Raw genomic sequence first — 101517 nt, forward strand, 5'->3', positions numbered from 1 at the left:
CCGAACGAAATAATTGCAAACATATCACCGTTTATGAAGGAGATGCCTCGTTGTTGATTGATCAAAAATATGATGTAATTATTGCCAATATCAACCGAAATATTCTTTTGAATGATATGAATCGCTATGTTAATTGCTTAAATCAAAATGGTTTATTATTTTTGAGTGGATTTTATAGCGAAGATATTCCTGCCATTGATGAATGTTGTCAAAAGTTAGGTTTAAAATTGGAGAAAACAATTGAACGGAATAATTGGGTTAGTTTGAGGTATCAGTTGGGGTAGTTAGGATTGTTGGATTATTAGATTGTTGGATTATTCGAAAAATCTAATAATCGAACAATCTAAAAATCTTTTAAAATAAATAAAATGAGTACGATAGAAAAAATTCAAGAAGAAGTTTTAGTCGAAGAAGCCGTTGGAATTAACAACGAAATTGTGCTTTTTAATGATGATGTCAACACATTTGATCATGTAATTGACACGTTGATTCGCGTTTGCAGTCACACCAGCGAACAAGCTGAACAATGTGCGATTTTGGTTCACTACAAAGGAAAATGCACTGTAAAAACCGGAGATTTTGATGAGCTAAAACCACAATGCACACAGTTGTTGGAAGCCGGTTTGAGTGCCGAAATTATATAAAAACAGTTGGAAGAATACGGAAAAATACTCATCATCGCCATGCCGGCATTTCTGTTACTGATTGTAATTGAAAAAGTGTATGGCTATTTTAGAGGAAACGACACTGCTCCGTTAATGGATACCGTTTCAAGTTTAAGCTCCGGAATTACAAATGCTACAAAAGATGTTTTAGGCATCAGCATTTCGATTTTAACTTATGAATGGATGGTTTCAAAAGTGGCAATTTTTTCGATTGAAAACACAATACTTAGTTATATAATTGCCTTTTTTGTCATCGATTTTTATGGTTATTGGACACATCGCTGGTCGCATCAAATCAATATTTTTTGGAATAAACACGCGATTCATCACAGCAGCGAAGAATTTAATTTGGGTTGTGCTTTGCGGCAATCGATTTCATCATTTGTGAATTTATTTACCTTTTTATTAATTCCGGCTGCTTTTCTGGGCGTTCCTGCTACGATTATTGCGATTGTTCTTCCGTTACATTTATTTTTGCAATTTTGGTATCATACCAGACACATTGGAAAAATGGGTTTTTTAGAAAAAATCATTGTTACACCTTCACATCATCGAGTTCACCACGCAATAAACAAAGAATATTTAGACAAAAATCACGGTCAAATTTTTATTTTTTGGGATAAATGGTTTGGCACTTTTCAGGAAGAATTAAAAGAAACTCCGCCCGTTTTTGGCATAACAAGACCTGCTCAAACGTGGAATCCGATTAAAATTAATTTTCAGCATTTGTGGTTATTGATACAAGATGCTTGGCGAGCAGAAAACTGGAAAGATAAATTCACAATCTGGTTTAAACCAACAGGCTGGAGACCAGAAGGTTTTGAAGAAAGATATCCTGTTTACAAAATTGAAGATGTGTATGCATTTGAAAAATACAATCCCAAACATTCACCTTTTTTGACTTATTATTCAATTATTCAACTCTTTATTACGTTGGGATTTGTAAGTTATTTATTTGCGAATGTTGGAACAATTGGTTTGCCAAACATTTTTGTTTATGGATTATTCATATTTATCACTATCTACAGTCAAACCGAATTGATGGATACCAACTCAAATGCTTATTTTTTTGAGTTATATCGATTACTTTTCGGATTTGGAATCGTATTTTTTTATGGTGATTGGTTTGGATTAAATTCAGTGATTCTGTTTAGTAATTATGTGCTTGGATTTTACTTTTTAGCTTCCTTCGGATTTTCGTATTATTTTTCTACTTATGAATTTGTTGTATATAAAAATGCTTCTAAAGCTATTAATTCTTGATTAAAACCGATTTAACTTATTCTACCTACCGCACAACTTACAAATGATTTTGCTTTTTCGCCCAATGAATTAGTTTCGCCAAACTCTGGATAACCTAAACTTTGTAACGTTGATTTAACTAATACTAAATCAGCTTCATTTTCATAACGAAAAGAAACTGTTTGCTCATCATTATTTACTTCTACATCAGAAATATTTTCTAATAGAGTAAGTTTTTTAGTGATTGTGTTGGCACAACCATAACATTTTAGGTTTTGAATTTTTATCGTTGATTTCATTTTTAACTAATTTATCTTACAAAATTAGTTAATCCAATAAAAAAGAAAAGTGACAAAAGTTACATAAGAATATATTTTATTTATTTTTATTGTTAGAAAGTTGTATTTTTAAACTTTCAAATTGACTAATATCCCTATGCATAACCAACTTTTTGATTTTAAAAAGAACCACCATCTTCAATTACATTTGACTTTAAAGTGCTTATTTTTTATCATAGCATTCTCAGGTTTTTCTCAAGAGTTACCTCCTATAATTAAATATGCACCAAGTGTTTACAAAGCTGGGAATCAAAACTGGATGATTGCACAAAATAAACAAAACATCATGTATTTTGCCAATAATGATGGTTTGTTAGAATTTAATGGTTCAGAGTGGTTGCTCTACCCTTCCCCTAACGAGTCTATCATTCGGTCTGTTAAGGTTATTGAGGAAAAAATTTACACCGGTTGTTACATGGAATTTGGTTATTGGGAACGTAAACCAAATGGATTACTCGAGTATAACTCGTTAAGTGAAAAAGTAAAATCAAAAATTCTGGATGATGAACAATTTTGGAACATTTTTCAGTTTGATCATTGGGTAATTTTTCAATCATTGAATCAAATTTTTATTTTCGATACTAAATCCAACACGTTTAAATCTATAAAACCGGAATCAGGAATTTTCAAAGCTTATTCTGTAGCGAAATCAATTTATTTTCAAACAGTTAATGATGGGTTTTATGAAATTGAAAATGGTGTTAGTAAGCTCATTTCAAAAGAAAATTTCTTTATTAATAATAAAATTGTATCGATTTATAAGCAAAATAATGCTTTGCTCATATTAACTCAGCATGATGGTTTTTATGAATTCAAAGAAAATAAATTATCAAAGTGGATTACGGATGCTGATGCTGAGCTTAATAACAGTAGTGTTTACTGTGCACAAAAGAACTCTGACGATAATTTTCTAATTGGAACCGTGTCCAACGGGATTTTCATAATTAATTCTGAAGGAAAAACACTTTATCATATCACACAAAATAAAGGAATTAGTAATAACACAGCTCTTTCACTTTTTGAAGATACTGATAAAAATATTTGGATTGGATTAGATAATGGTATCAATTGCATAAATTTAACTTCACCCATTCGAGGTTTTTATGATGAGACAGGAATTCTGGGAACTGTTTATGCCTCTGTAATCTATAAAAACATGCTGTATGTTGGAACCAATCAAGGTTTATTTTATAAAAATAAAGAAGGATTTGATACATTTAAATTTGTTACCGGCACAAAAGGACAAGTTTGGTCACTTTTTTCACATGATGACAAGTTGTTTTGCGGACATGATTCCGGAACTTTTTTAATAGAAAACAACACAGCTACCTCTATATATAATAATTCTGGAACTTGGAAATTTGAACCTAGTCCATTTAATAAAAACTTACTCTTACAAGGAAATTATTATGGAATTTCGGTTTTGGAAAAAATAAATAATACTTGGCAGTTTAAAAATAAAATCAAAGGTTTTGATTATTCCTCAAAATATTTTGAGTTTTCAGATACCAATGAAATTATAATTAGCCATGAATACAAAGGTATATTTAGAATCAAAGTTGATCCTACTTATTCTAAAGTAACGCTTTTTGAAGCTCACGAAAACCCGAAAAAAGGAAAAAATGCTAGTATAGCAAATTTTAATAAAACAGTTTATTATGCTTCAAAGGATGGAATTTTTGCTTTCAACAATAAAAGTAAAAAATTTGAAAAAAGTAAAAAATTAAGTACCGTTTTTGAAAAAGATGAATATTTATCAGGAAAACTAATGACCGATAAATCAAATCGTCTTTGGTTTTTTTCTAAAAACTATATCAATTATTTTTCTTATGGTAAATTGAGTACAACGTTAAAACACAATGTTATTCCCATTCCATCTTCATTAACTAATTCAATGTTGGGATATGAAAATATTTCTCAACTTTCTGAATCTTTATACTTAGTGGGAACCACCGATGGATATTACACTATCAACATTGATGATTTATTGTTTAATAATAACCATTTATATATAACAAATATAGCTACCAATAAACACAATGAATCGTTGACTTTTGAATCAATCAAAGAAAGTGGAAGTTTTGATTCAAACAATAATAACATCACATTTTCTTTCACAGTTCCAAAATATAATAAATACATAATTGCAGAATTTCAACATAAATTAGAGGGATTTCAAAATGAATGGAGTGAGTGGAGCTCAAAACCATCGGTAAACTTTAAAAACCTTCAACCCGGTAAATACACTTTTATTGTACGATCAAAAATTGGTAACTCTATTAGTGAAAATTCAGAGAAATATAGTTTTACCATTTTAAAACCTTGGTATTCTACAAACGTTGCCTTAATTATTTATATTTTATTATTAATTGTCTTAGCCTATTTTATTAATAAAGCCTATCAAAATCACTACTTGAAGCAACAAGAAAAGCTAATTGAAGAAAATAATCGTCTGTTGGAGATTAAAGAATTAGAAAACGAACAAGAATTGATGCGAATCAAAAACCAACAATTAGAACAAGACTTTGAAAGTAAAAATAGAGAATTGGCAGCATCTACAATGAATTTGATTAAGAAAAATGAATTGTTGTCGATGATTAAGGAAGATTTAAAAAACACTACTGAAACATTACCAAACAAAAGTATAAAATCATTAATTACCAACATTAACAAAAATATTAACGAAGAAGACAGTTGGAATGTTTTTGTGGATGCTTTTAATAATGCCGACAAAGACTTTTTAAAGAAAATCAAAATTGCTCACCAAAGCTTAACACCAAACGATTTAAGGCTTTGTGCTTTTTTAAGGCTAAATCTTTCCTCAAAAGAAATCGCTCCTTTGCTGAATATTTCGGTGCGAAGTGTTGAAATAAAACGATACCGTTTACGTAAAAAAATGGACTTACCGCATGAAAAAGGACTTGTGGAGTACATTCTTTCAATCTAAAAAATAAAGTTATCTGCAAAAAAAGCGTTTAATCACAATTGATTAGATGCTTTTTTTAATGTGGTAATTTATCTTTTATTAATCCATATAAAAATGTACCGAAAATAGCTCCAAAAAGAACAAAAGCTACATTATAAAAACCAGCTCCTAAAAGAATAAAAATTGGTCCCGGACATGCTCCAACCAAGGCCCAGCCTAATCCGAACAAGATTCCGCCAATCCAATAACGTGGATTTCCTTTTTCTTTATCCAAAATTTCAATGGGCATGCCATCGATATCTTTTAATTTTTTTCGATTAATAATTTGTATACCGATTATTCCGGTTACAATGGCTGTTCCGATTATGCCATACATGTGAAACGATTGAAAATGAAACATCTCATAAATTCTATACCACGAAACGGCTTCAGTTTTGGTTAGTACGATTCCGAATAGAATGCCAACTACTAAATATTTTACTAAATTCATGATTTAAAAAATTAAAGGTAAAAGTAAATGAGCCATGATTAATCCGCCAATAAAAAATCCAATCACGGCTTTCAATGAAGGAATTTGAAGATTACTCAATCCAGAAATTGCATGTCCGGAAGTACATCCGCCTGCATAACGACTTCCAAAACCGATTAAAATTCCACCCACAATCAAAATAAAAATCATTTTTGGAGATGAATTTTCAAACAATAATTCTGGTAATAATTTTCCTTTTGGTTCATCAATTCCCATCAAACTCAATTGCTCTATCGTTTTTGGATTGATGTTTACGTTGGAAGGATCGTGCAAAAATTGAACGGCTATAAATCCACCAATCATCGCTCCAACAACAACAACCAAGTTCCAACGCTGGCTTTTCCAATCCCAATCAAAAAAAGGTACTTTCTTTCCAATTCCTGTCATTGAACAAAGCGAACGAAGGTTGGATGACATTCCAAAAGTTTTACCAAAATAAATCAATAACAACATCACAACTCCGATTAAAAAACCTGAAATTGACCAATGCCATGTTTGAGATAATAATTCCATAGAAAATAATTTTTAGCAAAAATAAGCATTCAATTTTTGAGTTATACAACAAAAATTACATTTTGATATATATTGTAAAAAAACTTTTACCTTTGACTTCTAATTTGATTGAATTTAAATTATGAAAATTTCAAAAATTGTTCCTTTTATTTTGGTTTTGATGCTACTTTCTTGTGGCGGAATTAAAAATACAATCAAAAACATTGATGATTCGGCTCCAACACCGATGTTGAAAAAAGACAATTCTTTTGTTTTAACAGAGGTTAGTGATGATTCCAAATATGGCTATGATCCGGATTATCCGATAAATATTTTTTATCGAACAACATCTAACGACTCCATTAATCAGGAACGTTTTCTTAAAGCATTAGCCGGACCTAATGGCGAAAAATTGTTTTACAAAAAATTAGAAAGTTGCTGTCCATTTCCTACCAAAAGAAGTGAAATTGGTGCCGGATTTTTAGATGTTTATCAACTTCATTGGGTAGGTTGCAAAAAACCGTTGACACTTTATTTCAACATTTATGAAAAAGGGAAATTGATGGTTCCAAAAGGTTTAACCGCCAAAAAAGATGAGTAACTTTAGTTACAGAATCAAATCAAATTATTTGTATTTTCGCTCTTTAAAAATCGACTATGGATATTACTAAAATACCTCAAATTAATCATACTAACAGCGGAAACTTCTTTGTTTTGGCTGGTCCTTGTGCCATTGAAGGCGAAGAAATGGCTCTTAGAATTGCCGAGCGTTTGGTAGAAATTACTGATAAATTAGAAATCCCATACGTATTCAAAGGCTCTTTTAAAAAGGCAAACCGTTCCAGAATCGACAGTTTTTCGGGAATTGGAGATGAAAATGCTTTAAAAATCTTACAAAAAGTTTCACAAACTTTCGGAATTCCAACTGTAACAGATATTCACACCAATGAAGATGCGGCAATGGCTGCTGAATATGTTGATGTTTTACAAATTCCGGCATTTTTAGTTCGTCAGACTGATTTAGTGGTAGCTGCAGCAAATACAGGTAAAACAGTAAATCTGAAAAAAGGACAATTTATGAGTCCTGAAAGTATGAAACACGCTGTTCAAAAAGTATTAGATTGCCAAAATGAAAATGTAATGGTCACCGATCGCGGAACCATGTTTGGCTATCAAGATATGATCGTTGATTTCAGAGGTATTCCAACCATGAAACAATTTGCGACAACCGTTTTGGATGTAACACATTCTTTACAACAACCCAACCAAATGTCTGGTGTCACAGGTGGTCGTCCGGATATGATTGAAACCATCGCAAAGGCAGGAATTGTGACCGGTGTAGATGGAATTTTTATTGAAACACATTTTGATCCGGCCAATGCCAAAAGTGATGGAGCCAACATGCTTCACCTTGATTATTTTGAAAATTTAATGACCAAATTAGTTGCCATAAGAAAAACCATTAATCAATTTTAATCCATATCATCCAGCAATCCAGTGAAAAATAAATCGCTAATGATTGTGCTCTTTTTTTGTGCCTTTTTTCAACACATATCAGCCCAAGACGTTTTGGCAACTCCTGAAAAATACACAGCCCACAACAAAGGAAAATTCTATCTTTATTGGGGTGGAAATCGAGAAACTTTTTCAAAATCAGATATCCGTTTTAAAGGGGCTGATTATGATTTTACTTTATATGATGTTTCTGCTCACGACAAACCTAAAGGTTGGCATGTTGATTATATCAATCCGTGTAGAATGACTATTCCACAAACTAATTTGAGAATTGGTTATTTTATAACAGACAAATACAACATATCAGTAGGTTTTGACCACATGAAATATGTGATGTATCAAGACAGAGCAGTTGATTTTTCAGGTTCATATCCTAATCAAGGAAATTTTGGAGAAGCATTGCCAAACGGACAAGTTTTGTTGACTGAAGATTTCTTAACATTTGAACATACCGATGGTTTAAATTATGTGAATTCCGAAATCGCAAGAGTTGATGATATTTCAAATTGGTTTAGCATTAACAATACCGATTTGCTTCAAATTAATTTAACAGAAGGTCTTGGCGGAGGATTTTTATACCCAAAAACAAATACAAAACTTTTTGATAAAGATCGTCATGACGAATTTCATGTTTCCGGTTATGGCCTTTCTGCAAAAGCAGGATTGAATATTACTTTTTTAAAGTATTTCTTTATTCAAGGCGAATTAAAAGGTGGTTACATCAACATGAACGACATTAGAACTACTAATGATATAGCTGATAGAGCCGAACAAGATTTTTGGTTTTTTCAGAAGATTTTGGTCGTTGGTGGAATTTTTAGAATTTAATGAAGTGAATATGCTTCTGAAATAATTTCTTTTAGGATAGTAACATCAATTTCATCAAGTGAAAAGTAACGTAATGATTTAAAGGTATTTCGTTTTTCACCTACTAAATAATCTGTATGATTTTGAAGTTGATAGCCTTTATTAAAAGCTAAATCAACAAATTTGCCTTTGTGACTTGCATTTATGAAGCAAAATGGTTTATCGTTCAGATAATAATATGGGATTTTCCATTTAAATAACAAAACTGCATTTGGTAGCTCCTTTTCAATAATCACTTGCAAATTCAGAATTATTTCTTTGTATAATTCGGGTTGATTTAAAATATATTCTTCAGCTGGTTTCATTTTTCAAAAATAATTTAAAAATTGTTTGGTTGTAAATAAAATTATAATTTACTTTGCATCTCAAAGTACTTTAAAAATGGAAAACGAGAAATACCTCAACGACCTTTCTGAAATCAAAAATTTGATGAACCGTTCCTCACGTTTTTTATCGCTGAGCGGACTATCTGGAATTTTAGCCGGAACCTATGCATTAATTGGTGCATATTTGGCTTATAAAACGATTTACTTTGATACTTCTACAATGGGAGCATACAAGAATTTAGTGATTTCAGAAGAAGCTGTTATACGACTATTAGTGATTGCTTTATCTGTAGCTTTACTCTCTTTATTAACCGGAATCCTATTAAGCATTCAAAAAGCAAAAAAGAACAACGAAACCATTTGGAACAGCACCGCAAGACGATTAGTGATCAATTTTTTAATTCCATTAGCTACAGGAGGTTTTTTTATTATATTTCTTATTGAAAAAGAAATGTTAGGTTTAGTTGCACCGCTTACCTTAATCTTTTATGGATTAGCTTGTGTAAATGCAAGTAAATATACAATAGGAGGTGTTCGCTATTTAGGATTAACTTTTATTATTTTAGGTTTACTTTCTACTTGGTTTTTAGGCTATGGTTTATTATTTTGGGCATTAGGTTTTGGCGTTTGTCACATTTTGTATGGTAGTATTATGTATTTTAAATATGAAAGAGGATAGATTATTGGATTGTTCGATTTTTAGATTGTTTGATTATCCGATTTTTAGATAATTAGATTCTTTTCAATATAATAATTTTCAAATTTTATTCATCTGTGTTCCAATAAAAAATAGTAATTCCTTTCCTTTGCAAAATGAAAAACATCATACAAAATATAAACAAAGCCTTTGACCATCGGATCCGACTGGGCATCATGTCGATTTTGATGGTGAATGAAAGTGCCGATTTTAACACATTGAAAGAATTATTGGGTGCAACAGACGGTAATCTTGCCTCGCACGCAAAAGCTTTAGAATCTGAAGAATACATCGCCATTGAAAAACAATTCATTGGTAAGAAACCCAACACCAGCTACAAAGCCACAAAACTTGGAAAAAAAGCCTTTCAAGAACACATTGAAGCCCTTGAGAAATTAATCAAAAAAAACTAATCTATTTTTTTACATTTTAACTTTGAAAAACAAAGTACTTTACAAATGAAAAAACTAATTTACTACCAAAGCATCAGAAAAAATGAAGTGATTGTATTTGCTACGCTAACTCTTTTCTGCTTTCTATTATTATTAATTAGAGCAAAAGTGACACAAAGCGTTTTCTTCTTCTTTTTAATTTGGAACTTATTTCTCGCCTTCATCCCCTACTTAATTTCATTCTTTCTTTTTATGTCAGTTACTTTTCAGGAAAGGAGATTTTTAAGAATCGGAACGCTTTTAGTTTGGTTACTTTTTTTACCGAATTCTTTTTATTTATTAACCGATTTTGTACACCTCAACAAATTTCCGGACGTTCCGTTTTGGTTTGATTTGGTGTTGGTTTCCTCCTTCTCCATAACCGGATTTGCTTTAGGATTATTTTCTATCCGAACCATCGAAAAAATTATTCAACTTCATTATTCCAAAATTCAAAGTCGGATCATGTTGTTTAGCATTATTTACCTAACCGCTTTTGGCATTTACCTCGGACGCTTTTTGCGATTCAACAGTTGGGATTTATTATCCAATCCAATTGACTTGTTTGCTTCTTGTGTGGATTGTCTTTTCATGCGAGATGTTCAAAATTTCACATTAGGATTTGGCACATTTTTATTGGTTTTGTACTTCGCTACTTCATCCTTTATCTCTAAAAATCCAACAATCTAAAAATCAAACAATCAAATAATCTAAAAATCAAAAATCATGGAAAAACAAACCAATTTCTTTCAGTCCAACACCGCAAAAATCATTATGGTTGGCTTTTTAACGCTCATTTTATTGATTCCTCTTCAATTTGTGAAAAGTCTTATTGAAGAACGTTCCATTCGCCAAAAAGAAGTCGTCTCCGAAACTTCTGAAAAATGGGGCGAAGAAATTTACTTTTATGGTCCGATTTTGAAAATTCCATACAAACACACCAGCGAAGTAATTGAATATGATGGCAAAACCAACGTACAAGTAAAAAAATATGTCACCGAAACCAAACTGGCCTATTTCTTCCCGGAAGAACTAAAAAATACTACCGATGTCACGATGGTCAAACCGTTGCAACGCAGTTTGTATAAGTCGAATGTGTTTAATGCTCAAATGGATTTTTCGGGAAGTTATGTTTTTCCGAACTTCAAAATCAATTCGATTGCGGATGAGAATATTATGTGGGACAAAGCCACAATAATGATTCGCACAACGAATTTGAAAAGCATCAAAAGTCAAGTGAATTTAAAATTGGGCGATTCGGTTTATCGTTTTGAACCAACGCAAAACAAGCAAAATGATTCGATGTCCACATTAGAAACCGGTTTGGTGAATCTACAATCGCTTCAGCAAAACAAAAAGCAAATCTTCACTTTTAACATCAATTACAACGGAAGTAAGATGATTCATTTTGCTCCGATTGGTAAAACTACTTCGGCAAAAATGAAATCCAACTGGCCATCGCCGAGTTTTTCCGGGAATTTTTTACCAAATGATAAAAATAAAGTAATTACAGCCAAAGGGTTTGAAGCCGAATGGGAAGTTTTGCACCTCAACAGACCATTTCCACAACAATCCTTCGAAACATTACCAAATGTGAAACTGCATGCTTTTGGTGTCGATTTTATTACAACTGTAGATGAATACCAACAAAACGAACGAGCTTCGAAGTATGGATTTTTGGTCATTGGATTGACGTTTTTAATTTTTTTCCTCATTCAAAGCATTAGTAAAATCAACATTCATATTTTTCAATATTCGATGATTGGATTGGCGTTGATAATGTTTTATACATTGCTGATTTCGATTACAGAACACAGTAGTTTCACGTTGGCTTATGTGTTTGCCGGAGCTTCGGTAATTGTGTTGATTTCACTCTACTCCATCTCGATTTTAAAGAACAAAAAGTTTCCGGCGTTCATCGGAATTTCGCTAACGTTTTTATACACGTTTATTTTTGTGATAATTCAAATGGAAGATTATGCGTTGTTGGTGGGTAGCATTGGATTGTTCTTGATTTTAGCTGCCGTGATGTATTTTTCCAGAAAGATTGATTGGGGAGCGGGGAATTGAGTTTTCTCGTAAAGTTTTTTAATTTTCTCGCAAAGACGCAGAGACGCAAAGGGTTAACTTTTACTTTCCGACTTTGCGGCTTTGCGAGATGAAATAAACCATTAAGAAAGTATGGTTCATTGAGCTTGCTTGGTGAGGTTGATTTCTTAGTGGTTTTTTGTTTTGTTGATAAGTTGGGAGGAATGGGATTGTTAATTTTTTTATATTTGAGAGAATAAAAATACAGAAGCATACTCTTTCTTATATTTCAATTATTTATTTTTAATTAATACTTACTTAATCTTACAGAATGAATTATTGTCAACACACTGACTTAATTAAACTTTCTTTTCCAGAACTTGACTTAGTCAAAGAGTCTGAATTTTATATTTTTAATAATGAAGACTTTGCTGTAAAATTAATCAATCAATGTATCGACTTTTGTGAAAATATTCAAAGTAAAATTAACATTAATATCCATTTTTCTGTTCAATATAGCCATATATTTAATGCTAAAGCTATTGTGAAAAAAAACAATGGTGTAATAATTTTTAATTCAGGTCTAATTGATAAATTAGAGACAATAGTTTTAGATTGTATTGAAATTTTTAGTTATGAAAACATTGCAATTTTAACAATGAATAAAGAAGAAAAAAAAGATTTAATAATTCTTTTTTCTGAATTTTGTATATCATACCTTTTTTATCATGAATTTGCACATATAATGCAAATGTTAGATTCAACAGACCAAAAAAATCAACATCTACAAGAAGAATATTCAGATGTAAATTCCTTTAATATTAAGAATCATGTTTATGAGTTAGATGCGGATCATTTTGGAGTTTCTATGAGTACAACTGATTTGCTAACATACATATGGAATAAACAATATCCAATTAATCCAGTTTTATTATTTAATTTAATTACAATTTCATTATTTACAATTTCTAGTCTCATAATCGAATTTTCGGGGAAAGATTTTAAAACAATTTATTATAAAAGAAAAAGTCATCCACATCCATTAATTAGAATTATTGAATGTACTGAACAGATTCTTTTTTTTATTTCTCAAAATTTTAAAATTGATGAAGTCTTTTTTCAAGCCACTCTTCAAAGAAATATTAAAATTATAGATCAAATTAATTACAGTAGTTGCCGGGCGGTTGGTTATTCAAATTTGCTTGAATATAAAATTCATGAAATAGAAAAATACATCAATGAAATAGAAGAAAATAATAATTCATTTAAAGAATTGATTAGATTCCGATCTCAAGAACTTTCAAATATTTTATTGAGTTAAACCTTTCAGTCTAGCTTAGAATCCTTTTATACACTTCACAATTTAATAATATTAATTTCAAAAAAATTAAAAATGAACATATGAAAAAACTATTCTTTTTCATTTTACTTATATTTGTTGGAATAGTTACTTTCTTTATATACTATAACTCCGCTCAATACATCAAAAACCAAGAATGGAAATATTCAAATGGAATGTATATTGGTGATTGGTTAAATCAAAGTAATATTGAAATTAATAACAGAATCATAAAAGGAAAAAATGCAGAAGCAAAAATTGTTTTCTGCTTTGGCCATAAACTTATTCTAAAAAATATTGAAAACGGCGAAACAGGACATTATGTAAATAAAAATTGAAACAAAAAAAAACGGAAACAACTACTCAAAGTGTTTCCGTTTTTGCATTCAGTCCATAACGTGTAGGACTTTCATTTACTTTTAAGAATTAATCTTTTTCATACACGGTAATAATACCGGCAGCATCTTTAACTTTTAATTCTGAAAGCGTAAGATTCATAATATCTTGTGTTTTTGATACACCATCAATAATTGTTGTTAAATTATTGTGTGATCTTGAATAGGTTCCGGTTTCTGTAATCAAGTCGCATGGAGTAGTTGTAGAATCATATTCTCCTTGATTCACATCGTTGTCAATTTTAAGATCTAGATAATCTTTATCACAACCTTCTTCATTATGTGGATAATCAAATAAAACTTCTTGTCCGGAAATTATTGAACCTACTTTTGATACATTCCATTTACCTACTACAGGTAATAGTGTTTCTCCTTCGTTATCGTCATCACTACATGAAGTGGCAAATAATCCGATAGTTACTGCAAAGGCGAATAATAGACTTCGATTTTTCATAATTTGTTTATTTTATTGTTAGGTGTAAAGGTAGTTGAGTAAGAGAAGGTGCTTGTTACAGAATTATGAGTAAGGTTTATACAATTACGGTCCAAAAGCCAAAAATGCAAAAACCCGGCAATCACTTGCCGGGTCTGGTTTCTAAAATTCAAAATTTGTTAGTGGCTTCCTTCTGCTTCAATTTCATCCACATTTATTCCTTGTTTTTTCAAAATACCTTTTACTAATATGGCAAACAAAGTAAGGTATCCAAAACATAAAACCGGAATAATATACGAATTATGAATACCAATTATATCCGATAATTTACCTTGTAATGGCGGAATAATTCCACCTCCTAAAATCATCATTACTAAGAAAGCTGAACCTTGAGCCGTATATTTTCCTAAACCAATTACCGATAAACTGAAAATAGCCGGCCACATAATGCTACATGCCAAACCACCAGCTAAAAATGCATAAATAGCAACCATTCCATCAGTAGTTAAACCGATTACCATTGCTATTATTCCCATTAAACCAAAAACGGTTAATGTTCTTGCGGGTTTGTCTTTACAGATAAAAAAGGCAATAATTTGAATAAATACACAGAAAACATAATAATATAAAGGCGACATATCTTTGTCTGCAATAATATTTACAATCAAGATAACAGCAAAAGCAATCAAGGGAATAACAATTAAAGCGATGGTTTTCTTTATTCCTTTTAAATCAAAAACAGCGATAGCTCCAGCCCAGCGGCCAATCATTAAACTTCCCCAATACATCGAAATATAAGGTGCAATTTCAGACGACTGTAATCCTCCGAACTCTTTTAAACTAAGTAATTCTCCTAAATTACTTCCCACGGCAACTTCCACACCCACGTAAGTGAAAATGGCTAACATTCCCAATACCAATTGAGGATATTGCATTGCTCCCCAGCCGTCACTTTTCTTTTGAGCACTTTTATTCGCAAAAAGTAAACCACCAACAATCACAAGTAATGCTCCGGAAAGCCAATACATTCTTTCTTTTTCTAATGGATGTTTTAAGGTTTCTATTTCAGCATTTTTATTTGCTATTAGTGTTTCATAATCCGCTGTAGTATCATCAGTTGAAATCTGAGATTTTAAAGTAGACAATTCAATTTGTAATGCATCAATTTTTATAGCTTCTTCGCTTTTATAACTTGAAAAAACAGGAGCAAAACAAATAGCCAGCAATCCGGTCATAACTACTAATGTTGTTAAAGCTTTATTCGCTTTCTCCATCGGTTCGTTAGAAATACCATCAGGAACTTTTTTAGAAAAAAAGAATAATGCTGCTGCTACTAAAAATAATACCCCAACACCAACGTATAATAAAATAACTTTATCTAATCCTAAACTTTTTATTTGATCATCACTCACAGAAGCAGCTGAACCAAATAATGCAAATGCCACGATTAGCGGGCCGATTGTTGTTCCAAAAGAATTGATTCCACCTCCTAAATTCACTCTGCTTGTACCCGTTTTTGGGTCGCCAAGCAAAATGGCAAACGGATTAGCAGCTGTTTGTTGTAAGGAGAAACCTAATGCAACGATGAACAATCCTACTAACATTCCGGCATAAACATTTGCCTGAACTGCTAAAATCATTGCTCCTGCACCTAAGGCCGAAAACAATAAACCATAAACAATACTTCTTTTATAACCCCATTTACTCACTAAATCTTTACCGTTTAAGGCTCCAAAAGCAAATAGAAACAGAGCTCCTAAATAATAAGCTGTGTAAAATGCAAAATCGACCAACTGCGATTGAAATTGATCTAATGAAAAATAACTTTTGCAAAATGGAATAAAAATACTGTTTCCGGCAGCTATAAATCCCCAAAAGAAAAACACTGTAATCAGGGTGTAAAGAGCAGGATAATTCGTTTTTGTAATTTCTTGACTCATTATTTGTTTAGTTAAAAGGTTAGTTATGAGAAATTTTAAATGGTTAAATTTGATTATTAAATAGTAGCTTTTGAAAACATTTTAAATATACATTGAAGCTCTATTAAATTGGTTAATGTTCACAAATAGTTATTAACGAAAAAGTGTTTAAAAAAAGTCGGAATTGAATCGTATTTATTCTGCTTTTTTGATTTCACTTCTGGGTCCGATTCCATTGTTATTAAATGCTTCAATTTGGAAATAATAAACATCCGAACGATCTAAACCATTAAAATAATATTCATTTTTGCCATAAACCATAATGGAACCGTATAATTTGTCCGGCGATTTTCCAAAGTAAATTACGTAACCATCTGCCGCAGGTTCTTGTTGCCACTTGAACCAAACATTTCGTCTTTCACCTTTAATTTTTGGAGCAGAACGTAAGGGTACAAAATTTTGAACATCCTTTGGTTTCTCTCCTGAACCTTTTCCGAAGGCTCTGAATCCACTTAATGCAAATTTTCCGGTTGGCATTCCGTAGTTTTCCAATTTTAAAAACCTTGCTTTTACTGGAGTTTGAAATTCAATGTATTCGTGCGGAACATCTTTGGTGCTTTTACTTTTATCAACAATAATTTTCCAATTTTTACCATCGTTGGAAGCATATAAAATGTATTTATGACCGTTAGTTTTCTCAGGTTTTCCCATTAATTCAGCATCTTGATCGGCATAATTGATTTGTATGGCGTTCACAGTGCTCATTTCGCCTAAATCAGAAATGATAAATTCGCCTTTATTGGCTGTTTTAGCACTCCAATACGTTTTAATATCTTCATTCACGGCAAAATTTGCTTGAAATCCGCCTAAAGTTGAAGAAACTTGTACCGGTTTATTGTAATTGAGCAACATCCAACCTGAAAAATGTTCGTTTAAGTGATTTTTATTTTGAGATGGTAAATAAGTTGGATAGTCACCGTATGCCGTATTACTATACATCACACCATCCTCATCAAAACCGGATGGCCAGATTCCGATACGGCGTTCGAAATTATTTTTCACACAGATTCCAATCGTGGAAACGTGCCAATATTGATTGTTATTGTCTTGATACGTTCCGCCATGCCCTGCTCCTCTTGCAAATCCGCCCGGCTTATAGGAAAATGGATTATGTGGTTGGTATTTGAAAGGTCCAAGTGGATTGTTTCCCACATACACACCATCAGCATATCCACTGAATTCAGTTCCCGGAGCTCCGTATTGCAAATAATATTTATTGTTGTGTTTGGTCATAAAAGCACCTTCGGTAAAAGGTTGCAAAAAGGTGTTATCGTTGTTCTCGCCAAATCGTTCCCAACCATGTTCATCATCATTTAATGCTAAAACAGGAACGGGTTCGCCTTCGGGTTGAAAAGTTTTTCTATTTAATTTCAATCCATATAACGGATATAAATTACTGGAACCGTAATACATATACACCTCATCTTTTTCCTGATCCCAAAAAATTTGTGGATCCCAAGCTCCTGCTTGATGTTTGTGAACCAATTCTTTCCAATCATCAATTTCCGGATTTTTACTCATCCACAACGGAAATTCTTTTGAGTGTGTTGAACCAATTACTAACAACGTATCATTGACAAATGACAAAGAAGGAGCACATAATTCGTCATACACTTTATGTTCCGGACGAAGAAATTTTCGAGAAACAAATTCCCAATTCAGCATATCATCGCTGTGCCAATAACCCCATTGATTGGTTGAAAAAAGATAATACTTTCCTTTGAAAAATGTAATTACCGGATCGGCAGTAGCTCTGTGTTTTCCTTGCGTAACAAAATTTGGAATTGGACAATATCCGTAATCAATACTAATTGGATTACAATAGGTTTTTTGTTGGGAAAACGCAGAAGTTATTCCCATCAAAAAAAATAATATGATATATAGGTTTTTCATATTTAAAAATTTAAAAAAAACCCTTTGAAAAGCTCAAAGGGTTTTCAAGTAAACAAAAACTCAATTATTTAACTAACTCAAATTGTACTTTTTCGGTAGTATTTGAATTTGTTCCGATGAAAACGTCGAACATTCCCGGTTCGGCTACAAATTCTAAATCGTAATTATAAAATTTTAAATCTTCTTCGGTAATTTCAAAGGAAATGGTTTGCTTCTCCCCTTTTTTCAAAAGTATTTTTTGGAAACCTTTCAATTCTTTTACCGGTCTTGTTACAGAACCAACAATATCGCGAATGTAAAGTTGAACTACTTCTTTTCCGTCATAATTTCCGGTATTGGTAACTTCAACAGAAGCAATAATTTTACCGGCAGGAGACATTTTAGTATCCGAAATTTTTAAATTAGAATAGAAAAAAGTAGTATAACTCAATCCATATCCAAACGGATATAAAGGTTCATTACGCTCGTCTATGTAAGTTGTTTTAAATTTTTCAAACTTTCCTTCTTTATTTCCTAAAGGTCTTCCGGTGTTTTTATGATTGTAAAAAATTGGAATTTGTCCGACACTTCTTGGAAAAGTTGCTGTTAATTTTCCGGATGGATTTTCATCCCCAAACAATACATCTGTAATCGCATAACCTGCTTCTGTGCCCGGAAACCAAACATTTAAAATGGTTGAAACTTTTTGCTCTTCTTCCACCATAACCAAAGGTCTTCCTGTGAATAAAACCAAAACAACCGGTTTTCCTGTTTTTAAAAGAGCATCTAATAATTCTTTTTGAACATCTGGGATACCTAATTCGGTTCGACTACTTGATTCACCACTCATTTCAGATGATTCGCCAATCGCAGCTATAATCACATCGGCTTGAGCAGCAACTTGCAAAGCTTCATTTAGCAATTCTTCTTTGGTTCGATTGTCGCGGTTTAATGTTTTTCCGAACATAGTTGCTCTTTCTTCATAAGCAGCATCAGCAACCAAATTACTTCCTTTTGCATAAATTACTTTGGCTGATTTACCTAAAATTTCTTGCATTCCTTTGGTCAATGAAACAGCACTTTCGTGTTTAGTAGCAACACTCCAAGTTCCCGGCATATTTACTGAATTATTTCCGAGTGGACCAATTACAGCGATTGTTCCCGATTTTTTTAAAGGCAAAATTTCTTTTTCATTTTTTAGTAAAACGAAGGATTCTGCAGCGGTTTTCCTTGCTTCTGAACGATGAGCTTGTGTGAAAATATCTGTTTTATTACGTTTTAAATCACAGTAACGGTAAGGATCTTCAAATAAACCCAAATCGTATTTTGCTCCTAAAATTAAACGAACAGCATTATCAATTTGTTGAACAGTTACTTTTCCTTCGTCAACCGATTTTTTTAAAGTGGATAAAAATCCTTCACCTACCATGTCTAATTCAATTCCTGCGTTTAATGCTAAAGCTGAAACGGTTTGCAAATCACCCATTCCGTGATCGGTCATTTCCGGAATTCCGGTGTAATCTGTCACAACAAAACCGTTGAATTTCCATTGTTTACGAAGTACATCGGTCATTAACCATTTGTTTCCCGTGGCCGGAATTCCGTCAATTTCGTTAAACGAAGCCATCACCGAACCAACTCCTGCATCCACAGCAGCTTTGTATGGAGGGAAATATTCGTTATACATTCGAATTCTACTCATGTCTACGGTATTATAATCTCGACCAGCTTCAGGAGCACCGTACAAAGCAAAATGTTTTACGCATGCTAAAATGGTATTGTTTAGTGACAAATCATTTCCTTGATAGCCTTTCACCATCGCTTTAGCAATTTGGCTTCCCAAATAGGCATCTTCTCCGGAACCTTCTGAAACTCTTCCCCAACGAGGGTCGCGGGAAATATCAACCATGGGCGAAAACGTCCAATTAATTCCGTCTGCACTGGCTTCTTTGGCGGCAATTTGAGCACTGCGTTCAATTAAAGGCATGTTCCAAGTACTTGATAATCCTAGTGGAATTGGAAAGGTGGTTTCGTATCCGTGAATAACATCCATTCCAAAAAGTAATGGAATTTTTAATCTGCTTTTTTCAACAGCTATTTTTTGAACTTCTCTGATTTTGGAAGCTGTTTTTATATTAAATAATCCTCCAACTTTTCCTTCTTCGATATTTTTAGCTACATTGGAACTGTTGGCTTGACCGGTTGTAATATCGCCAGAGGTGGGTAAGTTTAATTGCCCTATTTTTTCATCTAACGTCATTTTGGAAAGTAAATCTTCGATAAACTCCGATTTAGAAACAGGAGCTTTGGTTTTATTTCCTTTTTGAGCAAATAATGAGGTTGATATAAGGAGTGTTAGGACTATTGATTGTATTAATTTCATGTTTCTATTTTTTAATCTGTTGGAACATCCATTCGTAAATTGCAGCGTTATTGTAAACTCTGGTCCAACTGTCGTGATTGGCGTCATCAAAAATTGTTAATTCTAAATCTTTTGAACAGCCTTTTAATTTTTTGTAAATGGTGATAGAATAATTTACATCCACTACATCATCTACTAACCCATGAAAAATTCGGGTTGGAATGTTTGCAATTTTGCAATTTTCAATCATCGGAACTCGATCTACAAAACCACAAATTGGGACTAAAGCGGCAAAAGTTTCAGGATGAGCAAAGGCTAAATTCCAAGCTCCCCAAGCTCCCATGCTTAATCCGGTGAGGTAAATTCGATTTGTATCAATCTGATTTTCTTTAACTATTTTTTGAATTAATTGATGTAAAGATTCTGACTCCCAATACTCATTTTCAGGACATTGTGGAGCTAAAATAAAAGCATCAATTGAATTATTTTGAATGTACTTTAATGGTCCGTGTGATTTTACTTTTTCTAAATCAGTTCCTTTCTCGCCTGAACCGTGTAAAAAAATAATAAGTGGTTTTTTCGACTTAACTTTTTCGGGTTTATGAAGAATGTATCCATATGAAACTTGCTTTTTAATTTCGGTAGAAAAGTTTCCTTTTAATTCTTGTGAAAAAAATTCAAAAGGAAAAAATACTAGTAAAATTAAAAGAAGTAGCTTTTTCATACGATAAAAATTTAAAATCCGTGTTGACTTGACGAAAATCCTAAGTTTTGAAGTCCAGTACGAACTTCAGGTGCTTGCATAAACAAATTCCATAAAAATCCGGTTCTATGGTTTTCAATCATAGGAACAATCGTTCCTTGATCGATGGCAAGATAACGTTTTGTATACCAATTGTGATGAGGCGAAAATGCATCGTAAGGCCCGGCAACTCCAATCAAACGGTCTTTCCATTCCGGGTTTTCATAAAAGTATCGCAATGCTTTCATTGATTCTTCCGGTGTGTAGGGAAATGAAGATAAAGCAGCTGTTGGTGTAATCACTCCTCTGTCATTTCCGGGTTTATGGTCTGTATATCCAACTGTACCATTCGAATTTCGGGTATAACCAGCAGTTAATCCCCAACATTCATCGCTATAGCCATCAAAGTTCCCTGGATTTGCTACGCAGTAAGCATGCATAATTTTTGTATGGTTTTGAGTAAGTTCCCAATAATTAGCATATTGGTCCGTTAATCCGCGAGGATCTAATCCTAAATAGGAATAGTGTGACCAAAACATAGGACCTACAATCGAAGCTCCGTTGTAATTAAATATTTTTGGAATACCATAATTTGAAGCCGAAGTCACAATGTTTCCATTTCTTGCCCAAGCTTGATGATATGCTTCATTTGGAATTGGATGTGTTGGCGATGAAGCTCCCATAATGTAGGTAATCAAACATTCGTTGTAACCTTCTAATTTAAAATTCAATTGCCATTCGTAATCCGGAGACCAATGCCAATACATTGCATTTTCTCCTTTTGTGTACCAATCCCATTCAACACCTTTCCAAAGATCATCTGCTTTTTGAGCTAATGCTTGTTCTTCCTCTGAGCCATCTTTAAAATATTCGCGAATGCAAATTAAAGCTTGACACATAAAAGAAGTTTCCACAATATCTCCACCATTATCAATCGTTCCAAAAGGTATAGTATTTCCGTTTGCTCCGTTTATCCAATGGCTCCAAGCACCATGAAATCTATCTGCATTTTCAAGAAAAGTCAATGCAGTTTGCAAACGTCCGACGGCTTCACCTCTAGTTACAAATCCTCTTTCAATCCCTACCAAAATAGTCATTAATCCAAAACCTGAACCACCAGTTGCTACTAAATTAGCATCTACATGAGACTCTTCCACGTGATAACGTTCGCGTGCTAATTTTGAATTCACTTCGGCATAATTCCAGAAATATTTAAAAGCATCTCTTTGAGCTAAATCTAAAATTTCTTGATCAGTCATGGGAGGAACGAGTACAACATCATCTTCTTCAACAACCACGTCATCATTATTTTTTGAACATGAGCATGAAATGATAAAAAATTGTAGTATAATTAAGATTCTAAGTAGATTATGCATGGATTTGTGGTATTTAGTTGTAAAATGATTGAAAAAAAAACCTAACAGAATAAATCCTGTTAGGTTTTCCGAATGAAAACAATTTATCTTCCTGCTTTTTCAAGCTCGTATAAAGCTCCAATTTCAGCTTGTGTTAATGTTTTATCATAAAATCTTACTTCGTCAACTTGACCTTTTAATGCTTTATTCCAAGCATCAACATTAGTTCCGGCCACTACAGTTTCTAAAGCTCCAATAACTGGTCTTGTAGGTGTAAAGTGATTCAACAAAAATGCATCTCCTCCATTTCTAACTTCCCAAGCAGAATTGGAAATTTTTACACCATTTACATACAATCTATTTGTTGCAGAAGGACCATCATACACATATACAATATGTGCCCATTGACCTCCAATTTTGTTTGCATTCCAACTATGAGTTGCATCCATCCAATCTTCTTGTTTCAATACATTTACTGCATCTCCACCGAAATCTGTTCCGTCTTCTTTTTTAATTCGGAAAATTCCTTTTAATTGGATTGAATCACTTGATGTTAATCCATGAGTTTCACCGATTAAATTTAAATTTCCAAAAGGTTCATTAGATCTAGTTAATGAAAAGATTGGAGAAATATGACTATCACTTTCTGGTGTTAATCTTGTATTAGTAATTTTAGCCCAACAGCTTATAGATGCACTTCCAGAAGTTGCACTCAAAGCCGCAATTGATGGATATGCTAAGTATCCTTCGTTAAAACTTGCGCCTTGTCCTTTAATTCCTGTAACGTAGGTTGTTGCTACAATAGAAGATGGTGCAGTACTAGAAATACTCTCAATTCCGTTTCCATCAAGAGGCCAATACGCTTTTAAGGCACTTGCTGCTACTTCATCTGCATTATTATAACCACCGATTGGCGGTAATGATGGACCTGAATCGTCATCTCCACAGGAAATAATAGATGCTCCAATAAACAGCATCGCGATTGTTTTCATAGTTAATTTAATTGTTTTCATAATAATAATTGTTTAAATGTTTAATATTAAAGGTTAATTTATTTTTAATAACCGGGATTTTGAGTTAACAAACCTCCACTAGCAATAATTTGATCATTTGGAATTGGGAATAATTCGTGCGTCCCTATGATGAATGTTTTTCCATCTGCGGCCATAGCACTTGATGCTGTTCCTGTTCGAACGATATCAAACCAACGGTCGTGCTCCATTGCCATTTCCCAACGTCTTTCGTTTAAAATGGATTCAAGTGTTACCGAGTCAACAGGATCTAAACCTGTTCTAAGTCTGATTTCATTGATTCTATCTTGAGCTTCGCTTGTCATTCCGATTTGAAAACCTGCTTCTGCTCGTATCAAAAGAATATCGCTGTATTTGAGAATTCTGAGATTTTTGGCTGTTTCACCTTTATCATCATTCCAAGATTCTGCTAAACTACTATGGTAGGCTTTGTAATTATACCTAGGATTATTCCACGTATTAGGGGCAACAAATCCATCCCATAACACCGACGGGACAAAAATTACTGTGGCCTCTTTTCTCACATCTCCCGGCAAATAGGAATTTACTAGATTTACCGATGGAGTATTGAAACCCCAACCTAAATCGGGCGTTCCTCTTGGTCCTTGAACATTTGTATAATCACGAATTCCTTTTGTTAATGTCGCTTGAACTTCAAAGATTGATTCAGACTGGTTTTCACCAATTTCTCGCCAAACATGTGCGTAATCAGCTAGCAAAGCATATTGACCGGAAGTAATGACTTCACCTGACATATCATAGGATTCTTGCCATTTTTGTTGATATAAATAGGCTTTTGCTAATAAAGCTTGAGCAGCTCCTTTTGTAGCACGACCTAAATCATTGGGTGAATATTGTCCTCTTAGGGGAAGTTTTTCAATGGCATCAGCTAAATCCAACTCAATTTGAGCATAAACTTCTTGTTTTGATTTTCGAATAAATACAACTTGATTGATTGTTTCTGAATCATTGATGTCAATTTTTTCAACAATAATTGGTACTCCACCAAAACATCGGACTAAATCGAAGTAAAACAAAGCTCTTAGAAATTTAACTTCTCCAATTAATCTATTTTTTAAGACCGGATCAATCGTCAATAATTCGAGATAATACAATGCGTTATTTGCTCTGTAGATTCCGTCATATCGACCTCTCCAAACATCATTAAATGAAACATCTACAGCAGAAAAAGTTAGATTATCCATTTTATGTTTATCTGTTCCTGTGTCGGTAGGAGTTGAACCTTTATCAGCATCATCCGATGTAATACTGGTTATTCCAATCCAAGGAAATGAATACATATTGTAATCTAATAATTTATTATAAACACCATTTACTAATTGAACAGCATTATCCGGATTATTCAAAAAATCAAATTCCGTTTGAGCATTATTAGGTTCTACATCTAAATCATCTTCACATGATAAAACGAAGATTGAGATGAATAAAAGGCTTATTATATTGAATTTCATAGTGCGATTCATGGTTATATTTTTTTAAAAACTAACATTAAGTCCTAATAAAAATGATTTATTGGTTGGATAAGCGTCTAATTCGATACCTGAATTACCTAAGGGATCGGCGTTATTTCCTCCCGCTAATTCAGGAGAATATCCAGTAAATTTTGTGAAAATAAACGGGTTAATTGCCGTTACATAAAGACGAACTCTATCTATTTTTTCATAAAACTTTGGAAATGTATATCCAACTGTGATATTATTAATTCTAAAGAAAGCTCCATCTTCAATATAATAGGTTGAAGAAATAGGGATGGTATTAAACGGAAGTGGATTTTCGGCATTTGGATTGGAAGGAGACCAGAAGTTTTCCAATACATCAAATTCTACATTTTCTCCTCCAAAACGTTGTGCTTTTTTACCGTTATACAATTTATTTCCACCAACTCCGTATGTATCAACTGAAAAATCAACATTTCTGTAATTACCGCCAAGGCTTAATCCGTAAGTATAAGTTGGTAAATAAGAACCTGCAACTACACGTTCATCGCTGTATGTAAAAGCTCCATCTCCATCAATACCTGTAACTTCATACACATAAAAGCTTCCTAAAGCTTCGCCAACTAACACTTGTTTTGTCCATTGACCGTTGTTAATACTTCCACCAATATAATCGGCAAAAAAAGCATTGCTGACACTAGTTAGTTCATTTTTGTTATAGGATATGTTTCCTGAAACCCAATATCTGAGGTTATCGTTTATACTATCATCCCAACGTAGAGAAAACTCTACACCTTTATTACTAACATCCCCTGTGTTAACGGTTACTCGATCAGGAGAGAGAACAGTTGGTAATGTAACCGGAAGAATTACATTTTCTGATTTTCGATCATAAACATCCAAAGCACCGGATAATTTATTATTTAAAGTTTTAAAATCAAGACCAAAATCAATCTCTTTCATAGTTTCCCATGTTAAATTCGGATCTACTTGATAAGGTTGATTACTTCCCGGATAAATAGTCTGATCGGCTCCAAAAGCATAATTAAATCCTGCTGCAAATACCGGAATATTTAATGCGTTTAAAGTATTTCCATTTCCTACTTCACCATAACCACCTCTTAATTTCAAGTAATTCAAAATTTTTGAATTTTGCATAAAATTTTCATTAGAAATTACCCAACCTGCTGAAACTGCTGGAAAATTCCCCCATCTTTTAGAATCTTGAAAAGCACTAATTCCTTCTCTTCTAAGTGATGCTGTAAAAAGGTATTTACCGTCAAATTCATAATCTACTCTTCCAAAATAGGCCAATGATACTAAAGGAGTTTGTCGAAGATTTGAAACCACAGCACCTGGAGCCGTTTCTTCGTTATAAGATGAAAGATCTAACGACCAATAATTTGATTGTACGGGAACATTCCAACGTGTTCCATTTAAATTTTCGGATATATTGGATGTTGTTCTAGACATACCGGCTGTAACGGTCACTTCATGTTTGTCAAATACTTTTTGGTAGGTTAAAAAATTATCCCAATTCCAACGATAAGAATCTCCTCTACGTTGTTGTAAAATATTGATTGGAGCATTCGGTGAATAATCTTCAATTCCTAAAGTCGCATTTTGAGAAAGCCAAATTTCTCGACTTGGTGTAAAACTATATCCTTTAGACCAGTCAAAAGTGGCTCCAAAATTAGAGGTAAATTTTAATTCATCTAAAATTTTCAATTCGGCACCAACTGAACCAAAAAGAGTTAAATTTTTATTTTTTTCATTGGTGTAGAAAAGTTGTGAAACTGGGTTCCCAACATTGTTAAAGCGGTCACTACCATTTATGTCAATGAGTCCAGTTTCCGGATTTCTTAACGGTACTCCCCATCGACCGTTATCAAATCGAACCGGCACAATGGGTGATTGCTTATATGCATTAGTGAAAGCACTTAATGGTTTTGGTGTATTTCCAACAATAGAAATATTAACTGCTTGCGAAATTTTTAATCGGTCATTTAAAAGTTTAAATTCATTTCTTGAGTTAATGTTTGTTCTTTCAAATTGAGTACCATTCAAAATTCCCTTTTCTTTATAATTCGTAGCTCCAAAATAATAGTTTGCATTTTCGCTACCACCTGAAACTGAAATATGATTACTCATTACTTCACCTGTATTGGTAATCTCATCTAACCAATTCGTATCATACGGTTGATCAAAATTAAAATATGAAGAAGAACCTTGAGCTGTATTGTTGTAATAGGCAAAACGATAAGAATCAGACATTTCAACCTCTCTTTGAATAAATTTTTGTCCGTAATACGAATCAAAATTTACTTTCATCGTTCCTTTTTTACCTTTTTTTGTCGAAATAACAACCACTCCATTTGATCCTTTTTGACCATAGATAGCTAAGGAAGAGGCATCTTTCAAAATATCCATTGTTTCAATTTCGTTAGGACTCAAGCCATTTAAACTGGATGCTTCTATACCATCTATAACATATAATGGATCTCTTCCTCCCAATAAAGTTCCTAGACCTCTAATTCGAATGGAAGGATTTGCACCAGGTTCATCATTAGTAACAATATTAATCCCCGCAGCTCTACCTTGAATAGACTGAACAGCGGATTGAGCCGGCGTTTTAAGAATATCTGCAGATTTGATTTGTGAAACTGAACCAGTAATTGAACCTGCTTTTTTTGTTCCATAACCTACAACCACTACTTCATCCAGATTTTGATTTTTATCGTCTGCTAAGGCAACGACCATTCCTTGACTTGCGGAAACTGTTTTCTTTTCAAAACTTAACATAGAGAATTGAATCTCGTCTCCCGGTGATGCTTTTACAGTAAAGTCACCATCGAAATTGGTTACTGTATTTTCTTGTGTTTCTAAAACTAATACAATTACATCAGGTAATGGCATTCCATTTGTATCTGTAACTTTACCCGAAATTTCCTGTGCTTGTAATAAGGATTGAAAAGTTAATGCAACGAGTATAAAAATATACCTTGTCATAATAGATGAAAGTTTATTTGTGTTAGTGTTGTAAAGATAGCAACTAAAACGTTGTAGTAACTTATAATATTTCACTACACTACTACATCAAAACTTATTAAAAAATATATAAAATATTGATTTACAAATTTTTGTAATATTAAATTAATAACATCAATACATCGTAAAAAAAGCAGTTTGATGTAGTTTTGATGTGTTAATTATCATCAAAAAATTAAATTAAATACTGAATAAAGAATAATTCTATCCTAACTTTTATAAATTAATCATAAAGTTAGATAAATTTTCATCAGAGTTTAAATCCAATTTTTTTCGTAATCGGTAACGATGAAGCTCAACTCCGCGATAAGAAATATTCATCAACGGAGCAATTTCTTTTGAAGACAAATTCATTTTTAAATAAATGCAGAGCTTGATGTCTTTTGAAGTAAGATTAGGGTATTTTTTAGTTAAACGATGAACAAATTCTTCGTGGCTTTGAAAGATGTTTTTCTCAAAATTTTCCCATTCCTTTTTGTTGATGGCATTAACTTTAATTGATTTATTAATTTTATTTTTTAATTGATTTAAATCGGACTCTGTTTCCAAAATACGCTTAATCGATTCAATCATCTCCGATTGTTTGGCTATGGATAATGATTTTCCGGCTACTTCGGAAGCCTTCGTTTGTACTTGAATTTCCAAAATATGCTTTTCATATTCTTGTAATTTCAATTTGTTTTCAGCTTCCAACTCTATTTGAAGGATTTCTTTTTGATGTTTTAATTCTTCTTCTTTCAATTTTAATTTTTCTTGGTACCGAACTGTATTCCATCGATAATAAAGAAAAAATAATATTGAAATAAATAAAATGTACACTAAAATCATCCAAACTGAAAGATACCAAGGCTTGGCTACAAAGAAATTAAATTTTGAAATTAAATTAAATTGTTCGCCATCGTAATGAAAAATTGCTAATTTTTGAATGCCACTTGATAAATTATTTAAAACTAGGTTTCCATTTTGAATGGGCAAATAATCTTTAGAATCATTTAACTGATAAAATAAACCCGCACGATTGTATCCGAAATATTCAGAAATAACATTTATTTCAACTGATTTATTATGTTTTACTGTAGCGTTTTTTTGAATATTTTCTCCTTGGCTGAAGGCTTCAATAGTAACATTTTGATTTTTTATTTTTGAATTCTTAAGTTGGAATGTAAAAAAACCATCATCTAAATTCATAATCAGTTGATTATTATCTCTGAAGACTTTTGTGTCTTGATTGATAATTTTTCCTTCGTAATATTTTTCCGGAATCAATTCCCAAATAAATTTATCTTCAATTTGATGAATTACATAGAGAAATTTATCTTTCAAAACGATAAAATTTTCATCATCAATTGGAACAATTTCTGAAATTGAAGAAAAATTCGAATTAAACAATTCATTTTTAACAAGTTTGTCCGTTAAAGAATTGTATTGATACCAAGTTGTGTCTATAAAAAATAAAATTTCACTTTTAAACTGAAACAATTTTACTTCAAAATCATTTTCAATTTTATTCTTTTGCGTAATGTTTTCAATTTTATCAAGTTTGAAATCCGGTTTGAATTTTATTCGATATAAACTCCTATAATTATCAACCGCCCAAATTTCGAGTGGCTTAATTTGTACAATGTTTTTGATTGGTTTGGTCAAATTTTGAACGATTTGATAATCACTATAATCCGTTGGAATATTATACATAACAATCCCTGAATAATTAGCTTGGTATATCTTTCTGTCCAAATCACTTTTTAGAATTTTCCAACCGCCGCTGACTTGGTTTTTTTTAATCAATTGATTTCCGTCATAAACAAATGTTCCATCATTATGACCTATAACAAACTGATTATCAATTTTTTGAATGTCCCAAACTTGACCTTGAGAATTTGGGATGACTTCTAATTTCTTATCTTTATAATTAAAAACACCGTGATTGGAACCTAATAGATAACCATTATCCGTAAAAGAAACCGAATAAACAGAACCCAAAACACCTGTATTATCTGAGAAAATAGAATATGGCGAATTAATTTCGATGTGTGAAATTCCGTTATCCAATCCCAACCAAATATCATTTTCCTTATCAAAACCAATGCTGAGCACGGAATTGTTTTTGAGCGAATTATTTCGACTAATATTTCTAAAAGTATTTCCCTCAATATCAACCAAATATAATCCCCTAAAAGCTGTTCCGATGGCTAATCGTTTCTCATCAATGAATTTTGCTGTAATGATAATTTCATTTTTAAGAATGTCATTCAGCGAACTATTCCAAGCTACTAATTGATTGTTTTTTTGAATAAAAACACCGCTTTTTTGGGTAAAGAAATACAGTTGATTTTGACTTTTATCGATGGAATGAACAACGTTGTTTTCGAGTAATTTCCATTGCTCAACTTTTGCAAATGACTTATTTCGAAATTCGTAAATTCCGTTTTTTACGGTCGCCAAATACATTTTATCATCAATTACAAAACAATAGGAAATTTGAAATGGAATTCTAATTTTTTCGATATTTTTTCCATCATAAACAAATAATTCATTGAAGGATTGAAAGTAAATTTTCCCCTGAAATTTTACGATTTTCCAGATTTCCTCATTATTAGAATAACCGCTAAAAAGGTTTTTTCCTTTTGATAATGAATGATAAATCATTTCGCCTTTTTCTCTTTCCCAATAACCAAATTCGGTGTAAGAACCGCTGTAAATTCGGTTTCCATCAGAAAAAACAGATCGTATGATGGTTTTGTTTGGTAAAATATATTTGTCCCACTTTACGCCATTATATCGTAAAAAATAATGATTATTTGCAAAATACATTGCATTATCACTTCCTTGCGTAACGCTCCAAACCTGATTGTCACCATTGTAATTTAACTTGGTGAAATTTTCAACAAACGGTAGAAGTTCCTGAGAAAATACATTCAAAGAAAAGAAAAGAAAAAACAAATACTGAAATCTAAATTTCATGCAAGTAGCTATTATTTCTCAAATGTAAAAAACAATTCGGACTTAAACACTACTTGCAAAACCTATCTATTTAACAGAAACTAAATTTTCATCAACATATTCTTGTAAGTACGCAAATCGAGGAGTCAATTTTCCGTTTTCGGTAATTTTTGCCCGTTGAAGAATTCCGTCTTTATCACCATTAAAAAAGGATGGAATGACGTGTTCCATAAACATTTCGCCAAAGCCTTCACTGGCATCTTTTGGCAATTCACAAGGCAAATTATCCACACTCATCACCATAATAGAGCCAGGATGCGTATAGGAAACTTCTTTGTGTTCATAAGGCAAGTATCCAAAGAAAGGATCGGCAATCGTTGATGCTTTTATCGTACAAGCAATCGGTCCGTCAACATCACAAGAAATATCGGCTACGACTTTTATTTTAGAATCTTTCGCTTTTAGCATTTCTTGAGTTAATATATAAGGAGCATCATTTCCATAAAAATGACCGGTTATGAACACATCTGATACTTTTGTGAAACGTTCAAAATCAGAAACATATTCTTTTGGGTTTGAATAAAAATCTTGATTATCTAATTTTTTTCCGTCTTTTCGTTTATTATAATCTAATACATCAAGTTGCACATAAACGGGTTCAGAATAATTTTTGTTTAAGAAATTTTCGACTGAAACTTCTTTGATTTTCATTCCGTCTAAGATTTCCTTTGCTCCCATTCCTACTTTACCTTTTCCAGTTAGTACAATTTTGATGGGTGGTAAAACTTGTCGTTTTAGTTTTGCAATCAATTCGTCTTTTCCTTTTAATGTTTCTGCTTTTGGTAAAGTAAATAATTCATACTTAATTCCAAAACCACGAAAAGCATTGTAAGTTCCTACAATTCCGGCATAACGACCAAAACCAATTAATCGTCTGTTTTGAGCATCAACAATGGTTTCGTGATCATACAATTCGATGTTTTTAGCTAAAATTGCTTGTAGTAACTTTCGGTTATGAACTTGCTTTTTGATGGTATGAGAAAAGAAAAAGTACTTCTTATTGGGAATTAAAGCATCCACTGGAACTTCTTTAACACCAAGTAAAACATCGCAATCTGAAAGATTTTCCGTTACTTCAATTCCTAAAGCAACATAATCTGCATCAGGAAAAACCCTAATATCTGATGCTTCTACCTTTATTTTGGCCTCAGTAAATTGTTGTTGTAACCGAACCAATTCTTCGGGTGTAAAAACAACTCTTCTGTCTGGCGGATTTTTGCGTTCTTTGATGATTCCGAATGTCATTTGTGATATTTTTATAGCAATTTTTAAAAATTGTTTCAAATATAACATTTCTGATTTATTTAGACAAGTTTTATTTATGACAATTTTTCATGTATATTTGTGGTCTGGTTTTTGATTTAAGTTAGGTGTTGCCGATAACTGATAACATACAACGGATAACAGAAAACAGAAAAAAATGGGGTCGACCGGTTTTGACAGCGGGTGGAACTAAACGGTAAGCACGTCGAGCATTGGACATTTGGCTCGTAAATATCAAGGTTCACAACTTATAAACGGCGAAAATAATTACGCTTTAGCTGCTTAATCTGAATTATAGTAAGATTTGCCTCGTTCCTACTAGGTAGGAAAGCTGGATTCTCCTCAAAAGCCTTGGTTTGTGGCGTTTGATTCAGGAGAACTGTAAAAATAAACCTAGGAAGGGTAAAGCTTTAAATCCCTTCTGACAACTATAAAGCTAAGCAAGAAGTGGCAGCCTTTGGCCTTGCTTTTTGTCGAAAACTCAATCAGAGGATAAACGCGTAGAAAGCTCTTTGGTTGCTTGTTTGGACGAGAGTTCGATTCTCTCCGACTCCACATTTTAATTATCAAATTAAGCTAAAACCCTATAAATCGTATGATTTACAGGGTTTTTTGTTTTTACTACTATTCAAATTATTCAATTAATCGTTTTTCATCGGTGCTAAAATCGGTGACCCACAAAAAATTCAATTTTAGGGACACCGAATTTCTTGTCAGCCCAATGATAGCAAGCAGTTCAAAAGATGAACATCTTGTATGAAAAAGAATAAAAAAGTAATTTGATAACATAATTTGGTCACCACAAAATGAAACATAAACTGTCAATACTTTTCTTCGTGAAAAGTTCTAAAGCAACAAAAAGCGGATTAGTTCCTATTTATCAAAGAATAACCATCAACGGTGCAAGAATAGAATTAAGCACTTCAAAATTTGTAGAAAGATCAAAATGGAATGCTTCTGCAGGTAAAATTAAAGGAACCAATGAAGAAGCAAGGCTAATAAATAGTCATCTTGATATTCTCAGAAGCAAAGTGTATGAAACTGAAAATTGGATGATTAATAACAGTCAGGATATTAATGCACAAACTTTCAAAAATAAATTTCTTGGTGTTGAGGAAAAACAACGGCAGCTCATCTTAATCTTTGAAGATCATAACAAGCGTATGAAAGAACTAATTGGATCTACCTTCGCTAATAATACCTTCAAAAAGTATGAAACGACATTGAGCCATATTAAAGAATTTCTAAAAGTTCAATACAATCTAAACGACATTTCAATTAAACGGGTTGACATAGCCTTTATAAATGACTTTGATTTCTTCTTACGCCATACAAAGAAATGTAACAACAATTCTACCATTAAATACATCCGAAATTTTGGAAAAATAATTAAACAATGTTATGTAAACGGTTGGTTAGAAAGAGACCCAATGCTCAATTACAAGGGAAAGGTAAAAGAAATTGAAAGAGTCTATTTAGCTCAGGAAGAGATTGAGTTACTTTTGAATAAAGAATTCAAAATAAAACGACTTGAATTAGTAAGAGACATGTTCCTATTTAGTTGCTTTACCGGATTAGCCTACATTGATGTGTATAATCTAACTAATTCAAATATAATCATCGGAATTGATGGCGAAAAATGGATTTCAACAAAAAGACAAAAAACAGAAAGTCCTTCCCGAATTCCTATCCTACCGGTTAGTCAAATGATTATTGATAAATACGAAAACCATCCACAATGTAAAAATGAAGGTAAACTCCTCCCTATTCTATCCAATCAAAAAATGAATGCTTATCTAAAAGAGCTCGCCGATGTTTGCGAGATCGATAAAGAATTAACTTTCCATATCGCCAGACATACTTTTGCAACTATTGTAACATTAACTAATGGTGTTCCTATAGAATCGGTGAGTAAAATGCTTGGACATAAAAATATTCGTACTACGCAACATTATGCCAAAGTTTTGGATAAAAAAGTGAGTGAGGACATGAAGATTTTGAAAGATAAGTTCCTAATTAATATAATCTCAAAAAAAGCAAATAATTGATCTCATATGCTAAAATTAAGTAAACTTAAGTTCAGTTAAAACTCATTGTTTGATAAAAAATGATTACTGAAAAATGCTAAATTAATTTTCATATAAACTATTCAAGAATATCAAATTCTATAAAAAAGATTTGAAAGAAGTTACCTTTTCTTCTGTTTCAGAGCATATATGGAAATATGTCTCATCTGCTGCTACAACGATTTGGCTAAAATTAATGGTTTTTCAACCAGCTGAATATTAATTTGTTATGCTTTTTTAAATGTCTTTAATTTTTTTAACAAAACACAAAGCAACTTATTCTACATATTCTCATCTGAAATGGAGCTATCAAAAAGAAAAATATATGAGTAACCTAAAAAGTGTTTTTTTAGAAACACATAACATCAGAAATCTATATTCCGGTTTTGGACAATTCAATTTTAACTTAGCTAAAGCATTAAGTGCCGAAAATGAATTTCTTAAAGAACATAATGTAGTACTTAATTGTAATAGTGATAGTGCCAAAAAAGAATTGGGTAAAAAGCTACATTATAACAAATATTTTCCAATCACTAGGTATCCGCTATTTCGTATTAGGGAAAAATATAGTTTATGGCACTCTGTAAATCAAAATACAAAAATTGAACCTTTTTCAAATGATATCCCCTATCTATTAACTGTACATGACGTTAACTTTATCGAGGAAGATCATGGTAAACGTTTGGACTTTAGAATCAACCAATTTAAAAGTAAAATTGAGCGGAGTCGTTCCATAGTTTATATTTCAGAGTTTGCTAAGAAAAGTACCCACGAACATTTTAAAATTCCGAACATTCCTGAATACGTAATTTATAACGGCAATACATTTAATGATAATTCTATGATGAGTGACAATAACTCTTGTACCAATTATATACCCACGAAACCTTTTATATTTTCGATTGGGAAGTTAGTTGAAAAAAAGAATTTTCATACCCTTGTTGAAATGTTAATGTTTTTACCTGATATTGAGTTACTCATCGCAGGAGATATGAATACTGCGTATGCTGAAATGATAAAAGAAATGATAATAAAATATCAGTTTGAGAAAAGAGTCTTTTTAGTTGGTACAATTACAGAATCCGATAAAAGATTTTATTATAAAAATTGCTTGGCATTTGCATTTCCTTCGTTAAGAGAAGGTTTTGGATTGCCTGTTTTAGAAGCGATGACCTATGGAAAACCTGTGTTTTTATCCAAATACACATCATTGCCAGAAGTTGGAGGTACTAAGTCTTTCTACTGGGATAATTTTGATGCTCAATATATGGCAACTGTTTTTCTTGAGGGATTAACTACGTTTGAAAATAATAAAGAGCTGTTTACTTCTGAATACATCGCCCGTTCACAACAGTTTACGTGGGAAAATGCAGCTAAACAATATATAGAAGTATATAAAAGCATTTTATAAATTATCGAAAATAATATCATAGTTCCCTAAAAAATAAAAAAATCTCTTTAATGAAGAACTTTAAAAGATTCCTTAAGTATCTTATACCCTACAAAAAAATCCAAATTCTAAGCATTTTTTTTAACGTACTATATGCCCTTTTTTCTTCCCTTTCAATGCTTTCTTTACTACCTATGGTCAAAGTCCTTTTTGATGATGGAGAAAAGTTGAGAGTGAAACCGGAATTTAATGGGATTAGAGATTTAAACTTAAACTACATTGAAAACTATCTTAATTATTTTATTACTACAACAAAGGATGCAAACGGTCCATTAATTACTTTAATTACCATTGTAGGCTTCGTATTAAGTACATTTTTACTAAAAAACTTTTTTAATTATCTGTCTATTTTATATATGACGTATTTAAATAACGGCATTTTAAAAGACTTAAGACAAGATGTTTACAATAAAGTAATCACATTGAACGTAGGTTTTTTTTCCAATGAACGTAAGGGCGACTTGATGGCTAGAATGACCTCGGATATACATACCATCAAAGTTTCTTTTATGAGTATTTTGATGATGGTAAGAGAGCCTCTGACTATCTTTTTTACACTAATAGGTATGTTTGCTATAAGCTGGAAACTAACCATTTTTGTATTGTTATTTATTCCTTTGTCCGGATTTTTAATTTCAAAAGTGGGAAAAAGTATTAAAAGTCAGTCTGGGGATATCTTTGCTTTAGAAGGTGGTTTGTTATCCATTATAGAGGAAACGTTGGGAGGTATAAAAATCATCAAGAATTTTACTTCAGAACCTTATTTTTCAAAAAAGTTTAATGATTACACCGAAAACATTAATACACTAAATAATTCTGTTGGTAAAAAAATGAGTTTATCAACGCCGGTAAGCGAGTTCTTGGGAATTTTTGTTATTTCTATTTTGCTTGTCTATGGAGGAATGTTGGTGCTTGTGGAGCAATCGCTTAGTGGCGGAGCATTTATGGCTTATATGGGTTTAGCCTATCAAATTTTAACACCAGCTAAGGCGATTACTAAGGCTCATCACGCACTTCAAGGTGGAAATGCTGCTTATGAAAGAATTGCATTTATTTTAGACGCCGAAAATCCTTTAAAGGATAAGCCAAATGCTAAGGTCATTACAGGTTTTCATAAAGAAATAAAGTTTACCAATGTTTCTTTTAAGTATAAAGAAGATTACGTACTAAAGAATTTTAACCTAACAGTTCCCAAAGGAAAAACTGTGGCATTAGTTGGAGAGTCCGGAAGTGGTAAATCCACATTGGCCAATCTGGTGACACGTTTTTACGATGTAAATGAAGGTAGTATTACTTTTGATGGCGTCGATATTAAAGAGGTTACTTCAAAATCCCTACGGCAACAGATGGGAATCGTAGCCCAAGATTCAATTTTGTTTAATGACACAATCGCAAATAATATCTCATTAGGTATTGATAATGAAAATGAAGAGAAAATCATAAATGCAGCAAAAATTGCTAATGCACACAACTTTATTTCAGAGTTTCCAAATAAGTATCAAAACAATGTTGGAGATGGTGGTAGTTTATTGTCTGGCGGTCAAAGACAACGTATTGCTATTGCCAGGGCTGTGATGAAAAACCCACCCATTATGATTCTTGATGAAGCCACTTCAGCATTAGATACAGAATCTGAAAAGTTGGTACAAGAAGCACTTGAAAATATGATGGAAAACAGGACGTCTATTGTGATTGCACATAGGTTATCAACCATTCAAAATGCAGATTTGATAGTTGTTCTAAAGAAAGGTGTAATTGTAGAAGAAGGCACCCACCAAGAATTAATAAAAATGAACGGAACATATAACAAATTAGTATCACTTCAATCATTAGAAGTAAATTAAAATTCCAAAAAAATGAAATCTAATAAAGTAGGACTTAATATTGTCGGATATACAGACGCAACTTCTGGGTTAGCAGAGGCAGTAAGGTCAAATATTTATGCCGCTGTAAAAAGTAAGATACCACTTAACATCATCAATTATGAAAAGGTTAAGCATAATACTAATTACAAATATAGCTACGAATACTCCATAAATTTAGTACAGATTTCGTTAAATGATCTTGATCGATTCTTTAGTGTCATTGAACCTGATTTTTTTAACGATAGATACTGCATTCTTTGCTTAGTATGGGAATCTGAGCACATTCCTTCAAATCTAAAAAAAACAATAAATCTTTTTAATGAGATATGGACACCCTCAACCTATGTCAAAGAATTACTTCAAAATGCATATAACGGCCCAATTATAGTGGTTCCGCATCCGGTAGAAGTCAATCTGAAACCGATTGAAAGTCAAAAAATTCAAAATTTTTTTGACAATAACAAGTTTAGCTTTCTCTTCATATTTAGTTATCATAGTTCGATAGAGAGAAAAAATCCGTTTTTCTTAATAGAAGCTTTTTCAAAAGCTTTTAGTGATAATGACGATGTGGAATTGGTTATCAAAACTTCTGGAGCTGAAAAATATAAACAATCCGAGAGAAGCTTGCACCAATTTGCTGCTACAAAAAATAATATTAAAATTTTTAATGTAGATCTGGATAAAAATAGTGTTAGTCACTTAATTAATGATAGCGATTGCTATGTGTCTATGCATCATTCCGAAGGCTTCGGATTAACTTTAGCTGAAGCGATGTCTTTAGGGAAGCCCACGGTAGCAACTAATTATTCAGGCAATACTGAGTTCATGAATGAAAATAATAGCTTTTTAGTTGATTTTGAACTTGGTGCAATAGTGAATCCTGACATAAATTTTTCTTCCAAAACAATTTGGGCTAATCCGTTACTACATGATGCTATTAACAAACTAAAGGAAGTTTATGAAAATAAGGTGGTAAGAGGTCAAAAAGCAACAAATGCTAAATTATATGTCAAAGAGAAGTTATCATTTGATACAGTAGGCTCAATCATGAAGGATCGACTCAATTACATCTATAATAACCTAGAAGATTTATCGATTAATGATAGACGTCAAGCCTATCTATTGAATCAACTACAACAGGCAAAATCTGAAATTGCACAACTTCAAAGAGAGATTCGCAGAATGAAAAAAAATGTAGTTATAAAATCCGTTCTTGTCATTAAAGATTCAGTACGAACACTAAAAGGAAATAAGTAGTTTTTATCTAAAGAAAAACCCTCCGTTTTTTTGGGCAAACTTCAAGGAATAACAAACAACATCCTTTGAACTGTTGACCGATTCCTGTCCCTCTTTTAACTGCTTATCCACCTTGGGAGATTTAAAATACAGCCTCAAAGCACAAATAGATTTAGAAAATAAAAAATTGGCACTATCCGCATCGGTTTCATTACCATATACCAATCGGAAGACATTCAGTATCGGCTCCCAAGCATGTTCCTTTTGCTTACTCATACTATTTTTGTTTTAATTAGGATGCAAAGTTCAAATAAAAAATAGTTTCGGATGTGTTCAAATCGGGGTTTGTTGTGTTCAGGTTTAGGGTTATGCTTTTTGTTTGCAACTAATGCTAACTTGAATTCGTTTAAAAAGCCCATTCAAATGCTTAACCAAAAAACAATTCCTTTTAATAAAATCATCAAGATATATTTCCAATTTTACAACCGCTTATAATGCTTTAAAAATGGTCTTATTGTTCCCAATACATAAAGCCTATTTTTAAGTACTTTCCACATCTTAAGGCCAAAACATTTGATTAAACGCCATAAAAAAGTCTTACGTCAGCACTAGCCTGTTTAATGCATTTTTGTCTTGATTATACTGTTCTAAATCAAATTTAGTATCAGAACACGTTACAAAGCTCTAGTTTTTAGTAGCAGTGCCTTTCATTTGGTCATATCTTTATTTTAATTAAACGAAGCCCTAAATTCCAAAGGCGTTAAATTTGTTTTTTGTTTAAATAATTTACTGAGCGATTGCGGGTGTTCAAAGCCCAATTCATAAGCAATTTCACTAACGGAAAGATTAGTAGTACTTAATCTTTCTTTAGCAAAATCAATCATTTTGTTTTGAATATGCTGTTGAGTGTTTTGGTTGGTGTGCAGCCTGAGCAATGTTCCCAAATAATTAGGCGAAATATTTAGTTGTGCTGCGATGTTAGTTACCGTAGGAATGCCATTTTCAAATGGTTTTTCACTTTTAAAATAGTTTATCAAAACTTTTTCAAAACGTTCCAATAACTCGTAATTTGATTTTTTTCTTGTAATGAATTGACGTTCATAATATCTTTCAGCATAAATTAGAAGCTGTTCGATTTGTGATAGTATAAGTTCTTGACTAAACTTATCAATATTTGATTGATATTCCTGCTCTATTTTCAAAAGAATTTCAATCATAGTTTTTTCTTCCTTTTCCGATAAGAAAAGTGCTTCATTAATAGCATATTGAAAGAAGTCATATGATTTTATTTTTTTTACCAAATTTGAGTTCCATAAGAAATCTGGATGGATTAGCAGTAACCAGCCCGATGGTTTTACATCAACTTCTTGGTTTATTTCTATTTTTAAAAATTGTTGCGGAGACACAAATGTTAGCACCCCAGAATCAAAGTCATACAACTGCTGGCCATAATTGAATTTAGCATTTACATTTCTTTTCAGACCAATAGAATAAAAATTCTGTATCCATTTTAGTTCACTATCGTTAACAGGATAAGTAACTTTACTATAGTCTATAAGACTTATTAATGGATGTTCTGGCTTAGAAAGATTACAGAAGGTGTGGAATTCTGATAACGAATTAAATTGATAAGCTCTACTCATACTACAAAATTACAGGATTAATTCTTTTTATACAAAATCATTCCGGCATGGTATAAGACACCATCTATAAATTCACCATCTGCAACAAAGCCAGTATAGTCCTTGTAATCAATATGATTACCTTTAATTTTATAACTCCCTTGGTAAGCATTTTCACGATTGCCACGAGCTTCAACATAACGGTTACTTGTTAATAATTCATGCCGTATGTGTTCATCTGCTGTAACCCACATGCCTATATATTCTTTCGTTTCTTCAATAGTAGCTTTCATTTTTTTTCATAAGATTTAATATATTTTGGGGCTATTAGCCCCAAAATAGTTATTGTTCTTTAACTTTTAATAAATGGCTATACCCCATAATTTTAAAAACTCTTTCAGTTAGCGTTTCTCTAACACTATTACCTGGTTCAGCAAGCCAATCTGAATAATCAACAGTTATTCTAAAAGGTCGTTGCCCTTCTGGGATTTCTACTATCTCTGCTATTCGGTCTGCAACTCCCTGAATAGGTGCAGGTCCAAATCTGAAAAGATTTCTCAATCCTTGTTCATAGTTATTGTAGTCATTGTCAAGCTTACTGTAGGCATCAATGACTTTAGTATCTTTAGGGAATTCCGCTGTTTCAAAATGAGAAGTACCCTCCATAAAAACACCGGGCATTAAAATGGTTGTTTCAATACCAAACTGACTAATTTCATAAGCGGTATTTTCAGCTAAAGCATCTAGACCAGCCTTTCCAATGACGTATGGAGTCATAAACGGTCCAGTTACATTTGTAATACCACTTCCTACATAAAGAATCAAACCTCTCTGTTGTTTTCTCATATATGGAAGTACTGCTCAATTTAGGCGGTGAGCTCCAAGAACATTCGTGTTAATCGAACTTGCAATCTGTTCAGGTGTGAACGCTTCGGAATAGCCAATAAACAAATGAGCTGCATTATGAATTACAACATCAATTGTACCTTCTTTTTCAATAATCTTTTTAATAGCGTCAGTACATGACTCTTCCAAGTGGATATCAAGGTCTACAATCTCAATTTTTTTTAATTTGCTTTCTACAAATTGTTTGAGGGCTGTTGACTTGTGACTATTTCTTCCTTTAGGATCTCTTATGCCTGCATAAACGTTATGTCCTTTTACTGCTAGGGTTTGTGCAGTATGCAAACCCATTCCTGAACCAGCCCCTGTAATAAGGATGGTTAATTGTTTTTTGGTTTTCATAGTATTAAAATTATTAATTAGTAATATCTGTTGAGCTTGCAAGTACTTCGTAAGCTGTCATCGTTTTTTGCACAGCATCAATTTTTTGTTTTGCATAGTGATAAGCATCTTTACCCATAAAAAAATGAACAGGTGGTTTTTCTTCTTTGCTTAATGCAATTAGTACGTCTGCTCCTTTTTCAGGGTCATTTGGCTGATTTCCATCAATATCGTTTAAATGAGCCAGCTCCATCTCTCTTGCTGTTTTGTATTCAGAAATAGGATTTTCCGCCGTCTGAACAGATTCTTTTGAAAGAAAGTTAGTCCTAAAATAACCTGGGTAAACTAATGTAGTGTGAACATTAAATGGCTTCATTTCTTCAGCAAGAGCTTCACTAAATCCAGCGACAGCAAATTTTGTTGAACAATAAATTCCGAATCCGGGGAAACTTCCAATATATCCTCCTACCGAGGAGATGTTGAAAATATGACCAGATTTCTGTTTACGCATAAAAGGTGTAGTGTGACGTATCACATTGAGATAACCAAACACATTAACTTCAAAATTCTTTTGTACTTCAACTTGTGATAATTCTTCTAAAGTGCCAATTAAAGCATATCCAGCGTTGTTAACTACTACGTCAATCTGACCAAAATGTTCGACGCAGTTATGGATTCCCTTTTTTACGTCTTCACTATTTGTCAAGTTCATTTCAAGAGGCAGAAATACTTCAGATAATGGACCAATTTCGTAGATCAGTGATTGAACTGTTCGCGAACTTGCCGCAACACAGTAACCTTCTTTTAACAATTTTTTTACCAATATTAGCCCCAAACCTTTTGAAGCACCTGTTACAAACCAAACTTTTTTTGTCTTCATTTTTTTAAATTTTAATTGATTAAATGATGAAACAAAATTAGTTTGATGAAAAGATACTGATGTAACCTAATCAACGAATGGTATAGTTAAATCGTGAATTGGAATTTTTGTTGGTTTCATATTACGATTTTTATACTAAGACGATTAACGAAAGATTGTTAATTAATTCAATAATGTTTTTAAAAAATTATCTAAAAAAATTGTAAAAAGAAAGGTATTATGAATAATAGATAATGATGCATGGTGTTAAAATCCCGAATTTAATAGTAATAAATCAGCTATTTTGCAAACAATTGTTTCAATAGAAGAACATTAAAAATACAGTACTAGTTTTAAAATCAACCAACTAAATTAACATCAAATCAAAGGCTTACATTTTTTTGAGAAGTAAAAATACTTTAGCAGTAAGTTCCCGAATTCAATACCATGAATTCAGGAATTAACTGATAAAAAACAGTCCAGGTATTTATAAAGTTTTAAAATGGTCTCACATCTCAAAAGAAGTTAATTGTTATGCTGCATCCCTAAAATTCTTCCTCAGTCATAATGTTATTTGCCATGGCACCTACAAAACTACCTGTAGCTACTGCATTCGCAACAGAACGCATCGGACTTGCAGTATCGCCACAGGTAAAGACATCCGCTACGGTTGTTTTTTGAAACATATCTACTTTTATAAGACCTTGTTCTGTGAGTTCACAGCCCAGCATTTCGGGAATTTTGCAATGTTACTCAAAGTCGGGACGCGAATAAATGGCTTTTAGATCAAAGGTGGAAAGATCTTGGAAAACAATTTGTTGAACTTTACCTTTTTCATGTTTCAGGTAGGCAATTTCTTTTTCAATAATCGGAATGTTGTGCTTGGAAATTTTGTCGGTTTGCTCTTGCGTCAACGTAGATTTTCCATTGGTAAAAACAGTGAGGTCTTTCGTCCAGTTGCGGATAAGTTGGGCATAATGCAAGGCAAAATTTCCATTGGCCAAAATCCCTGTTTTTTTATCTTTCACTTCATAGCCATGACAATAAGGGCAATGAATGACTGAAATTCCCCAACAATCTGAAAAGCCTTTGATGTCAGGCATAATATCTTTTACACCAGTTGCAAAAACAAGTTTATGGGCTGTAAATGACAAGCCGTTTTGTGTAGTGATTTCAAAACCTTTTTTGGTTTTCTTTCCCTCAACTGCAAGATCATTCAGGAACTTTACGGTGTTATACTTCAAAACTTGTGCTTTTGCTGCTTCGGCTATAGCACTTGGTTTGACACCATCTTGTGTAATGAAATTATGCGAATGTGGCGTTTGTCGGTTGCAGGGCAATCCGCTGTCAATAATTAAGACATTGCGTAAGGCTCTTCCCAAAGCCATTGCGGCAGAAAGGCCAGCATAGCTTCCGCCAATGATGATTACATCAAAATTTTTATTGTCGTTCATAAGATTAAATTTTTCAAAAGAAGTTAGCGGAAAAGGCAATGCCATTGCTGTTAAGGCAAGTCCGCCTTGTTTGATAAGGGTTCTCCTTGTTATCTTTTTGTTCATTTTAAATATTTTTCGGAAAAGGATCATGGAACGTTACACCATTGTCAAACTGATAGTTTTCTTGTTCCTGCAGTAAACATTTTTCAAGTTCCATTATCATCTTTTCTTGATCAATATCCTGACCAATAAATACCAGCTCATTCATTCTGTCTCCCCATTGTTTACTCCAGCGTTCTTCAATCTCCACCTGATTATCCATAAATGAAGCATAGCTCATCCGTTCGTTAAACGGCATACTTGCCCACCAAACACCGGCTCTTTCAATTCGTGTTGAACCACCTGCCTGGCTAAAATTAATAGCATCATTTGGCCGTGAAGCCAGCCAAAATAATCCCTTGGCTCGGATAATGCCGCTTGGATAGGCTTCATTCAAATAATTCCAAAACCGTTCCGGATGAAAGGGCTTTTGATTTCGAAATACAAAAGAGGAAATGCCATATTCTTCTGTTTCTGGGGTGTGAGCACCACCTTCCAGTTCTTTTTGCCACCCTGCCGATGTTTGGGCTTCTGCAAAGTCAAATAGGTTGGTGTTTAAAATTTCCTTCAGTTCAACTTTGCTAAAATCTGAAGTTAGAATTTTTGCACCTGGGTTTAATTTTTGAATAGATGCTTTCAAAAGCCCAACCGTTTTGGTATCTACCAAATCTGTTTTGTTTAAAATAATCACATTGGCAAACTCTATTTGGTCGGTCAGCAGGTTCACAATGGTTCGATAGTCGCCATCCATATCAGTTAACTTTCGGTCAGCCAATAATTCGTTGGTGCTAAAATCATTAAAAAAATTAAAACAGTCAACTACGGTAACCATAGTATCAATATAGCTGAATTTAGACAAATCTATCGCACCGTCTTCGCTCACAAAACTGAATGTCTGTGCAACAGGAACTGGTTCACTAATGCCTGTGCTTTCAATCAGCAGATAGTCAAAACGGCCTTCTTTGGCTAACTTTTCTACTTCCACCATCAAATCTTCTCGAAGCGTACAGCAGATGCAACCATTGCTCATTTCTACAAGCTTTTCTTCAGTTCTCGAAAGCACATTTTGTTCGTTCACAAGTCGTGCGTCAACATTTACCTCGCTCATGTCATTGACAATTACGGCAACTTTCAAGCCTTCTTTGTTATGCAAAACATGATTGAGCAAGGTGGTCTTTCCTGCTCCAAGGAAACCGCTCAAAACGGTTACGGGTAATTTTTTTTCAGATATCATAGTAAATTATTAATGCAACAATGTTGCAAAAATAAACATTATCTTTGTAAACACAACAATGTTGCATTAAAGAAAGTCAAGAAAATGAAACAGTCAAGAAATACAGTAGCCAAATCAACAATTTTAAACCTCATTACACAATCTAGAGTAGCAATGTCAGCAGCAGAAATCCAAGTAGCATTGGACGGCTTGTGCGACAGGGTAACAACTTACAGAGTATTGGAAAGGTTGATCGAAGAAGATGTTATTCATAAGGTGGTCAATGTTGACGGTGGAGTCAAGTTTGCCGGTTGCCATAGTTGTGCAGCGGTGCACAACCACAATCACATCCATTTTAGCTGTCAGAAGTGCAAGACGGTCACTTGTCTGGAAGACGTCAAACCATCATTTGAACTACCTCAAAAATATAAGGTCACCGAAGTTAATTTTACAGTCTTGGGGTTTTGTCCGCAATGTTCATGAGTTTGTCTTTCTCCTCATAAATCTTTCCCCTCAGAGAAATACCCACAATCCAAGTAATAAATAAATATTAAAACACTTCAAGATCACACCTTCGCCAACTGTTTCATTCGACCCTGATAAGACTGCAAATAATTCCGTTTGGTCGTGTCATTCAAAAAAGAGGCGGCTACCATTTTTTCAACCAAATCAGATTTAGAGAGCATCAATTCCATAATGGCTTGAAAATTCTTTTCACCAATTCCGGCTAGCTCCGCTAATTTGGCAAATTGCAAACCTATTTTACCTTGAGCCAAATTTTTAGGCAATAAACCATCGTCTAAGGCAAAATCTTTATCATCTATATGAATACGACTATTGAGCAAGTCATAAGCCGGACTCAAACGATAGTCGCCCATTAACGTTTCAATAACAGAAAAATTTTTAAAATGAGCGTCTCCATTCGAAAAAAGATAATTAAACACCAATAATTTCAATAGCTTGGGAGCTTCTATTTTATAGGTGGGCAAATGCCTTTGCATCAACTCAAACAGTTCTAAATAGTTACCTAAATATTTGTAATCAGTACCATGTGTTTGCGGTGTTCGCTGTGCCAAGGAAGCAAAATCTTCTTGAGCTAATTTTGAACCATCGCTTTGAACATCAAATCGTTTAGTGATATAGGCTGGAGTACCATCTTTAAAAAAAATCATCGCGTTTTCCGCTGTTTCTATACCATACAATTGACGAGCTATTTGCATAGTTAAATGCTCATTGGCAGGCATTTGATCGGGTTTCTTTCCTGCACCGGGAATGGGTTTCAAAATATAGGTACCTTGCTCATTTTCAGCTATGAGTCGTAGTTTGTTTTTTTCAAGGAGAACAGAAAATTTTTCTTGAACACCGGATATCGACAGTTGTCTTCGGTTTTCCTCAAACAAAGCAGCTGTTTCGGCATTAGAAGCAGGAGAAACATAAGGCAAAACATGATGCACTTTTTTACCTTGAAACACTCTGTTCAAAGCAGTTTGGCTATAGGTGTTAAACCCGCTGGCTAATGTTCCCGGACAATGTGTAAAGGTCAATAAATCGGTATCGGTTACGATGTCTTTTGCTTTCATAAATAGCGATTATACGTTATACTTCCTGGGCTATTTCAATAACACGTACAGCCCCGATGCTGTCATTCTTGGCAGTGGTAAGCAACAAACCAAAATAGTCGTTACGGTCAATTCTATTTAATTTGCAAACAACCTGCTTGTTAGAACCTTCGGGGAGTAAATTATAAAAAAAAGGAAAAAGATAGGGTGACTGATACTCCTGCTGTACTTTAGGTAAACCCAAGCTAATGGCAGGTTTATTCTCGTTGGCAAACCAGGCATTATGATAACGAAAGCTAAACGAACCATCATCATGCTGGATTAAAATTCCAGCCTCTTCATTTTTAAATAGTATTTTAGCACTTCTCATTTACCAATCGTTTTAACTTTTAAGCAAACTTCCATACCTAACACGTCGGCTATCTTTTGCAAGGTCAACAACGTTGGATTTCCTTTTCCGCTCTCCAGCTGTTTCAAGGTCCGCAAGCCAACGCCAGATAGTTCCGCCAAGGTCTCTTGTGTAACTTGCAAAACTTCCCTACGTTCTTTGATGGTTTGTATGATTTCCATAAAGTGCATTATATAGCATTATTTAATACAAATATATAACTATTTTTCTATTTCACAACAAAAAGAGCATTAAAAAGCACTATTAGGTATTTAAAAGACAATAATCAAAGTAATGATGTCAAAAAGTGCAGTAAAAAGCACTTTTAAAGAATAAAAACAACAACCTACTTAAGTCCAAATTGGTAAAGTTCCAAAAATTCCAACCTATGCCACAATGTTCACAAACTATATTTGTTCACGTTGCCGTGAATAGTAAATAAAAGTGAACAATCTATTATTTTTGACACATCCCATTTGCGTAACACTACACAATCTGTAGTAAATAGCAAACAAAATACAGTACTTAAAACAGGATTTCATTACTAAACTAAAACACCACGCCCTCCACATCCACAACACCTCCCCCTCCTTCAGAGATGGCTGGGGTAAGGTTAAAATTTTAATAAAAAATTCAAATTTTCCACAAAACTCTCACCGACTCGTCTCTCCCTCCTTCGGAGGGGGTTGGGGGGAGGACAAATTGACCCATCGCCACATCCCCAAATTGACACATCCCCAAATTGACCCATCGACACATTCCCAAATTGACACATTAAAACTTTCCCCTACCTTAGCATAAAATTTACCTCATGCACCTCCCCCATTCCCAAAACCTCCCAGTCCCAAAACTGGCAGCTTCCTTTGCAAACACCTCAGCAACCTATAAGTTCTATTGGCTGTTGAGTATAATTGAATTTGTAGAAGAAGAGCAAACAACCATTCAAAAAAAGCAACTCTTTGCCCGAATGATTAGCAATGCGTGGTACACCGTAAATTATTTCCATGTATCGTTTGGAAAACAAGATGTAATACAACAAGCAGTGCAAACCATACGCGAACAAGAAAAGCTTACCATCGACTGCAAGAAAACGACACTGCAAACCATTTTAGAAAATTCGCACCTAAAATCCACACAACAAACTTTAGCACATTTCAATAAAAACGTACCGCATTGGTTTCTTTCCCCATGGTTCAGCAAAGCAAAAGGAGAAAATGACACAACCTTCCGCAATAGAATATACAGTCAATCACAAAATTTTGAAAACGATTGCCTGTATGCTCTCCATGAAGATCAAATTACCATCAACCCAATATGGGTGGAATACATAAAAGCAAATGCTAAAATTATAAAAGATTTTATCTATTGGAATTTGACACTGTTTCTTCAGGTCCGCAATCCCAGTGTGCCGGACATTGCCAATAAACTAATCAAGCCGCCTTTTAGAGGGGCACTAACCAATCAGCGTAAAAACTATTGGGATATAGTTTTCAAAGAAGTGGGAACAATAGAGTGCATTTTCACACAAATGCCCTTAGCAATAGATAAGTACGCTTTAGACCATTTCATACCACACGCTTTTGTTTCGCACAACTTAATTTGGAATCTAGTGCCAATTAATAAAAACTTTAACGCCACCAAAAGCGATAAACTCCCAATAATGGAAACGCATTTCGATAGCTTTTTCAAAATTCAAAAAACCGCTTTCGAAATCATAAGCCACTACAGCCCAAAAAACAAACTACTGGAAGAATACATTTCGCTTTTCCCTGATGATAGCAGTACATCAGGCTTTAATTATAACCGCTTTAAAGAAAACATTCAACCATTAATTACGATAGCTCACAATAATGGGTTTGGGTATTTATAATTGATAAAAATTTAGCTTTTTTTCCATCAATATGAGAAAGACTATTGTTAAAACACAATTAATATTTACTTTTATCTTACTGTAAAATAATTAATTACAGAAAAACTGTTTTTAATTTAATTATGAGTAATAATATGGATAGCAAGGATTTCGAAAATTCAATTCAAATTCCAATTGATTTTGAAGTGGTCAAATGGCCACCTCAAGAAGAATTCCCATTAAACATCAAATTAATTAAAAGAACAACAGAAGCTATACTGCATAAAGATATTCAAAATAGTACGGATTATTTAATCATTACTGGCTTCACATCGCTATCAAATTTAGTTGACTTATTTGGCAGTAAAGATTTTGAAAAACTGAATAAAGTTCGAATTTTAATTGGTTTTGAACCTAATTTAAGAGGACGGAAAAGTTATCAAAAATTTGGATTGGATAAAGAGATAAAGGATTACTGGCTTAAAAATAGATTTTCTATCATGCAAGGTGGAGCAGTGATCAACCTCATTAACAAAATTGAAAATAGTTTAATTGAATTTAAATTCAAAGATAAACTACATGCTAAAATATATGTTGGTGACGAATTTGCCATTTTGGGTTCCTCTAATTTTAGTAGAAATGGTTTAACTTCACAGGAAGAAGCAAATATAAGAGTTAAAAACTCAAAAGATCGCGTCTCTGAAAAAAAGCAGTACGATAGTATAAAACTTATTGCTGAAAGTTATTATGAGGAAGCAACACCTTATAATAACAAGATTATTGAATTACTCAAAGAACTAATAAAGGAAGTAACTTGGGAAGAAGCTCTAGCTAGAGCGATAGCCGAAATACTAGAAGGAGATTGGCTAAACGAATACAAAGAAATTCTTGGAAAGTTAGAACAAATTAAACTTTGGCCTACACAGTGGAAAGGACTTGCACAAGCAGTATCTATCTTGCAAAGACAATCAAATGTTTTAATAGCAGACCCAACGGGTGCAGGAAAAACCAAACTTTGCACATCTGTCATTCTATCACTTAAACATTGGCTGTATGAAATTGGTAAAAATTACAGTACTAATTCATTAATAATTTGTCCACCACTAGTGGTACAAAAATGGGAAGATGAATTCCGGGCTATGAAAAGGATGAACAATACACAAAGGTCAATGGGTCTATTGAGTAATGCTTCCGGAACAAATAAAAAGAAAATAACAGAGGAGTTAAAAATAGCCAACATTTTAACAATTGACGAAGCCCACAACTATCTTTCTCCACATTCAAACAGAACAGCTCTAATTAAAGATAATCACGCAGATTTCAAAATTCTAATTACAGCAACACCTATCAGTAAAAAAGTAGAGGATTTATTGCGTTTAATTGAATTGCTTGATATTGACAACTTAGATGATAAAAATTTTGAGCTTTATAAAGAATTAGTAAATAAACCGTATAAAAGAAGTCGAAATGAAAATGTTCAAAACCTAAGAAATTTTATAAGCCAGTTTACAGTGCGTAGAACAAAAAAAACACTGAATAATGAAATTGATAAACAGCCGGAAAAGTACTTAAATGCACTAAACAAACCCTGTAAATTCCCTAAACAAATTGAAAAAACATATACAACAAAAGAAACAAAAGAAGACAAAGAAATTGTAGCTCAAATAAATACATTGATTCAAAAAATTAAAGGAATTACTTACCTATATACTTTTCACAAACCAAACTTTGAAATTAGTAATGAAGATAGCTTAGAAGGATATATACAAAAGAGAATTAATTCAGGCAAAGCACTTTCAACCTATATGATTAGAGCCGCACTTCGTTCTTCTCATGTAGCGTTGGTTGAGCACATTGAAGGTTCAGATAAAGCAATGAAACATTTTGGTTTTTCTGGAAAAACAAAAGGCACAGGAGATAAGTTGAATAAATTAGATTCCTATATAAAAAGAGCTAAATTACCGATTCGAAATCCTATGTTCAAAAAAGAGTTATTCCCTGAATGGCTTGTAGAAAAAGAGGCTTTTTTAAAAGCTTGCCAAGAGGAATATGAAGTGTATAGTCAAATTAGTAATCTAGCAAAAAAACTATCCGGAAATAGAGAAATGGGCAAAGTAAAACAGCTGATAGCTGCCAATACAAAGCACGACAATATCATTGCTTTTGATAGTACTGTGATAACGCTTTATTATTTCAAAATGCTTTTCGACACTCATTTTCCAGAACAAAAAATACTAGTAGCAACTGGTAATGAAAAAGATAATGATAGTAAAAAAGTGATGGAAGTTTTTAATCTTCTATCCACTTCAACTGACAAATACATTGCACTTTGCTCAGATAAGATGTCCGAAAGTATAGATCTCCAAAAAGCATCTTGCATTGTACTTCTTGATTTACCCAGTGTACTTCGTATTGTCGAACAACGTATTGGACGAGTGGACAGAATGGATAGTCTAAACGAAAGCATAGAAATTTTTTGGCCGGATGATTCCGAAGAATATTCATTAAACGCAGATAGCCGACTCATTCAAACAAATGATATGGTAGAGCAGATTTACGGTTCAAATTTTAATATTCCGGAAAATTTAAAAGAACGATTTTTTGAAAAAACAGAATCTGTTAAATCCATAATAAAAGAATACAAAGACTTTGTAGATAAGGATGAATCCTGGACAGGTATACATGATAGTTTTCAACCAATAAGTGATCTAAAAGAAGGTCCAACGGCAATAATCAAAGAAAAAGATTATAATGAATTTAAAAATGTAACGGCAGAAGTAAAAACCAGAGTGAGTTTCCTGGAAAGTAATCAAAACTGGTGCTTTATTGCTTTACGAGGAGACAAAAACAAAAGCCCAAAATGGTACTTTATAGATGATAAAGATATAATACATACAGATTTTCCGGACGTATGTCAGCAATTACGAAACGCAATAACAAAAAATGTAAATGAATTAACTTGGCAAGAACAGCCACTTGAAAAATACATCAAATTGTTCAAACATAAAGAACGTGAACTGCTCCCACCTAAAAAAAAGAGAGCTTTAGAAGTCGCAGAAGCAATTATTGAGGCAAAGCTTAAATCAAAAGATATTAGTTTGATTTTAAGAAGTAATCTTAATTATTCACAAAATCTATTAAACTCCAAAACAGAGGAAGTAGTTGATTTTGAAAGACTCGCCGAAGAATGGATTGACATATTACAACCATACCTCGATGAAAAAAGGAGAGCTAATAAACGTAAAAAGATCATCCTCAATCTATCAAACCTAAAGAATGATTATAAAAAAATAGATTTCGAAATGATAAATTTTGAAAAACTTTTTGATAAATGCATTATTGCTGATGATGTTGATAAGCGAATTGCAGCTTGTATAATAGGAGTTGCAGCTAAAATTGATCAACCGTAAAATAGTTAATGCTACTGTCATTATCAAACACTTAGATTGTCTTTGTAGTGATTAATGTTATAAACTTTAAAAAAAATTTCTGAATATTATCGAATCGTCTATAAAATTGTTCAAAACAATTTAAAATTATGGATATAAATCAATAATCTATTTTTAAATTTGACACATTATGTCAACAGAAACGATAGGCGAAAAGTTAAGACAAATTCGAGAAGGAATGGAACTTTCATTGCGGAAAGTTGCTAATTTACTCGATATTGACGTTGCGATTTTGAGCAAAATGGAACGTGGAGAGCGAAGAATAACAAAAGAAGTAGTTCTGAAACTTGCTGACATATATGATTACAACACAGATGACCTTTTGGTTTTATTTCTAAGCGACAAGATTTTATTTGAAATTCATGGTGAAGATTTAGGAATTGAAGCTTTGAAGGTTGCAGAGGAAAAAGCAAAATATTTAAAAGCGAACAAGAAGAAATGACGATAACAGAACTAAAGAAAATGTGGGAAGAGTTTGGAGATATTCCAACTAATTCAGACGATGAAATCGAAGTTAATTTTTATTGTTGGGAAAAAGGAACATATCGCTTTGATATTTGGCATTGGTTTGACGAAAAATTGCCAAATGGACTGGCAGTGGATTTTAATTTGGTATAATAAATATGGCATTACCCATCAACATAGATGAATTACTACATGGCAATACAATCGAATGGGATCGTATTGAGTTAAAAAAAGGATGGAATCCCGAAGACATCGTTCATTCTTTATGTGCATATGCCAATGATATTAACAATTGGGATGGAGGCTACATCATTATTGGCGTTGAAGAAGAAAACGGGAAAGCCAAATTACCACCTATAGGTTTACAAATCCAAGATATAGATGCTATCCAAAAAAAATTAATTGAATTAGGTCATAAGTTAAGTCCTGCTTATATTCCTGTTTTTCAACCCTATTTCATAAATGAAAAACCTATTCTGGTTGTTTTTGCTCCTGCCGGCGATAACAGGCCCTATAAAGCCCCCGTTAGTTTAAGTGAAAAAAGACCGGAAAGAGCAATGTACATTAAACGTGGTTCAAAAACAGTAAAAGTCAAAGACAGTTCAGAGGATGAAAGAAGACTCATTGAACTTACAGCTCGCATTCCTTTTGATGATCGAATCAATCAAACAGCTTCATTAAATGATTTGAGCTTGCGATTGATTCAAAATCATTTAAGTGAAGTGCGAAGTTCGCTGTACGAAGAGAGTACTAAAATTCCATTCTCGGAATTATGCAGACATTTAATGATAGTCAAAGGTTCCGATGAATTAGTTCGACCTACAAATGCCGGATTGCTCTTGTTTAATGAAAACCCGGACAAATTCTTTTCAGGGGCAAAAATTGAGTTGATCATCCACAATAATAAAATTGGAAAAGACTATACCGAAAAAACATTCACTGGTTCTATCATACAGCAAATTAGGGATGTGTTGCAGTATTTCAAAACCAATATCATAGAAGAGTTGGTTGTAAAATCGCCCAATCAAGCAGAGTCGATTCGCTTTTTCAATTATCCTTTTCAAGCTATTGAAGAAGCTGTAGTCAATGCAGTGTACCACAAAAGCTATGAACGAGAAAATCCGGTAGAGATTCAAATACATAAAGATAAAATCGAAATACTGAGTTTCCCGGGTCCTATGCCCCCTATCAATCAAGCAATGCTGCAAAAACATAGAGTTGTAGCACGAGATTATAGAAATCGTAAAATTGGTGGTTTTTTAAAAGAGTTGAAACTTACAGAAGGAAGAGGAACAGGATTGCCCATTATTCATAGTAGTTTAGAAGAAAACGGTTCGCCACCACCTATTCTTGAAACTGATGCAGAAAATGCCTATTTCTTGTGCATTCTTCCAGTTCATCCACTAACCGAATCCGTCTTAGGCTCTCAAGATGACCTAAGAAAGAACAATGATAAAGTATTTATATTCAGTTCATTAAATCAAATTGACAAACATCTTAGGTCGCAAAAAAGTCTGAAAAGAGACCAAGTTGAAACTAAGTTGTTAAATCAAATAGAATCCATTTATCTAATCGTGTTGAGGCATTGCAAACAACCCCAAAGTCGCTTAGCCATTTTGGAAAACTTGGAATTGTACAATAATAGCCGGAATTTTGAGAACTATGTAAAACCGCTTATTGAAATTGGCTGGTTAAACCTCACCATACCGGATAAACCAACTAGCAAAAATCAACAATATTATACTACCGAGTTAGGTAAAAAACTGCTGCTTGAAATTTCAGAAGAAATAGAAACAAAAATTAAACGAATTTCAGTAGCCTCTTCCAACATTGCCTCTGTGGGTTATGACAAAGAAGCCCAAATTTTAGAAGTAGAATTTCACCACGGAGCGGTTTATCAGTATTTCGACGTACCGGAAAAAATATATAAAGAGTTTATAAATTCCCCTGCTAAAGGCAGCTATTTTATGAATGAAATAAAGGATATATTTGAATATCAAAAAATATAAAATGAACGTATTCAGAAATAAAAATATAAAATAATTTATACTCTTCGCATAATAGATAAAGATACCAAGAATAACCTCCCACCATTCCATATTTTGAATCTTAAAATTTCGCTCAAAATAGAAATCTATAAATCATTCCACTATGCAATTCCAAAATTTAACTATGCAAAAACGAAAAGAACTAAAAATCAGTTTTAATCATAAAAAAAGATGCCTCTCAGCATCTTTTTATTTATCATTTCTTCTTCGGCACAGGCGGCTTTAATGAAGGTGTATTGCCTGGTGTGTCTTTATTATCTCGTTGTCGTCTGTCTGGTTTTCCTGTGGAGTCAGCTATTCTTTTTGGTCCTGGTTTAAGTGCCATGATTTTAAGATTTAATTGGTTATATATCAAATATATAAATAAAAATAAGGATGATAATTGAATCTGACGAATACTTAATTAAAAGTTAGAAAAAAAAACCTTCATGTAGTAAACTTTCATCAAAAATAGAACAGTATCAAAAACTGAAGTAGTGCTAAAAGTCTTTAATCCCGAATTGACAAGAAATTATCCAAAATTGACAAGTATGCTTATTCACACAAATTAATAAAATAGTGGTTCAGACTAATTTTAGTCTGGTTTATTTTATTACCATCTGAAATACATTTAACTAGTCTCAAATCTGTAAAGCCACAGATATTATTTAGTAAATCATTTGAAATCCAGTTTAATGGTGAATTGATTTTACCATCAATAAGCTCTTGAATCCAGTTATTGATAGTATTGTACCAGTACTTTCCGTCTTCGTTTTGCACATAACCAATTAAAGCACTATGGTCTAAATTTACTCCATGAACATTTTGCTTAAACCTCTCGATACCTCCTGAAAACTTAGTTGGATCATTACCTAAAACATATTCTTTTTCTCTGCTTTTGATCATTGCAGTTGTTAATCGTTTAGACTCAATAGTAAAAAATGGAGTTGGGTCTGAAAAATGCTTAAAAACACCTATGTCTACTCGCCTATCAATTCCTTTCGCTTGTTTTTGTTTAGTCTCAGCTTGAAAGATAAAAGCCTGACTTTTGGCAAAATGACTTAATGTTTTACCAAGTTGCTCGTTTAGATTTTCTTCAGATTCGTTTATTTTACCTTTAAAATGCTCTTGAAATTTATATAAAGTTTCTTCTAGAAAAATAATTAATTTTTCCTTGATTGTTCCTTTTTTAATCGAAGGATTGGGAACGTTAGATACATGATTATAGTTGTCTTTTAGCATTAGTATCCAGCTTTATAAAGATCAACAATAGTTTCATCAGCATCTCTTAAAGCAATTGATTGCAACCAGTATCTCAACTTTTTGGGTTTAATTAAATAGATTAAATCCCCATCATAGATTTTTACAACACGATTTATTCTGTAACTTGTCCCTATCTTATTATAAACTAGTTCAGCAATATGGGTTTCAATCTCTAATTCAGTTTTCAAAGTGTTGGTAATAATATTACTTTCTACTCCGTACTCAAAAACATAACAAATAAAAGATTCTGTTTGATAGATGCTTTTTTGAAAGTATTTTTTCGGTTCAGTTTCAAACAAGGAATTTAAAACCTCAATAAATGTTTTACCAAATCCATTCAATTCGTTTTCAGTAGCGTTCTTTAAAACTTTTATATTGTTGTCTTTTCCTAAAAACTCTAAACCGTAATCTAAAGTGTCCTTAATTAAAATTTCTTCAAATTTAGTTAACTCAATCTCGTTTTCATCTACCGGAAAAGGAAGATTCATAATATCTTGTTTATATACAGGAAAAGTAGATTTTGTTACTCCAGCTCTTGCACTTGTAGTTATTAAATAAAACCTATATAGCTGATTATTATGGATTCTTTCCTTTAAATTAAGAAGTAATTGTTTATCTTCTTTAGAACTATGTATACCAATAACTTCATTCCTATAGGTAAGATAAGTATCCGAAAAATAAATTGGAATTGTCTTATTTCCAATACTTCTTTTTATCAATAGTAGAGGTGGTTTAAATATTGTTTCTTTTCTTATAGCTTCAATATACTCCTCTTCAAAAGAATCAACAATATCGTCGCTGTTTATCCCATTCTCGGTAAACTTTTCAGTTGGAATGGTGGGTTTCTGAAAAATTATTTTATCAATATCTTTATTTTTCTTGTTACCAATAAAAAATCCGACACCAACTAACCATCCTGATTTTTTTTCTTTTTCATCTAAATATTCGCCTAAAGAAGGAAAGTTTTTCAATTTATTTATTAAATGTACCAAGCGTCCTCCTCCAAGTAGATTTGATTTCCAAACAAAAGGATTGTCTAAAGCATCTACTTTACTAACTTTATGAAAGTCATAGTGGTCAATTTCAAAGTACTGTCGCTCTTTAGCAGTTTTCAACTTTTTAACTGTAATATGATAAATTGGATTTGTATCAGGAACTTTGTTTTCTAGGAAAAAGGCTGAAACAGCAACATTTTTCTCATTCCCTTTATTCTTAAATAGAATATTACTTAAATAAGTAAAATCTATTATTTGTGGGATATTATATTCACTAAATAACCACTTTCTAAAATTTATTGGTTTTTGGGAATTATTATATAGAAGTGGTCCAGAGGGCAAAACAAAAGAAAGAATACCACTTTCCTTTTCAACTAAACTCATGCTAACCACTGTAAAAAGAAGCGAACTTTGAAATTTTGGTATTGGTACCTTTAAATTTAAATCTGAAATAAAATTAATAATTTTGTAATTTTTAGTTCCATATTCTATAAAAGGTGGATTTCCTATAACTAAATCAAATTTACTAGACTTATTTACCAAATACCAATCAAAAAAATCAGAATTAACTACATTATCACTTAAATTATCAAACCGAAGGTTCTCCCAAATAACTTTTGGTGATAAAATATCACATAAGGTTAAACTCAAACTAAAAATAGCTAAATCAACAGCTTCATTGGCAATATCAACACCATAGATACTTTCTTTTAATAATTTCTTAAGCTCTTCTAAATTTTCTTTACCAGGTACAATCCATTTTCCTGTTTTTTTATAATTAGTAACTCTCCACCAATCGATAATTCGTTTGTAGGCAGAAACTAAAAAAATTCCAGAACCACAAGCAGGGTCAAGTATCCTAAAATCTTCTTTTGGTTGATTAATTGGCATGCATTCATCAATCATAAAGCTAACTAAATAGGAAGGAGTATAAGCAACTCCAGTACTATTATCAGCTTCAAGAAACATTTCATATATGCTACTGATTAACTCAATTGGTAAATAATTAAAAGAATATAACCTCCAAAAAACAAATTGATTTTTATCTAATTCACCAGATAAAAAATTAGCTAATGGAGTTAAATCTTTGTCCTTTAGTTGTTCTTTAAAATCATCTGATAAATAAAATATTTTACCATTGAAATGATTACTAAGGTAATCAAATAGGTTAATAGTGAATTCGTTGCCTTTTCGAATTGTTGCAGTAAAATCAGTTGAAAACCCAAACTTTTCTTGATTAAAAAAATCAGTGGTGAATACTCTGGTTTCATTTCCATTTTCATCAATATCAACTCTTTCTTCAAGATATTTTACTAAAATACCTAAAACTAAAAGTTTACTAGCAATTTCCTTGTCTAATTTTATTACATCAAGAAATTGATTTCTTGTTATCTTAAGTTGAGAAATAAGTTTTTCATAAGCAGTCTCTCCATAACCAAAATCATATTTAGTTTCTTCCCAAAACGAACCATTGTCAAATTTCTTTGCGGAATATTCTTTATACTTTTTTATTGCATCACCAGCAATACTTAAAGTTTCAAAAGGGGAAATATGTAAATCACCGCTCTTTTTTTGTTCTACAGGTTTTGAAGAATTAAAAAATTTTATTTCAGTTTTAGTGATTACAAGGTATAATCTAACTTCGGTACTGCTCCAAACATTTTTATGAATTTCTACGATATCTTCCTCGTGTGAAGTAAAATCAAAAATATAAAGTTGTGGTTTTGATGGTCTGTTTAAATCAGGAAAATTTCTAAAATAAACCGCGTCAGCTCCAACTTTTTTTGCTTTTTCAAGAGACAACCTTTGGTAGTAATTTACCGAAGGATCTTCAAGGTCTGAAACATGGATTAAGCCAAAAGAATTACCATCAGTATTTACCATCTCTAATTGAGAAAGTCCGCTAATAAATTCTTTTGATTGTATATTCATTATTTTTTTGCTATTAAAATACAAAAATGCAACATTTTCATCAAAATATAGAAAGTTTACGGCTGTATTTTCAAATGTTTTTACCCTAATTTATTCACAAAATCCATTTTAAAAACCAATCTTTTTTTCGATGATGAGTCAAGATAGTTAATGTAAATTGATTTTAATATTATAAATTAAATTAAAAAGATGCCTTAGCCTTTATAACTATGGTATAGAGCTTTTTCGCTCAATTCGGCTTCATTATCCTTTAGCTATTTTTAAACAGAAATTCTAATGTAAAATTTGATTTGGATTTTCAATATTTATATAGTTTATCAAAGTACTTTTTTTAACTGATCCTAGCATAATGTCTTGGGCAATAAAATAATCTTCTATTGTTATATTTCCATCATTATTTGTGTCAATATTATTTTCTGCCATGAAGTCTAAAATTGAATTTAAAATAAATGTTAGATAATATTTCATATGAGAAATATTGACATAAATTCCATTTTTAATAGCAGCATTGTGGACTATTTCATTACGTATTCTGTAAATACGAGTTAAGTTCCATTTTAAATTATCGATATGACTTTTTAAAGCTAAATCAATATTACTGGGGTTTTCAACCCACTTTTGAAAATATTTAGCTCTGAACTTGAGAAGCTGATTATCTGTATTGGCTATTATTAAATTATATGAATTATGCTGATTTAAATAATGTAAATTGTCATTATAATCAGGAATTGAACCTTGCACGTTTAATCGTTCAATGGCTTTATGAAAATCATATAAGTTTCTTTTTACATAAATTAGACTATGACATACTGGAAAATATTTCCGTATTCTGTCAATTGTTTTTTCATCACTATTAAATGAAGTGAAAATATATTCAAGTCCAATCCAATAATTTAATAGCTTAGTTTCAAGTTCTGGAGATTCTGTACCTGTTCTTAAATATCTTATTGCTGATATTAGCTTGTCGTAACTATCTTCGTTAATATTATTTTGTTTTATCTTTTTTACTTTTGTCAGTAGAGTTTCAAAAATAAAAGTACTACTTCTTATATATCCATCAATTTGATAATTTCCTGGAAATGTTTCTGATTTTGAAGGATCGTTTTCTCCAATAACTACAGCTTGCTTTCCAATTTCGAATTGATGGCTATTAAAGCCTAAATGATATATGTCAATATCTTTCGAGATCTTATCTCTAGATATTTCAATAGCTTTGTAATAGTCAAATGCTTCTACTTCCATGGAAATAAGTGTGCTTAATTTGTTTTCCTCAAGATAACTGTTTACTTTTTCTGAAGCTTTGTTTTTAAGTATACTCCTTTCTCTTTTCCCAATTTGAATGTAAGATTCATCTATTTTATTAAACTCTTTAAATTGAAAAGACTTGCCTAATATGGTGTAAATAATTTGAAATTTTTCTTTAGAACGATCGTTTAAACTTTTAAAAATTTCATATCTCTCAGAAAATGTTAAATTAATATTTTTGTTATATATGAATATAACTTGAAAAAAATAATATAGGTATTGCTTGTTAAATCCTTTATTTATAAGTTCTATAAATTTGTAATTTTGAAGAACTATTAAGTTTTTTTTAATATTGTTTGAAGTAGCTTCGTCTGGTTCTGCAATATCATAAGTATCAATTATTCCCTTTATATTATCAAATAAAACCTCTACATAATTAGTATTATCTTTTAAAATAATTTTGCTCGATTGTATTATTCGATCATAATTTTCTTTTTTGGTTTCTTTTAATATGGTTAAATAATGGTTTCGATTTACCTTTGAGAAATTTAAACCATCATTATTTTCGTTTAATAATTTAATTAATTCACCTGAAGTTGCGTTTGCATAGTCATTGTTTGTAAGAACGCCATTTTTAGCAGAGAAGCAAACAGAAATTAGTTCTTCAATTAAAGTTTTAGGATTATGAAGCTTTAATCTATAGGTGTCAATACTATCCTTGTATAATAACTCACTTCCTTTTTCAATGAAAAGACGTTCTATGATGTTTACAGGATATTTAAAGGTAATATTTTGCATTTAAATAAAATTGTTATACTTTTGTATTACAAATATCAATAATAATTATTTCAAAATATAGAAAGGGGCACGGAAATTTCCTCTAATCCTTTAAAAGATTAAGTTTTTTCCTTCCCCTAAGAAATAAAGGCTCGGTTCATGATCGAGCCTTTTTTATATTTTGCCAATTAGTCTATACACCCATAAAATAAACTAGTTTGTATGCTTAATAGTGTTTTACAATTATCTTTTTTTAGTTGTGTTTATGCTTTTTGTTTTTAGTAATATTACTAATTAAAAATATTTTCTAACGAATTATCAGATAAGACCTATACTTAATATATTTATTCATACTAAAACAGCGTCCTACTCCGAAGTTCTACAACAATTTCTCAAAAGCAATCCAATAAAAAAAGATGCCTAAGCATCTTTACTCTTTTTCTTTTTTTTCTTCGTAATCAAGTAATTTTTTTGGATGAACTCCAAGCCCTTTTGCTAATTCAAGTAATGTTGTAAATGCTAAATTACGATTGCCTCTTTCAATTTCACTAAGATTACTTTTAGTCAGATTACTATTGATAGCAACTTTATCTTGACTAAGACCCAGTTCTTTTCTAATCCCACGTACATGAGAGCCAAATTGAGCTAATCTTTTATCTTTTTCTTTACTCATACTACAAAATGCGGAAATATTTTGATAAAAAATGTTATAAGAACTTATAACAAATTAAAATATTTATTATATTCGCAGTGTTCAATTAATAGATATCACATAAAATATGATTTCATTTTTTTGAATATATTTGCGATTCTTCAAAAAACATTGAAGCATTCGCTTAGAATCTCGCCTTAGAAAACTGGTAATTTTGCAACGAGATGATAAGTATGATGCTCACGTCAATACTGGCGTGGGCTCTCTTATTGTTGCAACGGTATACCAGTACCTCTAAGGCAGTAAGTTGAGTTCCACGCTTTTTTTATTCCCCACAGGCACTCTCTTAATTCTTCGCACTGCTTTTTTTATCCTGAACGTCTCGCGTCACGGTCTTATCAGTATTTTTTTTTTAGTTAGTTAGATCTATGTCGCTCAACCTTGCCGCCACACATGCACGAGCGGCATAGTTCCCCTAACCCAAAACCCAAACCCTTTTAAACTTTTAAACCCTTAAACTCTTAAACAACATTAAACCTTTAAACTCTTAAACAACATTAAACCCTTAAACAACATTAAACAACCTTAAACCTTTTAAACATTGTCAAACCTTTAAATCCATCGCCTATGAAATAAAAGCCGCCACAATCCGCTCAAATCCGCCCAACTTGTCCGCCGTGGCGGATCCGTGGCAAAACCCCAAAAAGCGTAGCTTTTTTAAAAATTCGTGCAATTCGTGTAATTCGTGGCAAAACCCAAAAGCGAAGCGTAAAAAATTCGTGCATTCGTGGCAACCAAAAAAAAAGCGAAGCGTTACCAAGCATCAAAAACTTTGTGCCTTCACCGCTTAGTGGCAAATTAAAAAACGAAGTGCCTTAGAAGTAAAACTCAGCTTCTCAGCAACTCAGCCACTTAGCAACTCAGAAAAAAAAAGTCCCCTAACCCGTCGCCAAACCAGATAGAGGACCAAATCAAACAAAACGTAAGTCTCATTTAACTAACCAATTTTATGAATAAAATTTCAATAAACCAAAAAACCAACCCCATAAAGTACCTCTGCATCCTTGCATTCACTTTATGCACCCTCGCATCAACAGCACAAACCCAACAACCCATCACCGGCACAGTCTCCGATACACAAGGAACTCTCCCCGGTGTAACCGTCCTCATCAAAGGCAAAACCTCCGGAACCCTCACCGATGAAAACGGCTACTTTTCCATTGCAGCCACCCCTACAGATGTGCTAGTGTTTTCATACATGGGCTACAAAACCCAAGAAATCATTATCAGTAACCAAACAGTCCTAAACATCCAACTTCAAGAAGACACCACCCAACTTAAAGAAGTAATCCTCAATGCCGGCTACTACTCCGTCAAAGATAAAGAACGCACGGGCAGTATTTCCCGCATCACCGCCAAAGACATCGAAACCCAACCAATCACAAATATTATAGGAACAATGCAAGGGCGTATGGCTGGCGTAAACATTGTGCAGGAAAGCGGTATCGCAGGAGGTGGCTTTCAAATAATAGTTCGTGGGGTAAATAGTCTACGCACCGGAGCCAATACACCCCTATATATTATTGATGGAGTTCCCTACTCGTCAGATCCCATTAGCGACCGCCAAACATCATCATCCATTCCTGGGGATGGCAATCCTCTGGCAAGTATAAACCCTAATGATATCGAAAGTATCGAAGTCCTCAAAGATGCCGATGCCACAGCCATCTATGGCTCACGAGGGGCAAATGGCGTAGTGTTAATTAGCACAAAAAAAGGTAAATCAGGCAAAACTACAGTTACTATCGATACAAACCATTCCTACGGTTCAGTAACCAAAATGATGGAAATGATGAATACAGAGCAATACTTAAAAATGCGTCGCGATGCGTTTGCCAACGATGGCATTACTACCTATCCGGCAAATGCATTCGACGTAAACGGAACGTGGGACCAAAACCGATACACCGATTGGCAAAAAGTACTCATTGGCGGAACGGCAGAAACAACCTTCTTGCAAGCATCAGTTAGTGGTGGAACAGAACAATCAAGTTACTTGTTCAGCGGAAATTACCGCACAGAAAGTAGTGTGTTCCCCGGTGACTTTCTCTACAAGAAAGGCGGAGCAAGAGTTAATTTTAATCACAACTCAAAAGACAATCGATTTCAATTCAACTTCTCTGCTAGCTACATGGCACAAGACAACAATCTCCCTTGGATAGACTATGTAACACTAGCCCGACAGCTGGCCCCCAATGCTCCCGCTCTATACGACGACCAAGGTAACTTGAATTGGGAAAACAATACTTGGGAAAACCCACTTGCAAATTCAGAAAGTAAAAGTTTAATCCACACAACAGACCTCATCACAAATGCGATACTGGCTTTTAAACTAACAAACAACCTCACAATCAAATCAAATTTTGGATTCACAGACCTAAAAAACAACGACAGCCGTTCATTGCCGTCAACAATGTACAATCCGGCATTTAACCTCACAAGTCAACAATCCTCTATTTATTGGAACGATTTCACAAGAAGCTCTTGGATAGTAGAACCACAATTAAATTGGATTAAAAAAACAGGAAAGTCATCGTTCAATGTACTGCTAGGTGCCACATACCAAAATCAAACAAGTGAAAAATTAGCAACTTTGTCTGCGGTGTTTTCAAGCAATAGCCTACTCTACAATCAAGCAGCAGCGGCACAAACAGTAGTATATAACAATGATATAATAGAATACAAATACCAAGCATTTTTTGGTCGTCTCAATTACGATTTCGATAACCGATATATACTCAATATAACTGGAAGAAGAGATGGCTCAAGTCGCTTTGGTCCGGGAAATCAATTTTCAACATTTGGAGCAGCAGGAGCAGCCTGGTTGTTCAGCAACGAATCGTTTATTCAAAATAATATTCCTTTTCTGAGCTTCGGAAAACTACGCACTAGTTATGGCACAACGGGTAGCGACCAAATTGGTGACTATCAATTTTTAAACACCTATTCAAATTCAAGTTTCCAATATGCCGGAGCAATCGGTCTCCAACCGGCCCGTTTATACAACCCTAACTTTAGTTGGGAAACAAATAAAAAATGGGAAGCGTCACTTGAATTAGGTTTTCTCAACGATCGCATTTTCATTACTACATCCCATTACAAAAACCGCTCATCCAATCAGCTAGTGGGTTTACCGCTTCCCGGAACAACTGGGTTTGCTTCAATTCAGGAAAATCTAAATGCCGAAGTAGAAAATTTTGGTTGGGAAACTACATTGCGGTTAATACCAATAAAAACCGCAAACTTTTCTTGGACAACGAACGTTAACATTACCAAAGCGGGAAACAAATTAGTATCATTTCCCGGATTAGAAAATTCAAGTTATCGAACACAATATGTAGTAGGTCAACCAACAACCATACGAAAACTTTTCAATTTCACTGGGGTCGATCCACAAACAGGGCTTTACCAGTTTGAAGATGTAAATGGTGATGGTATCATTTCTTTTGAATACGACCGCGAAACAGTGCGAGATTTTAATCCTGATTTCTATGGGGGTTTACACAATGTTTTTACATACAAAGGACTTCAACTTGATTTTTTAGTACAATTCGTAAAACAAGAAAATTTCAATTTTGCAAATACACAACGTGCCGCCGGACACTTCGCCAATAAACCGGTCGAATACCTAAACAGTTGGGCACAAGCGGGTGACAATGCTCCGTATCAATTGTATGCCACAAACACAAATCAAGTAGCATCCCAACGCAGTGAGTTCTTCAGTTTAAGTAACGGAGCAGTTAGTGATGCTTCATTTATAAGGCTCAAAAATATAGCAATAACCTACGACATACCGAAAAAAATCCTCAAGGATTTAGGGTGTCGATTATCGCTACAAGGTCAAAACCTGTTTACGATTACGTCATACAAAGGAGCAGATCCTGAATTTACCCTTGGCGGAACATTACCTCCCCTTCGCATTTATTCAATTGGACTTCAACTAACATTTTAATAAAATTTCAAAAAAATGAAAAATCAATCAATAATTAAAAAATGTTTATTACTAGTAAGCATAATAGTAATAATCGTAAGTTTTCAAAGTTGTGACGAATTTGTGGATGTCGATCAACCCAATTCGCAATTAACCACACAAGCAGTCTTCGAAAATGCAACAACAGCTACAGCAGCTGTTACCGATATGTATGCCCAATTGAGAGAACACGGAGTACTAACGGGCAGAATAAACGGTCTTTCAAACCTGCTAGGCACCTATTCAGATGAACTCATTTCTTATGAAAATGGTATTTATACAAGTGAACCGTTTTACACAAATTCATTATCGCCATCAATGACCTATATCAGTAATATTTGGAATAGATCCTATACCCAAATATATGCAGCAAACGCAGTGCTAGAGGGATTAGACAATTCCAATACAATACCCGAAAACACCAAAAATCAATTACGAGGCGAAGCATTGTTCATTCGTTCATTAGTACATTTTTATTTAATAAACCTGTATGGTGACGTTCCTTATATAACCTCAACAGAATACAGACAAAACAGTGTAGCAACCAGAACAGCAAAAGAATTGATCTACCAAAATATCATAAACGATTTAGAAACGGCATCCAATTTAGTCAATGCAGAATACACTCAAGCAGGTAGAAATCGTCCCAACCGCTCAACAATAAAAGCTCTGTTGGCAAGAGTCTATCTATATAATGGCGACTATCCGGAAGCAGCGAATACGGCTTCGGCGGTTATAAACGAAACCTCGCTCTACAGTGTAGTAAACAACCTTGACCAAGTTTTCCTAAGAAATAGCACATCAACTATTTGGCAATTATCTCCGGGGTCAAATGGACCAAACACACACGAAGGTTCAACTTTCATATTCATGACAGGTCCTCCAATTCGGGTATCGTTATCCGAAGAATTAATTAGCCAATTTGAAGTAAACGATTTAAGAAAAGTTCATTGGATAAAATCAGTAACAAATGGAAACAACGTATGGTACCATCCTTTTAAATACAAGCAAAACAACATAACCGCAACGAGCCAAGAAAATTCAATTATTTTCAGATTAGAAGAACAAATTTTAATCCGGGCAGAAGCACGAGCAAGGCAAGGAGAAATAATTGGAGCTATAGAAGATATAAATATAATCCGTAGTCGTGCAGGATTACCCAATACCACCGCTGTTTCCCAAAGTGAATTGATCGAGGCTATTAAGCAAGAACGTCAAGTAGAGTTTTTTACGGAATTAGGGCATCGATTTTTCGATCTCAAACGATGGAATCTATTAGATCAAGTGCTGGCAACCAAACCAGGGTGGAACAATACAGATGCCCTATGGCCTTTACCACTCGCAGAAATGAACGCAAATCCATTTTTAACACCTCAAAATCCCGGCTATTAAAATGAATTATTTTCCATTTCAAAAAACAGTAGTTTTCTTCGACCTTCGATTGACCACAATTACATTGCTATTCATTCTTTTAGGTTTAAAAATGCATGGTCAAGAACTAAGCAAACAACAAATAAAGGAGAGTGACTTTCAAAAGTGGGGCAAATTAATAAATCAGGCTATTTCCGAAAAAGGGAATTGGATAAGCTACTCGATGCAATACAGCGAAGCACCGGATACTCTTTTTGTAGAAAGTGTAAATAAAAAAAAGAACTATCAATTTGCTAATGCAAACAAAGGCGAGTTCATAGGCGAGATGTCATTTATCTATTTAGATAAAAACAAGACACTCAATTGGATTGATTTAAATTCGGGAGAAAATAAAACGATTAAAAACATCAAGTCGTATGATGTTTCAAACAGCCATTATATAATAACAATAGAACAGCGAGACAACAAGAAGTATTTAGGTATAAGAGACTTCAAGGCAAATAGCCTAGAGAATATAGAAGGTGTAGTTGAATACAAATTAAATAATTCGAGAGATGCTTTACTATGTTATAAAGAAGAGAAACAAGTGAAAAGTATGACAATAATTAAATTGGGGACTTCGATTCAAAAATCACAAATTAGGGAAGAAAACAATGTTTCTTTTTCAAATTTGGTTTGGAGCGATAGTGATCAATCCATTGCATTTTTAGAGAAATACACAGAAAAAGAAGAGAAACTCTTCTACTATTCACTAGAAAAAGATAGATGGTCAGAGCTCAATCCCGAAGAGATAGAAAATTTTCCAAAAGAATTTCAATTAAGTGCAAGACAAAACTCGATAACCATTTCGCCGGACGATGAACGAGTAATTTTTGGAATAATTAAAAATCTAAGCCCTCAAGGTAAAAATAATCCGGTACAAATTTGGAATTCAAATGACGCAGTTATCCATTCCGAAAAAAAGCATTTAGGTGAACTTGAAAATAATTTTCAATTGGCAGTATGGTGGCCACAAACCGGCAAATTTTCTCAAATTACAGAGGAAAACAAACCGTATTGCATCCTTAATAATGCTAAAGACTATGCACTAACTTTCAACTATACCGATATCCCACATCAGTACACAATGAATAGAAAAGTTAATTATTACGTCAAAAACCTGGAAACTGGTGAAGAAGATGTAGTAATACATAATCAACCTACCGGTTTACGCATTTCGAGCATGTCACCAAAAGGCAAATACTTTGCATATTTTAACGAAAATGTATGGTGGGTTTATGATTTTGTCAAAAAAAAGAAAATGGCTTTATTACCTAATATTGATTTTTCAAATCTCGAATATGCTAATGAAAAAAGTAATTTTGGAGTGGCAGGTTGGTGTCAAAAGGAAGAAAATATTATACTGTATGATCAATATGATGTATGGAAAGTTCCCTTAAATGGAGACAGTCCCGTAAGAATCACAATGGGTCGTGAAAAAAAAATAGCCTTTAGAGTTGTGCATGACAATAAAAAAAAATATTTCTTAGCAGCTGGAAACAATGACCCGATCATAAACATCAAACAAGAAATTTTACTTTCTGCTACAACTGATAACGAAACGGGGTACTTTGTGCGTAAACCAAACGGAAAGTTAGTCGAGATTAGTTTTGATAAGTCGTTACATTCAAATAGTTCAAAAGTATCAAAAGCCAATAAAATAATTTTCCAAAAGCAAAACTATGATACCCCGCCAAGGCTAATGTTGGCTAATACTAATGCTAATCAATCATCTGTAATCTATCAAAGTAATAAACATCATTTTGATTATCAGTGGTACAAGCAAGACATCATTGAATATAAAAATTCATACGGAGAGACGTTAAATGGAATTTTGTACTACCCTAATGAGTATAAGACCACACAGCAATATCCGATGGTAGTATTTATTTATGAGGAGCAATTTGATAAGAAAAACAAATTTATAAATCCATCCAAGTATAACATGGCAGGCTTCAATGTTTCATCGTTAACTGCTCAAGGATATTTTGTACTTATGCCGGACATTAAATATAAAATTGGAAACCCGGGAGAATCAGCTGTAGATTGTGTACTAGCGGCTACCAATCAGGTCATAAACGCTGGTTTAGTAAATAAGAATAGAATTGCATTAATGGGTCAATCCTTTGGTGGTTACGAAACTAATTTTATTATCACACAAACAAATTTATTCAAAACGGCTATTTCAGGTGTTTCAATTTATGATATAAGTAGAATGTATCATTCCGTAAGTGAAAGTTCAGGACATCCGGAAATGTGGCGGTTTGAATCTCAACAGTGGCGAATGGGTAAATCCCTATTCGAAAACAGAAAAAGTTATGAGACTAATTCTCCTTCAAACTATGTCCAAAACATCACGACTCCTTTACTTCTGTGGTGTGGTGAAGAGGATAAGCAAATTGATCCCAACCAATCTATAGGGTTATACCTTGCATTACGAAGATTAGAAAAAGAGTGTATTTTACTGATGTATCCAAACGAATCACATTCAATATCTTCAAGAGTAAATCAACTGGATCTTCACGCAAGAATAAACGATTGGTTTGCCTACCACTTAAAAAGTGAACCACCGGCAGAGTGGATTAAAAAGAAGAACAACTAAATAAAAGCAGGCAATAATAGTTTCTTATTGCCTGCTAAATCCAAGCCTATTTAAAAACAAATTACGGCTGGTGGGTTAATAGTTGAGTACAATCCGAAAATTCAGATAATTTGCCATACATCGGAATGTTGGCAACATCTACACACACAGCAGCACTAATGTTGTTACATTCTAAACCTTCAACACAATTAAAGGGTGCAATTCTATTCCACCCCTGAACGACAGTAGAATCAGCTTTTTTGCCTGAATTATTGGTGCTAACTGCACCTGCAGAAGCAAGCACAAAGGCTGCAACAGGCAACAATAATTTAAATGATAAATTTTTCATAATGATTAAAATTTAATAATAATTAATTTGACCTACTCTTTTCTACAGGTTTTCGATCTCATCCCTGCAACCGGCCGGTTATATTTATTTTCTTTTGAATTGTTTAATTAATTCCGGACTAAAACGATAGGATACTAGTTTCGACCCAAAAATCACATACAGATGCGTATCAGTAACTTGCATATCATCAATTTTATCGCCATCAACTTTATAAACATAGAAACTCATTAGATAAGATTTTGATAGAACATCGTAAACATCTATCACATGAGCATTTTTCCACATCCTTTTTTCTTCGTATCGACTCGGTAAAGTCGAATTTACAAATAACAAATTATGATGAAGAGTGCTTAATCTGTTAACCATTAGCGGCGGTGCAGAAAATTTTCGCTCATTTTTTGATTTTACATAATCAATTTTAAGTGCAGCTTGAGTAGTAGTATCAATCGTATTCCCTCGATCAATTAAATTGAGCTGCTTATCGGCTATTACATATTGGTTTCTGTAATAGTATAAATAAACAAACTTTTCAAGTGAAGAACTATAATTCAGTATGCCGTCAGTATCAAACAATCCGTCAATTTGTTTTTCAAGTAGTTGGGGTGCAGTTTGCACTTTTTCTCTGGTCACATCCAATGTCGCCAATAAATTTTCACGCGATTGATTCAGGGTTCTTATAATGAATGTGGTTGAATCAACAACTTTGGCTTTGGTAAAACTGGGTATATTTTCTGTTTGCAAAATAGCTTGTAACTGATCTAGTTTTCCTTTAAAAACGCATGGAACTTTACCATCATAAACATAAAAATAAGGAGGATCTACAACTTGCTTAACATTCAAAAATTGAAATAAAGTATCCGTAATTTTAAAATGATAGCTTTTTGTTATTCGCAAAGAAGTATCCATTTCAGTAATTAATGCCGGGGCTGTAGTGTTGCCCAAATATAATTTACTGGCACTTTTTCCCGAAAAATAATAGCTGTTAGCATTCAGTTCGGCAACCTTATAACGTTTAGCTGGAAAAGGTGGAAATCGTCTAACAAAATTATTTCGTTCATAAATTATTTCTTCCGATTCAAGAAACAGCCCAACCATTAAGACCACACTAAAAGTGAATACCGCAACCACTCTAGTCAACAAGTAAACCCAATTCTCAATTAGCAGCGATAAAGCAAGTAAAGCTAATAGGCAAAACCCAATATTAAAATAAAAGTGTTCAGTCCAGTTCATCTTCTCCAAAACACCCCCGCAAGAGCAAGGAATATAGGAACTATAATTTAAAATAAGATAGATATAAATAGTAAACATCAACATGAGTCCAAAAGCACACAATAAACCTACTTTTCTAAATCTTGACAAACTCAATAATACTGCAATTATCAACTCAATAGCTGGAATTCCCCATGCTAAATAGCCCGCAAATGCACTCAACAATGGCGATTGTCCCAATTGCACCTGAAAATTCTCAAAGTCCAACAACTTACTCACCGCCGCATAAACAAACAGCAAAACATACAAGTAACTCACGATTGCTACAACTCCATTTTTTAGTTTTTCACTATTCATAATTTCTAATTTTCAACTGCTATAAGTAATCCGTATAAATCCGTTCAGTCCGCCTAATCCGTGGCTAAAAAAACAAACCACATATAATAACGAATGTAAAATTCCAAAATATTCCCCCATAACACTATGCAAATCAAGCATTTCGTTATCCCATTCCAAAAATTCCGAAACTCGCAACCCGTAACCCGCAACCCGCAACCTTTCAACCCCTCTTCAACTCCCTCGGCGAAAACCCATACTTCTTCCTAAAAGCCTTATAAAAATTCAAATACATCCCAAACCCACACTGATACGCAATCTCTTTCAAAGGCAAATCCGTTTGCAAGATGAGCAAATACGCTTTCTTCAACCGCTCATCTTGATAAAACTGATACACACTGGTATGATAATGCTCCCGGAAGCCATTCCTGATTTTGTGCTCCTCACTGCCAAAAAGTAAGGCAAGCGACTTTAAAGAAGGTAACGGAGCATCTAAATGCTCTAAAATATAAGCATGAATGCTGGCAATCACAGCTGCTTCAGCTTTTGCTTTCTCAAATGCAACAGAAGGAATCTGCTTCAAAAAAGGAACATCTTTTAAAACTACCTCAACAGATAATACAAACACGAAAGGATGAACACTACTACTACTTACCGAACAAAACAATGGCAGCTTAAAGCCATCACTAGTCAAAAACAGCAATTCAGTAGTAACAAAAAAAGAAGACCTATCACCTACTTGCTTTAGTAAATCCCTCCAAACCAACTTGGAAGAATCATCCAACAAGCTCTCAAAAAGCAGACTCTGAATTGCTTCTGATGTATACTTCAACCGATCAACAACAGTACTATTAAAATCAACAATTTGGTAACGGCTATCCAAAACAAACACAATTTGATTCAAATGCTCGAAAGTGGAATAAGGCGGAACCATACCCTGCTCCAAAACCAAAGCCCGAATTCGTTTCCCTTGTTCTAGTAAAGTCAATAAAATAGCATCATAGTCATCATCTATCTTGCCCAAATCCAAAGCAACAGTTTTTCTACTGGTCGCTAAGTCAAACAATAACTGATAAATAATCCTGAGTTTATCCCTTTGATTTGAAACGGACATAATATATTATTTGATAAATTCTGTGACACTCGCAGTAGCAAAAAGAGAAACAAACCTATCAAATTACACCAATCTATACTAAAAGTTAAGTGCTGGATTCTAGAATCCAACACCTCATTTTCAAGAAAAATCAAAAAAAGAAATCAGCTAAAAAAAAGCAACTTTACCAATAAAAACAACCCTTCAAAAAGAAAACCAAACCGCTATAAACTCTGAAAAAACGTCCACTTCAAAAAATTTCAAATCCCACCATTTTAAAATGAAAAAGACTATACATTTCCAAAATCCCAACTATGCAATTCCAGAATCCAACACCAAAACAATTGCCCCAACCAAATCCCAACCCTAGTTTTGCCCAAACAAAAAAACAAGCATAATTGAATAAAACTAAATCAAAAATGCAAATATTCCACTAAACCTAACCGTCTCGTCTCCCTCTCCTTTGGAGAGGGTTGGGGTGAGGTTAAAGAGCAAAAAAATTAACTATAAACACAAATGTTCCACAAAATCTAACAACCCCAGTCTCCCTCTCCTTCCTGTCTCGCCTTGGCGGATGGAGAGGGCCGGGGTGAGGAAAAAACCATGACAAATCAACTAACATCCATCTTACCACAAATCGAACAAAACCCCCTCCAACATTGCCCCCAAGCAATCAATCTCCTAATGGAAGAATATGAAAACCTTCGAGCAAACTTCATCACACAAAAGCCAACCAAACAAGAAGAAATAATTTTTTTCAAGTACGAAAAACCCAAACTAACCAGCCATATTATCTACTACAACGAACTGTTTAAAATAGAAACCAACAAACCGGTAGCGTCAGAAAAAACAATTCGAAAGTATTACAACAGCCAACTTAAAAAAAGGGAACAATTTTTCATTGATAATGCCGAATTTTACAGATACTTTAAAAAAGGGCATCAGTACCTCGACGATAAATATTTCCTCAGAAACAAACACGATTGCAACCTAGTGTTGGACAGTTTCTATTTCCAAATAGACAAACAATTCGCTACTTCACACGATTACAAAGCAGCACAAATAATTGCAAACGAACAACTACAAATTTATTTAATCGGAAAACTCAAAACAAAAGCGAATACCCAAGAATATAGCCAAGAAAAAGTCCTCAAATGGACTGGCTCCAAAGTGGGAATAATCGAACTCATTTATGCCTTGCAAACCGAAGGAGTATTCAATCACGGAGCAGCAAACATCAGAGAAATTGTGCAGGGTTTCAGTAAAGCATTCGACATCGAAATCGGACAATACCACAGAACATTCTACGAAATCACAAACCGCAAAGCAGAACGAACAAAATTCCTAAGCTCACTAAAAGAAAACCTCATCAATAGAATGGATCAAGCAGATGAACACCAAAGGCTACCCTAACGGATAGCCTTTTAAATGAAGTATACTTTTAAAATTCGTTTATAATAAAAAAAGTTATAACCTTCAATTCATGAATTCGTGGCAAAACTAAATCTAGCGATTCTCAATTATTCCTGCCTTCAAAGCAGTAAGTACCGCATGCGACTTCCCGTACTGAGCACCTTCAACAGCTCCGGTAATATTCGCGGTCAACCAATCCCAATCCGGGTCAGTGTTCTTTTTTGGACGTTTACGCTTTGCATACACACTATGACGTATAATGGAAGTAACAGACAAAAGATATTCCTTCTCACTGGCAGAAATATCCTTAGAGTCCTGCAAGGTAGATTCATACAAAACCACATAGTTATAAATAGCTTCATAATCAACATCATGATCAACTTTAGACAAAACGGTGGCCACAAAAGCACTAAAATCATTTTTAACTTGCGGAGAAAGTTGTAGATCGTCAACAATGGAAGTAAACTCGTCCTCACTGTTAGCAACGATAGCCTCAATACGACTTTGCGGAACTAAATTATAATCGGAAGATAAAAATCCATCAAAATAAAAATGTTCGCTTGCTTCCAAATTAACCTTAGATATAATACTATCAATTGTTTTGGGTAAAAGGAGACTGGAATAGTAAGACAACGAAAGATCATAATGAACTTGACCAACATAATCAAATGTGTTAGCCGGATTCAACGGTGTGGTATCTTGTGTTTTCTTACTGAAATGAGAAGCTTCAGTGCTCGTCAATTCCGTATCAGTCGATTCACAGGAAGCAAATAGTAATGCATAGAGTAAAATAATTAAATAATTTTTCATAAGAGTGTAATGTGTTAAATGTTACTGATTAGTTAAATCAGTTCATTTCGCCCGGGGTAATCTGAACAGTGTTTGGTTAGTTTCACACTTGGCAAAACCGGTTGAATTCGAGACAAAACTACCGGCTCAAATCCGACCCCGCAACACAACTACTAATGAATTTCCGAATTCAAACTAATGGATTCTGGAATCCAATACCATAAAAAAGTCATGCATTATCAATAAAATTAGGAGGTGATAGAATTGGCTACCGCCTTTAGAAAACAGCAATTCATTTATCGACTAAAACGGATAATTTTCATTGACTTCCGTTTAAAAAAATTTAATATTTTTACTACACCCATTTCAATTCCACAAACTTTTTAAACAGTAAGTTGAATTAAAACCTTAACCAACTGAAATGAAAAACGTTTTAATTACCATAGCATGCACACTATTCACTTTAACAATTGTTCAAGCCAGTAACTTTATTCAAGTCGACAGTTTGGCCTCAAAAAACTACCAATACTTTGAAGAAAAAGTAATGGAATACAGAACCGATACGGTCAAAGCACTAAAAATGACGAAACATTGGCTAAAAAAAGCCAATAAAGAAAACAACGTCAATCAGCAAATCAAAGCATACCGATTAATGATGCATCTGGTGGACAAAAAATTCCGCCTTATTTATGCAGATAGTTTACTAGTAAAAGCCAAAGCCACAAAAAGCAATGAAATAATAGGTAGTGCATACCTAACGGTGGGTGCCGCTCATTACGACAACAAAGAATACACTAAGGCATTAGATTTATACATTAGTGCTAACAATTACATAGCAAAAACAGACGACCATTACCTAATACACAAAGTAAAATATACAATCGCACTAACGAAATACTTCTTGGGCTATTATGATGAAGCAATTGCCTTGCTAACTCAATGCTTAGACTACTTTAAAGAAGAAAACGATTTGGCGTATATAAAATCAATGCATGCAATTTCCTTGTGCTACACACAAATTGAAAGATATGATCATTCTTCCTATTTCAATAAACTGGGTATGGAGCTAGCCAGTGAATTTGAAATGATTAACATGATTCCCTACTTCAAAAATGCAGAAGGGATAAACCTTTGTAAGCAAAAAGAATACAAAGAGGCAATCAAATTATTAAACGAATCAAAACTGGAACTGGAAAAAAAGAAAGATTATGCCAATCAAATTACAACATGGTTTTGTCTTGGGAAATGTTACTGGGGAATCAACGACAAACACAAAGCAGTAATCTATTTCACAAGAGTACACGAGGGCATTCAAACAAAAAAATACAGTCGTCCGGATCTTCGCGAAGGATATGAAATACTCATTCAATACTTTGGTGAAACCAATGAATTAGAAAAAGAATTATTCTTCATCAAAAAGCTAATGGAATTCGACAAAGAAATAAACAAAGAATTCAAATACCTAACCTACAAAGTCCACAAAGAATACGATACCAAAACACTGCTCGAAAAAAAGAAAAAAATCGAAAACGAATTAGCGTCAAACAAAAAAATATATCTTCTAGTTGTATCATTGCTGATAATAACGCTATTAGTTGTATTCGGTTGGCACCTACATTCCAAAAAGAAGGAAAAAGAAAAATTCAATCAAATAATGGCCGATTTAGCCGAAAAAAAGAAAGCAACTATAACACCAGCAAATAACCAAAATACAAATCTTAGTCCCGAATTGACGAAGTCATTATTGAAAAACTTGGAAAAATTTGAGAAACAAAAAAAATACCTCGAAAAAGACATGAACTTGGCAAAGCTTGCGGCACTACTAGACACAAATACCAAATATGCATCGTTAATTATTGCCGAACAAAGAGAGAAAAAGACAACAACCTACATCAACGACCTTAAAATTGATTACATAGTCGAGTTGTTAATTAGCAACAATAAATTCAGAAACTACACCAACAAAGCCCTGTCAGACGAAGCTGGTTTCGGTTCAACACAAATCTTCACACTCTGTTTCAAAAACAGAATCGGAATGTCACCCACTTCCTTCATCCAACAACTAAAATCGGTAAACCAAACCCAACAAAATAATCAACAGTAACCGTAAAGAATTTCAAAAAAACTTAAATAAGCTTTCATAAAAAGTAAAACTTATATCCCATATCTGCCTTATACGGTAAAATAATAAAAAACATTTCCGTACCCAATTATCAAAAAACCTAAATGAACTTTCTTTAAAGTAAAACTTATATGCCTTATATGGTAAAATAACTCAAAAATAATTATCGCGTTAAACCATTGATTTTATTGACAAAAATTAAAATACAATCATCAAAATTAAACTTTTTTGTTTTCCACTTCTGAATCACTTCTGAAATAAAATAAATCAATCTAAACAATTTTGCACCATAACACATTAAATCAAAAGTTATGGCAATAGAAGTAATCACTCGGGAAGACCTAAACGAATTTAGAACACTATTACTAAAAGACCTGCAAGAGTTAATCCACTCCAAACCAGCACAAACTAAAAAATGGCTCAAATCCATTGAAGTCCGCAACTTCCTAAACATCTCTCCTGGAACACTCCAAAACCTCCGCATCAACGGAACCCTAACCTACACCAAAATCGGCGGCACACTCTACTATGACAACGCTGACATCGACAAACTCCTAAACACCAACAAAACAAACGCAATGCCTACCCTCTTCAAATAAACCACAAAAAATAGCACAATCTCAAAGTACTTCTCCTTGGGAGAGGGATTTAGGGTGAGGTCAACTCTTAAACTTTTAAACAATTTTAAACTTTTAAACCAAAACCTCAGCAACTCAGAACCTCAGAACCTCAGCAACTCTCAAAAAATGAACTACATTAAACACCTAACCGGCTTCTTCGAAAAAGTAGTCCTCGACAAAACACTCAACCCAACCCATGTCAGCCTCTATATGGCCTTATTCCAGTTTTGGAACTGCAACCGCTTCAAAAACCCGATAAGTATCAATCGCGATGAGGTAATGCGAATAAGCAAAATCAGTTCAAAAGCAACCTATCACAAATGCCTGAAGAACTTGCATAGTTTGGGTTACATCAACTACGAGCCATCCTACAATCCATTCAAAGGAAGTCACGTCATTTTATTTAATTTTTCCGAAGATTTAAAACCAGCTCCAAAAAGTGAGAGAAAACTAAAAAATGAACCACTTATTGAATCGGTTTCAGAACAAGCTCTAAACAAGTCTTGTACCAGTAGTGAAACAGGTACTGAACAAGCAGTAGTACCTTCTATAAACTATATAAACAATATAAACAGTTCAAACAATAAAAACGTTGCAAACTTGAACGAGCAAGCAAAAAAATTTGAAGAAATAAATAATTCCGACCCGAGAGCTATGCTCGAACAGGCGAAGCATTTAAAAAATGAAAAAATAAAAGAAGAAAAAAGTTCCGCTAAAAAAGAAGAAAAAGAAATGCAGAATTTCAATTCTGCATTCACCAACTCCGATGAAAATCAAATAAAAAACAGTTGGCAAAAAAGTTCCGCAAAAAAAGAAAAAGATGTTGATGGTTTTGTCATACCGAGCAAAGCCGAGGTATCTCCTTTGAAAATGGCAACACCAACAACCGAAGAAATCAAAACCTATTTCCAAGCCAACAACTTCCCGGAACTCGAAGCCCAAAAATTCTTCAACTATTTCTCCAGTGTAGGTTGGCTAGTCGGTGGCAAAACTCCGATGATCAATTGGCAAGCAGCAGCCCAAAACTGGATATTAAACAGCGTCAATTTTAAAGACAACACCACCAATTCACCTCCAATTCGCCCTCAACACCTCAACACCACAACAGATAAAAACTATGCCGAACCTTTATGACACTATTGCCATACTGAACTTGTTTCAGTATCTCAAACTTTGCGTCCCGAAAGCTTTGCGTCCCGAAAGCTTTCGGGATTGCGTACTTCTTTGTGCCCTTTGCGGTTAAACCTTACAAAATGGAAAACGAAATAAAATCCCACTACAGCTACACCGAAGTAATCAATTGGCTTCAAGCCAAAGGTGTAGAACTCTACGGCAATCATTTCAAAATAGTAGAAACCGATTACCAAATCGTGTACAAACTCATTGCCTATTTCCTAAAAGACGAACCAACATGTTTTCAATATGGTTTAAATCTCGACAAGGGAATATTATTATCCGGACCAATAGGCTGCGGTAAAACATCCCTCATGAACCTAATGAAATACCTGACAGCAACAGAACACAAATTCTACGTAAAACCTTGCAGAGACATCAGCTTTGAATTCATCCAAGACGGTTATCAAATCATCCACAAATACAGCATCGGCAAACTCTACCAATCAGAACCCAGAACCTATTGTCTCGACGACTTAGGCACAGAAAACAACCTAAAATATTTCGGCAACGAGTGTAACGTAATGGCAGAAATTATATTAAGTCGCTATGACCTTTTCATCTCCAAAAAACTAAAAACCCACATCACCACAAACCTCTCAGCCACAGAAATAGAAACACATTACGGCAACCGAATTCGCTCCCGATTACGTGAGATGGTCAATTTAATTGCATTTGAAAAATCGGCTCAAGACAAAAGATAAAATCCGTATAAATCCGCGTTTCGTCTTGGCGAATCCGTTTCATCCGCGTTCCAATAAAAAAAACAACATGAACACTATAACCAACTTCTGGAACCACTTCCAACAAATCAATTTCGTTTTTCTACACCTAAACGAAATCCCAAAAGACGAACTAAAAACCCATTTCGACATACTAGTCGAAATACTTCACCAATACAACAAACACCTAGACCTCATCATCAAAAACAAAAAAAACGGTGTAGAATTAATCATTACCGCAAACGGGAATCCCTACCTTTTCAAAGAAGTAGAATTTCTAGTCCGTCATGCACCAGTTGTAGAACGTTGGAAAATTACCGCATTCCTTCAACCCGAAACCAACCTATCCAAATACGAAAACGGCACCGACAAACCATTAGAATATTACGGCATCAGTCTAAGAATAAGCGATATGTATTTCATCCCATTAGAAAACCCAAACAAACCAACCGATTTAGGAATAAAAGTGTTGCTAAAAAACTATATCGTACACAAAGACAACCCAAGACTTCGCGAAGCGGTCTACATACAAATCGAACACTTAATCGGCGAAAAATCCTTCGCAGATGAATTAGCATTCATTGAAATTAACCAATTAAAAAGTGTATATTTTAAGGATGAATGCGTAATTGAGTTATATAACTTAAAGTTTTTAATCGACTCCTATTTCAAGAAATCAAAATTTTTATGAGACTAAAATAAAAGACAAAATGAATAAATTAGAGAAACTAGGTTTTCAAAAAAAATAAAATAAGATAGAACTTTATGCGAAAAAAAATTAATAGAACTCAGTAGGTAACCTTTTATTTATTACCCCGTTTTTATTAGTAGAATTAAGACCTCAAAAAGAAAATTTTAAAAATAAATTCGGCGTGAAACCCAAAGAATAATAATCCGAAATCGTATACCTTGGATTCACAAGATCATTAGCAGTTTCATACAATCTGGAAATCTCTTTATTTATGATTACCCTGTGGTCATATAGATTATTGATAGAAATTCCTGCTTTTAATTTATAATTAGCGTTATCAAGAAATGTATACAGAAATGAAAAATCCAAAGAATGAAAATCACTTAATGTCTTATTATTTAGGGTTAGCAAACCATTATTTTCATCCAAAACACTATAAGGCTTACCTGAATTCCAAAACCAACCTAGTGTAATAAAAAAAGAGGAAAATTGATAACGCGAGGTAATATTTATAGAATGTGTAATGTTGCCGTTTGAATTAAAATAGCTTCCATTATTAATATCCTCAAATTTATTCTTTGAATTTAAAAAAGAATAACTCGACCAAAATTTAAATCTTGAAATCTCTTTTTGCAAAGTCAAATCTAATCCATTGCTTCTAGAATATCCTCCGGTAAGTGCTGCTAAACCACTCGATAAATCAGCGGAATTAAAAACAACACCATTAGAAAAACTGGTGATGCCAGATGTCTCTTTATGATAAATATCTAAATCCACAACAAAACTATCTTTTTTATACAAAAATCCAATATGAAAGTGATTCGAGAATAACACCGGTATGGAATGTTGATCAGAGAGCACCCAAATATAATTTTCTAAACTAATGTCACCGGCTGCATTTTCATTAATTTGCTGTAATAGTTGACTCCTTCGTTCAAATGAAACTAGGGCCTGAAATTCTTTACTAAACCGATAAGTCAAATTTAACCTTGGTTCAAATAAAAAGGGAGTCGTGTAATTAGAGGTAAGTCGAGAACCTAATTGAAAATCGAACCGATCCTTTTTAATGTCTGAACTAAAATATAGACTATTAGAAAAAAGTTCACCACTTCTTTCAGAAAGTGTAAATCCGAAATTTTCATTATCATTGCGAATCTGATGACCGATGGAATGTTGGGTAAATTGATAACCAAACAAATAGCTCATTTTATCTGATAACTTGTATCGAAAAGATAAATCTGTAGATAAATCCAAAACATCATTTTGCTTTAAAAAAAGATCGGTCCGTGTTTCTTTTTCTATCCGCCTTTGATAAAAAAAATCATACTGTGAAAACTGAAAAGTAGAACTGAGTAATGATTTTTCAGACAAATCAGAATTGATTTGTAGACTTGCTCCTAAATTTTCAATATCCATTGTTTGGTTCTGACCTTTATTATATGGAGAATTAGACGAAAAATCAAGATTGTTTCCGATATATGTCGAAGATAATGACATATAGGTTTTATCACTTATAGAATAATCGAAAACAACAGAACCGTCCCAAAAATCAAAATTATTTTGCTCATCATTAAGAGAAAATCCTGAGTTTTGAAATACTTTATCGGTATAACTTTGATAAGTCGGAGTTGAAAAAAGTGGAGCTAATGACTTTCTTAGAGTATACCGAAGACCAGCTTTCTTATTTAATAGAAAAACGCGTTGTGATAAATCAGCATGAAGCATATCTACCCCAAAATCGAATGATTCATTGGCTGCACTTCCGCGACTTGTCCTTAAATCAAAAACAGAGGAAGTCCTTGACCCAAATTCTGTTGGTAAAACAGAGGAATAAAATAGAGCCTCATCAACAATTTGAGAATTCACAGGGGATATCATACCAAATAAATGACCGGGATGGTAAACCCTTATTTTGTTCCACAAAAGTAGATTTTGATCAGGTCCACCCCCTTTCACATATAATCCACTTGATGTCTGATTTGGACTTTTAACTCCGGGTAAATAGTGAAACGCTCTTAAAACATCAAAATCACTAATTCCCGGTAATACTTCTTGGTTAAAAGAACGTAAACTTGTCCTTTTTAAATCTTTTTTAATGCTGTTGATTAAATAACCATTAACAATAACCTCTGATAAAGCAATAGATTTATTTTTTTCAATTTTATTAATGAGCGTATAAAGATTGTCTCGAACGGGAACAACCTGTAAATCATTTTCATTTAGCAATAATAGATGAAAATCTGCAAGTGATAATTCAACATCCTTCAAAACTAAATACTTATTATATAATAAACTATCCGCATAGGAATAATAAACCCCAAATCCAGATTCAGCATAACGCAAAAAATTTACCGTTTTACCTTCTTTAGGAAGTTTAATCTTTTTAGATTCTTGACCGGAAGCAATAATCACTTGAAAAAAGAGAAAAAATAGTAACTTAAGCTTTGAAATAAACATACCTTTGGTTAATCTCATAGTGCAATTGAAATGAACTTGCAATTAAATGTAAACTTAATTCTAAATCATTTATGGGTAAAGCTCCAGTAAATTTTCGATTCAAAATATACTTTGGAAAAGTGATTTTTACTTTATATGTTTTTTCTAAAAAAGTTTTTACATCAACTAAACGTGTACTTTTAAACTCGTGATATAGTATTCCGGATTCGCTGTTGAATGATTTATTTTCTAGGATTGCATCTACTCTTCTATCGATAGAATTAAACGATTTTCCCGAGTCTACAATATACTCCTTATCAAGATAAGTGACCTTCACACTACCCTCAAAACACATAACACTTAGAAAGTTATCATTAGATTTAACATTAAACTTTGTTCCTAAAACCTCTACAGTACCCTGATTTGTTTTAATCTTAAAATCTTGCCCTTTTTTAACCTCAAAATAAACTTCCCCAAAATCAAGTTCAATTTCATTAATATTGTACAAAGGTGCACTTTGAGTGATGGAAGTATTTTGATAGAGATCCAAGAAAACGTTTTCTCCTATATTTAACTTTTTAGACTGCGTTGATGTTAAAACATGTTGAGAACCAAATAAACCAAAATGATAGCTCATAATACTTACAAATAAAATTAAGATAGCAGCAGCAGCAAGATAAAATCTCTTTAATGTCCAGTCCGTTTGGTTGACTTTAAAAGTAGATGATAGTTTCTTTTGATTAATTTGCTCCCAAGTATTCTCTATGTCAGGTGAAATAGATTGCATTCCTGAAATTAAATCTTTCAACAGGACATAAGAGTTGAAGTCATTTTCAGAGACATAGTTCTTCAATTCAGAATCATTTAGTTCTCCTGAAATCCACTTTGCTAAATAAGTATCTTGATTAACAGATCTTTTCATCTTTTATCTATTTTAAAACTGTTCGTAAATTGAGTAATGCCCGCTGCATCCTTTTCTCAACAGATTTTACGGAAATCTGTAATAGCTCAGATATATCTTTATACGTTTGATCTTCAAAACGATTCATCATAAAAACTATTCGCTGTTTTTCAGGTAAAGCCCTTATTGCAGCATATATTTTTAAGTTCAATTCATTCTCATCAAAAAGTAAATCAGGTGTTTCAAAATCAATTCCCTCCGATATCAATTGCTCTTTGTACCGTTTAGCTATTTTATCACTCCTATAATGATTTAAAACCAAGCGATAAGATGTCGTAAATAGAAACTTTTTTGCCTGTATGGACTTAATCTTCCCGCAATTTTCCCACAAAATTAGAAAAGCGTTTTGAGCATACTCATCTGCTATATCAACATCTTTAAATCTATAATTCAAATAATTCCGTAAAACTTTATAATGCTTGGAGAATAAATGTTTATATACATTCTCTTCACAGACACTCTCGCCAAGATTTACTTCCATAAAAATGATTAAAAATTAAATTAACTAAAGAAATTGAATAGACTCAAAAAAAATCAATCATTCGTGCATATAGAATACACGAATGATTTCTCAACCAACTAAACTAATCACAACTAACAAAATCATCCTCAGAATAACCTGCTTGAATAGCCCAACAAGGATTATCAAATTGTACTACTCCATTTGCAGTCTGAACACAAGTAGGATTAAAATCAAATGTACAATACCATCCATTGGGGTTACAGTCAACATAATTATAAAAATCCCACACATCCGAAATTTTTACCACTTCTCCATTTTACGCAATCTGGAATGGATAAACAAAATCTACCCAATACTCATTTGTTGAAATAGAGTTAAGAATAGCATCTAAACTACCTAGGTTTAAAATCGTGATAGTTTCTCCACCATTATTAACCACTGATAAAGGGTAAATGAATTCAAAACAATTAGATGAGGTGAAAAATTCATCCACAGTTGTAATACTATCAATACTAAATAAAAGAGATTGAAAATCACTTTCATTACTAATAATTAATACATCATTAGTTGAATGCAATGAAACGGAAAATGGAAAATTAATAGTGTAGATATAAAGAAACGAATTTTCACTGTAAACAGCCTCTTTCAAATCCTCCATAGAATTAACAGTAAATTCTGAACCATCTGAATAAGTTACTTCAATTGGAAAAGCAGGAGTAAAACCTATAGCTGTTGGAATACTTGAATTAAATTGTAAAGACCCGGCAGATCCTATAATAGTGTTTAAATACATACGTGTGGCAAGACTTTGAGCCACTTCATTTGATTTATTCTCATCATTATTACTACACGAGATGAAAATAAAGGCCAAAGACAAACAAATAAATTTAATTTTTTTCATAATTAAAATTTATGATTACAACTCTAAGACACATTTGAAAAAGCTACACCCTAAATCAATTTCATTTTTTTAAATATAAAACGATTTACTTTTTATAGTAACCTTACTTTATTATTAAAGTACTATTGCTTTATGAATTTTTGAACAAGCTTTTTTCCGGAGTTTAATGTGGCTTCCACAAAATAAACGCCACTTGAAAATGAAGAAGTATCTATAACAATATTGTCTTGGGTACTGAAATCTTTGGTGTATATATTATTTCCATAAATAGTATAAATTTTGATTGATTCTATCAAAAAACTAGAAGTGTTAGTATGGATATGCAAATTAAAATTGACAGGGTTTGGATAAACTACTAATGAATTTTCAATTTCAAAATCATTTGTATTTAAAACCTCTTCACATATAACTAAGGAATCATCTAAGAGGCTGGGAATTTGCTCTTCATTTTCAAGCACAAAATTTTGATTAAAGAGTAAAACATTGGTTGCAACCGAAACACTATGATAATTCAATGAAAATGGGATATCCTGAAGTTGCGATTGTACAGTAACATTTTTACACGAGGACAAACCTGTTTCTTTATTAATCTTTATGAAATAATCATTCCCATTATTTCCAGAAAATGTTCCTACTGCAAAAATAGAATCTTCGAGTTCCTTAATAAAATTTGCCCTACCATAATTTGATAATTGCCCATTTGGTGAAGAATCGGAAAAAACTGTACTCCAAATACTATTATTCGTAGTACCATTTAATTTTCCAACAAAAAAATGAGAAAAATCTACTAACCAACCTCCTGATGGTAGATATTGACCAATTGTTCCGCTATAATAAACAGACCCGTCATTTGATTGTTCAATGGAATCTAATAGTGAAATATCAAAATTATCTACCTGGAGGGCTTTAACTGAATTAATAGCAGGACTTCCATTTTGATTTAATTTTACTATTAATCCCGTTGTAGGTACTATTTCTGAACTCAAAAAATCCTCATATCCTCCCACAAGAAATAAATTATTTGAAGAAACATTCGCAATCTCAAAATGAGTTCCAAGACTATATCTTTCTAATAACCCAAGAGGATTTCCATTGCTCTTATCAATTTTTTGTATAAAAACTTGTTGAACAGAACTTGGTGTTCCTGCTGCTCCCTCTACACCAATTTTGCCTATAACAGTATAATTATTGTCAAATTCTAAAAGAAATTCAGGCAATAAATAGTAGCCATCTAATCTGTAAACAGATGACCATAATAAATTATGCTGACTGTCAAATAATGCAATTATTGCAGATTTATCTATTGTTCCAACTTCCGGATCATCTGGATTTATATTAAAATATTGATAAGCCCCACATATAACAGACTTCGAGTCACTTAACTTTTTTCCAAATTTAAAAATTGTGTTACTTGAGTCAAAAAGTGAATTTGTAACATTGTAACTTTTACCGCTTAAAAATTGAAAATTTTCTGATTTAATGATATTTAAAACATTATCATCAAAACTAAATAGTTCAAAATCAGAGAGACTATTTGAAAAAATTGGCTTGGTTGTGTTAAAAGCACTTAAAGTTAAAAAGGAATTGGGACTATACTTTTTGGAATTAATTAAATCACCAGAGTAATCAAAACTTGAATACTCAGTGAAAAAAGATTCCCCAACTACCATAAATCCATCTTCATCAAAATTTACTCTGGTCCAATTTGTGTTAGTGGGGTTTTCACTAATTCTTTTATGAAATAAGGTTTGCGAAAAACAAAAAGTTTGATTAAGAAAAATGAATAGTAAAATTAGAAAAATTGATTTCATAGACTTTATTGTAAATTATTTTAATAAAAAAATGTAGTAGATTGAAACAAAAAACAGAAGAATGAGTTAAAATAGTTTAACTAATCACAAGTAACAAAATCTTCTTCCGAATAACCAGCTTGTAGAGCCCAGCAAGGATTATCAAACTGAATAATACTGCTTGAAGTTTCTACACAAGTAGGTTGAAAATCAAACGTACAATACCATCCATTCGGGTTACAATCAACATTACTGTAGAAATCATAAACGTTTTCAATAGTGACCACCTCTCCACTATATTCAATTTGAAATGGATAAATAAAATCTATCCAAAAGTCATTTTCAGACATTGAAGTAAGTAAATTTTGTAAAATCTGTGTATTAGTTATAGTGACTGTTCCACCGTTATTATCGATGACAGATAGAGGGTAAACAAATTCAAAACAATTGGTAGATGAAAAAAATTCATCCACAGTGGCAACACTATCAACACTGAACAATAGAGATTCGAAATCACTTTCATTACTAACAATTAACTCATCATTATTAGTACTCATTAATACTGAAAAAGGAAAAATAATAGTACTAATATGCAATGCAGAATTCTCATTGTAAACAGCCTCTTTTAAACCATTAACAGAGTTAATCGTAACTTTAGCTCCACTAGAATAAGCTACTTCAATAGGAAAAACCAATGTAAATCCTAAGGAAGTTGATGCACCTGAATTAAAGTCTAAAGTACCCGCAGAACCTACAACTGTATTAAGAAACATTCGGGTAGCACGACTTCGTACCATCTCATTTGATTTATTTTCATCATTATCATTACAAGACAGAAAAATAAAAGCCAAAGACAAACAAATAAATTTAATTTTTTTCATAGTAAATATTTTTAAGATAATAACTCTAAGACACATTTATAACAAAAATACCCTACCTCATTTTTTTTTTTTTTAAAGTGTAAATGACTTACTTTCAAAAGTATAATGTTTCATTGCAAAATAAATCATACTATTGTCATAAACAAATACCTGCGTTCAGGTAAAAAATTAACGAAAAATGGACTTTTAAACTAATTGTAATAAATGGGAAAAGGCTAAATTAGGACGACTTTATTGAGCAAATTGACTACAATAAAATATTTTCAGTTTAGTTTATTCATTAAGAATTTCCGTTTGTCCTATTTAATAATCTTCAATCACGAAAAGCATATCTAATAAAAATAAGTGTCTTCTATTTCTTTAAGATTAATATCTGTAAATGGAAGAAATCCTTGAGCTGATATTTAAAATAAAAGTACCGTTGAAATCTTAGAGATTCAACGGTCAAGAGTGCTAGTAGCTGACCAATTAACGAATACTGGCGGTAAAATTGAACTGTTTTGAGGTTTTAACAGATTGGATTAATAAATTTATTAGAACATCTGATACGATAATAGTTATCGAAATGGGGTGTTTCAATGAAATCTCTAAAGTCAAACAAGTTTGTTAATAGGGTAAATATAATTTACAGCTAAAATTTTCAAGATTTCATAAGTGTCTCGTCTTCAATTTTTACTGGAAAAATTCTACTGCTACAGCAAACCATTCAATTTGACTACATTCAACAATTCTACAATGTTCTTTGCTTGGTATTTATTTAATAAATTGCGTCGATGCGTCTGAACAGTTAAAAAACTAAGAAATAATTTGTCCGATATCTCTTGGGTAGATTTTCCTTCTCGCAAAAGCTCTAAAATCTCTTTTTCACGTAATGTAAGTCTGGGAACACTTTTTAAATCATCAACTGATACCTTTTCAATAATTTCTTTTACTTGATTACAAAAAGTATTTTGCCCCTCTATGGCCTCCAAAATGCATTGTCTAAACTCATCTAACGAGGCACTTTTCAATAAATAGCCACTGGCTCCATTGTGTAACATTTGGAGAACAATACTTCTCTCAGATTGACTACTCATGGCAAGAATGATTACATTAGGATGGCTTTTTTTTAGTTTTAAGCAGATATCAATGCCATTACTATCAGTTAGAAATATGTCTAAAAAGACAATATCAATATTTTTCAAATCATCATAACCAAAGATACTTTTCCCCGTGTTAAAAGCAGCTTTTATAGTTATAAATTCAATCCCGTTTAATAAATTTCTAAGCCCTTCAATTACAATAGGATGATCATCTATTATTACAACATTATAATTATTTTTCATCTTCTAATTTTACCTTTAATTCAATATTAAATACGGATCCTTCAAAAATACCAGACTTTATTTCTAATTTACCACTTAGCAATTCTACACGATTTTTTATGTTTTTTAAACCCAATCCGGAAAAAAAATTCAGTTCATCTGTATTGAAACCACTTCCGTTATCTTCTACGGTAATTAAAAATAATTCTTTATTCTGAACACAATCAATTATTATTTCAGAACAATTTGAGTGCTTTAAAGCATTATTAATAAGCTCCTGAACAATTCGGAAAATGGTTACTTGATGTGAAGACAAAATTATTGAACTAATTTCAGAAGAAAAATAGTGAATCTTCACGGAAGGATTTGACATAATAAAACACAAATCTTCTAATGCCAAGTCCAGTCCTAATTTGGATAAAGTTTCAGGTATCAGGTTAAATGCAGTCTGCCTCAAGTCTTTAATCGCCAAATTTAGATTACTTGTAAACTTTTCATAATCGGTAAAATTACAATTCTTCACATCGACTTGCTGTAATTGCATTTTTAATGATGATAATCGACTGCCTATACCATCATGTAAATCTCGGGAAATTCGCTTTCGTTCAGATTCCTCTCCCTCAATCATCGCTTGCATAATCTCTATTTCTCTCCTTGATTTCAAGTATTCAATATTTTGTAAATGTATAACCCCTTGTTGTTTGTTGAGCTTCTTTTGAAACTTAAAATTTTTAAACAAAAAATAAGAAAAAATCACCAACACAACTAATGAAAATGAAACTAAAGCATACCATAATCGTAAATTTTTTAAACGAACTTCTTTCTCTGTTTTTTCGTTCTCTAGTTGTAAAATCTTTCTTTCCTTTTCAGACGTATTATATTTTGCTTCTAAGATTCGATACTCTTTTTCCTTAGATTCATTTTCTAAACTATCTTTTAAAAGTAAAAATTTTTCAATAAATCCATTTGCTGCTTGATATGCTCCTAATTTAGTAAGGTTTTGATAAAGTAATTCATATCTTGTTAATCGTTGATCCGAATCATTTAAATTTAAACGCTCTAATACATCCAAAGATCCGTGATAATCCTTAACTTCGAATTTAGATTTAGCAAGTCCCAAAACAAGTAATCCATAACTGATATCTGTTTTGCTATAATTAGGATTCGTATCATAATAAGTAAGTCCTTTTTCAAACTGTTGTATTGCTTTATAATGCTGCTTTTTCATCTGTAGTAAATAAGCTAAAGTTGAATAATATTTAGGATATAAATTATTATTACCATTTTGAACTAGAGATCTATTCACGGTATTCAATATAAGAGTTGCTTCCTCTAAATCGTTCAATTTTATAAGACAGTTTGCATAGTCAATAGAGCAGGAACTCAAAACATCCAATCCGAATTTATCAACTTTTTTCATTTGCTTGATAGCCTCTTTAAAATAAGGTTTAGCTTTATTAAAATCGCCCAAAATCAAAAATGAATTAGCTATACTCTGATTAAAAGAACCTTGCATTAATAAATTTTCGGTTTTTTTGGCTAACGGTATTCCCTCTCGTATCAAAATATCAATCGACTTATTCAGTTCAAAAGTATTGCCATAATAAGAACTAACATTTTGTATAATGATTAACTGAAGTTCATATGAAACAATATTCTTGTAAAGCTTTAATTGATTTAGAATATTTAGCACGGAAGTATTAAATGAATCATAGTCTTGCTGATGTAAATAAATCAATGACTCATAGTACTGAACATTTATTCTTAAAAATGGAGAACCTTTTGCAAAAAATTTTCCTTGTGCTAAATGATAACGATAATTGTCTAAATCATAGTTTTTAAAATATAAAGCAGAGAGTTTTAAGTGCTTAAATGACTTTACACTATCACTATTAGTTTGCTCAATTTGTGATTCGTACTTTTTTATAATCTCAAAATCTTTGCCCATAGTATTAATATCCTGAGCAAAAATTGAGTTTGAAAAAAATAAAAAAAGTAGAATATATTTAATCATAGTTAGTAAATTGTAACAAAAGTAGTTAAAGAATTTACAGAGCTAAACTAATAAATTGAAATTACCTGATATCAGGTAGACCATAAACTATACCTGATTTAAAATATTGAAAATCATACTATTTTCCGCTCTGTAATTTCAATTTTATAATCAGCGAAAAAAGTTATATTTTGATTTAAATTTAAAAAAAAACTAATATTAAAATAGTTTTTTCGTGTATGTTGATTATCGGAAATAATTCAAACCTGGCTCTTAGTACCTGATTTTAGGTAATTAAAAATACTCTTTTTGAGGTATTCCCTACGAATGAAAGTTCAACTATATTTACCAAAATTAAAAATTAAATGCACGTGTTTATCTTAATAAATCAATTTTAAAGTAAATCAAGTGATCCCCGAAATTTTTCACACCTCTCAACCCAAAAACGAGGTACTCAAAAAACACATTCACTCCTTCTATTTTCATCAAGTAGACAATTCCATGAGTAATAAGCAAATAGTTTTTTTTCCAAATACAAAGAATGCCGTAACTATTTATAAAAATGCTATAAAAGTAGAAGTATCTAAAACCCCAAAACAAATAAAAATTATCCAAAACAAAATGGATGGTTATTTATTTTTATATGGAGGTATTCAGCAAAAAGCTGTTATTTCTGAAATCACAACACCATTTGATAAAATAGGAATTATTTTCGAGCCACTAGGCATCAATCATTTTGTTGAAGATAATTACATAGGCAGACAAATAAGGAGTGATTATTATTTTCCACCAATCGAAAGTAAATTAAAACCTATTATTGATTCTGTTTATGCAGCAACCACTATAGAAAAAAGAGTAGAGCTGTTAGAAAATTTCTTTTTAAATCAAATCAATTTCAACTTCAAAGAACCAGTTTTGAAAGAAGCTCTCAATCTAATTGAAGACTACCACGGAAAATTAAAAATCAACGAGCTAGTGAAGAAACTTAATATCGAAGAAAAAACACTGCTGAGAAAATTTAAAAATCACCTTAATTGTACACCAAAACATTATTCAAAAGTACATCAATTTAGAACTGCTTTAACAAAATACTTTGACAGCAACAAAAAAATTAATAGTTTGACAGACCTAGCACATAATAACTATTACTATGATCAATCAGATTTTATAAAAAGTTTTAAATCACTAACCGGTAATAAACCCTCTTTCTTTTTTAAACAAATAAATAATTTCGGAAATGAGATTTATTGGTTCAATTAAATGTCTTTTTTCTACAATTATTGATAGAACATAAAAAATATATTTGCCATTCAATAGTAAAAAAATTTAATGAAAATATTAATCGTAAAGCTTACTATTACATTCATCATAAACACAACCTGAATTAGTGAGATATTCCAACTTAATATAAATTAATTTTAAAAACAAACAGTAAACATTATGAAAAAAAAAGTTTTTTTAATCTTGTCAGTTATTTGTACATCCTTTAGTTATGCACAAGAGGTAAATGAAGAAAAAAAATTAAATAACTTTTCAATAATAACAAAAGGAAAGCTGGGGTTTAGTGAATTAAAGATAGACGATTATGGTTCTATTAACGGATTTTATACAGCTTTTGAACTTTTAGCAGCTTCAAAATTATCCGATAAATATTCGTTAGAATATGGTTTTGGATTTTCTGAGTTTAAAGCAAACAATGTGTCTCAGTCGAATACAGGTAATGTCAAAAATGAAAATTTTTACATACCGGTAAATCTACTAAGAAGTGTAAATTTTACTGGTAATAACACTTTTCAAATCGGTGTAGGTCTATATGGAGATTACCTGTACAAATCAAAAATTGATGGTTTATTAGAAGAGGAAAATATTGGTTTTACTATGGGACTAAACTTTCAAGTTGGTGCTAAATTTAAAATTGCAGAAAAAACATTTTTTAGAGTTATGATAGAAGCACAAAGCGATCTAACAAACCTAAAGAAAAAGGCCGTAGAATTTAGACAAATTAATACAAATACAATTTCTTTAAGTTTTATTCATGGTTTTTAAAGAGTCATAAAATCGTTGTCTAACTGCATTCAAAAAATAAGTGAAGTCATCAAATAGATTCATTTTAAACTTGACATCAAAAGATAATTCATTTTTTGTTTTTTAGTCTAAAACCGTGGAATATTTAACCCTTTTTCATAATTGGAAAGTTAGTTCAAGTAGGTTTATATTCGGGTTAATATTCGCGGTTTTTTTACTAAAAACATTTATTTTCAAGTATTTTTTCTACAAGTGATGTAATTTTTAAATTTAAAACTTTGGGAGAAATTAAACTATGATTAGTTCCAGTGAGTTCGATATTTTATCGGACTCATTTTGATTAAACTTGATTCTATTTTTTAAAAATTAAAATATTGATGTAGAAATTTCATTAAAGACAATGCTTGACCCTTTATTTATTCATACTAAATCGGACTTTCTTTACCAGAGAATCCGTACTGTAAAGTAAAGAAAAAGATTTTTTTAAATTGTTATAGTTTCTTTTAATGATATAGTAAAATAAATAACTTCGCTTAAAATCAATTAAACGAAGTTATCTTTTAAACTATTCTTTAAATTTTGTTTTTTAAGGGTTCAATCGTACCTATTTCTATTTGTTTTCCTCTATGATGGTATAATATCTACTTTAATCTCATACCCTCTAATTTCATCCCACCTTGAGAAAATGTTAGGCTTTTTACGGTTCCATCAGGGTTAAAACTGAACATAATTAGAGCTCCTATCTCTTCTAATAGAAAACTATTTTGTGTTTCCGGCGTAAGTTCAAGGGTTGGTTGTCCTGCTGTTTTGCCATAAAGTCGATCATTTTGCCGTACTATCTCAATTATAAAGCCGGGCTGAAGTTCGTAATCTCCAACAAATTTTTGTAATTGTTCATCGCTAAAGATGGTTTTGTTTATTTCATTTTTGCCATATAAAATATTTCTTATCGGATTTAAAGGCAAAGTAATATTATCATGATTTTGAAGTATAATAATTGTTTTATCATTCGTAATGTGTCTGGCAAAAAATGTAGCGTAACCCGGCCATCCTCCACCATGATATACAATTTTACCAAATTCATCATGATTATCAATTTGCCAACCATAGCCATATTTAGTTTTTGTACTATCATTTAATGTTGCCACTTTAAACATTTCCTCTATTCCATTCTTAGACAAGAGTTTGTTTTTATATAAAGCTCTATCCCACTTTAGTAAGTCATTTACTGTTGAATTTATACTTCCATCACCCACAATACCATCTAACCAAACCACACTATTTGTCTCCTCAATATTATCCGGTAATACATATTTTTTCAAACTTTCAGAATATACATATCCATACGCATAATTGTCTATTTTTTTTGGAGCTAATCTTCGAGTATATACAAATGTATTATTCATTTTTAATGGTTTAAAAATGGATTTTTGTAAAAAACTTGCATAAGTTTCTCCGGAAGTTTTTTCAATAATAGAAGCTAACAAAACATAACCTGTATTACTATATTCATACGTTGAATTTGGGTTAAAAATTACTCTAGGTTGTTTTTGTGCAAAAATTGATATGATGTCATTATTGGTAGCTATTTTTGATTTATCAAAAGACTTTTCTAAAAATTCCACATAATCCGGTAAGCCGCTGGTATGGTTAAGCAAGTGTCTAATGGTAATGTCTTTGTAAAATGCTAATTCCGGAATAAATTTTGCTAAGTGATCATCCAAGTTTAGTTTTCCTTTTTCACTAAGTATCATGATAGCCATAGCTGTAAATTGTTTAGAAACAGACGCTAATTCGAAAATAGAATTCTCGTCTAGCGGCTGTTTGGTTTCTTCATTTGCTATACCGAAACTTTTTTTATAAAGTACTTGACCTTCTTCGGCAATTAAAAAATTTCCATTGATTTGACCATTTTTATACAATGTAGTTAAAAGGCTATCCAATTGTTGGAATCGGTTTTGTCCAAAAATTATTTGAACAACAAAAAGGGCAATTAAGAGGAATGAATATTTCATTATTATATGAGATTTAGTATTAATTATTAAAATATTTTATTAGGCAATAGAATTTTAGAGACTCTATAATCTCTATAGTAAGGAATATAATTTAATGTATTTTGAAAGTTGGAAACTTCAAATTGAAACGATATCTTCTACTTTGTTTAAATCCAGAAATCAGCATTAGTTTGCTATCCTTAGACAAAAAAATCTATTTTTTAGAATGTTTGAGAAAGAAATAATAAGACAAAAAACTAATACCAATACTAAAAGCAATAATTGCTAGTGAATGAATATCTAAAGGTGTAGTAAAGTAAGTAATCATAAGACCTCCACTTAAACCCAAAAGCAAAAAAGTCCACTTTATAGTATCCTCTTTTTTATCGGTCACTCCTCTTTCCAAAATAGATTTTGCTAACTGTTCAGACACGCCTTTGTCTATTATTTTGTTTTTAAGTTTATTATCTAAAATATATTTTGTTACCTGAATTACCAATACTAAAACTAATCCTATGGCAAAAATTGGCATAAATTCTGTAATAGAATTGACCTCATTTAATGAATGAGTGCTGTCTCCATTCAAAATTAGTTTTGGGGATGAAGGAATTTTTGAAAACTCTGATTTAATAGCAATTGTTGATGAAACTCTTTCAAAGTTGCTTACGAATAATTTTATCATGTTCTTAAATATTTTTGTTATATTTTATTAGACAATATTTGTTGATTACGGTTGCACTTTTTATTGTGAAAACAACATTTCTTTTTCTTTGTATTGCCTGAATAAATCATTTAATAAGAAAACAACAATTCCAATAGAGCAAACCCCTAGAAAAGCACTTGCCATTATTGAAAATGATCTGAATTGAGTAAAAAGCGTCGCCATATATGGATATAGTAAAAATAAAATAAGAAGTGAAATAACCGACAAAATTATATAAAAGATGTAAGTATTTTTCTCTTTCCGAGATTGCTCTTCATAAATTTTACTTAATACTAAAGAAGTAACATCAAAAGAAAATTCTTCAGGTTTAATTTTTAGCATAATAGTAAACAAAAATTGATATTCTTCTACTCTTAATTGACACTCTACACATTCTTTAATGTGCGATGCAATGGTGTGATCTTTCACTTCATTTAAAATAAATTCTTGCAGAACTTCGTCAGTTAAATGTTTTTCTTCCATAACTAAAAATTTTATAATGATGATTTATTCGGTTTTTGAGAATTTTTCTTGCTCTAGACAGATAGCTTTTTATTGTTCCTTCTGGTAATTTGGTAATTTCTGCAATCTCTTTATTAGACAATTCTTCCAAATGGTAAAGAGTAATTAAAGTTTTGTATAGAGGTGGGAGTTTATCTATTTCTTTTGTGAGAATTAGTACAGTTTCGTTTTTAATAGAAAGTAACTCAGGATTTTCGAGTATTCTTACTTTATTTTTGTCAATTGCTTCCATGTCAGTAGTAGGAATACTCTTTTTTTTAAGATAATTGATGGAAGTATTGTAAGCTATGTTAGCAATCCAAGTTGATAACTTAGATTTGAATTGAAATGATGACAAATTTTGATAGGTTTTCAGATAAACTTCTTGTACAATATCTTTTTGGTGCTCTTCATTAGCTGTCAATTTTTGCACAATTTGAGTTACCAATTTTTCTGTATTCTTTATAATAACAGCAAAAGCTTGAATGTCTCCATTCAATATCTTAGTAATTATAATTTTGTCCGATAGAGGGTTACTTTCATTACTCATACATTTCAATTAGACAAATAAACGAAAATTAGGTTGCAAAATATATACATTTTTTTTTCGAAAGTTGTTGACGTAATGCTCTTTCATAAAAATTAACCTTTTAAAATTATCAAAGGTGTGGTTTTCGAGCATTAAACTTCAATTGGTAGTAGTAAACAAAACCTTTGTGTCATTTTTTTAAAGAGTGTGAGCTTTAAGGTTTTTAAAGTTACATCATACTTCTTCACTCCATAGTCCAGAAACTGCTATAGTTGAAATGGGATTATTGCCTTCTTTTCATTAGGAATTAAAACGAAATTATTTCAGCTTGGATGGGATGTAGAAAAAAGCACAATACAACAGTAGCTCAACGTTATTGATAACCTTGAACACAAGATAATCGATAAAAAAATTACTAATAGCTTTAAACAATACTGTTTGAAGAATTTTAAAATTTTTAAACTCAATTAGTTTTAACTCTAATTATCAAAAAGTAAAAAATAATTTTAACACTAATATGTAATTGCTACTTACTGCATGTTCATATTAATATAAAAATAAATTTGAAAAATTACTAAAAAAAACATATTTAATGTATGTTTTAAACTATCATCTTTAAATAAAATACACTAAATGTAATTACAGTAACCTTTTTTTACATCTCATCTAAACCTATACTTTTAAAAATTTCTTCTATATCTTGATCAATAGGAAATGGCTTTAACGGTGGAACATTGGCACCGCCCGGGTTTCCAAGAGGAACTTTACCCAAAAAAGAAAATATACCTCCTAAAAACAATCTTGGAATTTGTCCTATAATTTCATTGGTATTCTTAACTTTGAAAGCATATTGCATCATTTTCCAATGTACATAACAATGTGCAAATGGGTATTTTTGACCTATTATATGAGCTCTCTCCAAATGACGCCATGCTTTTTTTAAGTTGCCTTTAGAGTATTCTGTTTGGTAATTTTCAAGTTCTTTTCTATAAAATGGCCTAAGGTTTTTAGGTAGTGTAGTGTAAAACTTCATTTTCTTTACTGTTTACTTATTTTCTAATACAAATATTTATGTTTTTTGATATTAGCAAAAGGATAAAACTATATTTTTCAGTATCAATACATTTTATATGTCAATTGTATTTCTATTTTTTTTCATATTTTTCAAAAACTAGTTTAGCAATATCTTGTGTTATTTTGGTTGGTGAAAAACAATCACAATTGGTTAATCCAATTACATAAATATCTTCGCTAGGAATATAAACAGCCATAGTTTTAAAACCAAAAATGCTTCCTCCATGTTCTCTTGATTCGCTTCCATTTATTGTTCTAATATGCCAACCATATCCGTAAGTAATTTCTTCACCGCTGTTTAATTTATTTTTCTTAAAGGCTTTTTTTAAATTTTTGGCTTTTAACAATACATCTTCGTTCAAGGCATTTTGCCATTTTAACATATCACTTAATGAAGACATCAAAGCACCTGATGCATAGGGAACACTGAAATTTATTATTGTTTTATTTACGTAACCGCTTTCCTTTTTTTGATAACCATATGCTCTATTTTTAATGATTTTTCTGTCTGATGCATAATCGGATTGATTCATTCCTATTTTTTTAAAAATGCTTTCTTTGATAAATTCATCAAATGATGTCCCTGAAGTTAATTCTATAAGGTAGCCCAATAAGATGTAACCTGAATTACTATATTCAAATTTTTCTCCTGGTTCGAAATCTACTGGCTCATCTTTAAAAAAATCAACCATCATTTTTGGTGACATTTCTTTTTGAGCAATATCTTTCAGTGATTTCATTTTGGTAAAGTCTTTTATTCCAGAAGTATGTGTTAGTAAATGATGAATGGTAATTTTGTTACCATTAGGATAATCTGGGATATACTTTGAAATACTATCTAGTGTATTTAATTTTCCTTGTTCTTCCAACATTAAAATGGATATTGCCGTGAATTGTTTTGTCATTGAAGCCAATTGAAATACATTATTTGTTGTTAAATCAACTCCTAACTCTAGGTTAGCTTTGCCAAAAGCTTTTTCATAAATAGGTTTTCCATTTTTTGTAACCATAAACACTCCTCCTGGTCCTTTACTGTCATTAAATTCATTCAATATTATTTTATCTATTTTTTTTTTAATAGATTGAGTATAAGTTTTGTTTGTAAAGATTATTGATAGTATAATTAAATATATAAAATGTTTCATTTGTCTTTTATCTATCGAAAATAAATTTAGTGATATTATGCATTCTTTTATTGAAGATCAGCAATTGTTGTTTTTCGGTTTACGTATTGGCGATGGTGGGGCACTTGAGAAACTGGTAGCCCAATATTCACACAAATGCCCAATAGAATTACAAATGTTGAATTTATTCTGTCAGCCCCCACTATTGCCAATACGATGTTATGTGCTGCCCTTTTTTATTCGTGTTTTGGTTCGTTTAAGTCAAAATAATTTCCTTTCGTCCTATCAAGAATTTCTGCTATGAGTTTAAAATTTTTCTCTGTCGGCTTTAGATTTACATACTTGTCAACTATCGTTCTGTGTCTGTAAATTATAAAGGTATTTTCAACACCCGCATTTATCTTGTTGAGATTTGCTTCGCTTTCGGTATCACTAAATGATGGTACAAAAGTCAAAGCAATTTTTTGAAGCCCTAATTCTTTTCCGATCTTTTCTAATTCTGTTTGGCGTGTCTGCTTGTTATATTTTTTTGAATTTCCATAAACAAAGTACGCTTTAAGATATTTTTCTCTTATTACACTTTCATTGTCTAATTGCTTAAGCCATTTTTTGATTTCATCCCAATTTGGATTGTCACCAACAAAATATACAATTCCGTGATAGCGGCCATATATGCAGACAGGGCAAGTTCTTTTTCCTTTGTCGGGTCCAAAGGCGTGAAATGGCATAAATGAAGGTTGGTCTTCACCTATATTTAAACCCGATTGAATATCTGTTTTGTTTTTAGAAGGATAGTCAGGAATATTCAATCCTAATACAATATTATGCTCTGCGATTTGAATGTTTCCGTCTAAAACAACTCTTAACAGTTCCGTCCCTGCTCTGTCAAGTTTACCATACTTTTTCTTATGTTTTAAATACAATGGGTCATCATCAAAATAAAGGTCAGCATAATACTCATTTGCAATATCTGGTTCTTTAATAGATAAGTGAATGTGTTGCGGAATATTATCATTAGGATATGCAGCGGGTCTACTTGTCTGGATAGTATAGTTGCCGCTCTTGTCAGTCTTTACCCAACCTCGCAATTTACCATGCTCTTTTGCTTGTTTGGGGGTTTGGTTGTCGGACGAATACAAACCGTTTTCGTCAGTATGCCAATAATAGATAACAACATCAGAAGCAGGTGCTTTGCCGTCAATTTGAAAGACTTTGCCAGTCAATATTAACTTTTGCTTTCCCTCTGTCCAACCAATACTTGTATGTTCACTTGAAATATTTTTGGGCATTTCAACATACATTAACTCGCAACCCTCGCAACCACCACCAACTTGTTTCGTTCGTTTGGTCTCGTTAGGCTCTTGTTTTGTCTGTCCGTTGCAACTTGTCAAAAAGTTGATAAGAATTATAAAAAGTCCAAGTCGATATATTCGTTTCATATTTTTTCTTTGGTTTGTTTTAGGACTGCACATAAAAGTCTGATTATATAAATATTCTTGCTCCAAGATATAATAAATTTTTAAACTAAAATATCCCAAATCTTAAAATTTCAACATAAATATTATAATTAAATTACCTTTTATTTTCTGATTTGAGAGATAGATAGCATCTGTTTAATTAGTTTTTTACTATCTTGATTGTTGTTGTACCATTTTCAAATTCTAATCTTAAATAATAAATACTATTTGCATATTCAGATAAATCTACAATATAACTATTAGCATTTACTACTTGTTCAGTTAGTATCCGACCTGTATTACTAATAACACTAGCATTAATGATGTTCAATTTGGAGTCTAAGTATACTGATCCTTTTGTAGGTGATGGGTAGGCCACTACTGAAACGTTTTTAAATGAATTTACTCCAAGAGTTACATTCACTATAACTTCAAAAGGTTCGCTAGGACATCCGTTGACTACGGAAACTGCAAAATAGTTTTCTCCATTTTCGAGTATTGTACCTAATGGTAATGGGTTGATTTCTGCTAAAGCATCAAGTAGGGATTCGTACCAAACCACATTTGATGGTTGTACAACTAAATTTGCAAGAGTTACATCACTAAGATTATCAACACTAAAACTTTGAATGTTATCCCCTGCTGGTGTAGGTGTGATATTTACGGTAATGGTCAAAGTAGTAGTTGATGCACACNNCGCTGGTGACCAACTACCTGTAATCCCGTTAGTGGATGTAGTAGGCAAAGGACTTAAGGTTTCACCTGAACAAATAGGACTTACAGCAGAGAATATAGGCGTGATGTTCGGATTTACAGCAATGGTCAACGTAGTTGTTGTTG

The 101517-nt window shown here is 32.5% G+C and carries 82 protein-coding genes, 1 other RNA gene and 2 pseudogenes (1 of these 85 running past the window's edge); 35 read left to right on the forward strand and 50 right to left on the reverse strand.

All coding sequences use genetic code 11. The features are described from left to right. From prmA to B4N66_RS03650, 3 genes are all read left to right on the forward strand, one after another. Positions 1-284, forward strand: partial view of a 50S ribosomal protein L11 methyltransferase gene (gene prmA, locus B4N66_RS03640; protein ID WP_291092421.1) — the final stretch only. 553 nt of this gene lie to the left of the window's left edge; the window shows 284 of its 837 coding nt (coding positions 554-837); its start codon lies beyond the left edge, outside the window; its stop codon occupies positions 282-284. Between the two features lie 84 nt (positions 285-368). Continuing rightward, complete coding sequence (locus B4N66_RS03645; RefSeq protein ID WP_112085378.1) at positions 369-644, forward strand: ATP-dependent Clp protease adaptor ClpS; 276 nt, start codon at positions 369-371, stop codon at positions 642-644. A 6-nt stretch (positions 645-650) separates the two neighbouring features. Continuing rightward, complete coding sequence (locus B4N66_RS03650; protein ID WP_291092422.1) at positions 651-1928, forward strand: sterol desaturase family protein; 1278 nt, start codon at positions 651-653, stop codon at positions 1926-1928. Between the two features lie 11 nt (positions 1929-1939). Here the strand turns inward: B4N66_RS03650 and B4N66_RS03655 are convergent, their stop codons facing one another. Further along, the gene (locus B4N66_RS03655; protein WP_291092423.1) at positions 1940-2206 is read right to left on the reverse strand and encodes a heavy-metal-associated domain-containing protein; all 267 of its coding nucleotides are present in this window, start codon (positions 2204-2206) and stop codon (positions 1940-1942) included. A gap of 136 nt (positions 2207-2342) precedes the next feature. On the opposite strand from B4N66_RS03655, the gene B4N66_RS03660 reads away from it, so the two are divergent. After that, positions 2343-5192, forward strand: a complete 2850-nt coding sequence (locus B4N66_RS03660; RefSeq protein ID WP_291092424.1) for a helix-turn-helix and ligand-binding sensor domain-containing protein — start codon at positions 2343-2345, stop codon at positions 5190-5192. Positions 5193-5247: 55 nt separating this feature from the next. Here the strand turns inward: B4N66_RS03660 and B4N66_RS03665 are convergent, their stop codons facing one another. Together B4N66_RS03665 and B4N66_RS03670 are read right to left on the reverse strand one after the other, a co-directional pair. Beyond that, on the reverse strand, positions 5248-5661 hold the full coding sequence (locus B4N66_RS03665) for a DUF6691 family protein (RefSeq protein WP_291092425.1): 414 nt from the start codon (positions 5659-5661) through the stop codon (positions 5248-5250). Positions 5662-5664: 3 nt separating this feature from the next. Next, positions 5665-6213 (reverse strand): YeeE/YedE family protein, encoded by a 549-nt coding sequence (locus B4N66_RS03670; RefSeq protein ID WP_291092426.1) that lies wholly within the window; start codon positions 6211-6213, stop codon positions 5665-5667. A gap of 121 nt (positions 6214-6334) precedes the next feature. Here B4N66_RS03670 and B4N66_RS03675 point away from each other — a divergent pair, with 121 nt between their 5' ends. The 3 genes from B4N66_RS03675 to B4N66_RS03685 are packed head-to-tail and all read left to right on the forward strand — an operon-like array spanning position 6335 to position 8535. Further along, positions 6335-6793, forward strand: coding sequence for a 2-dehydro-3-deoxyphosphooctonate aldolase (locus B4N66_RS03675; RefSeq protein ID WP_324522734.1), 459 nt, complete (start codon positions 6335-6337; stop codon positions 6791-6793). A gap of 56 nt (positions 6794-6849) precedes the next feature. Next, positions 6850-7668, forward strand: a complete 819-nt coding sequence (gene kdsA, locus B4N66_RS03680; RefSeq protein ID WP_291092427.1) for a 3-deoxy-8-phosphooctulonate synthase — start codon at positions 6850-6852, stop codon at positions 7666-7668. 39 nt (positions 7669-7707) lie between these two features. Beyond that, positions 7708-8535: a hypothetical protein gene (locus tag B4N66_RS03685; protein WP_291092428.1), complete on the forward strand. Its 828-nt coding sequence runs from the start codon at positions 7708-7710 to the stop codon at positions 8533-8535. On the opposite strand, the gene B4N66_RS03690 is transcribed toward B4N66_RS03685, so the two are convergent. After that, positions 8532-8879 carry a DUF1801 domain-containing protein gene (locus B4N66_RS03690; RefSeq protein WP_291092430.1) on the reverse strand — a complete coding sequence of 116 codons (348 nt, stop codon included), beginning with the start codon at positions 8877-8879 and terminating at the stop codon, positions 8532-8534. The two genes, B4N66_RS03685 and B4N66_RS03690, sit on opposite strands and share 4 nt — an antisense overlap. Before the next feature lie 76 nt (positions 8880-8955). On the opposite strand from B4N66_RS03690, the gene B4N66_RS03695 reads away from it, so the two are divergent. The 6 genes from B4N66_RS03695 (at position 8956) to B4N66_RS03720 (ending at position 13733) form a co-directional block, all read left to right on the forward strand. Further along, positions 8956-9579 (forward strand): hypothetical protein, encoded by a 624-nt coding sequence (locus B4N66_RS03695; protein ID WP_291092432.1) that lies wholly within the window; start codon positions 8956-8958, stop codon positions 9577-9579. 134 nt (positions 9580-9713) lie between these two features. After that, on the forward strand, positions 9714-10010 hold the full coding sequence (locus tag B4N66_RS03700) for a winged helix-turn-helix domain-containing protein (RefSeq protein ID WP_291092433.1): 297 nt from the start codon (positions 9714-9716) through the stop codon (positions 10008-10010). Positions 10011-10055: 45 nt separating this feature from the next. Beyond that, on the forward strand, positions 10056-10718 hold the full coding sequence (locus B4N66_RS03705) for a DUF1361 domain-containing protein (RefSeq protein WP_291092435.1): 663 nt from the start codon (positions 10056-10058) through the stop codon (positions 10716-10718). Positions 10719-10754: 36 nt separating this feature from the next. Then, the gene (gene creD / locus B4N66_RS03710; protein ID WP_291092436.1) at positions 10755-12098 is read left to right on the forward strand and encodes a cell envelope integrity protein CreD; all 1344 of its coding nucleotides are present in this window, start codon (positions 10755-10757) and stop codon (positions 12096-12098) included. A gap of 289 nt (positions 12099-12387) precedes the next feature. Next, complete coding sequence (locus tag B4N66_RS03715; protein WP_291092437.1) at positions 12388-13377, forward strand: hypothetical protein; 990 nt, start codon at positions 12388-12390, stop codon at positions 13375-13377. 80 nt (positions 13378-13457) lie between these two features. Then, positions 13458-13733, forward strand: a complete 276-nt coding sequence (locus tag B4N66_RS03720) for a hypothetical protein (protein ID WP_291092439.1) — start codon at positions 13458-13460, stop codon at positions 13731-13733. Between the two features lie 88 nt (positions 13734-13821). On the opposite strand, the gene B4N66_RS03725 is transcribed toward B4N66_RS03720, so the two are convergent. The 11 genes from B4N66_RS03725 to B4N66_RS03775 form a co-directional block, all read right to left on the reverse strand. After that, positions 13822-14244, reverse strand: a complete 423-nt coding sequence (locus B4N66_RS03725; protein WP_291092441.1) for a lipocalin family protein — start codon at positions 14242-14244, stop codon at positions 13822-13824. A 158-nt stretch (positions 14245-14402) separates the two neighbouring features. Continuing rightward, entirely contained in the window at positions 14403-16163 is a 1761-nt protein-coding gene (locus B4N66_RS03730) for an MFS transporter (protein ID WP_291092442.1), read from the reverse strand. 174 nt (positions 16164-16337) lie between these two features. After that, complete coding sequence (locus tag B4N66_RS03735; RefSeq protein ID WP_291092444.1) at positions 16338-18095, reverse strand: family 43 glycosylhydrolase; 1758 nt, start codon at positions 18093-18095, stop codon at positions 16338-16340. Positions 18096-18159: 64 nt separating this feature from the next. Further along, the gene (gene bglX, locus B4N66_RS03740; RefSeq protein ID WP_291092446.1) at positions 18160-20457 is read right to left on the reverse strand and encodes a beta-glucosidase BglX; all 2298 of its coding nucleotides are present in this window, start codon (positions 20455-20457) and stop codon (positions 18160-18162) included. Positions 20458-20461: 4 nt separating this feature from the next. After that, complete coding sequence (locus B4N66_RS03745; protein ID WP_291092447.1) at positions 20462-21160, reverse strand: prolyl oligopeptidase family serine peptidase; 699 nt, start codon at positions 21158-21160, stop codon at positions 20462-20464. A gap of 11 nt (positions 21161-21171) precedes the next feature. After that, positions 21172-22554, reverse strand: a complete 1383-nt coding sequence (locus B4N66_RS03750; protein ID WP_291092448.1) for a glucoamylase family protein — start codon at positions 22552-22554, stop codon at positions 21172-21174. Between the two features lie 83 nt (positions 22555-22637). Continuing rightward, complete coding sequence (locus tag B4N66_RS03755) at positions 22638-23546, reverse strand: LamG-like jellyroll fold domain-containing protein (RefSeq protein ID WP_291092450.1); 909 nt, start codon at positions 23544-23546, stop codon at positions 22638-22640. 44 nt (positions 23547-23590) lie between these two features. Then, entirely contained in the window at positions 23591-25036 is a 1446-nt protein-coding gene (locus B4N66_RS03760; RefSeq protein ID WP_291092451.1) for a RagB/SusD family nutrient uptake outer membrane protein, read from the reverse strand. A gap of 24 nt (positions 25037-25060) precedes the next feature. Then, positions 25061-28030 carry a SusC/RagA family TonB-linked outer membrane protein gene (locus tag B4N66_RS03765; protein WP_291092452.1) on the reverse strand — a complete coding sequence of 990 codons (2970 nt, stop codon included), beginning with the start codon at positions 28028-28030 and terminating at the stop codon, positions 25061-25063. Positions 28031-28285: 255 nt separating this feature from the next. After that, positions 28286-31030: a helix-turn-helix and ligand-binding sensor domain-containing protein gene (locus B4N66_RS03770; protein WP_291092454.1), complete on the reverse strand. Its 2745-nt coding sequence runs from the start codon at positions 31028-31030 to the stop codon at positions 28286-28288. Positions 31031-31096: 66 nt separating this feature from the next. Continuing rightward, on the reverse strand, positions 31097-32314 hold the full coding sequence (locus B4N66_RS03775) for an NAD(P)-dependent oxidoreductase (RefSeq protein ID WP_291092455.1): 1218 nt from the start codon (positions 32312-32314) through the stop codon (positions 31097-31099). Between the two features lie 177 nt (positions 32315-32491). Between B4N66_RS03775 and ssrA the strand changes: the two genes are divergently transcribed. The 5 genes from ssrA to B4N66_RS03800 all read left to right on the forward strand — a co-directional run bounded on the left by ssrA (position 32492) and on the right by B4N66_RS03800 (position 38970). Next, positions 32492-32890: a transfer-messenger RNA gene (gene ssrA / locus B4N66_RS03780) on the forward strand. Positions 32891-33138: 248 nt separating this feature from the next. Next, positions 33139-34380 (forward strand): site-specific integrase, encoded by a 1242-nt coding sequence (locus tag B4N66_RS03785; RefSeq protein WP_291092456.1) that lies wholly within the window; start codon positions 33139-33141, stop codon positions 34378-34380. A gap of 343 nt (positions 34381-34723) precedes the next feature. Then, the gene (locus B4N66_RS03790) at positions 34724-35809 is read left to right on the forward strand and encodes a glycosyltransferase family 4 protein (RefSeq protein ID WP_291092457.1); all 1086 of its coding nucleotides are present in this window, start codon (positions 34724-34726) and stop codon (positions 35807-35809) included. 50 nt (positions 35810-35859) lie between these two features. After that, on the forward strand, positions 35860-37692 hold the full coding sequence (locus tag B4N66_RS03795) for an ABC transporter ATP-binding protein (RefSeq protein ID WP_291092459.1): 1833 nt from the start codon (positions 35860-35862) through the stop codon (positions 37690-37692). A 12-nt stretch (positions 37693-37704) separates the two neighbouring features. Further along, positions 37705-38970 carry a glycosyltransferase gene (locus tag B4N66_RS03800; protein ID WP_291092460.1) on the forward strand — a complete coding sequence of 422 codons (1266 nt, stop codon included), beginning with the start codon at positions 37705-37707 and terminating at the stop codon, positions 38968-38970. A gap of 3 nt (positions 38971-38973) precedes the next feature. Here B4N66_RS03800 and B4N66_RS03805 read toward each other — a convergent pair whose 3' ends face one another. The 7 genes and pseudogenes from B4N66_RS03805 to B4N66_RS03835 all read right to left on the reverse strand — a co-directional run bounded on the left by B4N66_RS03805 (position 38974) and on the right by B4N66_RS03835 (position 45423). Further along, on the reverse strand, positions 38974-39225 hold the full coding sequence (locus tag B4N66_RS03805; protein ID WP_291092461.1) for a hypothetical protein: 252 nt from the start codon (positions 39223-39225) through the stop codon (positions 38974-38976). A 452-nt stretch (positions 39226-39677) separates the two neighbouring features. Further along, positions 39678-40592 (reverse strand): helix-turn-helix domain-containing protein, encoded by a 915-nt coding sequence (locus tag B4N66_RS03810; protein WP_291092463.1) that lies wholly within the window; start codon positions 40590-40592, stop codon positions 39678-39680. A gap of 17 nt (positions 40593-40609) precedes the next feature. Continuing rightward, entirely contained in the window at positions 40610-40864 is a 255-nt protein-coding gene (locus B4N66_RS03815; protein WP_291092464.1) for an Atu4866 domain-containing protein, read from the reverse strand. A gap of 49 nt (positions 40865-40913) precedes the next feature. Further along, positions 40914-41816 (reverse strand): annotated as a pseudogene (locus B4N66_RS03820) (SDR family NAD(P)-dependent oxidoreductase). Between the two features lie 13 nt (positions 41817-41829). After that, positions 41830-42675: an SDR family oxidoreductase gene (locus B4N66_RS03825; RefSeq protein WP_291092465.1), complete on the reverse strand. Its 846-nt coding sequence runs from the start codon at positions 42673-42675 to the stop codon at positions 41830-41832. 524 nt (positions 42676-43199) lie between these two features. Next, positions 43200-44108, reverse strand: a pseudogene (locus tag B4N66_RS03830) (NAD(P)/FAD-dependent oxidoreductase). A gap of 106 nt (positions 44109-44214) precedes the next feature. Continuing rightward, a complete protein-coding gene (locus B4N66_RS03835; protein WP_291092467.1) occupies positions 44215-45423 on the reverse strand; it encodes a GTP-binding protein in 1209 nt (402 codons plus the stop codon). Positions 45424-45507: 84 nt separating this feature from the next. Here B4N66_RS03835 and B4N66_RS03840 point away from each other — a divergent pair, with 84 nt between their 5' ends. Further along, positions 45508-45885, forward strand: coding sequence for a Fur family transcriptional regulator (locus B4N66_RS03840; RefSeq protein ID WP_291092469.1), 378 nt, complete (start codon positions 45508-45510; stop codon positions 45883-45885). An 83-nt stretch (positions 45886-45968) separates the two neighbouring features. On the opposite strand, the gene B4N66_RS03845 is transcribed toward B4N66_RS03840, so the two are convergent. The 3 genes from B4N66_RS03845 to B4N66_RS03855 are packed head-to-tail and all read right to left on the reverse strand — an operon-like array spanning position 45969 to position 47531. Continuing rightward, positions 45969-46982 (reverse strand): HipA domain-containing protein, encoded by a 1014-nt coding sequence (locus tag B4N66_RS03845; RefSeq protein WP_291092471.1) that lies wholly within the window; start codon positions 46980-46982, stop codon positions 45969-45971. Positions 46983-46998: 16 nt separating this feature from the next. Continuing rightward, positions 46999-47331, reverse strand: coding sequence for a HipA N-terminal domain-containing protein (locus B4N66_RS03850; protein ID WP_291092472.1), 333 nt, complete (start codon positions 47329-47331; stop codon positions 46999-47001). Continuing rightward, positions 47328-47531, reverse strand: coding sequence for a helix-turn-helix domain-containing protein (locus B4N66_RS03855; RefSeq protein WP_291092473.1), 204 nt, complete (start codon positions 47529-47531; stop codon positions 47328-47330). The genes B4N66_RS03850 and B4N66_RS03855 overlap by 4 nt, the downstream gene beginning before the upstream one ends. A 629-nt stretch (positions 47532-48160) precedes the next feature. Between B4N66_RS03855 and B4N66_RS03860 the strand changes: the two genes are divergently transcribed. The 5 genes from B4N66_RS03860 (at position 48161) to B4N66_RS03880 (ending at position 55121) form a co-directional block, all read left to right on the forward strand. Next, on the forward strand, positions 48161-49219 hold the full coding sequence (locus B4N66_RS03860; RefSeq protein WP_291092475.1) for an HNH endonuclease domain-containing protein: 1059 nt from the start codon (positions 48161-48163) through the stop codon (positions 49217-49219). Positions 49220-49341: 122 nt separating this feature from the next. Beyond that, positions 49342-52608 (forward strand): SNF2-related protein, encoded by a 3267-nt coding sequence (locus tag B4N66_RS03865; protein ID WP_291092477.1) that lies wholly within the window; start codon positions 49342-49344, stop codon positions 52606-52608. Between the two features lie 169 nt (positions 52609-52777). Next, positions 52778-53089, forward strand: a complete 312-nt coding sequence (locus B4N66_RS03870) for a helix-turn-helix domain-containing protein (protein WP_291092479.1) — start codon at positions 52778-52780, stop codon at positions 53087-53089. Then, positions 53086-53265: a hypothetical protein gene (locus B4N66_RS03875; protein WP_291092481.1), complete on the forward strand. Its 180-nt coding sequence runs from the start codon at positions 53086-53088 to the stop codon at positions 53263-53265. Before B4N66_RS03870 ends, B4N66_RS03875 begins: the two co-directional genes overlap by 4 nt. Positions 53266-53270: 5 nt before the next feature. Continuing rightward, a complete protein-coding gene (locus tag B4N66_RS03880) occupies positions 53271-55121 on the forward strand; it encodes a KTSC domain-containing protein (RefSeq protein ID WP_291092482.1) in 1851 nt (616 codons plus the stop codon). 573 nt (positions 55122-55694) lie between these two features. On the opposite strand, the gene B4N66_RS03885 is transcribed toward B4N66_RS03880, so the two are convergent. From B4N66_RS03885 to B4N66_RS03900, 4 genes are all read right to left on the reverse strand, one after another. Further along, positions 55695-56381 carry a hypothetical protein gene (locus tag B4N66_RS03885; RefSeq protein ID WP_291092483.1) on the reverse strand — a complete coding sequence of 229 codons (687 nt, stop codon included), beginning with the start codon at positions 56379-56381 and terminating at the stop codon, positions 55695-55697. Then, the gene (locus B4N66_RS03890) at positions 56381-59329 is read right to left on the reverse strand and encodes an HsdM family class I SAM-dependent methyltransferase (protein ID WP_291092484.1); all 2949 of its coding nucleotides are present in this window, start codon (positions 59327-59329) and stop codon (positions 56381-56383) included. Before B4N66_RS03890 ends, B4N66_RS03885 begins: the two co-directional genes overlap by 1 nt. Before the next feature lie 273 nt (positions 59330-59602). Further along, entirely contained in the window at positions 59603-61372 is a 1770-nt protein-coding gene (locus tag B4N66_RS03895) for a hypothetical protein (RefSeq protein ID WP_291092485.1), read from the reverse strand. A gap of 409 nt (positions 61373-61781) precedes the next feature. Next, on the reverse strand, positions 61782-62024 hold the full coding sequence (locus B4N66_RS03900; RefSeq protein ID WP_291092486.1) for a helix-turn-helix domain-containing protein: 243 nt from the start codon (positions 62022-62024) through the stop codon (positions 61782-61784). Between the two features lie 988 nt (positions 62025-63012). On the opposite strand from B4N66_RS03900, the gene B4N66_RS03905 reads away from it, so the two are divergent. From B4N66_RS03905 to B4N66_RS03915, 3 genes are read left to right on the forward strand one after another with little or no spacing between them, the layout of a single operon-like run. Continuing rightward, entirely contained in the window at positions 63013-66015 is a 3003-nt protein-coding gene (locus tag B4N66_RS03905; protein WP_291092488.1) for a SusC/RagA family TonB-linked outer membrane protein, read from the forward strand. A 15-nt stretch (positions 66016-66030) separates the two neighbouring features. After that, positions 66031-67425, forward strand: coding sequence for a RagB/SusD family nutrient uptake outer membrane protein (locus B4N66_RS03910; RefSeq protein WP_291092490.1), 1395 nt, complete (start codon positions 66031-66033; stop codon positions 67423-67425). Position 67426: 1 nt separating this feature from the next. Beyond that, positions 67427-70045: an alpha/beta hydrolase family protein gene (locus tag B4N66_RS03915; protein WP_291092492.1), complete on the forward strand. Its 2619-nt coding sequence runs from the start codon at positions 67427-67429 to the stop codon at positions 70043-70045. A 61-nt stretch (positions 70046-70106) separates the two neighbouring features. Here B4N66_RS03915 and B4N66_RS03920 read toward each other — a convergent pair whose 3' ends face one another. The 3 genes from B4N66_RS03920 to B4N66_RS03930 all read right to left on the reverse strand — a co-directional run bounded on the left by B4N66_RS03920 (position 70107) and on the right by B4N66_RS03930 (position 73032). Then, a complete protein-coding gene (locus tag B4N66_RS03920) occupies positions 70107-70373 on the reverse strand; it encodes a DUF6520 family protein (RefSeq protein ID WP_291092493.1) in 267 nt (88 codons plus the stop codon). 84 nt (positions 70374-70457) lie between these two features. Next, positions 70458-71939, reverse strand: coding sequence for a DoxX family protein (locus B4N66_RS03925; RefSeq protein ID WP_291092494.1), 1482 nt, complete (start codon positions 71937-71939; stop codon positions 70458-70460). A 202-nt stretch (positions 71940-72141) separates the two neighbouring features. Next, positions 72142-73032: a helix-turn-helix domain-containing protein gene (locus tag B4N66_RS03930; protein WP_291092495.1), complete on the reverse strand. Its 891-nt coding sequence runs from the start codon at positions 73030-73032 to the stop codon at positions 72142-72144. Between the two features lie 582 nt (positions 73033-73614). On the opposite strand from B4N66_RS03930, the gene B4N66_RS03935 reads away from it, so the two are divergent. Further along, complete coding sequence (locus tag B4N66_RS03935; RefSeq protein WP_291092496.1) at positions 73615-74424, forward strand: RteC domain-containing protein; 810 nt, start codon at positions 73615-73617, stop codon at positions 74422-74424. Between the two features lie 93 nt (positions 74425-74517). On the opposite strand, the gene B4N66_RS03940 is transcribed toward B4N66_RS03935, so the two are convergent. Further along, entirely contained in the window at positions 74518-75234 is a 717-nt protein-coding gene (locus B4N66_RS03940; protein ID WP_291092497.1) for a hypothetical protein, read from the reverse strand. Between the two features lie 400 nt (positions 75235-75634). Between B4N66_RS03940 and B4N66_RS03945 the strand changes: the two genes are divergently transcribed. From B4N66_RS03945 to B4N66_RS03965, 5 genes are all read left to right on the forward strand, one after another. After that, the gene (locus tag B4N66_RS03945) at positions 75635-77317 is read left to right on the forward strand and encodes an AraC family transcriptional regulator (protein WP_291092499.1); all 1683 of its coding nucleotides are present in this window, start codon (positions 75635-75637) and stop codon (positions 77315-77317) included. 329 nt (positions 77318-77646) lie between these two features. Next, positions 77647-77934, forward strand: coding sequence for a helix-turn-helix domain-containing protein (locus tag B4N66_RS03950; RefSeq protein ID WP_291092501.1), 288 nt, complete (start codon positions 77647-77649; stop codon positions 77932-77934). A gap of 147 nt (positions 77935-78081) precedes the next feature. Next, positions 78082-79089: a transcriptional regulator gene (locus B4N66_RS03955; RefSeq protein WP_291092503.1), complete on the forward strand. Its 1008-nt coding sequence runs from the start codon at positions 78082-78084 to the stop codon at positions 79087-79089. 119 nt (positions 79090-79208) lie between these two features. Continuing rightward, on the forward strand, positions 79209-79832 hold the full coding sequence (locus B4N66_RS03960) for an ATPase (RefSeq protein WP_291092505.1): 624 nt from the start codon (positions 79209-79211) through the stop codon (positions 79830-79832). Positions 79833-79899: 67 nt separating this feature from the next. Next, the gene (locus B4N66_RS03965) at positions 79900-80541 is read left to right on the forward strand and encodes a hypothetical protein (protein ID WP_291092506.1); all 642 of its coding nucleotides are present in this window, start codon (positions 79900-79902) and stop codon (positions 80539-80541) included. Between the two features lie 150 nt (positions 80542-80691). On the opposite strand, the gene B4N66_RS03970 is transcribed toward B4N66_RS03965, so the two are convergent. The 9 genes from B4N66_RS03970 to B4N66_RS04010 form a co-directional block, all read right to left on the reverse strand. Next, on the reverse strand, positions 80692-83016 hold the full coding sequence (locus tag B4N66_RS03970) for a TonB-dependent receptor plug domain-containing protein (RefSeq protein ID WP_291092507.1): 2325 nt from the start codon (positions 83014-83016) through the stop codon (positions 80692-80694). Further along, entirely contained in the window at positions 82979-83899 is a 921-nt protein-coding gene (locus B4N66_RS03975; RefSeq protein WP_291092509.1) for a FecR family protein, read from the reverse strand. Before B4N66_RS03975 ends, B4N66_RS03970 begins: the two co-directional genes overlap by 38 nt. A gap of 7 nt (positions 83900-83906) precedes the next feature. Next, positions 83907-84419 (reverse strand): RNA polymerase sigma factor, encoded by a 513-nt coding sequence (locus B4N66_RS03980; protein ID WP_291092511.1) that lies wholly within the window; start codon positions 84417-84419, stop codon positions 83907-83909. 103 nt (positions 84420-84522) lie between these two features. Next, entirely contained in the window at positions 84523-84708 is a 186-nt protein-coding gene (locus tag B4N66_RS03985; RefSeq protein ID WP_291092513.1) for a hypothetical protein, read from the reverse strand. A 9-nt stretch (positions 84709-84717) separates the two neighbouring features. Next, positions 84718-85302, reverse strand: coding sequence for a hypothetical protein (locus tag B4N66_RS03990; protein ID WP_291092515.1), 585 nt, complete (start codon positions 85300-85302; stop codon positions 84718-84720). A gap of 122 nt (positions 85303-85424) precedes the next feature. Continuing rightward, positions 85425-87113: a T9SS type A sorting domain-containing protein gene (locus tag B4N66_RS03995; RefSeq protein ID WP_291092517.1), complete on the reverse strand. Its 1689-nt coding sequence runs from the start codon at positions 87111-87113 to the stop codon at positions 85425-85427. Between the two features lie 80 nt (positions 87114-87193). Then, entirely contained in the window at positions 87194-87973 is a 780-nt protein-coding gene (locus B4N66_RS04000) for a hypothetical protein (protein ID WP_291092519.1), read from the reverse strand. Positions 87974-88665: 692 nt separating this feature from the next. Beyond that, positions 88666-89298: a response regulator gene (locus B4N66_RS04005; RefSeq protein WP_291092521.1), complete on the reverse strand. Its 633-nt coding sequence runs from the start codon at positions 89296-89298 to the stop codon at positions 88666-88668. After that, the gene (locus B4N66_RS04010; RefSeq protein WP_291092522.1) at positions 89288-91291 is read right to left on the reverse strand and encodes an ATP-binding protein; all 2004 of its coding nucleotides are present in this window, start codon (positions 91289-91291) and stop codon (positions 89288-89290) included. The genes B4N66_RS04005 and B4N66_RS04010 overlap by 11 nt, the downstream gene beginning before the upstream one ends. A 600-nt stretch (positions 91292-91891) precedes the next feature. On the opposite strand from B4N66_RS04010, the gene B4N66_RS04015 reads away from it, so the two are divergent. Continuing rightward, entirely contained in the window at positions 91892-92530 is a 639-nt protein-coding gene (locus B4N66_RS04015) for a helix-turn-helix domain-containing protein (protein ID WP_291092524.1), read from the forward strand. Positions 92531-92710: 180 nt separating this feature from the next. Continuing rightward, positions 92711-93316 carry an outer membrane beta-barrel protein gene (locus B4N66_RS04020; protein WP_291092525.1) on the forward strand — a complete coding sequence of 202 codons (606 nt, stop codon included), beginning with the start codon at positions 92711-92713 and terminating at the stop codon, positions 93314-93316. Positions 93317-93936: 620 nt separating this feature from the next. Here B4N66_RS04020 and B4N66_RS04025 read toward each other — a convergent pair. The 8 genes from B4N66_RS04025 to B4N66_RS04060 all read right to left on the reverse strand — a co-directional run. Next, the gene (locus B4N66_RS04025) at positions 93937-95310 is read right to left on the reverse strand and encodes a serine hydrolase (RefSeq protein WP_291092526.1); all 1374 of its coding nucleotides are present in this window, start codon (positions 95308-95310) and stop codon (positions 93937-93939) included. Between the two features lie 193 nt (positions 95311-95503). Further along, on the reverse strand, positions 95504-95971 hold the full coding sequence (locus tag B4N66_RS04030) for a DUF6249 domain-containing protein (protein ID WP_291092527.1): 468 nt from the start codon (positions 95969-95971) through the stop codon (positions 95504-95506). A gap of 60 nt (positions 95972-96031) precedes the next feature. Next, entirely contained in the window at positions 96032-96475 is a 444-nt protein-coding gene (locus B4N66_RS04035) for a hypothetical protein (RefSeq protein ID WP_291092528.1), read from the reverse strand. After that, the gene (locus tag B4N66_RS04040; protein ID WP_291092529.1) at positions 96453-97043 is read right to left on the reverse strand and encodes an RNA polymerase sigma factor; all 591 of its coding nucleotides are present in this window, start codon (positions 97041-97043) and stop codon (positions 96453-96455) included. The genes B4N66_RS04035 and B4N66_RS04040 overlap by 23 nt, the downstream gene beginning before the upstream one ends. A 634-nt stretch (positions 97044-97677) precedes the next feature. Beyond that, the gene (locus B4N66_RS04045; RefSeq protein ID WP_291092531.1) at positions 97678-98055 is read right to left on the reverse strand and encodes a DUF3703 domain-containing protein; all 378 of its coding nucleotides are present in this window, start codon (positions 98053-98055) and stop codon (positions 97678-97680) included. A gap of 112 nt (positions 98056-98167) precedes the next feature. Continuing rightward, the gene (locus B4N66_RS04050) at positions 98168-99241 is read right to left on the reverse strand and encodes a serine hydrolase domain-containing protein (RefSeq protein WP_291092532.1); all 1074 of its coding nucleotides are present in this window, start codon (positions 99239-99241) and stop codon (positions 98168-98170) included. 215 nt (positions 99242-99456) lie between these two features. Continuing rightward, a complete protein-coding gene (locus B4N66_RS04055; RefSeq protein ID WP_291092534.1) occupies positions 99457-100725 on the reverse strand; it encodes an intradiol ring-cleavage dioxygenase in 1269 nt (422 codons plus the stop codon). A gap of 112 nt (positions 100726-100837) precedes the next feature. Continuing rightward, positions 100838-101517 (reverse strand): T9SS type A sorting domain-containing protein (locus B4N66_RS04060; RefSeq protein ID WP_291092535.1); only part of this gene is annotated, 680 nt, incomplete at its 5' end.

It is taken from the genome of Flavobacterium sp. UBA2787 (genome assembly GCA_002352205.1).
GTDB lineage: Bacteria > Bacteroidota > Bacteroidia > Flavobacteriales > Flavobacteriaceae > Flavobacterium.

What these genes read in the sequence shown, in the direction of transcription:
- B4N66_RS03655 (WP_291092423.1), bottom strand. Translation starts at nt 2,206, where the DNA reads ATGAAATCAACGATAAAAATTCAAAACCTAAAATGTTATGGTTGTGCC.
- B4N66_RS03955 (WP_291092503.1), top strand. Translation starts at nt 78,082, where the DNA reads ATGAACTACATTAAACACCTAACCGGCTTCTTCGAAAAAGTAGTCCTC.
- B4N66_RS03695 (WP_291092432.1), top strand. Translation starts at nt 8,956, where the DNA reads ATGGAAAACGAGAAATACCTCAACGACCTTTCTGAAATCAAAAATTTG.
- B4N66_RS03855 (WP_291092473.1), bottom strand. Translation starts at nt 47,531, where the DNA reads ATGGAAATCATACAAACCATCAAAGAACGTAGGGAAGTTTTGCAAGTT.
- B4N66_RS03660 (WP_291092424.1), top strand. Translation starts at nt 2,343, where the DNA reads ATGCATAACCAACTTTTTGATTTTAAAAAGAACCACCATCTTCAATTA.
- B4N66_RS03900 (WP_291092486.1), bottom strand. Translation starts at nt 62,024, where the DNA reads ATGAGTAAAGAAAAAGATAAAAGATTAGCTCAATTTGGCTCTCATGTA.
- B4N66_RS03860 (WP_291092475.1), top strand. Translation starts at nt 48,161, where the DNA reads ATGCACCTCCCCCATTCCCAAAACCTCCCAGTCCCAAAACTGGCAGCT.
- B4N66_RS03885 (WP_291092483.1), bottom strand. Translation starts at nt 56,381, where the DNA reads ATGCTAAAAGACAACTATAATCATGTATCTAACGTTCCCAATCCTTCG.
- B4N66_RS03735 (WP_291092444.1), bottom strand. Translation starts at nt 18,095, where the DNA reads ATGAAAAACCTATATATCATATTATTTTTTTTGATGGGAATAACTTCT.
- B4N66_RS03790 (WP_291092457.1), top strand. Translation starts at nt 34,724, where the DNA reads ATGAGTAACCTAAAAAGTGTTTTTTTAGAAACACATAACATCAGAAAT.
- B4N66_RS03685 (WP_291092428.1), top strand. Translation starts at nt 7,708, where the DNA reads ATGATTGTGCTCTTTTTTTGTGCCTTTTTTCAACACATATCAGCCCAA.
- B4N66_RS03890 (WP_291092484.1), bottom strand. Translation starts at nt 59,329, where the DNA reads ATGAATATACAATCAAAAGAATTTATTAGCGGACTTTCTCAATTAGAG.
- B4N66_RS04050 (WP_291092532.1), bottom strand. Translation starts at nt 99,241, where the DNA reads ATGAAACATTTTATATATTTAATTATACTATCAATAATCTTTACAAAC.
- B4N66_RS03760 (WP_291092451.1), bottom strand. Translation starts at nt 25,036, where the DNA reads ATGAAATTCAATATAATAAGCCTTTTATTCATCTCAATCTTCGTTTTA.
- kdsA (WP_291092427.1), top strand. Translation starts at nt 6,850, where the DNA reads ATGGATATTACTAAAATACCTCAAATTAATCATACTAACAGCGGAAAC.
- B4N66_RS03645 (WP_112085378.1), top strand. Translation starts at nt 369, where the DNA reads ATGAGTACGATAGAAAAAATTCAAGAAGAAGTTTTAGTCGAAGAAGCC.
- B4N66_RS03950 (WP_291092501.1), top strand. Translation starts at nt 77,647, where the DNA reads ATGGCAATAGAAGTAATCACTCGGGAAGACCTAAACGAATTTAGAACA.
- B4N66_RS03700 (WP_291092433.1), top strand. Translation starts at nt 9,714, where the DNA reads ATGAAAAACATCATACAAAATATAAACAAAGCCTTTGACCATCGGATC.
- B4N66_RS03765 (WP_291092452.1), bottom strand. Translation starts at nt 28,030, where the DNA reads ATGACAAGGTATATTTTTATACTCGTTGCATTAACTTTTCAATCCTTA.
- B4N66_RS04000 (WP_291092519.1), bottom strand. Translation starts at nt 87,973, where the DNA reads ATGAAAAAAATTAAATTTATTTGTTTGTCTTTGGCTTTTATTTTTCTG.
- B4N66_RS03880 (WP_291092482.1), top strand. Translation starts at nt 53,271, where the DNA reads ATGGCATTACCCATCAACATAGATGAATTACTACATGGCAATACAATC.
- B4N66_RS04035 (WP_291092528.1), bottom strand. Translation starts at nt 96,475, where the DNA reads ATGGAAGAAAAACATTTAACTGACGAAGTTCTGCAAGAATTTATTTTA.
- B4N66_RS04010 (WP_291092522.1), bottom strand. Translation starts at nt 91,291, where the DNA reads ATGATTAAATATATTCTACTTTTTTTATTTTTTTCAAACTCAATTTTT.
- B4N66_RS03835 (WP_291092467.1), bottom strand. Translation starts at nt 45,423, where the DNA reads ATGATATCTGAAAAAAAATTACCCGTAACCGTTTTGAGCGGTTTCCTT.
- B4N66_RS03725 (WP_291092441.1), bottom strand. Translation starts at nt 14,244, where the DNA reads ATGAAAAATCGAAGTCTATTATTCGCCTTTGCAGTAACTATCGGATTA.
- B4N66_RS03705 (WP_291092435.1), top strand. Translation starts at nt 10,056, where the DNA reads ATGAAAAAACTAATTTACTACCAAAGCATCAGAAAAAATGAAGTGATT.
- B4N66_RS03805 (WP_291092461.1), bottom strand. Translation starts at nt 39,225, where the DNA reads ATGAGTAAGCAAAAGGAACATGCTTGGGAGCCGATACTGAATGTCTTC.
- B4N66_RS03690 (WP_291092430.1), bottom strand. Translation starts at nt 8,879, where the DNA reads ATGAAACCAGCTGAAGAATATATTTTAAATCAACCCGAATTATACAAA.
- B4N66_RS04025 (WP_291092526.1), bottom strand. Translation starts at nt 95,310, where the DNA reads ATGAAATATTCATTCCTCTTAATTGCCCTTTTTGTTGTTCAAATAATT.
- B4N66_RS03960 (WP_291092505.1), top strand. Translation starts at nt 79,209, where the DNA reads ATGGAAAACGAAATAAAATCCCACTACAGCTACACCGAAGTAATCAAT.
- B4N66_RS03935 (WP_291092496.1), top strand. Translation starts at nt 73,615, where the DNA reads ATGACAAATCAACTAACATCCATCTTACCACAAATCGAACAAAACCCC.
- B4N66_RS03715 (WP_291092437.1), top strand. Translation starts at nt 12,388, where the DNA reads ATGAATTATTGTCAACACACTGACTTAATTAAACTTTCTTTTCCAGAA.
- B4N66_RS03895 (WP_291092485.1), bottom strand. Translation starts at nt 61,372, where the DNA reads ATGCAAAATATTACCTTTAAATATCCTGTAAACATCATAGAACGTCTT.
- B4N66_RS03940 (WP_291092497.1), bottom strand. Translation starts at nt 75,234, where the DNA reads ATGAAAAATTATTTAATTATTTTACTCTATGCATTACTATTTGCTTCC.
- B4N66_RS03970 (WP_291092507.1), bottom strand. Translation starts at nt 83,016, where the DNA reads ATGAGATTAACCAAAGGTATGTTTATTTCAAAGCTTAAGTTACTATTT.
- B4N66_RS03875 (WP_291092481.1), top strand. Translation starts at nt 53,086, where the DNA reads ATGACGATAACAGAACTAAAGAAAATGTGGGAAGAGTTTGGAGATATT.
- B4N66_RS03845 (WP_291092471.1), bottom strand. Translation starts at nt 46,982, where the DNA reads ATGAAAGCAAAAGACATCGTAACCGATACCGATTTATTGACCTTTACA.
- B4N66_RS03785 (WP_291092456.1), top strand. Translation starts at nt 33,139, where the DNA reads ATGAAACATAAACTGTCAATACTTTTCTTCGTGAAAAGTTCTAAAGCA.
- bglX (WP_291092446.1), bottom strand. Translation starts at nt 20,457, where the DNA reads ATGAAATTAATACAATCAATAGTCCTAACACTCCTTATATCAACCTCA.
- B4N66_RS03975 (WP_291092509.1), bottom strand. Translation starts at nt 83,899, where the DNA reads ATGAAAAGATCTGTTAATCAAGATACTTATTTAGCAAAGTGGATTTCA.
- B4N66_RS03965 (WP_291092506.1), top strand. Translation starts at nt 79,900, where the DNA reads ATGAACACTATAACCAACTTCTGGAACCACTTCCAACAAATCAATTTC.
- B4N66_RS04015 (WP_291092524.1), top strand. Translation starts at nt 91,892, where the DNA reads ATGGATGGTTATTTATTTTTATATGGAGGTATTCAGCAAAAAGCTGTT.
- B4N66_RS03720 (WP_291092439.1), top strand. Translation starts at nt 13,458, where the DNA reads ATGAAAAAACTATTCTTTTTCATTTTACTTATATTTGTTGGAATAGTT.
- B4N66_RS03980 (WP_291092511.1), bottom strand. Translation starts at nt 84,419, where the DNA reads ATGGAAGTAAATCTTGGCGAGAGTGTCTGTGAAGAGAATGTATATAAA.
- B4N66_RS03865 (WP_291092477.1), top strand. Translation starts at nt 49,342, where the DNA reads ATGAGTAATAATATGGATAGCAAGGATTTCGAAAATTCAATTCAAATT.
- B4N66_RS03915 (WP_291092492.1), top strand. Translation starts at nt 67,427, where the DNA reads ATGAATTATTTTCCATTTCAAAAAACAGTAGTTTTCTTCGACCTTCGA.
- B4N66_RS04040 (WP_291092529.1), bottom strand. Translation starts at nt 97,043, where the DNA reads ATGAGTAATGAAAGTAACCCTCTATCGGACAAAATTATAATTACTAAG.
- B4N66_RS03675 (WP_324522734.1), top strand. Translation starts at nt 6,335, where the DNA reads ATGAAAATTTCAAAAATTGTTCCTTTTATTTTGGTTTTGATGCTACTT.
- B4N66_RS03795 (WP_291092459.1), top strand. Translation starts at nt 35,860, where the DNA reads ATGAAGAACTTTAAAAGATTCCTTAAGTATCTTATACCCTACAAAAAA.
- B4N66_RS03920 (WP_291092493.1), bottom strand. Translation starts at nt 70,373, where the DNA reads ATGAAAAATTTATCATTTAAATTATTGTTGCCTGTTGCAGCCTTTGTG.
- B4N66_RS03995 (WP_291092517.1), bottom strand. Translation starts at nt 87,113, where the DNA reads ATGAAATCAATTTTTCTAATTTTACTATTCATTTTTCTTAATCAAACT.
- creD (WP_291092436.1), top strand. Translation starts at nt 10,755, where the DNA reads ATGGAAAAACAAACCAATTTCTTTCAGTCCAACACCGCAAAAATCATT.
- B4N66_RS03925 (WP_291092494.1), bottom strand. Translation starts at nt 71,939, where the DNA reads ATGAATAGTGAAAAACTAAAAAATGGAGTTGTAGCAATCGTGAGTTAC.
- B4N66_RS03990 (WP_291092515.1), bottom strand. Translation starts at nt 85,302, where the DNA reads ATGAAAAAAATTAAATTTATTTGTTTGTCTTTGGCCTTTATTTTCATC.
- B4N66_RS04030 (WP_291092527.1), bottom strand. Translation starts at nt 95,971, where the DNA reads ATGATAAAATTATTCGTAAGCAACTTTGAAAGAGTTTCATCAACAATT.
- B4N66_RS03850 (WP_291092472.1), bottom strand. Translation starts at nt 47,331, where the DNA reads ATGAGAAGTGCTAAAATACTATTTAAAAATGAAGAGGCTGGAATTTTA.
- B4N66_RS04045 (WP_291092531.1), bottom strand. Translation starts at nt 98,055, where the DNA reads ATGAAGTTTTACACTACACTACCTAAAAACCTTAGGCCATTTTATAGA.
- B4N66_RS03825 (WP_291092465.1), bottom strand. Translation starts at nt 42,675, where the DNA reads ATGAAGACAAAAAAAGTTTGGTTTGTAACAGGTGCTTCAAAAGGTTTG.
- B4N66_RS03730 (WP_291092442.1), bottom strand. Translation starts at nt 16,163, where the DNA reads ATGAGTCAAGAAATTACAAAAACGAATTATCCTGCTCTTTACACCCTG.
- B4N66_RS04020 (WP_291092525.1), top strand. Translation starts at nt 92,711, where the DNA reads ATGAAAAAAAAAGTTTTTTTAATCTTGTCAGTTATTTGTACATCCTTT.
- B4N66_RS04005 (WP_291092521.1), bottom strand. Translation starts at nt 89,298, where the DNA reads ATGAAAAATAATTATAATGTTGTAATAATAGATGATCATCCTATTGTA.
- B4N66_RS03750 (WP_291092448.1), bottom strand. Translation starts at nt 22,554, where the DNA reads ATGCATAATCTACTTAGAATCTTAATTATACTACAATTTTTTATCATT.
- B4N66_RS03810 (WP_291092463.1), bottom strand. Translation starts at nt 40,592, where the DNA reads ATGAGTAGAGCTTATCAATTTAATTCGTTATCAGAATTCCACACCTTC.
- B4N66_RS03770 (WP_291092454.1), bottom strand. Translation starts at nt 31,030, where the DNA reads ATGAAATTTAGATTTCAGTATTTGTTTTTTCTTTTCTTTTCTTTGAAT.
- B4N66_RS03775 (WP_291092455.1), bottom strand. Translation starts at nt 32,314, where the DNA reads ATGACATTCGGAATCATCAAAGAACGCAAAAATCCGCCAGACAGAAGA.
- B4N66_RS03905 (WP_291092488.1), top strand. Translation starts at nt 63,013, where the DNA reads ATGAATAAAATTTCAATAAACCAAAAAACCAACCCCATAAAGTACCTC.
- B4N66_RS03800 (WP_291092460.1), top strand. Translation starts at nt 37,705, where the DNA reads ATGAAATCTAATAAAGTAGGACTTAATATTGTCGGATATACAGACGCA.
- B4N66_RS03945 (WP_291092499.1), top strand. Translation starts at nt 75,635, where the DNA reads ATGAAAAACGTTTTAATTACCATAGCATGCACACTATTCACTTTAACA.
- B4N66_RS03910 (WP_291092490.1), top strand. Translation starts at nt 66,031, where the DNA reads ATGAAAAATCAATCAATAATTAAAAAATGTTTATTACTAGTAAGCATA.
- B4N66_RS03745 (WP_291092447.1), bottom strand. Translation starts at nt 21,160, where the DNA reads ATGAAAAAGCTACTTCTTTTAATTTTACTAGTATTTTTTCCTTTTGAA.
- B4N66_RS03755 (WP_291092450.1), bottom strand. Translation starts at nt 23,546, where the DNA reads ATGAAAACAATTAAATTAACTATGAAAACAATCGCGATGCTGTTTATT.
- B4N66_RS03670 (WP_291092426.1), bottom strand. Translation starts at nt 6,213, where the DNA reads ATGGAATTATTATCTCAAACATGGCATTGGTCAATTTCAGGTTTTTTA.
- B4N66_RS03840 (WP_291092469.1), top strand. Translation starts at nt 45,508, where the DNA reads ATGAAACAGTCAAGAAATACAGTAGCCAAATCAACAATTTTAAACCTC.
- B4N66_RS03665 (WP_291092425.1), bottom strand. Translation starts at nt 5,661, where the DNA reads ATGAATTTAGTAAAATATTTAGTAGTTGGCATTCTATTCGGAATCGTA.
- B4N66_RS03870 (WP_291092479.1), top strand. Translation starts at nt 52,778, where the DNA reads ATGTCAACAGAAACGATAGGCGAAAAGTTAAGACAAATTCGAGAAGGA.
- B4N66_RS03930 (WP_291092495.1), bottom strand. Translation starts at nt 73,032, where the DNA reads ATGTCCGTTTCAAATCAAAGGGATAAACTCAGGATTATTTATCAGTTA.
- B4N66_RS03815 (WP_291092464.1), bottom strand. Translation starts at nt 40,864, where the DNA reads ATGAAAGCTACTATTGAAGAAACGAAAGAATATATAGGCATGTGGGTT.